Here is a 114,417-nt window from a genome sequence, read left to right as displayed (position 1 = left end):
GGATCGGACTCTGCGGATTGAAAATCGTCGCTAGGCGGGGAATCGAAAGGTGCGTCCAATTCTTGATTGGAGTCTAAACCGGAAAAAGGATCTCCTTCTCCCATTCCGAAGTCATCCGTAGCTGCAGGTTTTTCACCGAAGTCGGATGATTCTTCCTGTTCCGCTTCCGGAGCCGGAAAATCAAAATCTTCTCCCTCACTCGTTTCGGAGGGGGAAGAATCCATGTCCGCAAAGGGATCTTCTTCGGCAGAAGGAGCGGTTTCCGATGCCGGCTGATTCAATAATTCGTCTAAATCGATATCGTCTTCGTCCGAAAACGAAAGAGGTTTCGGCCTTCCCGTAGAGGGGCGCGGAGTTTCTTCTCCCTCTTCTTCCCCTTCTCCGAACTCTTCCGACGGTTCTTCGGAGAAACCTTCCTCGCCGTTTTCCGGTTCGTCCCCGATCGAAATGGGCATGGAAAAACCCATCTTGTCCCGGAACACGGGTTGCATCGGATTGAGGTCGTCCGAGGCGTCCGGATTTCGGTTCAGCGGATCCAGAATGGAACTGATCTGCTCCAAATCTTGGGGTGAATATTCTGGAGATGAAGGCTCAGCCATAAAGTCCTTAAGGATACTATCGGCTTCCTAAAAAAAGATCAAAGAATTTTTCCTTATGTCGGATCGATCTGGCGGGCTCCGGAAATCCGCTTAGGGTTTCCCGGAATTGTTTCGACAATCCCAACAGAATGATTCCAGCCAATAAAACCAAGGTAATTCTATTTCTCACGTTGATTCTTACATTTGCCCTGGCGGCGGACGAGGCGGAGGACTGGATCGGCTCCTTTCGCTCCGTGGATTTCGAGGAAGGGGAAGAAGCCCTTGCCGAAGAAAAAATCTATTATTTCTGGCAGATGGAAAATCTGAAAAAAGCCGTTCCTCCCCGTTTTATCAGATACGTAGATACCGCAACTTCTCTGCGGACGGGAAAATTATTGAACCGTGGAGTTTTATTTACGTATGAAGGCCTACAGAACGACGAAGTGAGCGTTTGCGGGGAATTCAATCATTGGCAGTGTGTTCCTTTAACCAAGAATGATAAGGGAGTTTTTTACGGAATTTTGGATCTAGTGGGTGATACCGCATATGATCCGAAACCCGCTTACGAGTATAAATTCCGGGTGGACGGTCTCTTTACCCACGATCCGGGAAACCCCGACACGTTCGAGGACGGAAGCGGTTCCCTAGTCTCCCGAATCGCTTACAGGCATGGCGGTCCGAACAAGCAGGTCAGCACTAGAGTTTTGGAAGATTCTCCCTTGGAAGAAAAGGAGTTCCGGACCGTGGAATTCAGGATTTACCAGCCACAAGCGGAAGCCGTGACTCTGGTGGGAGATTTTAATCACTGGGACCCCGAAGCGGATTTCATGGAACGAGAGAGGAACGGGATTTTCAGGATCGTAAAAAAACTGAAACCGGGGGAATACCTTTATAATTTCGTTGTGGATGGGAAAGTGATCCCGGATACCTACAATCCCTTGACTCTACTTCGGGAAGATACGGGCGAGATTTCCTCCGCATTGAACGTGCCGGAACGATCCGGCGTACTGGAACGAAAATAGGACGCGGAATCGGATCCACAAAAGTGGATTGACCGGTACGCTAGTTGCCCGGAATCTTTGCATCCGGTCATGGAAAAGCTCCGCGTATCCGTATATTTCATCATAGGGATCATCGTCGTGATTCTGGTGTACGCATTGTTAAAGAGCTGGTTCGTCTACGACCGCGGGATCGAGATCTCCAAATCCTCCTCTAAAAAGAGCGAAACCGTTTACGTGGAGCCGGACGACGATTTGCTGGAGCATTCTTCGGTGGCCTGGGATCGATTTTTGTACTATCCTCTGAATTTGAATCGGGACAGGGAAAATTTCGGACCTAGAAAAACTTTGAACCACGCCCAAAATCTGGTCGTAGTGGATCTGTTAAACGGAAAAATCCGCAAAGTGTTCGGGAAAAGCATCTATATCTGGGACTATTTTTACGGAACGGAGCAGGAGAGTAAGTCTGGTGGTCCGTCAGAAATTACGGAAGCGAATCCGGACGTTTTTCCCGGATTAAAGACGGGGAGAAAATTCATCGTGGTAGGAATGCCGGACGACACGAACAAGGACGGATATCTCAACCAAAAGGATCTCAAGAAAGTCTTCGTTTACGATCCGATTTCCGAGGATCTCATCCAAGTTCTTCCCAAAAAATATTATTTGGAAAAATTTCTCCAGGATTCCCCTAAGGACCGCATCGTGATGATCGTTCGAAAAGAGGAGGAAACCGGGGCGAAAGAAAAGAAAAAACCTTCTTTGCCCACGGTATTCATCTACGATACCTCTTCCCAAAAAGGGACTTTAGTCGCAAGGCCTTAAGGAATCTCGCGACTCGAAAATCATTCCTCTCTCGCCTCGAGCCAGCGTTCCGCCTCGAGAGCCGCCATACAACCGGAACCTGCGGCAGTGATCGCTTGCCTATAGGTCTTGTCTTGCACGTCTCCGGCCGCAAAAACTCCTTCCACACTGGTCCTGGTCGTTCCCGGAACGGTTTTGATATAACCTGTTTCGTCTAGGTCCAAATGGCCTTCGAAAATTTCCGTATTCGGTTTGTGTCCGATCGCATAGAAGAGTCCGCCTACGGACAAGTCTCTGGTGCTTCCCGAAACGACATCCTTGACTTTTAGGGAAGTGAGTTGGTTCCCGTTTCCGGTGGCGCCTTCCACGGTAGTATTCCATAATATTTCGATTTTAGGATGAGTAGTCGCACGCTTCTGCATGATCTTGGAAGCCCGAAGCGAATCCCTTCTATGTACTAAATACACTTTCGAGGCGAATTTCGTGAGGTGAGAGGCTTCTTCCACCGCGGAATCTCCTCCGCCGATGACTGCCAATTCCTTATTTCTATAGATGGGGAGGGCTCCATCGCAAACCGCGCAGGCGGAAATCCCTTTTTGCCAATAAGCATCTTCTCCAGGAATAAACATCCTTTTTGCGGTGGCTCCCGTTGCGATAATGATTGCGTCCGCCTGGATGAGTTCCTCGTCCGACCAAAGTTTGAACGGATGAGAAGAAAAATCCACCTTAGTGATGTTTTGCGTATGGATCGTAGTCCCGTACTTTTCCGATTGAGAACGGAACAGTTGCGTTAAATGAGTTCCGTCGATCCCTTCCGGAAACCCTGGAAAATTCTCCACTTCCGTAGTCGTAGTCAATTGTCCTCCGGCCGCGATTCCCCCCGCCATAAATCCTTCGTACAGGACCGGCTTTAAATTGGCTCGGGCAGCGTAAATTGCGGCAGTGTGGCCTGCCGGACCGGAACCGATGATGACGACTTTGTGAGACATAGGAACAAACCTCTATATATTTAGAATGATTCTAAATTAACTGTACTGTTTAGACGGGTTTCTTGTAAAGTAGATCTTTTTTTCCGGATGGATTCTTGGCGCTTCCGTTCGGACCTACCGAAATGGCTTGCCAGTCTGGCCCTGTCCTTGATGCTTTCCCGTATTCATGAATTTTGCGAAAAAGGCGGGATGGGCCCTCTTTTTAGTGGGAATTGCCTTCCTCGGGACAGAGATCGGACTTCGGTTTCTAAAAGCTCCCTCCCTTCAGTACTATAGAGACCTGAAAATACTGCACAAATACCACCCGGAATACTACGTGGACTTGGAACCGAACCAGTCCGTGTTCGTGCGTCATTTTGCCGGAAAATGGGAAGGAAGAATCTCCACCAATTCCCTCGGTCTGAGAGGAACGAAAGAACCGATCCCGAGAAAACCGAAATTGCTCTGCCTCGGAGATAGCTTGGTCATGGGATTCGGTGTCACAAACGAGGATACGTTTTGTTCCCTTTTGGACGGAATCCGATTGAAAGGGATCGAATACCAAACCTTGAATTTAGGCGTGGATGCCTACGGCTCTTCGGGCTCCTATCTTCGTTTAAAGGAAATCGTTTCCCGACTAGATTCCGTTTCGGAAGTATTGTTTTTTATTTCTCCTAACGATTTTGACATGCCGGAGGCTCTGGCCGCAAAGGGAATTCTTCCCGACGATCAAACGGACGCGATACGGGAAGCGGATCAAAATTACAGAAGAAATTTCAGAATCCAGTTCGAGTTGACCAAACATTCCTACACTTTGCAGGCGCTGAAACTCGCGTGGGAACAATTGAACGTGACCGCCGCCGTTACGAAGGCGAGCATCGCGAAGGAAATCCGATCGGCCGGATTTTCCTCTTCCTCCAGCGAGGACGAGACCATGGGATCTTATTTGAAAAATTCCTTTTATCGTCCGCCTCCTCGTCAGAATTGTTCCTCCGAATATGCAAAAGTTCCGGCTGCTATGCTTTCGCCCGTTTGTCCGGAACCGGTTCCTGCGGACATTCGTTGCGAAGATCATCCTCCTTCGGGTTCCGAACTGCAGCCTTTGCCCGAACTGACGCGGAGGAGCTACGACGGAATGATCAGGCTTGCGAAAGAAAAGGGATTCCGTCTTGTGCCTGTTATCGTTCCGATCCAGGTGGAGGAGATTTTCTGCCACACGAACGGAAAATACCATAAACTGGAAAACTACGCTCTCCGAGCTTCGGCTTACTTTGAAGGGAAAGGGGTTCCCGTACTTCGTTTAAAAAACGATACGAAACGGATGTGCAGAATCGAGCCGGGCGGGCACAGAATCGGAATCTTGGATTATTATATTCCTGAGGACGGCCACTTTACGAAGATCGGGAACAAATGGTTGGCGGACTCGCTGGCAAAACATCTAGAGGAGCCGCCCTTTGCTCTTTAATTCTGTCCAATACCTGATATTCGCCCCCCTAGTTATTTTCGTTTATTTCGTACTCCCTGCTAGATTTCAGAAGTGGTGGCTATTCGCAGTCAGCTTGTATTTTTACGCGGTCTTCAAGATACCGTTCGTAGCACTTCTCATCTATTCCATCGTGTTCACGTATTTTTGCGTGGTCTGGATGGATCGAATGAAAGGCAAATTCGGAAAATTATTTTTTTTGAATCTAGCCGTTTGGGGAAATCTAATCCTTTTGTATTTCTTTAAATACCTGGATTTCTCCTTCACGGCTTGGAATGCGATTCTGGGACTGCAACCCTGCGATTCCCTATATGCGTATCCTTCCGGAGTCCTGCTTCCGATGGGGATTTCCTTTTTTACGTTACAAGCGATCGCCTATGCCGTAGACGTTTATCGTGGGCATGTGGAAAGGGCAAAGAATCTGTTTCAGTTCGGTCTATTCTTAAGTTTCTTTCCGCAATTGGTCGCGGGGCCCATCATTCGGGCGCAAGACATGCTTCACCAATTTTTGGAAGAATACAGATTCCAGAAAGACAATCTACTTCCCGGAATCCGCCAGGTCGCTTGGGGACTCTTTAAAAAAACATTCGTAGCGGATCCTATCGCAACGATCATCGATCCGATTTACGGCAACCCTGCCGTTTACGGATGGGAGTCCTTGGCTTTGGCGGCGGTTCTATTTTCGCTGGAAGTCTATTGCGATTTTTCCGGCTATTCGGACGTTGCCATCGGAACGGGAAGAATCATGGGTTATCATATTCCGATCAATTTCCGCGAACCGTTCTTATCCCAATCCGTCTCCGAGTTATGGAGAAGATGGCATATTTCTTTCAGTTCCTGGTTGCGGGAATACGTTTATATTCCTTTGGGGGGAAATAAGGTCGCCGTTCCTCGGATGTACTTGAACTTATTCCTCACCACCTTCGTCAGCGGAATCTGGCACGGGGCGGATTGGAACTTCATCATTTGGGGCGGATTCCACGCGCTTATCATGGTGGCGGAAAGATTTTTACTTTCCTGGCCGCGGATTGCGGCCGCTTGGGACAGGGTTCCTCAAATCCTCAAGGTTTCGTACACCTTTTTTTGTTTCGCATTTTCCATGTTTTTCTTCAGAGCGAAGGCGGTCCCCGGATACGAAGGAAGTTTGGATGTGGCCTGGACCATGGTTACCCGAACTTTCACGATTTCCGGAGGGTCTGCCGCGATACAGATTCCTTACTCGGTTTTGGCCGCGGTATTCGCTTTGGTACTTGGAGATTATCTGGTCGATCGGAGGATTCCTTTCGTCGAAAAGATTTCGAATGGTCCGGTCTGGGTATATTCCGTATCCGCAGTCCTGGTTTCCATCTGCTTCATCCTTTATAGCGTTACGGTAAGCCAACCTTTCCTATACTTTCAATTTTAGCGTTTCGGTCCTTCTTTTTCTATGGCCTCCGCGATCCTTGTGTACATCGTAGGATTCGGATGTCCGTCCTTGGGTAAAAAGAGCGGGGTAGAAGTCGATTTCCAAAAGGAAGCCAGATCCTCGCGAAGGTCGAGCACGGGAATTCCGTTTTGGTCGGCGAGAGATTTCAATTCTTCCAGTAACTGGGAATGGAATACGGGAAGATATTCCCGATTCGGTTCCGGAACGAGTACGAGCACGAGAGGAAAACCGTTTTCTTTGCAAAAGGAGAAGAGGGAAAGGAGCGCGGTCGTATGCGGATGATTCGGGGTCAGAATGGGCGATGCAGATTCCGGAACCGATTCGATGCGATTTTCGGCCCATTCCGGTTTCAAGTTTTCCGACAGGATCTTGAGCGCATTGAAAAGCGCGCTGTATCTGGATAGATAATAGGAAAGTCGGATGGAAAACCGATTTTTTCCGGAATTTAACATCCTCTCTTCCCGAAAGGAATCCTCCAGATCGGAAATATGGTAGATCCAATAAGAAGCCTTCGGCAATCCGAACGAGGATATATTCGTTCGTAATATATTTAAAATCCCTAATGTTCCGCCCGAATCCACACCTAAATTTCTTATGCGGAGGTTCGGGTTCCGTTCCGCCAGTTTCCAGGAAATCGTCTCCTCGTCCTGTACGAGATAGCCCATAGCGACGGAATCCCCTAAGATCCAAAGTTCCCCTTGTGGGAGTTTGGGTTCCTTTCCAGGTTCGTAACTGATTCTTTCTCCGTATTCGTTCGTGCGTATCCTATATCCGCGTTCTTTTTGCGGAAGATACAAATTCTTGTCCGAGTTCGGACAAAGTTGGATCCACGGAATCGTTCCTTGCGAAAGACAATGAAGTCTTTTGTCTTCTAGACGGAAAGAGATCGCTGGAAAAAGAGGAAGTCTTAGGAAAACCTCGGAAACTCCGATCAGAGCGGAAAGGATGAGGAAAAATCGAAGAGAAGTACGGAAGTTGCGAAGGATCATTTGGAGGAAGGGTCCGAATACATCCTCTCTTCACATTCGCGAAACATACGTTTGGAAGCGGGATTCGCATCCGGGATTCGATTCTCTTGGAACCGTTTCCTTTCCGTGGGATTTTTTTTTCCTTCCAGCAGGCATTCCTTCAGGAATTTGGCCAGGCTTTCCCTGTCCTTATCCCATCCCTTGGAAAAGGCCGATAGGACTTTGTCGGCCTCCGTCCTGGATCCTGCGCTCAGATAGATTTCCAAGAGATACAATAGAATGTCGGGATTCTGAGGATCCTTTGTGAGCGCCTTTTCCAGATAGAGCGAGGAGGATCCGGGGGCCTGCCCGCTTTCCGCTAGTAGGATTCCCATATTACGGTTCGCAGTCGCGTTGTCCGGATTCTTTCTCAAAGCTAAATCATAATAATATAATGCTTCTGCGATGTTACCTTGCGAGTGCTTCTGCCTAGCGATGTTCACCCATTCCTGAGAGGAATCACAATGGAAACCGATTAGTGACATAAGTATGGCGGGAATATATCGGAACTTCTGTCTCATTTCCGTAGTTTTTTTTCCGTTTTTGATCGCAAAATCGGCTAAAAAAGGAGGTTTTTTCCAGTCGAATTTGTACAATTTACGGGCCTTCCCATACCGCAATCTTAAAAAAGTTTCAATCTAGCGGGAGAATTTGTCCGAAGGATTTAGTACTGTAATACGTGGAAGCGGGACTAAGAAAGTGACATCTTCTCATAAGAATTTACTCCAAAATTTCCAGGAATACCTCTCGGTAGAGAAGGGTCTAAGCGACAATTCGATCTATTCGTACGGATATGACCTGAACAAATTCAAGAACTTCTTGGAAAAGGAACATATCGATTTCCTGGAAGTCCAGGCCAACGATATCGTGAGGTTCCTGAACGAAGAGAGAAATCGGAAGATTTCCGCGAAAACCATCGCCCGAGAAGTGGTCGCCATACGGCAATTTTATAAATTCCTGAAAGACGAAAAGAAGCTGGATTCCAATCCGACGGAGAAAATCGAGACTCCCGAAGTGATGAGATCCATACCGGATTATCTTACTCAGGAGGAGATAGAGGAACTTTTCAGCGCTATCAGGGAAGACCATTTATACGAGCTGAGAGACAAGTGCATATTCGAATTGCTCTATTCCTCGGGTCTTCGGATTTCGGAAGCCTGCAATCTTCGCTTAACCGACATCGATATGGCCGGAATGACCCTGACTGTGGAAGGGAAGGGAGGACGCCAGCGATTGGTGCCGTTCGGCGAGAAATCCTTGGACATCTTGAACCGCTATCTCAAACAAAGTAGACCTTATATCCTTAAGAACCGAAACTGCGATTACCTTTTCGTTTCCAAAAAAGGATCCTTCATCAACCGTAAATCCGTATGGAGACTTTTGAACCATTATATCAAAAGGACCGGAATCAAGAAGAAGGTCACTCCTCACACATTACGTCACTCGTTCGCTACCCATCTTTTGGAGAACCACGCGGATCTTAAATCCGTTCAGGAACTTTTGGGCCATATCGATATCTCTACCACCCAGATATACACGCATATGGCCAATAAGACCCTGAAGGAAGTCCATAAGAAGTTCCATCCTAGAGGATAATCCTCTTCAGAATGGTCGTAAACCATCGAGAGATTCGATGACGGATCCGAAAAAGGCGAATTATTCCAACCAGTTTCGGATCCAAATTCCGTCCCATCCGAGGTACGTATCCGCAGCTAGGAATTTCGTATACAATCTGGCCTATGAGTCGGGATTCACACTTTACGATTCCGCGGATTTGAAGTTGGCCGTGGGAGAATGTCTCTTAAACGTCATCAAGCACGCGTATCTAGGAAAGAACGAATATCCGATTTTTTTGGAGATTTCCCTTTTCGAGAATAGGATGGAGATCCGGATACGGGATTTCGGAGTTCAGACAAAACTCTCGGAAATGAGAGGATACGATTTGGGCGATTACCGCGAGGAAGGTTTGGGGTTATTTCTTGTGAGAAAGCTCACGGACCATTTTTACGTCGACCAATCCGGAAAAGGGAATCGACTCATCCTCACCAAAATGAAATAGGAAAATCTCCTTTTCCCGAATCTGAGTTCTCATTCCGGCGGTTCCGACGACGTTTGGTGCGCTACCGAAGCCGGGAATCCGGGAAAAATCTTGTTTCCTAAAATCCGAGGAATCGTATACGGTACCTCCGTCGATGAAATCGAAACTTCCGGCACTGTTCCTTCTGCTCTTTTACCCCCTTTTTCAATGTAGAAAAGGTCCCTCTCTCTCTCGGGAAGAGGTGAAAAAATTAAGCTCTTCTTATATTCTAGAATTGTGCCGTAAAAATCTGGAATGTTCCGCGCTTTATCTCGAGTCTTTGCCCGTTTCGGAACAGGAAGCCGCCAAGTCCGAATTTTATTCCCTGGAACAATGCATGGAAGGGCAGAAGGATCAGAGTATCCTTCCCGACGATTATGAAAAAGTAACGGATGAGCAGATCGCAAAAGTGAGACATTGCATGGACGATCTACTCAAGACTCCTTGTTCCTCCATGGAGGAATCGGGTGGAATCCCTTCCTGTAGGGAACTGTTCCGCACAGTAGAATGACTCGTTAAGAATTGGCGGGCGAATCTCCGGGACGCGTCTCTTCCTGCAGCAATCCGAGGCGTTTGGGGCGCACTTTGGAATGAGCGACTTGTCCGTCCGAACCCAGGTATAAAAAGGAAGGCCCGGGAATTTCCTTCAATTTCACCTTAAAACTACGATTTCTACCTAGATTCGCATCCACTCCCGGAAAGATCTCACGTTCGACTTCTATGTACGAATTCCGGTCGGGTTCGAAGGAAAGGATCACGGACTGTTCCTGGGCCTGGAGGTTTTGCAGGATGGACTGGTATTTTTGTTTGATCGCCTGCAGCTTCGGAATGCTTTCCTTCTCTTCGCCAGTAAGGGACCGCCTTTGGGCTTCGTCGTTCAGCTTGACGATGCTTGTTTCCACTTTCTTTAGAACTTCCTGATTCTTACGGATCTCGGCCTTCAGGTCCTCGAGTTCCGCCAGCAATTCCGGCGGTAATCCGCAGCTAAGGACCGTTTTGGTTTCCACCACCGCTCCCAACTTGGAACAGATGATGTTCTTGCCGGCTACGCATTCTCCGCCGATAAGTTCTCCCCGGCCTCCTCGGACCTGTACGGATTCTCCCGCGATCAGTTCCGAATGCATGGAAGCTTCCTCTATGAAGATGGAATTCTTTGCGATCATCTTTCCTTGTTCTACGAATTTTGCGTAGATATCGTTCCCGGATTGGATCAGACCGCCGTTACGCCCCATAAATCCTCCGGAAAGGACGATATCTCCGGCGGCCTTTAGGAAGACCTTGCCTACGGATTTTTTGATGATGATGGAACCTTCCGTCTCTAAGACGAATCCGTCGGCAATGGATTCGTCCACGATGATCGTGCCGGGAAAGCTCACGTTTCCGGTGGAAAAATCGACATGATCCAGATGGCAGACCTCGTCTACCCGGATCAATCCGTGTCTGTCCAAGATAGGACGGCCGTCGATTAGTGCGAAGAGCTGGTTTCCGTCTTCGGAAATCTTTACGTTCGGCCCCAACTTCCATTCCGCGGTTTTTCCTTCTTCAAAAGGAAGGACTTCACCCAGTATGTTATGCCCGATTTTTCCCGGCCGGGGAGAGCCTTTTTCCGCCAGCTTTTGGTTCTTCTTCACGCTTTGGATGATATGAATGTTTTTAAAATCCACGCGTCCGAATTCGTCCTCCTCCAAAACGGGGGACTCCGGGTATTGGAACAGAATTTTCAGATCCCCGTCCGAACCGGGAATCGGGTATTCCCCCTCTGCCAAGAGAGTTTTTTTTCCGAATTCCTCCGCTTTGGCCAGACGAAAAATTTCCTCGTTTTTGATTCCGAACCGGACGCCGCCGTTCAGAAGAGTCGCCGAGAGCTCCTCTTCGTTTAATAATTTGCCTCCGTACTTGGGAGGCTGGAGGATTCCATGGACGGCCATTTTATCTTCCGAGATTTTCAGATCTAAGACGCTAGCTTCCGGTTTTCCGGGCCACTTGCCTACGTAATGAGGTCCCCCGTCCTTTTCGGAGACGATGCGTTTGATCTCCTCTTCCGAGACGCCGGAAATCCGGAACACTTCCAGCCGTTTTCGTACTTCCTTGATTTCTACGTTCTTCCCTTTTTTTCCGGAAGGAAAGACGGTCAAATACGCCAGACCGTCCGTATTCTCGATCTTAAAAAAGCCGACTTCGTTTTCCTCCAGATCACGGAGCAAAGAATCGGTGTAATTGCGGATCGAATCGGTCATTCGTCGGTTCCGATATTGGAGAGTAGCGCCCATCCTATTTTTTACAATCGAAATCTTAGGCAAAGACTTTAGGGGTACGAGAGAAAAACGTCGTGTGGACCCCGAAACTTTTTACGGGATTTGCTCTCTAAAATCGGAAGAGTCCCTTTTTTTCGATCTTATTCAAGGGAAGGCAAGTCTCTTCCCTTCGAGTGAGAGGAATGGGACTCGTGAGCATTTTGTATGTGTGCGGAATGTCCCGAATGGTCGTGCCCGATCCGGAAGAAAATCCAACCGATTCCGATCAGGATCACTACGATTCCCGCAAGTCTTGCCCGGTTTCCTCCGAGTTTTGAAGCCAAGGTGCGGAAGCCGAATCCGAAAAGGAAAAGTAGGGGGAAGGTTCCTAAAAAGAAGGAGATCATGATTCCTCCTCCGAGCCAAGGAGATCCTGTGGCAAAGGCCAGTGCGAACGCCGGATACAGAACCCCGCAAGGAAGCAATCCGGTCACGAATCCGAAAGCGAATCCTAGCAGGGGAGGGCGAAGCGGTTTTTCGGACCCGGAGCGAAGGGATTGCAGGATGGGCTTAGCGACCTTTTCTAGAATTTTTGCGGAGAAGCGAAGAGACAAGCGACTGCCTCCGAAAAAGAGGGAAAGACCGAAGAAAAGCAGAAAGAATCCCGAGATCCAAGCCGCGATTTCACGGACCCAGCCGAGTTCCACGGAAACGAAATTCGCTCCTTGACCGGCGGCGCCTAGTAAGATTCCCAAAAGGGAATACGAACCGAAACGACCTAAATTATAAGAGATCTGCAGGAATGCGTTGGAGCGTAAGCCGCTTCCTCCGGAAGAAACGGAAAGTGTTCCCGCAAAAGGTCCGCACATCCCTACACAATGAAGGGAACTCGCGAGTCCTTGCAGGAATGCGGCTCCGAAAATCGGTAGGATCATTTCTTCTTATCCTTTACGTCCGGTTTCTCTTCGTCGTCGTCGAAGAGCATCCTGTATTTGGGACCTTCTATATCCTCATACTGCCCGGAGCGATAGCTCCAGAGAAAAATGAAAAACGAGCCGAATGCGATGAATAATGCTATCGGGACGGTCATGTACAATGCATTCAAAATCGAATCCTCCTTTTTAACGAAACAGAATTCAATACGACGGTGATCGAACTTAAAGTCATAAATCCCGCGCAGATCACGGGAAGCATATAACCCAGGGCGGCGATCGGAATCATTACAGAATTGTAAATTAGAGACAGGGCGATATTTTGCAGAATGATCCTTCTTGTGGTTTTCGCTATGGAAACCGCTTTCGGAAGGGAATCCAAGCGGTTCTGCACTAGGATCAAATCGGACCGATCCAGGCTTAAATCGGAACCCATTCCCATGGAGATTCCAAGATTCGCTTGCGCGATACAGGCGGAATCGTTGATTCCGTCTCCGACCATTACGACGGTTTCCCCTTTCTTTTGGGCTTCCCTGATTCTATCCCTTTTTTGTTCAGGGGAAAGATCCCCTTCGAATTCTCGGATTCCGACTTCTCCCGCCAGACGTTCCACCTTTTCGGAGGAATCTCCGGAAAGAAGCTGCAAATGAGGGACGGAGTTTTTCAAAAGAGAAATGCTTGTTCTCGCATCCGGTCTGGGGGAATCTCCGAATTTCCAGGCAACCATAGGAAGCAAGTTCCGGGTGAAATAAATCCATCCGTCGTTTTTGCTTTCTGATTCGAAGGCGAATTTTCTGCTTCCGATCCTGTATAGGTTTCCGTTTTCTCCCGGACGTTTCGCTTCGATTCCGAAGCCCGGAATTTCCCGGATTTCTTTCCAATACGATTCCGAAGAAGAGTGATCGTTCTGCTTTTCTCCCAAAGCCCGGACTAAAGACTTCGCCAGCGGATGAGAGGAATTCGTTTCCAGCGAGTATGCTAGATTTCTGTAATAGACGGGGCGATCCTCTCCGAAGATTTTTTCCTCCTGCAATTCCAGTTTTCCCGTGGTCAAGGTTCCGGTTTTGTCGAAAAAGATCCGGTCGGCTTTTGCTAGGGTTTCCGTCGATTCCGGATTTTTCACCAGAATTCCCGCTTGGGATTGGAGTAAATGGCTGACTACCAGCGCAGCCGGCACGCTCAGTCCTAAGGCGCAAGGACAGGCGACGATGAGAACGCTGATTGTATTCAGGACAGCGGTTTCCATTCCTGAGTTTTTCCACCAATACACGAAGGTTCCGAAGGCCACCAGTAAAACGACTTTAACGAAAACGGATGCGAGCTTGTCGGTGGTTCTCTGTAGTTTCGGTTTCGTGAGTAAGGATTCCTCCAAGAGTCGGCCGATTTGAGTCAAAGTGCTTTGGGAAGAAGTTCCTAACGCGCGGAAAAAAATCGCGCCGGAAAGGTGTATGGACCCCGCGCGTAGAAAATCCCCTTGGACTTTGTGAACCGGTTCGCTTTCTCCCGTAAGAACGGATTCGTCAAAGTAGCCGTTTTCCGATTCCAGGATTCCGTCGACAGGGACCTTGCTCCCGGAAACCAATTTGATCCTATCCCCGGCGTTCAGCACGGATGTGGAAACCTTCTTCCAGATTCCGTCCCGTTCCGCTTCGTACTCCTCCGGTAGAAGGGACAAAAGCTCTCCCACCTTGGAACCCGCCTTGTACCTCATATAGGCTTCCAGGTATTTTCCCAGTAGGATGAAAAAATAGATCGTACAAACGGAGTCGAAATACACCTCTCCTTTGTCCGTGAGAGTTACATAGGCGCTATAGAAATACGCCAGACTTACTCCTAAAAATAAGAGAGTGTCCATGGAAAGGAATCTTCTCTTCCAGGATTCCAGAGCTCCTTTCCAGAAAGGGTATCCCGAAAAGACATAGACCGGTGTGGCAAGGATCCAAGAAACGATATGGAAGAGTTTTTTGATTCCGAGATCCATACCTTCGAAATATCCCGCATACAAACCCGCGGAGAAAAGCATGATGTTTCCCCAGCAAAAACCGGCTACGACCATCCGTAAGGTCAGGTCTTTGAACGGTTTTTCCACCTTTGTTTCGGATTTGTACGGGGAATATAGATTGGGAACGTATCCTAATTTTCGGATGCATTCGAAGATTCCGCTCAGGTTCGTTTTGTTTCGGTCGAATTCCACACTCAATCGGGAGGTCGCGAAATTCATTCTCGCAGTTACGACCCCTGGTACTCGGGAAAGCGCGGTTTCGTTTAACCATACACAGGCGCTACAATGGATGCCACCGATACTCATTCGTACTAAGGAATTTCCTTCGGCCGTCTTCTCCACATACTCGGAATACACCGATTCCGTTTCCAATCTGGAATCCGGAGTTTGCTTTGCGGGAATTTCCGCAGGATCCAACTTTTGTCCGCCTCGGATCTCGTAAAAATGTCCGAGTCCGCTGGTAAGTAGCAGGGAGGAAAGCTCCGCACACCCATTGCAACAATATGCCCTTTCGATTCCCGAAACTTGTCGGAAAGTCGGACGTTCCTCCAGCGCAGAATTGCAATGGAAGCAGACTTGGCTCACTGGATCGCTCTCAGTCGCCGACTTCGTTCGAATTGACCGTCCTTCGTTTCCGTGAAAATGGTGGCGGTCCAATCTCCGGAAAACGGAACTTCCAGATCCGCTTCATACACACCGGGTGAAATCGAACGGAAAGAAGCCTGGCGATTATAGGCGTCCGTGGCGCTTTTTTCGATACGAATCTTCACTTTTGCGCCTGTGACTGAGGATCCGTTTCGGTAAAAAAGTAATTTTAACGTTTGTTTTCCCGTTTTTAAGGGGACGGTTCCGGAGAACCAATCCGCTTGGAAATCGTATCCTAAGGCGATCATCCTTTTTTGTTCCGCGATCGCCGCCTCGTACCTCAATCCTTTTTCGTAGTAATCCTTTTCGACGGGAGGAGTGTGGCTGGATGTTGCGACTCGGACCGTCCAGATTGTGGCGGAAATCAATCCGATAAAACAGATCGCAACGAGAATAAATGCTCTTTTAAGGCTTGGATGCAAGTGTGTTTCCTCCGGTAGGACCGAATGCGATTCCCAAAGGCAATAGGAAAGGGATCCGGTCGGATTTTGCAAATGCGGGTTCGTGAAGGTCGGTGACTTTTAAAAAGATCTCGTGACTTCTTTTGGATGCGTCTTTCGGTGAAGCGTTTTTCAATTCCAGAATCAATCGATAATGCATGTTGGAGTTGGGTAGGAGTTCCACGGAAGCTTCTTCGGTTCCTCCGACTAAAATATGCAATTCACCTTCCAAATCGGAACGATCCACTTGAAATTTGAGTTTTCTTCCTTCGAACGTGAGATTCTGGATCTGGACTTCGTAGAAATTTCTGACGATTCCTCCCGGGAGCGCCATCGGTTGAATGTTTCTATCCGGAAGTACGGACAAATACATAGGAACGCGATTCCAGAGAAGGACACTGGAAACGGAAAGCACCAACAGGAGCAGACCTCCGTAGACTAGAGTTCTGGGACGGAGAAGGCGCACTTTGGAGTTTCGATTCTCGACCTGCTTTTCCGACCAATAGCCGATCAAGGTTTTTTTTCCTTCCTTCGCCATTTGGTGGGTGCAGGCGTCGGAACATTTTCCGCAAGCGATGCATCCCACGTTGGTTCCTTCCCGGATATCGATTCCGGTGGGGCATACGACGAGGCACATATTGCAAGCGGTACAGTCACCGATTTTTGTCGTGCCCTTTCGTCTCGGTTCCCCTCTTGTATAATCGTAGGTGATATTGATCGAATCTCCGTCCATCATGACCGTCTGGAATCTGGCGTAAGGGCAGGCGTATTTGCAGAATTGCTCCCGGATAAACGCCATGTCCACGTACATAGAACCGGTAAAGAAAGCGGTGAAATAGACCCAACCTGGAATCATAGAATTCGCAGAATAGTTCCGAACGTCGGCTACCATCAAATAGGGATCGGAAAAATAGGAAATCCAGGCCAAGGAAGCTAGGAGGCTGACTAGGATCCAAATCAGGTGGGTTCCGATCCTACCTAAAATCGAGGCGTCTTTTTTTCCGTATTTGCTTCCTAAAATGAGGCGGCCTATCTTATCGAAAATGTCCGTATAGATCGTTTGAGGACAAGCCCAGCCGCACCAAACTCTTCCGATCAGGGAAGTGAACAGAAAGAGGGAAAGCCCCATTCCCAATAAGAATAGGTGAAGGAAGTAACCTTCCTGGGGAGTGAATATATTTCCGAATAAAAAGAATTTTCTTTCCGGTATATCCAACCGGATGAGCGGAAGGTTCCCCCAGCGTAGCCAAGGGGTACCGGCGAATAAAATGACTAAGAAGACTTGTACGATCGTGCGTGCGTTTCGTATTTTGCCCGACATGGGGCGGGAAATTACCATCTAGTTTCCTCCGGATCGGACCCGCCCACATTCAGAATGGGCGGGTTAAATTTCATTTCACTTGGAGGGTTTTAAATTCGGGTTCCTCGAAGCTAACCAGGCCATCACCTGATAGACTTTTTCAGAGCCCAAAGTGTTCTCGTGGGGAGGCATCGGGCCTCTTCCCAATTTGGCCTTATCCGGACCGATTCCCTTCATGATCTCTTGGTAAATTTCCGCATCGGTATTTCCGTGCAGCCATTCCTTATCCATCAGGTTCGGTCCCACCAATCCTTCTCCCGTCGGACCATGACAAGCCACACAGTACGTCTGAAAGGTTGCTTGGCCCGCTACGATCGCTTTCTCATCTCCTCGGAAGGGATTGACTCCGTCCTTAGAGGCTACCACGTTCGTTTTTTGGGGGAAGTCTTTTTCATATTCCTGAACCTGTTCCGCGTACTGCTCTCCGGTTCCCCACGAGGAGAATCCGTGAAAGTAGATTGCGTAAACGACTGCGAATAGGATAGATCCCAGCCAAACCCAAACCCACCAAGCGGGTAGAGGATTATCGGATTGTTTTATGCCGTCGAATTCTTTGTTCGGATCGCTCATTCGATCAATCCTCCTCTAACATGCGGTATTTCGGTTTTTCCATACGATCCCTACGTTTACGACCGTAAACGTAGGCAAAGATCAGCGCTATCGCTATCACTAGGACAGGAAGCCTGAGCGCTTTATATATCTGTAATGTGTCTAAATCCATCATTCTTCCCTATTTCAGACTCTTGGCAAGTTCCGCACTATCCCTACCCAATTTCAATAGATAAGCGATCAATGCGTCTCCTTCCGTTTTTCCTGCCAGCTCAGCCGCACCCGCTTCGATTTCCGCGTCAGTGTAGGGAACTCCTACGCTTCTCAGACCCCTCATGTGGGCAGCGATTTTGCTCGGATCCAATTTGGCGCTTTCTTCGAAGAGCCAAGGATAAGCCGGCATTACGGAACCTTGAGCGGTATCTCTCGGATTGATCAAATGGGTTTTGTGCCATTCTGCGGAAGCCTGGATTTGGGATTCATGAGCCAAGTCCGGACCCGTTCTTTTGGAGCCCCAAAGGAATGGGTGGTCATAAACGAATTCTCCCGCCTTGGAATAACCGTCCCGGCCGAAGGACTTTTGAGGATCGAAACGATCCACTTCCCACTTGAACGGACGGATGACTTGGGTGTGGCAGTTATTGCAACCTTCCCTTTGGTAGACGTCGCGGCCCGCGATTTCGAGAGCGGTGTAAGGTTTTACGTTCGCGATCGGTTCTGCGGTTTTGGAAAGAAAGAAAGGAGGAATCAATTCGAAGATTCCGCCGCAGAGGACGGCGATCGTCGTATAGATCGTGAATTTGACTCCGTTCGTTTCCCACTTGTCGGTGTAACCGGAAAACCAATCCAATAATTTATCGAACCAATTCATGCTTTTCCCTCCTTGAGGCCGACACGAAGGTCGATTTCTTTCCAACCGCTTCCTGCAGTGGCAATCGTCTTGATTACGTTATAAATCATGACGAAGAGACCGGTTACGTAGAGGATTCCTGCGATTCCTCTAAAGAGACGGAACGGTTTGAGCACTTCCGTAATCTGAACCCAATTGGGATATTTCAGAGCTCCCGTTTCGTCGACCGCTCTCCACATGGAACCTTCCGTAACTCCCGAAACCCACATCGAAACGATGTAAAGCAGGATGCCTAAGGTCGCCACCCAGAAGTGGAAATTGGCCAGTCTTTCCGAATAGAGGTTCGTATTCCAAACCCTCGGAACGAGATAGTAGATGACCGCGAAAGACATCATTCCTACCCAACCCAGCGTTCCTCCGTGAACGTGCCCGATGATCCAATCCGTATTGTGACCTAAGGCGCTCACCGATCGGATGGACAATAACGGACCTTCGAAAGTGGACATACCGTAAAAGGTGATCCCGACCAGGAGCATCTTTAAGGTGGCGTCCGTTTTGATTTTCTCCTTTGCCTGAGTTAGGGTTAGGAAGCCGTTTAACATCCCTCCCCAGGAAGGCATCCAGAGCATGATGCTGAACACCATACCCGTGGTTTGTAACCAGTCAGGGAGAGGAGAATACAGCAAGTGGTGAGGACCGGCCCAAATGTAGATGAAAATCAGCGACCAGAAATGGATGATCGATAGTCTATGGCTGTAGATCGGTTGCTTGATATGTTTCGGGAGATAATAGTACATCAGGCCCAAAAACGGAGTCGTTAGAACGAAGGCCACCGCGTTGTGTCCGTACCACCATTGGATGTTGGCGTCGTACACTCCCGCGAATAGGGAATACGATTTCGTCAAACCTACGGGAACAGCAAGATTGTTCACGATAAATAGGATCGGAATCGTTACGAAGGAGGCTATATAGAACCAGATCGCGGCATAGAGCTGCTTCTCTTCTCTGGTAAAAATAGTTCCGAAGTAATTTACAAGGAAGATCACGAACCAAACCACGATTAGGAGATCCAGTGGCCATTCCAGCTCGGCGTATTCCTTGGATTGGTTCATTCCTAGGGGAAGGGTGATCGCTGCAAGAACGATAGTCAGATTGTACAATACAAAATGAATGTTCGCCAGTCGATCGCTCCAGATTCTCACTCTGCAGAGTCTTTGGACGGTATGATAAGCGGTCGCAAATATGATGCTTAGCGCGAAGCCGAATATTGCCGCGTTTGTGTGGAGCGGGCGGAGTCTTCCGAAGGTAAAATACGGGCCGAAATTCAGCTCCGGAAATACCATCTGGAAGGCGATCCAAGTTCCGATTAACATCGAAGCCACGCCCCATACCAACGCGGAGATTAGAAATCCTTTTACGATTCTATCGTTGTATTTTTGGGAATTCATCATTTCTCCGTTCCCGTGGACAGGGATTAATACCAAGGATTCGAAACTCGAATAAAAAGCCAAGCAAGGAAGACGTTCGTCCGTTTCTCGGCCCGCTGATAATTGTCAACCGTACTGGAACATTCAATTTAATGAATATTTGTATTTATTCTTAAAATCATTTCGCAAAAACGAAGGGATGTTTTTGGTTTTGAGAATCTTTCTTAGTATGGATTTTGAACGATTCTCCACATCTTGATTTGGGGTCTACTGTGACCCTTTTCTCCCAGGACACCGGATGTGCGGATTTTGCTTTCGCAAACATTGTGATGAAAGGCCGTTGTGCCGAAGACGAAACAAGAAGTGTAAAGAGACCTGAAACTCGCCACCATTTCGGCGGAAAATCCGCAAGAAAATCGAGCTTGAGACCGAAATTATCCCCTTGAAAAAAAAGAAAAAATCACCGATCCTAATAGATAGGAATCGAGATGGCTTTTAATCCTTTCGCAGTGTTAACCGGGATCCGTCAGTCCGTTGACGGAATTTTAGGAGGACTTCCCCCGCAAACCGTTAAGCTGATCGGCAAGGCAGCTCTTGCTCTCGCTGCCCTAATTGCCTTGGCTCTAGGTTGGTTCAGTTTTCAAAAAGGGCTGGAGATGGCGGGAGAAGAGGATCGAGCGAAGGTTTTGGATCGCAAAGCCCTTTTTTTGGAAGATATAGAAAGGGAATACAACCGGAAAAGAAAGGATGTCCGTTGGAGCGATCCTTCCTTACGGGATTCTTCGACTTCTTCCTTTGATATAGAAAGATATTCCCAGGAGAAACCCAAAGACGGTCCTAGTGCCCCCAACGGTTCCTTGGAAGAAGGAAACACTCTTTCGAATTCGCGCAGGAAGGAAGGGGATTCCAGAGTATTTTTTCCGAACGAATCCGAACGTCCTCCGAGAGAGGATTTAGCTCCCCCCGGGAATTCCTCCAACGATTCCCCTCGTTTGGAACCGAAAGGAGAATCGCTTCCTTCCTCGGCTCCGAAGAACGAATCCAGATTGGAAAAACCTCCCGGAAAATCCGGTCAGTTGAGAGAATGAATCCGAAAGTTTCGAAATTTTTTCCATTCCCGATCATCCTTTGTCTTTTCCTTACGGAGGGACTTTTCGCGCAAATGCCCTTGCCCTTTCCGGAGGATCTCCGGGAAATGTCCATTGCAAACGAGGTCCTTTCCTCTTCGGATTCGGAAATCGAGTCGGATATTCCTCCGAGGGAAATCAAAGAAGATGATTCCAAAATCATGGAGAAGGCTCCCGAGGTCCAGGAGGACCGAGCGCTAAAAGAAAAGAACCGCGAACCGGAAAAGCCCAAGCGTACGCTTCCTCCGAATCTCACGGAGAAAAAAGGAAAAAAAGTCGGGAAGAAGCACGGAGGGGACACCGGCAAGGCCGCCTATGAAAGAGGTCTATTCAGACTTCGGAATGGACAAAAAGAGGCTGCACAAGAGGAATTCTCCAAAGCCGCCGCCGGGGGCGGAGAAATGTCGGGTAAAGCCAAACTGGAATTGTCTAAACTTTCCGGATCGGGAGAACAACAACAGACATCGGAGGGGCAGGACGAGGAAATCAAGTGGAAGTCCTTACTGGAATCCGCAAGAGCACTCCGCTCTCAATCCAAATATCCGGAAGCCGAATCGACTCTTTTGCAGGTGGCAACCGAGGCTCCCGAGGAATTTCGAGCTCAGGCATATTTACAATTGGGGGACTCTCTTTTTCGCCAGGGAAAATACAAGGAGGCCCGTTCTTATCTGATCGATTTTTGGAACCGATTCGGTAGAAAATATCCGACCGGAGAGGATGCCCGTTCCGCCGAATTTAAAAGACAGAGAGAAGAAAGGGATCTAGGCGCCTATTTATTGTTCAAAGCCAGTTACAAATCCGGAGAAACGGAGTGGGCGAAAAAATTTCTGTCAAAATACCTGGAAAAATCCTCCAAAGACACGGAGCGCGCGTTTTCTCCCATGCGCACCGAATTGGAAAATTTCGCCCAACGAGAATGAACGGCTTCTCTCTTAAGAAAGGGAGACGTTCACTTCCAATTTGCCGAACTTCGAAAATAGGTTGATCGCCAAAGCCTGTTTCTTGGGAATTTTGATGGTTTCATTTTTTGCGTCCACGATATTGGGGGCGGTGATTTCGATGGATTGTCCCGCGGTCGCAAAAATATTCATCGCGTTTCCCGTAGTCATATTCGCGATTTCTCCCAATATATCCTTGTATTCGTTCTTGATGTCTTCCTGACTCATTCCGGGCATTAATTTTTGGGCGATCTTATAAGCCGCGTCGTAATTCAGTCCGTAAACGACTTCTCCATTAAAGGTTCCTAATACTCCGATGATGATCGCGAGTTCCAAGGAGGTTTCGGGAGTATCCTTGATTCCGATCTTTCCCCGGATCAGATCCGTTTGAAGTACGTCGCGGAAAACGATCGTTGCTGCTTCTAAAAACGGGTTTACAAGTTCGGCACGGATTTGCATCATTCCTCCGCTGATCGGGCCAATCTTTCCACGGTAATTTCTTCCGCAATGCTCTGGGGGATTTCGGCCAGAAAACCGTTCAAGATTGTCGACGCGTCTCTAATTCTAAGTACGGTAGAAGTTCCGGGATTTCCGAAGCGTAAAGCTACAAACTCTACGAGTGCGTATTTATCCCCGTCCTTGTACGGACCGGCGCTTTTCTTTTGACCGAACGTCGAGGAAGTAAGGTCCTGAAAAAATCTCTTATCTGCAATCAGGGAAAAATTGCCTTTCTGAGAAGCTAAGGATTTCAGATCGGAAAAACCTTTGTCTCGGACGGAGGCAGTTCCCGTTCCGAAAAGTGCCGCGACCTTGGAAAGCCCGTCCGGTTCATTTTGGAGGGATTTGATTTTTCCCTTCAAGTTTTCGATCGAATTTTTCCGAGCTTCTATCAGAAATTTCCCTCGAAGAATGGATTTTCTTTCCTCGAAAGTGGCGATCTTTCCGTCCTTTCCCTTGGGAAAATTCGGATCCGTGATTTCCTTCTGGTACAGTTCCCGCAATTGTAGGTCTGTCGGTTCTACATTCTGGTTCGCGATTCTTGTCAGGTCCGCGTCCGTGTAAACGACCGCATTTAGATCCACTTTTGCGGTAGACGCTTCGGACTGGACGGACAATTCGTCGTCGGATTTTCTTAAGTCGGAATGGAGTAGATTTGCCTGAACGGAACCTTGCACTGCTGCCTCGACTCGAAAGCGCATCGGCGCTTCCTTAAGAAATTGACGATAAACCTGGTCAGGTTTCTCCATCTCGTCGTCGGAATATCCCGCTCCGCGGTAAGAAAGTTTTACCTTTTTTTGGGCTTCTTCCCAGAGATTTTGGCGGATCATGTCTTCGGATACCGTGTATCCCAAGGCGTTCGCGATCGTATTCGCCACGAACATCCCCTTTAGAATCATAAAAGAACATTCCCCTAATTGGTTGTCCGGAATTTGCCCTTGGTAAATTTGATAACAATATCTGCGGCCCGCATTGAAGGAATCCATGGGCACGTCTTTTCCACCGATCTTTCCGGCTTTGATATTGGCCTTTCCGGTCAACATATCCATTCCGGCTTGCTCCACGTCGGAGCGTAGTAGGGTAAAGATCAACATCAGTACCAGGACGCCTAAAAATAGGGCGGATCCGACCTTAAAAAAAATGTTCTTCAGGGAAGTTCCTTCGGTATTCGTCATAAAAATCCGTATGTAAAGGAAGGGTGACGGGCCCGGGGAATCTGTAAAGGAGAAAAACCGACGAAAAACGCTTCAGAAAGGCGCCAGTATGATAGATACATATAATAATGCTTTATATAGCTCTCGCACTCATTCTGGTCGGCCTTTTGTGCTTCATTTACGTATCCTTTCTGCCGAGCGGCAGACAGGGAAGCCCGAAGCCGTACCCTGTACGCGCAAGCCATTCTCCTCCGAACGACCGTAAGATTCTAAAGGAAACCTTGGCCGGGACAAAGAAGAATTCCCAGGCGGATTCGGCATCCGAATACGATAGAATGTTCGCGGAAAATCGTAAAATTCCGCCTTCCTCTCATTTTCAGGAAGTCAAGGAAGAGGAAAGAATCGAAGAGGAGGATCGAATCTGGATGGAAGAAGTCAGATCGGAACCCGTCCGGCAAGTAGAGCCGACGATTCGAACGGAAACGGTGCGATCGGAGACTCCCGTGCATTCGGACCCTGAGCCTTCGACGCAAGAATGGTGGTCTATGGAAGGAGTATTGTTCCTGGATCTCTCGGGAAAATTGCCGTACGAAAATCTAAAAGAAAGGATCCGCCCCGAACAATTGAAAGGTTTCCGCCGGATCGGCGAGGGAAGAGTGCAGGAAATCCAGGGAGGCTTCTGCTTTCACGCCTTGAACTCCGAATTCAAATACAAATTCGACGAAGTGGAAAAGGTCGTTTTTTACGACGAAGGTTTCGCTCTCCTTCCCTCCAAACGGGAATATCCGGTCCCCATCTTTCTGACTTCGGATACGGAAAAATTCAAATCCTATTTGGAAAACGTTTCCCGTTAAGCGAAGTCTTTTGTCTGTCCCGGCTCTCGGATTATCTTCCTTCTACGTGCAATAAGCGGGTGGTCTTTACGATGATCCTGACCAAAATGTAAAATACAGCTCCGATCCCGAAGATCCAAATTTGTGGTTCGGTGATCGCTTCCCAAGGCGCGGTCCAGGAGGCGAAACCGTTCAGGAAGCTGGCAAGGAAATCGAAAAGTACGAAAATCACGGTCACTCCGAATAAACTCGGGTATTCTCGTTTCAGTATGTTTCGGAACGAAAAGGAAAGTTTCGGTTTCACGTATCCTTTCCACTTCGGGAAAAAAGCGGGAATCCGGTCCGCCCAATCCAAGTATTCCTTTCCGAATTTTTCCCGGAGGAATTTTTCCTCGGTAAACATGATTCTTTCATAATAGAACCCGAAAAAGAGCACGAACACTAGGGTAAGAGGAAGATTTCTGAAATATAGTACGGGTCCGAGGTACAAGAGAAAGTTTCCCAGATACAAAGGATGTCGTACCAAAGAGTAGATTCCTTCCATGTTCACCAGATCGGCTACCTGCTCTTTCGTATTTCTTCCGGAGGTCCTTGCGGGTGCATAACCGATCACGAAGCACCGTACCGCGAGACCGATGAGGCTGACCAGAAAGCAGGCAGCCGCGTAATACAGATTATCCTCGTAGGAACCGTTGAGAAATTGGTAATCTTTTAGAGCATACAGACAAAGGAGAAGGATGAATCCAGGCACATAGGATCTCCAGCGAAAAAGAAAATTCCCCTGTTTGTCTAGTTCTTCGATCAGAGCCATGCAAGTTCCTTATTTCCGGACGTTTTTTGGAAGGAAACTTCGATCCTGGTCTATTGTCAATCAATGATTCCGGACGTTACGGCACCGGATTTTTTACCGATGGAGACGACGTAAAGTCAGCCAAATCCTTGTCCAAGATCGTTTCCATCGTCCAAGGGTCCACGATAAGTTCGTATTTCATTCCGGAAAGTCTGAAGATCCAGCTTCCTTGTCGGTCCTTTCCGAACGGAGAAAGGATTTTGGTTCCGGAATCCGTATCCAGTCGGATTTGAAACTTCTCCTGTGGTGCGAGAGGAAGGCTTTCTCTTGCGACTAAGGAAATTTCGTCCGCCTTAAATCCTAGCAATTTTTCCAGAAAATCGTTCACCGTATTCTGTTCCACCGATTTGGAGAAAAGATTCGTACTTAGAATCCAGCCGTTGTCTGCACTCGTCAGAGAGAATCCTTTCTTCGGGTCCGACGGGAATTCGATTTTGAGGGACCGGATTTTGCCGTAGGAGAATCGATCCGGAAAAAGACTGTGAGAGAGAAAGTAATCCTTTCTTCCGTTTCCGATCAGAGTCTTTAAATTCTCCTTTACTAACCAGATATTTCTTCCTTCGGGTTCCGACACGTATACTCCGGAATTTCTAGGAGCAGAAGAGCCGATAAACAATATGCCCGTGGATTTTCCAGAAGTATCAAAAATTTCTAAACTAGGTTCGTCTTCGGACAAGCCGAATTCCGGAGAAGGAAAAGTGGAGTTCCGAACGAGTAGCGTGAATTTTCTGAGGGAGACAGCCGCCTTCAGCAGCTCTACAATCCTTTCCGAATCTCCGGGACCCGTCGTCCCGTCCGGCAGAGCGACCTCCCAAGAATCCAAGGTCCTCGATAAGGAGACGATTTCTCCCTTTCTTCCTACCTTGATCCGAGCGATATCGGATTCCTTCAAAGGGAAGAACGGATCCGAATTAGAGTACGTATCCTGAAAACAACCCCAGGGATCCTTTACCAGGAGGAGCAGGAAAGCTAAAAGAAGATTGAAGGCGAAGAAAGTAGCGCCTCGATTCGCTTTCAATCCCGGGAGAATCGTTTTTGCGGATCGGAAAACGTTCATTTCGGTTGCATCCGCCTTCTGCGAACAATTCTAAGCACAGCATACAGGGACAAAATCGCAGGGAAGCCGAAAACGTTCAGGATACTGATTAGATTTTCGGTTCCGATGGAGATAGGATCCATTTTCAGGATCAGGGATTGTTTACTTCTTGCTGCGGAAAGGTCGGAATCCCCCTCCATTAAATCTATAGAATTCAATAAAAACGGAATATTCGTGTCCCTGAATATTTCGGCGTATTCGGGAAATGCGAGTATGTCGGAGGCCAAATAAGGGGTTCCGAATACCAAAATTTTCGGGATCTTATCTTTCGGAGAGCGCGTCAGGAAAGATTCCCGCCTTACGTCTTTGGGAAGAGTCTTTTTCTGGAAATAGGAAAGGAGAGGGCCCTCTACGATCGCTCCCAAAACGAAGGGACCGCCGTTCGGACGGACCGGAATCCGGGAAAGTTGCTTTTCTCCGAGCATGACCTGATCGGATCGGATCTCGGCTCCTTCCCCGCTGAACACGAGCGGGGTAAGCCTTGCGTTCGGTTGTCGGTCGGGGATCAATTCCAGACTGGAACACCAGGGCAGGAGTAAGTTTTCCTGTTCTTTCGTGTAATCGGAATCGATAGCCAGGGTCCCGTCTTTTTTTCCGGAGACGATCCAGAGAGGGTAGGAGGCTCTACCTAGAATTCCCGGTTCCACTTCTACGAGCGGTCCCATCGGAAGGGAATGGTCTGGATCCAAAACCAGATTCGAGTGGATTCGAATTCCATAATGTTCTAAAAAAGAATTCAAATCGCCGAGGTGAGGATGACGGTACGCGGCTCCCGCTTCCGTATCCCCCGTCAGGATTCCCATCCGGTTCCCGGCGCCCTCTATCCGGAATTCCATGGCCTTTCCCAGAATGATGAGATTTCCTCCTTTGACCAAAAATTGGTCCAGGCGGTATTTGGCGGTTTCGGAAAGCGATCCGCTACCGACCCAAAGGAGGGTTTCGACGCTGTCCGGGAAATCTTCGTTTTCCGGATCGATTTCCGGAACTTCTCCGACTGTCGTTTCCAAGGCTTGGTGCAAAAAGATTCCGATCGTGTCTTTTCCCGTGCCAGGTCCGGGCGCTTGGGTCCCGAGACTGGAATTCGTTTTTAAAACGCCGATCCCGCTATCCGAACCGGATCTAGACATTTTTCGGATTCCGGACAGGATTTGGTATTCGACTTGTTCCGCAAAGAAAGCAATCGGGATCACTTCCGTCTTCGAGCCGAGTCGCAAGGCAACTCCGAGGTAGGCTTGCTTGACCGAGGCGGAACCTCGTTCCGTCTTTTGCAGGATCTGGGGTTCTATTCCGGAATCAGCGGCCTTCCTTGCGTCTTCTAACGAAGTATCCGGATCATAAAATCGTAATAGGATTTTGCCGTTTCCGGCGGATTCGATCTCTTTTAAGATCTGTTGCGTCAATTCCAGCCTTGCTTTGTATTCGCCCGGAACCTTGGAAGAATAAAACGCGTCGATGTACAATATGGAATCGAGGGTCGAAGCCAATTTTCGGGTGCTGGAGGTCAGTTCGAAGCGCTTGGATCGCGAGAGGTCTTTTTTACAGCTCATTTCGGAAACGATCGCGTTCACCAAAAGGAAACAGAAAAATGCATTCAAAGCGAAGAAGACCTTCGACTTGGAGATTTCAAAAAGAGGATTCCATAATTCCTTCATTCTCTTCTCCAGCGAAGCACTAGGACGTTTGCGAAGAGAGAGAATAGGAGGAAGCTTAAGTAGTAAAAAACGTCCCTTCCGTCCAAGATCCCGAAACGAAACGATTCGAAATGCCTAGAAAAGGAAAGAAAGGAGACCAGCGAAGCCGCAGAACCGCCTAGAAATTTCAAGACCGGTTGGGTGCCCGAGAGAAAAAGGAAAATGCAAAAAAGGAGAGTTAAAAGATAAGCGCTGATTTGGTCCTTAGTAAAGGCGGAAAATACCAAACCCACCGCTATATAAGATCCTCCTAATAAAAAGCAGCCCAAGTATCCTGCAAAGGTCGCTCCTAGATCCAGATCTCCTACCGCGTAAATGGAAAAAGGAACGGGTATCGTGAGTATCAGAACCGAACCTAAAAAGGCCCAGGCGGCTAGAAACTTTCCGACAACGATTTCGGATTCTCGGAAAGGGAGAGTGAATAATAGTTCTAAGGTTCCCGCTCTTTCCTCCTCCGACCACAACCTCATGGTAATGGCGGGAACAAAAACGGAATATAGCAAAGGAATCCAGAGAAAGAACTGTTCCATGTTTGCCGCTTTTCTGTCCCAAAAGGAGTCTTCTCCCAAGCCGAAAAAGAATAGGAAGGCGGAAAGAAAAAGAAACAATACCGCAAAAATATATCCGATTGGCGTGTTCGAATAGGTTCTCCATTCCTTAGAGAAGATCGTACGGATTCCTTGCAGCGATTCTGAGATGGAGAAAGAGGAATTCATAGGGGAGCCGTCAATTCCCGGAAAACGGTTTCCAGAGATTTGCGTACGGGACGGAATTCCAAAACCGGAAAATCTGCATTTCGGATCTTGTCGAATAAAGACTCATGGTTTAAGTCGGAGGATTTCAAATGGAAGGTTCCTGCATCGGCGAACCTGGATTCTTCCCGTATATCTACGTCGGTTCCTAAAAAACAGTTTCGGACTGTCTGCAAATCTGCTTTGGCGATCACCAAAACGGAATCTTCTCGATTCATTTCGGAAACGCTCGCGTCCGCAATCCTCCTGCCTCGATTTAAGATCAGGACGTGGTCGCAGATCTCCTGTACTTCCTGAAGGATATGAGTGGAAAGAACAACCACCTTGTCTTTTCCTATAGAACGAATGATGCTTCGGATCTGTCCGATCTGGTTCGGGTCCAAGCCGGAACTAGGCTCGTCCAGAATGACGTATTCCGGATCATGCAAGAGAGTACCTGCCAGCGCCACTCTCTGCCGAAAGCCTTTGGAAAGGGATTGGACCGTCGTAAAGAAATGGTCTCCTAAATCGCACACTTCCCGCATCTCCCGGATCCGTCGCCGGAGGAATTCTCCTTTGAATCCTCTGGCTTGGCCGATAAATTCCAGAGTTTCCTCCGCAGTCAGATCTCCATACAGGGGAGCGGACTCGGGAAGATAGCCCAGATTCCGTTTTACTTCGATCGGATTTTCGGAAAGAGAGAGGGGACCGAAGGATACGGATCCGGAATCGGGTTCTAGGAATCCGGTCAGGATACGCATCGTGGTGGTTTTTCCGGCACCGTTCGGGCCTAAAAGTGCGGTGATCCTTCCTTTAGGAACGGAAAAACTGAGATCGAAAAGCGCCTGTTTGTCGGAAAAGGATTTTGTCAGACTGACTGCCCGTAAGGCGCTCATAAGAGTACGGTCCGGACGAAGCGAGGGAACCGCAATCGTTTTTCGAGGATTTTAGCTGCGAATCTTGAGCATCATGTCCACTTTGAATTTTTTCAGTATGTCCATGAGGGAAGATTGTAGGTTCACTACTTCCAACCGGATACCGAAATGGTCCAAGAGATTTTTTAACGTAAGCAATTTTGCCACACCGCTCGAGGTGATTTTTTTCGTTTGGCTTAGGTCCAAAACCAATTCTTCGAATTGGGCCCTGGATGCTCGGTCCGAAATTTCATCGAATACCTTTTCGTATCCGTCCAGCAAATGATTCTGGAATCGAACCGTTCCTTTCCTTCCTTGGAGTTCCAGCTTTGTCATATGAATGTGCGATCTTTATTACCAAGAGACAGAAAAATCGAACCGATTCCTACAAGAATTCGATCGATTATGCCTTTCTGCAAAGGAAGTTGAGATAATCCGCTCGAGAAGAAACTTTCCAGGACTTATAATCCGATCCGATCTTCAAAATCTGCATCCCGGAAGATTCCAATAAAAATTTCCAAACTTCCAAAGGGTATGCTTTGTGGTAATGAATTTCTTCGGTTTCCTCCGATCCGCTCCGGAACCGAAGGCGCGTGGTCAGAATTCCTTCTCCTTTGGAATATTCGTTCTCCCAAAGCAATCGGGTCCCCCCGTAATTTTCCTCCAAAATTTTCCCGTCGAAATGCTTTTCAAAATTTCGCTCGGTGCTGACATCAAAAAAGAAAACACCCGAAGCTTCCAAAATTGTCGCGATTTCTAGGAAGATCTTCCTTAGATGGGATTCTTCCAAAAAATAATTCAAGGTATCATGGACGGAGAGGACAAGATCAAAGGGAGAAGGCAAGGCCGGGAGAGAAAGCAGGTCCGACAAGACTCTGGTTCCCCGGATTCCGGCTTTTTCCGCCTCCGAAAGCATCTCCTCGGAACAGTCGACCCCCCAAATGCCGGACTGGGAGGGCAAGTGCCGCCAAAACTTGCAAGTTCCACATCCTAAATCCAGAATTTTATTCGGAATTCTGATTCCAGTGACTTCTTTGTATCCTTCCAAGGCCATTTTTGCCCAAAGAGAATAGGCAGCTCCTCTCATGGCCTTGTCGTATACCGCAGAAAAGGACGTATACGGCTTTTTTTGGGCAATCGGAGAAATAATTCTTGATCTTTTCCCTTGGGGACCTGTATTTCTATCCATTTGATGCGACATAATCCTAAGGACCGCCTGGTACTGGGCATTTCCTCGAATCTCTAAACTATGGGCTTAGAACTGCTATTTCCTTTTTTGGCCAGCGTTGGCATAACTATCCTTCTTCGAAGGATGGACAAGTCGAATTATAAATTAAGCCAAATCAAACGTTATACGGGAAAGCTGCAGGAAGAGTTGCAGGAGATCGCTCTGGAAAAAATCCAAGCGGTCAAAGATTCCGGAATCGAATTAGACATCTCCCTCAAACAAACCAGAAAATTGGCCGAGGAAGTCCGGACGTTAAACGAAGAGTCTCGTCAACTTCTGGAAACCATCCGTTCCAACCGGGAATTTTTAAACGCAGTCACCCTGGATCTAAAAGAAGTGGTACATTTGTCCGGAGACATCCGGAAAGAATCCGAATCCGTACAAGAAGGCCTGGGGCGGTTGGAGCTAGGCAAAAAGGATCTGAACGGAGTCGCGATCCGAATCCAGGAACTTCGTTCCGAGGCGGAGACCTTATTGGGCGCCTTCCAGGAAAAGATCAATTTTCGATCGGACGATATTTTGCAATCCTTGGCCGCCAAGATCGTGGAGCTGGAAGGACTGCTGGAAACCAAAGCGGACCAAGTAGAAGCCGGAATGGAGACTTTAGGGGAAGCCTACCGTCAAAAGCTGGAAGCTCAGACCAAAAGCCTGATGTCGGACACGGTCGGAAAAGTGGAATTGGCCCGAGAGGAAGTGGCCCAATTGTTAGACACGATGAAGGCCAAAGAGGACGATCTGGATGCACAAACGGATCGGATCCAAACGGCCTTCCTTTCCGTCTCAGAAAAGATCGATCGGATGGACGGGCGGGTCGATGAGAAAGCGGAGTTCGCGGATCGGAAATTGGACGAACTGTTTTCCCGGTCCGAATCCGTTTTGCGGCAAAAATACGATCAGATCCTGGAACAGGTGGTACATTCCAAAGAAGCGTATCTGAACGGCCTCAAAATCGAAATCGATGTGATTCGTAGAGAAATCGAAGGAATGAGTCTGGAAACCTTGACTCGCCGCGATGAAATTCTAAACGAAACTAGGCGCCAAGCGGAAGGAATCAACGATTCCATCAATATCTTCCAGGAAAAATACTTGGAAGCGGAAAACAAATTACTGAAGCAGGCGGATTCCCGCAAATCCGAATTGATGAGACAGATCGACTCCTTCGAAGAGGAGTTCAACCGGATCAGTTCCACTCTTCGCAGTGAAGCGGAAGATGTGCGTAAGGAAATTCTATTCGCCTTGAAGGATTTCCATTCTTCCTTAGAAACCGCAAAAAACGAAGAGGAAAGAAAAACTCGTTCCCGAGTAGACCAACTCAGAGAGTCCTTGGAAGAGGAATTGGGTTCCCTGAGAGAGGAATCCGAGGATCTGCGCAAGAAAATGTATTCCTCCTCCCAGGAATTCGGTTCGTCTCTGGATCTACTTCGAGAAGAGGAAGAACGGAAATCCCGGACGAAGATAGAGGAAATCCGGAAGGTTTTAGAGGAAGAGATACGCGAGTTGCACGCGTCCCATTCCGAACGATTCCGTTCCGACTGGGATCGCATCGAAGAAAACGTGAAGTCCTTCGACGTGCAGGTGACTGCAAGGATGAGGGAAATGGATTCCTATGTCCGGGACATTCGTTCCGTACTCGAAAGCAGCGCGGGAGACGTGCTGGGAGAGATGGAAGAAAAGATCGTTCCTTTGAACGGAATGATCGACGAAGAATTCCAAAAAATGGACCGGAGACTGGAGCATTTCAGCCGTTCCTGGGAAGAAGAAGTCGTTTCCATAAAAAATCATACCCGCGAAGCGATAGACGGATTGGAAGAAAGACTGGGACAAATCCATCTTCGGGGAACGGAACTTTTGGAAGAATTCGGAAAAGTCTACGCTTCTCAAAAGGATCGCATCGAAGAGTTCGTTTCCAAGTACAAAACCAATTTCCGTAGGGAAGGCGAAGAGGTTCGGGAAGAATTGGCCCAAAGGTTCCGGGAAGCCAAGACGGAAGGCCAAAATCTGGTTTCCTCGTTGAAAGAGGATTATTCCGGAATCGAAGAAAGATTCGAAAACCTGGTTAAGAAAAACGAAAAATTGATGGAAGCTCAGGCGGACAGAATCCGGACTTCTACGGAAGCGGAATTGGGACACGCATCCGAACAGGCTAGTTCCGTATTGGATAGACTCAGGGAATCCGCGGAAGAATTCTTCGAAAGGCAAGAAGAGAAAATCGGTCGCTTGAACGGAACCATCGACGCAAAAATCAATAAGCAATTGTCTTCCCTTTTGGACAAAGGGAACGTACAGCTCGGACAGTTGGAAGAACGCATCTCCAAGCACCTCCAAGAGGTGAAGAAAAACCTGGAAGAGGCTCTCAAATCCGGTAAAAAAGAAAGTGAAGACCAGATGAAATCTTTCCAGAGCCAGGTGCGAAATCTGCTTCGGGAAACGGAGGCTTCCTCGGAGGAATTCCTAAGATTCGGAAAAGAAGAATTCCGCTCCGCCCAGGAAGAATACAGGTCTCTCCAGAGCGAACTGCGGAAAGACTTGGAAGAAATCCAAAAAGCGAAAACGAATCTGTTCGAAGAACTGGAATCGGAAGCGGAGAATCTACGGAGTTCCGTGGGAGAAATCTCCGAAAAAATGCAGGAAGCCGAATCCAAGTCCCTCCTCCTTCTCGATGTGAAAGAAATCATCGATCGTTCCGAAGAGTTTGTGGAAAAAATGAAGGCGGCTGTGGAAGAGGCGAACCATTCGGAGGCGCTTTCCGTAGAATTGGATCGAAATCTGCATCTTCTGAAAGGAGCACAGGCGGAATTGGAGTCCCGTTTGGAAAACGTGGAGGAACGGGAGAAAGATATTCAGGAAATTTCCGGCAAAGCGGAAAGTCTAAAATTAGAATTCCTGAATATGTTAGAAGAATCTTCCCGCTGGGAGGAATCCGCACGTAAATTGGACGAAGCCAGCGAAAGAGCCGCCGAAATGGAGGCGCGATTCGTGGACCTGGAAAATCGACTGGGTCATTTTGGCGAGATCCGCGAGGAAATCCTAAGTCTTTCCGAAGAAGCAAAGGAACAAAAGGATTCTTCGGGAAAAATGTTCCAGAAAATCCGAGATTTGGAAAAGGAAATTTCCATCCTCGAAACGAGAGAAAAAGAAGTCGTTTCCTCCATCCGTTCCGCGGACGAAAGACTCGAACTCTTGGCAGGGCGGAAAGAGGAGATCGTTTCCGTTGAAGCTAAGTTCGACAAGATAGAGGATCTGATGTCGGAGCTTTCCGAACGGCATAAGCAGACGAGCACTCTTTTACAAAGAGTGGAGGACCTGAAAGAAGGTGCGGGTTCCGTTAAAGAGGAATTAGAAGGTCTCCTTGCGGAGGCGGACGATACCTTCGAAAAACTATCCACTTTCCTAGATGCGGTTCAGACGACAGGCCAAAAACCGACGGGTGGAAAAGGAGGAGGAAAATCCTCCGAACGAGACCCTTTGGTAAACCGTAAAAAGGCCACTGTCTTAAATTTATTTCATAACTTTCATTGGGATTCCGAAACCATCGCGGAAAAACTCGGGTTGGAAACTTCCTTAGTACAGACGATTATCCAGAGCGAGGCGGCAAAAAGGGGATGATTTTGTTCTTGACCCTAGTCCGTTTGCCTAATATGTCTCGTTCCTACTTGTATCATATTATATGTTTACGATTTAAGGGGGATCGCTTTCTTATTGAACGCGGTATTTAAATAATCGCGTATCTTTTAACGAAAATGATTCCTTTTTTCGAGGCGTTTGGAAACGTATCTCCGTATAACCGAGATACGTTCCGAAAAATTCGGAAAGAAAAGGAGAAAGCTCCCGTAGCATTTCGATATGGTACAAAAAAAGAAAACTACTGTTAAGAGGAAGAATTCCATGGCTCAAAGCGCTGAAAAGGATACCCTCATCGTCGCAAGCAAGGTAAAAGCCTATATTAAATCCAAAGGTTTTATGACCTCGGGAGACGCTGTCGACGGTTTGAATGAGAAGCTTTACGCTCTGATTGACGATGCCCTGAAACGGACCGAGGCGAATAAACGTACGACGGTTCGACCCACCGACTTCTAAGCATTCTTGATCTACATCAAGAATAAGACTGAAATCGAGAAAATGAGGGCGGCCGGAAAACTAGCCGCCGGACTTTTGGAGTACATTTCCGGGTACATTCGTCCCGGAATTAGTACTTTGGAAATTAACGATCTTTGTGAGGAATTCACGAAGAAACACGGAGCGAAATCAGCTCCTCTCGGTTATAAGGGTTTTCCGAAATCAGTCTGTACCTCCATAAACGAAGTCGTCTGTCATGGTATCCCGAAGGCAACGGATATCCTGAAGGAAGGTGATATCGTAAACGTGGACGTGACCCCTATTATGGAAGGGTATCACGGGGATTCATCGCGTACTTTTATCGTCGGCGGCAAAAGTTCTGCAGAAGTGGAACGCTTGGTCCAAGATGCGGAACGGTCCATGTGGATCGGAATCGAGCAAGTCAAGCCGGGGAATCGAGTGAGCGATATCGCAAATGCGATCGACGATTATCTGACTCCAAAAGGTTATGGAATCGTCCGAGATTTGATGGGGCATGGCATAGGACGTGGGTTTCACGAGGAACCTCAGGTTCCCCATTTTCGCTCGAATCGTAAATTGACGAAGTTGGAACCTGGAATGACTTTCACCGTCGAGCCCATGGTCAACCTAGGAACCTGGGAAGTGAATTTCTCCAAAAAAGACGGTTGGACGGTGACCACGAAGGACGGAAAATGGTCCGCCCAATTCGAGCATACGGTTTTAGTCACCGAAAAAGGCTATGAAATTTTAACCCTTCCATAGTATCTTGGAGGGCATGGATTTTATCTGGAAATATCTTTCCTTAATCGGAAAGGATCTCGTTTTTTTCGTTCTGGGATTCCTCGTATTTTACATAGGCAAAAAAGTAAAAGACTGGTTGGAACCTAGAGAATTGGACGAGGAGTTGGTCCGTTCCGATAACGGGGCATTGGCCCTAAGCCTTTCCGGATACTATTTAGGAATCATCATTTTGTTCGTCACGATCGTATCCCATCCGGGGGACGGCACGGGGCTTTTCGGAGACGTCATCCAGGTTACCGCATATTCCCTCTTGGGATTGGTCCTTTTGCTGATTTCCCAGTGGGTAAATGATACATTTATTCTGACCGGAATCGATGCCCAAGAAGAGATTTACGAAAACAAAAACTTGGCCGTCGGCACCGTATTGTTCGGCGGAACGATCGCGAGTTCCTTCTTTATTTCGGCGGCATTGAACGGGGATATAGGCAGCAAGGTATTTCCGAACGGTCTAGGATTGGCCCTTTCTCCCTTGTGGGAAAAGACTTTGATCGGAGCGATTTTGTCCCTCGCTTTCTTTCTGATCGGGCAGATCGGAATGATCCTTTTTTCGTTTTATTATAAAATTTGGATTCCCTACAGAATCAAGGAAGAGCTGGAATCGAAACAAAACGTGGCAGCGGGAATTTCCATGGCGGGGGCTCTCCTTGCCATCGGAATCCTGCTGACCCGGGCTCTATTCCGGGAATTCGAATCCTTTTTTCATACGGGGCTTCTACTTTTGTTGGATCTGGCATTCGCATTCTTCATCATTCCCGTTCTTCATTTCTTGGCAGGCAGGGTGATCCTTCCGGGTTCCACCTTGAAGCATGAAATTTCGGACGACCAAAATTTCGGAGCGGGGCTTTTGGAAGCGGTGGTTCTAGTTTCCTTTTCGGCGATCATATTCTTTGCAGTATAGGATTTAAAAAAGTTCTTGGGAGGAGTATAATTTCCATTCCAAGTGGTATACTTTCTTTGTGCCGTACTCGAAGGATTCGCGCAGCCATTCGTTAGCTTCGGATTCCTGCGTGGTGCGTTGGGAGAAAGCTTCTGTGAGTTCCTTTTTGATTTCCGGGAAAATCGTTTTGTGTTTCGGCAGGAAGGGGGACAATCCTCTTTCCGAAAATCCCTTTAGAGCGCCGACAAGTCCGGCGAGAAGGCATCGGTTCAGTAGTGCCTTTTCTCCTTTCGGAATTTCTACACCCGCTTCCTTAGCGGCAAGAAGAAGATCTTTGATCGGAATACGACCGCTGAAAACGGTGAGGGAAGAATCCGGTTCTTCTTTTTCCGAAGCCATAATTGGATGGAACCCCTGTGATTCTGGAAAGTAAAGAACTTCTATCCGAATTGGAATCCCTTTCGCGTAAAAACGGTTTCCAACTTTGCGGAGCAGCAAAGGCGAAGGTTCCGGATTCCGATCGGGAAAATATCTTGGAATGGGTGAATTCCGACCTGCACGGAGGCATGGATTGGTACCCTAGGAATATGCAACTTCGTCTGGAGTTCTCCGGACTCGGATTTCGTCCGGAATCCGTATTGGTCTTCGCTTCCTTATATTCCGATTCCGAATATGAAGCGATCTTCGGAGAGTCTCCGTTCCGATTTTCCCGCTATGCGGTCGGGGAAGACTATCATACCGTCTTGAGGCGAAAAGCAAAAGAGATCCTGGATTTTCTGAAACGAACCTTTCCGAATCATTCCTTTCGGCAAGGTGTGGATTCTCTCCCGGTTCCGGAAAAGGTCCTCGCTCGAGAGGCAGGATTAGGATGGATCGGAAAGAATACGAATCTGATCAATGAGGAGATCGGTTCTTTCTTTTTCCTAACGGTGGTATTGACGGACGTTCCTTTACGAATCGCTTCTCTTCCGGCAAAGGATCGTTGCGGCACCTGCGATGCTTGCCTCAGAGCCTGTCCTACCGGAGCCTTGGAGGCATACAAAATAGACGCCCGCAAATGCATTTCTTATAAAACCATAGAAGATAGATCTCCGTCGGTGCAGGGGTTGCACGGTTGGGTGTACGGTTGCGATATATGCCAAGAGGTTTGTCCTTGGAATCGAGTGAAGGCCAAGAAGAAAGGACTGGAGACGGAGTTGCCGGAACTGAAGGTTCGTGATTTTTTCAGAAATAAAATCGAATCTTTGGAAACGATCTCGGAACAGGAATTCGATTCCTTGTTTCGGGACAGCTCGGTGAATCGGATTTCTTATTCTCAATTTCGGAGAAACTGGAAAACCCTTCGCTCGGAATCGTTTCCTCGCGCCTCTAGCTGATTCGAATCCGGGAAATTTCTGAAAAAACTCCTTTTCCTGAGTTCCCAGAAACTTCCAATGGGAGGAAATCATGGAGACTTCCACCTTCGATCCTACCCGTGGAGAAATCGGGGACCTAGATTCGATCCAAAGGTCCGAAAAAAAACTGAGGGATTGGTTTTTTCGGGAAAAAAGAGATCTTCCCTTTCGTAGGAATCGCACTCCTTATTCTACTTGGGTCAGCGAAGTGATGCTGCAACAAACCAGAGTGGCGGCCATGATTCCGATCTATGAAGCTTTTTTAAAGCGTTTCCCGACTCCTTCCGATTTGGCTCATGCGGAGGAAGAGGAGGTCCTGCAATATTGGAAAGGGCTCGGGTATTATTCCCGCGCAAAAAATCTGCAAAAAGGAATGCGGAAGCTGGTCCAGGAATTCGACGGAGTTTTTCCGCGCACTTTGGAATCCGCCCTTTCTCTTCCGGGAATCGGGCCATACACGGGAAGAGCGGTCCTATCCATCTCCTACAATCTTCCCTTTGCCGTTTTGGACGGGAACGCCAAGAGAGTCCTTTCTAGATTCTTCTTATTTCGGGGAAATATTTCCAAGTCGGATTCGATTCTCCAGGAAATCGCGGACCGTTTTTTAGATAGGAAACACGCGGGAGACCATAATGAAGCCGTAATGGAGTTGGGGGCGAGAATCTGTCTCCCGGCCCGACCCCTATGCGCACAGTGTCCTCTATCGCAGGATTGCCGTGCTTTCCGAGAAGGAGCTCAGAACGAAATTCCCGTTCCGGAAAAGAAAGCTCGGGAAATTCCCCTAGGAATGCGTTTTTTAATCGTACGAGCTCCGGAAGGGATCTTACTTTTACGATATTCGGAGAGGCGATTTTTCAAGACGATCTTTTCCCTTCCTTTCGATTGGGAAGGAGATTCTCCGTACGATCCGGATCCGAACATCGATCTAGGAATCGAATTTTCGAATACGGGTTCCGAATTCAAACATACGATCACACACCATAAAATTCGCGGCTCGATTTGGGAATCCGTCCTAGGTTCCGACGAGGCTCGCAGGCTGGAGGAGCGATTATTGCGCGAAAAAAAAGAGTTCGGCGTAGAATGGAAATGGTGCAGCTGGGCGGATTTGGAAAACGGATTTCCCTCTTCCGTAGCGAAGAAAATCCGAAGAGCTTTGTCCGTTTCCGAAGGAGAACTGCCAGGAATCTCCCGTGGAAAAAATCTGTCGAAAAATAGGAGAGAAGAATGAGCCTGAGGTCCACCTCCGATTTTTTACGGGAATTATCCCGGCAAGGGGAATTGTTGGAAATCACGGATCCGGTCGATCCTATCCTGGAAATCGCGGAAATTCAGAGAAGGGTTGTCGCGCGTAGGGGGCCTGCATTATTATTCCGTAATGTAATCGGTTCCAAAATTCCGGTCGCCACGAATTTGTACGGATCTTCCAGGAGGATTCGTATCGCCTTTGGCGAGGATCCGGAAAAATTCGTAGCGAGGATTGCTCACACTGCCAAGCACTTAATGCCGCCCAGTTTCGGAAAGGTTTGGGAGGCAAGATCTCTGGCCTGGGCCGCCTTAAAAATCGGTCTGCGCAGGATCTCGGATCCCCCGGTACTTGAAGCGGAAGAGACTTCTTTGGAAAATCTTCCTGCAATCCAATCCTGGCCGAAAGATGCGGGACGCTTCATCACCTTACCCCTGGTTTATACGGAAAGTCCGAGCACGGGAAAGGGAAATCTGGGGATGTACCGTATCCAATTTCACGGTCCCAAGCTGACAGGCATGCATATCCAAATCCACCGGGGAGGAGGATTCCATTATTTCGAAGCGGAGCAAAGAGGCGAGGCACTGCCGGCTCATGTGTATGTAGGAGGTCCGCCCGCACTGACCATCGCGGCAGTGGCGCCCTTACCCGAGGAGATCAGCGAGTTTTTGCTAGCCTCCTTATTATTGGGAGAAAGGTTGAGAATTTCCAGAAAAAGGGAGATCAGCCCTTTGCCCATCGTTTCCGATGCGGATTTCGCTTTGATCGGAAAAATTCCTCCGAAGATCCGAAAGCCGGAAGGTCCTTTCGGGGACCATTACGGATATTACGCGTTGAAACACGACTATCCCGTTTTTGAAGTGGAGCGGATCTTCCGGAGAAAGGATGCGGTATGGCCGGCCACCGTCGTAGGCCGACCTCCTCAGGAAGACCATTGGATCGCGGAATATTTACAGGATCTACTTTCTCCGCTTTTTCCGATCGTTATGCCCCAGGTAAAGGGAGTTTGGGCATACGAAGAATCCGGAGTGCATTCTCTCGCCGCGGCAATCGTTAAGGAAAGATACGAAAAGGAAGCCTTCATGGGCGCCTTACGGATTTTAGGAGAAGGCCAGCTTTCCCTAACGAAAGTGCTTTTGGTGACGGACAAGGACGTGCCGCTGAAGGATTTTAAAAAGGTCTTTTCCGCCGTGTTGGAAGGATTCCGTCCGGAAACGGATCTGCATGTCTTCTCCAACATATCACAGGACACTTTGGACTATACCGGACCGGAAGTGAACCGCGGAAGCAAAGCGGTTCTATTGGGAGTGGGCCGAAATCAGAAGACGCTAAAGTCCAGGATCGGAGTCTCTTTGAAAAGTTCTAAATTCAAAAATCCGAAAGTGTACTGCCCGGGGGCGTTGGTGGTTTCGGGAGTTGCGTACAAGAGAGGGGACAAGTTGCCGGAGTTATTACTCAAAGAGGAAGCAATCCGCGGATTCGTTTTCGTGTTTCTTGTGGACAATTCCGAAGAGGCTGTTGCTTCGGATCACGATTTTATTTGGAACGTTTTCACCCGATTCGAGCCCGCCGGAGATATCTATGGAAAGCGGGAAGTCATCCGAAACCATCTTTCCTTTTCCGGCCCGATCGTTATCGATGCGCGAATGAAGGATTGGTATCCGGAAGTTTTAAAGTCCGATCCGGATGTCGCCAAGCGAGTGGAGAATAGATTTGGTAGACTTCTACGTTCGCTAGAATCCAATGGAACCCATGTCTAAGATTCGAGTCATTGTTACCGGCGGAGCAGGATTGATCGGGAGCAATCTAGTCCGATTATTGAACGAGAGAGGAGTGGACAATATCCTGATCGTGGACCATCTCGGAGATTCCATAAAATGGAAAAACCTTCGAGATCTTTCCTATGAGGATTATTTAGAAAAGGACGTTTTTCTGAAGAAACTGGAAGCCGGCCAATTTCCGAAAGGCTTTACCCATGTTCTCCATCTCGGCGCCTGTTCCTCCACTACGGAATCGGACGCGTCCTATCTGATTCGAAACAATTTCGAATACACCAAAATTTTAGCGGAAGCCTGCCTGGCACATAGTGTCCGGTTTTTGTATGCTTCTTCCGCCGCCACTTACGGAGACGGAAAATACGGTTACGATGACCAGGCTTCGATAGAGGAATTGAGACCCTTGAACATGTACGGTTACTCGAAACACATGTTCGATCTGTACGCCCAAAAAAAGAGGTTTTTATCTAAAATCACTGGCGTAAAATATTTCAACGTGTTCGGTTTCGGAGAGGGACATAAGGGAGATATGAGATCCGTGGTTCTGAAAGGATATGAGCAGATTCTTTCGGAGGGGAAGATCCGGCTTTTCAAGTCCTATAGGCCCGACTATGCGGATGGAGAACAGAAACGGGATTTTCTGTACGTCAAGGATGCGGCCAAAATAACGATTCATCTGATTTTTGGAGATCATTTCGGTCTGTACAATGTAGGACGAGGAATCGCGGAAACTTGGGTGGATTTGGCGAATTCCCTGTTTGCGGCTTTGGATCGGACTCCGAAAATCGAATTCATAGAAATGCCGGAAAGCTTAAGGGCAAAGTATCAGTATTTTACAAAATCAGAATCTTCTAAACTAATGGGGACGGGATATGTGGAAGGCTTTACGGACTTAAAGACGGCAATCGCCGATTATGTGCAGCTATTAAGATCGGAAGGAGAATAAGAGGGGGACCGCCGCCGAGCCCCCTCTCGGATCGAAGAGATTACTTGGAAAAAATCTGAAGTAAAGACTTCGCGAAGCTCTTGAACTTTTGATCCTTAATGGAATAGAAGACTTGGTTCGACACCTTCTTGCTTCCTAAGTATCCTGCTTCTTTCATTTTGCTTAAGTGTTGAGAAGCTGCCGACTGGCTGATTCCCAGTGCGTCCACTAGCTCTCCTACGCTATGTTCTTTTTTCGATAAATACAATAGAATTTTCAATCTATCGGGATGGGCTACGGCTTTTAATCCGCGGATGGTCGAGTCCAGGTGGGCTTTCTTGATTTCTAACTTTTGGGCTGCCATTTTTTTTCCTTCTATAATGTTTGATCCATCATAAACGATACTCGCTTTTTTTCAAGGATTTCCGGCCTTAGGGGTCGTTTTTTGTCCTTATGTCCAATTGTGAAAATTATGATATTTTTATGGAATTACGTGGTTAAAAGTTTACATTAATATTCTATTCGAATGTACTCCTCGAAAAAATTCGAATATTATGGAATTATATATACCTTATGAATGATTTTTGGAAATTCCAGGCTCGTGTTTCGGATATCGTAGCCTTTCGGTCGTATAAAATTAGTATATTCTGAAGAGATAAGGGAGTTCGGGGAAAGAGGGACGGCCGGAATCGAATATCCGGCCGTTCTCCGTTAGGCGGTTTTAGATTTTGACGCCGCCGGAAATTTCCAGGACGACTCCATCCACGAGTTCGTTCCTGGCGATAAAGGCGGCCGTTTCTGCGATTTCTTCTGGCTTGCCCAATCTTCCGATCGGAATTTGAGCTTCCCATTTTTTTAACGCTTCCGGGTTCATGTCCTTCATTACCATTTCGGTGGCGATGAAACCGGGTGCGATACCCGCCACTCTGATTCCGAAGCGGCTTAATTCGCGAGCCCATAATTTCGTCATGGCAGCCACTCCCGCTTTTGCGGCGGAATAATTCGTTTGGCCTGGATTTCCGTGCATTGCTACGGAAGAGATCGGAATAATCACTCCTTTGGATCCGGAGTCGATCATCTGAGCTGCTGCCTCTCTTCCCGTCAGAAAGACGCCCGTTAGATTCACATCGATGACGGATTGCCAGTTGGCAAGGGAAAGTTTAGACGCTACCTTGCCGGTTTGCTTGTCTACTTTCACCAAAAGACCGTCGCGAAGGATTCCTGCATTCAAGACCGCTATGTCCAGACTACCGAACGTGGAAACCGCTTTCTGCATCAAGGCTTCCGCATCCTGCTCTTTGGATACGTCTGTCTTGACGGCGATGGCCTTGACTCCGAGGGAGACGATGTCTTTTCGGGCTTCCTCCAGTTTCTCCTCCGAAATGTCGGATAGAACGATATTGGCCCCCAATTTCGCGAAATGTTCGGCCATCGCTTTGCCTAAGCCTCCGGCCGAGCCGGTGATAACGGCCGTTTTACCTGTGATTTCCAACTTGATTGATTTCCTTGCTTCGAATTGAGATATATTTGTCGTTAAACGGGATTTCCACCCTTGCTACGGTTTCGGCGGCTTGGGTCTGGATCCGAAATAGGTTCGGATCGATATTTTCGCTCTTCAATAGAATCATAATGAGAGCGATTCCGAGTCCGGCGCCTTCCGTATTGTCCATATTGTCCATGTAGAACTCGGCGATATCGTTGTATCCCATGGCCTTTTTCATCTTTTCCCGCATCCGGGCTTCTTCCGCGTCGATCACGGGAGTATTATTGATCACTTCCACTACGAGGCCGTCTTCGCCGTAAACCACGTTGATTTTTACGAACACTCCTCGGGCGAGGCAACGCTTCCCGTATTCATCCGCCATTTTTTCGGAGAAATTCTCCTTAAATTGGGACAAGGCTCGGTCGTAATGATCCGGATTCCGTATGTCCAACCCCAAATCTTCGAAAAAGATCCTTTTCTGATTGGCTTTGACTCCGTTGATGGCCATTTCTTTCGTGATTGTATAGAGCATCTCTATGTAACGAGACTGGCCGACTTTTTCCAAGACTTCCGTTAATATTCTGAGAACGTATTTTTCTAATTTTGCGTTCATCCGGGAGGATTGAACGGAAATTCGGGATCGATTTAGGATATAATCACTGAGCTGGGCGTCTAAATGTTTGAAGCTTTTGGCCATGCTCGTCCTTCAGGGCGGGAGGATCAGGGCCCAGTCTTCCGGTTTCCCGGATTCATGCAATCAAAAATCCTGGTTTCGCCATTCTAGAAAATTCTCTTAGAAAATTTCTTTTTCTAAAGTAGGGGAGAAAGGAAGTCGATCTCTCCGAAATTCGTTTTCGAGTTCTCTCCGTTTTGGCCGAAAGGGAGAGGTTTTTCCTCCGAAAGGATTTTACTCCCGATCGGGCGTAGATGGGGGGAATTTTTTATACTATACAAAAAAATAGTTGAAAAAATCGGCGAACATATACTTATGATTACTTATTAATTGAGTAGGTATTTTCTATGCTACAGATGCTTTCGATCCGTGATTTCGCCTTGATAGAATCCGCATATATCGATTTTCGGAATGGTTTTACCGCGATTACGGGAGAAACCGGTTCCGGTAAGTCTCTTTTGCTGGATGCGATTTCTTCTCTGTTAGGTGGCAAAAGTAACGCCATGGATATTCGTACCGGCGCCGAAAAATACGTGCTGGAAGCCGTTTGGGATCTCGGCGGAAATCTTTCCGCCCGGCAATGGTTGGCGGAAAAGGGGATCGTCGGATCGGGGACGGAATTGGTTTTGAGAAAGGAATTTTCTCGGGACGGAAAATCCAAGATTCTCATCAACCATTCCTTGGCGGCTGTTCAGGTATTGCGGGGATTGGGGGAATTGCTTGCAGAAGTACATAACCAAAACGACCAAATCCTTCTTTTAGATAAGAGCCAACAGCTGGATATTCTGGATTCCTTCGGGAATTTATATTCCATTCGCTCAGAGGTCCGAGAATCGTTTCTGACGTACCGGAGCCTTCGAAAGCGTTTAGAAGAATTGGAAGCGAGTCACGGGGATAGAAATCGAAAAAAAGAAATTCTACAATACCAAATCGAGGAAATCCAATCCGCGAATTTGAAGGAGGGAGAAGAGGAGGAATTGCGGAAAGAAGAAAGCCTCTTGTCCCACGGAGAGAGATTGTCGGAAAATTTGGAGATCATTACCGGATTGCTTTCCGAAACGGAAGATTCCGTTTTGAGTTCCTTTTCTAGAATTTTGATCGCCGCGGAAAAGATGAAGGGAATCCACCCGGATTATGCGGATCTAGAAGGCACGTTGAGAGAAGTATACGTTACTTTAAGGGAGATCAATACGAGTGTGCAGGATCAAAAGGATGAAATTTATTTTTCTCCGGACAGATTGGCGCATGTACAAGGTCGTTTGGATCTGATCCAAAAATTGAAGAAAAAATACGGAGGAAGCATTCAGGAGGTTTTGCTTTCCAAACGAAACGCGGAAAACGAATTGGAGGCCCTCGCGCAGAACATGGAATCCAAGGAGTCCTTAGAGAGAGAAAAGAAAAAGGCCACGGAAAAATTGGCCCAATTGTGTATGCAGCTTTCCAAAGCGAGAAGGGAATCTCTCGGAAGGTTTGAGCCTAGATTAAAATCCGAGTTGGAAGCATTGGGAATGCCCGGAGCAGGAATCCAAGTCGTACTTCGATGGGAATCGAGCGTGGAAGGAGAAGTGGAATCCCAGGGGAAATCCTATTTAGTCAATGAGAGCGGACTGGACCAGGCCGAGTTCTACTTTAGTCCGAATCCAGGAGAGAAGCCTAGGCCCTTACGCAAAATCGCCTCCGGAGGAGAAATGTCCCGGGTGATGTTGGCAATCAAAAGCGTATTAGGATCTAATTATGATGGAAAAGTTTTGGTCTTCGACGAGGTCGATTCCGGTTTGGGCGGAGAAATCGCTATGGATGTGGCGAAAAAACTGCGCACTTTGTCAAAGACTCATCAGATCCTTCTTGTTACTCATTTGCAACAAATCGCCGCTGCCGCGGACCACCACTTAAAGGTAAGTAAGCGTATCACGGATGGCAGGACTTTGTCGGAAGCGGAATTTTTGGGGATGGAGGAAAGAACCTTGGAACTTGCTCGGATGATTTCGGGTCAGAATGTTTCGCGGGGAGCCCTTGACCATGCGAAGGAGTTGCTCAAAAAGAAAGCGGTATAATTGAACCGTTTCCTAATGATTGGAACCCGGGGTGCTTCCCGGTAAAAAGGAAGCATTCCTTCTAAAAATCGTTTGGCAGCAACAGCCGAGTCAGAAACCCTACTCCCTGGAGAAGCTTGACCGACAATGATTCTTGCCAAAACCGATTCTCTGGTATCCATTATTCCGCCAGAAACGATCCCGATTTTGATTTTACTTGTGTCCATCATCGGGTTCACTATTATTATAGAAAGATTGATCTTTTTTTCGCGTTGGAAGGCCCTTTCTCCCGATGAATGGAGAAGAGTCAAAGATCTGCTGACCGAAAAGAATTACGATTCTGCATCGGATTTGCTTCGCAACCTAAGCCAAGGTCCTTCTTCTCAAGTGATCCAGGCCGCCATTGCCCAGTTTCAGAGGAAAACTTCCTCTGTAGAGGATGAAATTTTGAGCCAGGGATTGAGCCAGATCCAGCGCATGGATAAATTTCTCTCCGCCTTGGCAACCATTGCAACCATCGCCCCTTTGCTTGGAGTCCTTGGTACGGTAGTGGGAATCATCCGTTCTTTTGCGGAAGGATCGGGAACGAAAGGTGCCGAGGTAGGGATCAGCGAGGCGTTGATTACTACCGCAATGGGATTGGCAGTGGCTATCCCCGCCTATGTCTTTAATAACTTCTTTCAGAAAAGAAAAGACGATGCGATCTCCGAAATGGAAACTCTTTCCGAGCAGGCGCTTAGGTACCTGAAGTAACGATGCGATTCAAAAAGTGGAGAAGTCAAAACGGCGCTTATAGGCCGGGGCAGATCGAGCTCGCTCCGATGATCGACGTTATCTGCTTTATCGTTATTTATTTTCTTATGAACGCTACCTTGGAAAAGTCTACCGTGATCAAAATAGAATTACCTAGATCTTCCAGCACCGCTCAGGAAAAGAAAAAAGACGAGTTGGTGATTACGATCAATAAGGATGGTAAAATTTTTCTGGATAAGGACACGGAACCGGTTCCTCTGGAGAAATTGACCGACAAGATCAAAGTGTTTATGGGTCCCGAGGATAAGGACAAAAAGGAACAAAATAAAAATAGAGTGATCATCCGCGGTGACGGTGGCGCGAATTACCAGACGGTAGTCAAGGTAATCGACAAGGTGAATGAAGCTGGGGTGACCAGATTCAATCTCGCCATGGTACGTCAACCCGGAGGAAAATAAGAGAACTGGAAATCGGAGCGACTCAACTCCCGGTTAGAGGGGGTGTTTCCTTTATTTTGGAGGAATTTGGAACCTATTTGTAAAGGTTGATTAAGCGACTTGAAACGTAAACCTCCCGTAAATAAACTTTTAGCCGTCTTCTTTTTGACGGGTTCCCTTTTCTATTCAGGCAACATTTCCGAGTTGCTCTCGAAGAGGAGCGACTATTTCGGTAAGACGATCAAAGAAGTCGCGTTTAAAGGAAATCGAAACACTTCCGATTCCGATATCGATTCGATGCTCGAATTAAAGCGCGGGAAAGCCCTGACGAAAGGGATGGTGGATCGCGATTTAAAGACACTATTCGCGTCCGGTTTTTTCTATTTCATCGATATCCAAGCCGAAGACGTAGAGGGCGGCGTCCGGATTATCATCGAGTTAAAGGAAAGACCGCGAGTCAAAGAAATCGAATTCGTAGGAGCGGACGAAGTTTTTCCCGCCGACCTCCGGGATAAGATGCCTCTGAAAGACAACGAGGTGATCACGCCGCAGAAAGTCTCCAAGTCGAGAGACCTCATTCTACAAAAATATAGGGACGAAGGTTTTTTTCTGGCTTACGTAAAGGCCGAACTCGGAAAGCCCGATCCGAAAACGAACCTAGTGAAAGTACGGTTCGTCATAGACGAGGGGGAGGAGATCCCCGTCGCTAAAATCAATATCTACGGAAACGAAACGATCGAGACGTCCGAAATTTTGGGTCTGATGGACCTCAAGGAAGAGGGGGTCTTCGAGGGAGGAGCCTTTAAGGAAAGCGCATTCGAAAAGGATAAGGAAACGATCCAGGCATACATGCGAAGCAAAGGATACCTTGATTCGGAACTTTTACGCGAAGGCACGAACTGGGAAATCCATTGGGAAAACCCGGAAAAGAAGGATAGAAGGGTCATCATAGTCAACATAAAGCTGTACGAAGGGCAGGTTTACTATTTTAACGGATACACCCTTTCCCACGACATGACCTTGGACAATGAGGGAAGACCGGTATTCTTGAATAAGGAAAAGAACCCACCGGACACGCCGAAGGACAAATTGGTTCCGCTCTTTACTCTGGACGAAGTCGAAAAGGTTTTGGACTATAGCGTACGGGAAGTCGGGCAAATATTCGACGAATCCATCTTCATGCGGGACCGTTCCTCGGTGAACGAACTCTACGGTTCCAAAGGACATATTTTTGCTCAGGTGATTCCCAGAAGGAAGATCGTCTCTCTGGACGAAGAGAGTCTGCAATATTACGAGAATTGTTATTCTAGAAGATCGGAACTGGAACGTAAAATCTGCGAGGATGAATACAAACAGTTGAACGTTAGGCGGTTGAGGGAACTTTACGCCAGGAGTCCGAATCTCCGGGGTCGTAAATTCGTACACGTGGATTTTACGATTCGAGAGAATAATCTAGCTAAGATAGAAAACATCATTATCAAAGGAAATAAGAAGACCCAAGATAAGGTGATTCGCCGGGAAATGTTGGTCAAACCGGGAGACCTTTTCGATTCGGCCAAAGTGAACCGGTCCCGCGAGAGAATCCACAACCTTGGATATTTCAAGGAAGTGAACCTGAACATGAGACCGGGTTCGGACGACACCAAGATGAATCTAGTGGTGGAGGTTGTGGAGCAACCTACGGGAACCGTTTCCATGGGGGGCGGTTACGGAACGATTACCGGGTTTACCATTTTTACCGAAGTAGGAGAGAATAACCTGAACGGAACCGGACAAAAAATTTCCGGCCGTATCGAGTTTGGTCCTTATCGAAGGTCTTTCCAGATTTCCTGGACGGAACCGTGGTTGAACGATACTCCTTGGTCCTTGTCTCTCTCCTTATTTTACTTTTCCCGTACTATTTTCTTGGGTTCCACTTCGACCATCAACGTATCGAATAGCACGACTGCGCCGACCACAGAAAACGCGACGTATGACAACAACGGTTTGGGAGTCACAGTCGGTTTGGCTCACCGGGTCTTTACGAACTGGACCCACTTTCACAGGTACACCCCCGCCTTTTACTCGTATTCGAATCCCACCGCACTCGTTTCGGATGCGGTTCTTGCTAACGTAAGACAAGGGTGGCAATTCCGTTCTCAAATTTCGAACGGTATTTCTTTCGATATTCGGGATAACGTATTCGCTCCCACCAGGGGATACGATATCCTTCTCCAAGTGGATAACGTAGGTCAGTATTTGGGCGGTTCTTCCCACTTCGACCAATACAGGATTACTGCGGAATACTACCATACTTGGTTCGATTTCACATTCGGAGGTCTGATCCGTAACAACTCCCTGCGCCGCTGGAGAGTGGTGCAGGAATTTCGTACTTCGAATATGTTCACGTTCCAAAGATCTCCGAAATATGGTCACCAAGATCCGGTTCAGAATCCGTACATCCGTCCCCAGGATTTGTTGATCATAGGCGGGTACGAATCATTGAGAGGATGGTACTATAACGATGCCAAATATCCTGTGGAATGGCGGAGCGGTGCGCAGCACCGCGTACTGTTCGATTCGGAAATCCGTATTCCGATCGAGCCCAGTTTATTGTGGTTGGTCATATTCCTGGATGGAGGAGCCATGTATGAGCAGGTCAACCGTTACACCGGAGTCAAGAAAGATTATGCACAGAATTACGATAAGAACGTTCTTCAACAGGAGATTTCCAATCCGATCGGTTGGTATTTGTTGAATAACTTTAATTTGTCCAATGGGCAAAAAGCGGACGTATCCTACGATGCTTTGAATAATCCCGCATATCAGGTGCTTTCCGCTGACAATCTAGCGATAGAACGGATGAGATTTTCCTGGGGTGTCGGTCTTAGGATCCAAATTCCCGTCCTCCCTCTACGATTGTATTTCGCGCAAAAGATTCGGCCTACCGGGAATTTCTGGGCACCGTTCGAGAGGTACGAATCGGACCGAGCGTTTCAATTCGTATTCGGGATTGGAGACTACCGTTTTTAAGGATCGGCTTTCTGAATGGATCTGGATGGGTTAAACGAACCGCAGAGGTCGGCGGTGGAAAAGTTGGACGGTCCGGTCCTGATTCTCGCGGGAGCCGGCTCCGGCAAGACGAGAGTCATCACGCACCGGATCGCGAATCTAATTCTGAATCGCCGGACGGATTCCATTTGCGCCCTCACGTTTACGAATAAGGCCGCCGCCGAAATGTTGGAAAGGGTCCGTGCTCTGGTGCCGAACCTTTCTCCGAACGTGCAGGTCAAGACGTTCCATTCTCTTTGTTTGTTCATACTTCGTAGAGAGGCGGCGACCCTAGGAATCGACTCCGGATTTACCGTTTACGATACTACGTTACAGGAATCCTTATTGAAGCAGGTAGTCAAAGACCTACACGAGGATCCGAAACAATACAAACCTTCCACTCTTGTCGGAATTTTTTCCTCGATGAAGGATTCCATGACGGATGCAGACGAATACGTACGCAAAGAGGATTTTTCACATCGCTCTCAAGTGATTGTGAAAATCTATTCTGAGTACGAATCTAGGAAAAGAAAAAACCAAGCCTTCGATTTCGGAGATCTGATCCTACGAGTGGTCCGACTTTTCGAGGAGAATCCGACGGTTCTAACCAAATACCAGGAGCGTTGGAGATTCGTAATGGTGGACGAATACCAGGATACGAATAAGGTTCAGTATCGTCTGGTTCGTCTTCTCGCCGGAGAAAGAGGAAATCTTTGTGTGGTCGGGGACGACGATCAGTCCATTTATTCCTGGAGAGGGGCCGACATTACGAATATCTTGAACTTCGAAAAGGATTTTCCCGACGCATTCGTGGTAAAGTTGGAGGAAAATTACAGGTCGACGAGTAGAATCATCCGCGCTGCTTCGAAGGTGATCGCACATAATCCGGATAGAAAGGAAAAGGAATTATTCACGAATAATTCCGAAGGAGAACCGATCCGTCTTTCCGAATTCGAAAACGAAACCGAGGAGGCCTACGACGCGGTAAGGAAAATTCGGGCGGAGTCCGCAAGAGGAGCGGAATATAAGGAATTTGCGATATTTTATAGGACGAACGCTCAATCCAGGTATTTCGAGGAAGGCTTAAGGTCTGCGGGAATTCCGTACAAAATATTCGGAGGTTTCCGGTTTTTCGATAGGGCGGAAATCAAGGATATGGTGGCTTACTTAAGCGTGATCGCCAATCCTATGGACTCGATTTCCCTTTTACGGATCGTTAACAACCCTCCCCGAGGGATAGGTGAGGCGAGTCTGGAAAAGATGCGCGAGTTTTCCCTGGATCGCGGAATTTCTTTTTTGGAAGCCCTGGGGCACCACGACTTGCCGTTGAAAAAAGCGGCTTTTACCAAGGCAAAAGAGTTATATCACCTTTTTTCGGACCTGATCGAAATGAAGGAAAAGGGAGAGCCGCCTTCCAAAATCGCCTTGGAGGTGCTCGCACGATCCGGCTGGGCGGAACACATGGAAAGGAATTCTCAGGACGAGGAGTCCGTTTCCAGATTGGAAAACGTAAGAGAATTCGTGAATTCCATCGTGGAATACGAGGAGAGGGAGGATTCTCCCAGCTTGGAAGAATATTTGAATCAAATCAGCCTGCTTACTTCCGAGGAGGATTCGGCGCAGCTTACGGATTATGTGCATCTGATGACCGTTCATAACGCCAAAGGTTTGGAGTTTCCGGTCGTTTTTTTAACGGGTCTGGAAGAAGGGATTTTTCCGCACACCATGAGCTTGGAGGAACCCAAAGGAGAGCAGGAGGAAAGACGGCTTTTCTATGTGGCTTTGACTCGGGCCGGAAAAAAGCTGAACCTAAGTTATTGTAGATATTCCCGTAAATTCGGCCGCGTGGAACCCATGATTCCTTCTCGGTTCCTGTCCGAAATTCCGTCGGAATGTTTCGGGGTCGGATCGACGGTTTCCCAAAAAGGGGTTCGAAAGCCGGAAGGACCTCCTAGGGCCTCCGCGGGAACGGTTTCGGACTTCTCTTTTTCCGAGTTCGAACCTGCTGCGGAACCTCTCGGGGAGGAAGCGGAAATCCGGGAAGGAGATAGGATCCGCCATTCTCAGTTCGGCCCGGGGACGGTCTTGGGGGTTTCCGGGCATGGCAAGAATCGGAAAGTCAAAATCCGTTTCGGTTCTTTGGAAAAGAACTTTTTCCTTGCCTATACCCCCTTAGAGAAAATATAACGGAAGGAGAAGTTCCTACTGCGAAAAACCGATAATAATTCCGAGGAACACAGGAAAACCAATGAAACGGATTTTAGTAGCAACTCTGGCCTTGAGTCTGGCGACTCCGCTCCTTGCGGGAAAAGTCACCGGTCTTGTAGAAGAATTCAATAAGGTAGAAGAATTCAACAAAAACAGGAAGGTATCCGAAGCCACGAAAAAGGCAACCCTGGAAAAGAACCTCCTCTCCGCATTAAAATACAGTCTCCATAGAAAATATCTGGATTATAAGGAATATACGAAGGGGCTTACCGCCGATTCCATCCAATACGAACAGCAAAAAGGGACCTATTCGGTATACGTCAAATACAAGACGTACATCATATTTTATAGTTATTTAATGGATCCGGAATTGTATCTTCAAACCCCCTCGAACGAAGTCTTCTATATCAAACCGGACAATCTGGACGAAGAATCCCATAAGGAAGATAAACAACAACCCCAGACCCAAGGAAAATAATTCTAGACGAATGCTTTTTCCCGAAGAAGCCCGCACAGTTTCTAAATTCGTTTTGGAGGCTGCGGATGAAATCCTGAGGATTTATCGAAGCGAATTCGCGGTTCGCGAAAAAAAGAAAGGCGATCCCGTTACGGAAGCCGATCTCGCCGCGAATCGTATTTTGGTCCGAGGGATCCGGGAAAGTTTCGGAGACCCTGTGTTTTCCGAAGAAGACATCCTACCTTTCGATCAGAAATCCCACCGAAACGGAAGGGTCTGGATTCTGGATCCTATAGACGGGACGAGGGAATTCGTTGCAAAAAATCCGGAATTCGCGTTAAGTCTCGGTCTAGTGGAGAACGGGACTCCGATTTTCGGCATCATTATGAATCCTGCAACCGGAGAATTTTTCTGGGGAAGGGACGGGGTCGGTTCGAATCTCCAGATTCTACAACCTCCGTATTCGAAACTAGAGATCGATTGGAATTCCCCGCATTATTTTTTGGCGGAGAACGAAGGTTTGCGAGATTCCGACACTGCCCGTGAAGTATTAGTTTCCGTATCCGAAACTCGGGACGGATTGTTCCAAGATTTGGATTTCGGTCCTCAATACAAACGGAAAGCGACGGGCTCCATCGCGTACAAGCTCGCTCTCGTTGCCGTAGGAAAGGCGGCGATGACTCTTTCTCTTCGGCCCAAGAACGATTGGGATATCGCAGGGGGAATCGCGATCTTAAGAGCCTCGAAGGGTTTCGATTTGGAGATCAAAACGGGTGACCCCTTTCGTTTTCTGGATTCCGAGCTTAGCGTAGGTCTTCTCGCAGGGCGGGAGAATCGCGTGCTGGAATTTTGGGGAAAGAATAGCGAAAGACTTAGAAATTCCGTCCGAGAAAATTGGTAATCGTATTACGGAGATTCCATCTTTTTGGTTCCTAGAAAAAAAGTTACCACCTCTTTCCCGAACCAACACTTCGTCATAGGAGTGGACGCCCGTCCCCTTTCCACGCCGGTCTCCGGTGTCGGAAGATTGATCGCCTCCACTTTGAAAGGATTCGGAGGGGATCCGCGCTTTCGATTTCTTCTATTTTCGCATCGCCCCTTGCATCCGAGTCACGCACATCTCAAGGAATTGCCGAACGTACAGGAAGAGATCGGAAAAGGGTTCCTCGCCTCCAAGGGAGGACTTTATTTCAGTCTGGCTCTTCCTTTAGAATTACGGAAAAAGAATATTCATTTGTTCTGGGGAACCCAACAACTTCTTCCTCCGTTTTTTCCGAAAGAAATTCCGGCGGTCATCACTTGCGTGGACTTTGTGCTTCGGAAATTTCCCGAGACCATGCGTCCGATCGCAAGATTCCAACAATCCGTTTATATGCGTTGGAGCGCCGAGAGAGCGGATAAGATTCTGCCGATTTCCCGCGCGGTAGCGGAAGAAGCGAAATCGTATTATCATATTCCCGAAGAGAAGATTTCGGTCGTATATCCCGGATACGACCCGAAAGAAATCCGAATTTCGGTTGGGAAACCGCCGACGGAGAGAGTCGCCGGAATTCCCGCCGGATTTTTTCTTTCCGTCTCTACGGTGGAACCTAGAAAGAATTACGGATTCTTGCGAGAAGCCTATTTGAAATACAGACAAAAGGCGGGGAAAAAGGCTCTCCTCTGGATTCACGCGGGGAAGGCGGGTTGGGGAACGGAATCCCTGGTGGAAAACATGAGATCGGAAACCGCTATCGGTTCCATGCTCTGGATAGAATCTCCCACGGATGCGGAACTGCATTATCTCTATTCCAAAGCGGGTTTGTTTCTGTTCCCATCTCTATATGAAGGATTCGGAATTCCGCTAGTGGAAGCGCTGGCTCACGGAAGACAGTGCCTCGTTTCCGACTTGAACGTTTTTCGCGAGATCGGCGGGCGCTCCGTTCTGTACAAGAGTCTGGCGAATTCGGAAGATTGGGCAAAAGAAATGTCTCAGTATTCCTCCAAACCTTGGAAACTTCCCAAAGCGGATCTAAGAAAGTTCGAAATGAATACTTCCGCTGAATTGACTCGAAACGTCTTCTTGGATTTTTTGGAAAAAAGGGAAGAAACGAAACCTAACGCTTCCGGCTGAAAAAGGCTGAAATTTTATGTAAAAGGGATGTTTTCTTTCGGGACAAGGTTCCGGAAAAAACGATTCCTCGTTCCGATTTCCAGAGAACATGAAATCTACTTTTGTCCAAAGCTTGGAAGAAAATTTCCTCAAAAGGCTCCGGAAAGAACCGGAATAAGTCCTCCTTTCGTTCCCATTCGGTATCATTCCAGTCTTTTCTAATATAGGCTTTTTCGGGATGTTTCAGTTCTAGATGGAATCCTCGTTTGGCTGACCATTCCACCCTGGCCTCCGTGGAATTCGAGGTTTTCGAATCGAAAGCGGGGATGGCCGAAATGCCGGATCCGAAAAAGGATGGGCCTTTTAGATAATTCTCGAATTCGGAAAAGTCTAGAAAATAATTATAAATAGAAGAGGACACTTCGTTTCCGGATCTCGTCGTCCCATTCTAGAAGTGGGCTCCGGACTGGCAAGGAGGATCACTTCTAGAATCTCGAAGGTCCAGATTTGGCTTGCTCGGGACTTTTCGCCCGGTATTTTGGAAAGGAAATGGTATTTCGCCGCAAACTCGCGATCGGTTTTCTTCTGTTTTCTTTCCTCCAAATCGGTTCCTGTTCCCGGCCGAATGAGGCGCCTTTGTATCAGATTCGCTTAAACGACTGGGAAGGAAATCCTCATAGTTTTTCGGAATACCGCGGGCAAGTTTTGGTATTGGATTTCTGGGCGAGCTGGTGTGAACCTTGCAAAAAGGCCGTTCCGGTGGTGGAAGCCTTGAGAAAAGACCTTGCCGGAAAGAATGCGCAAGTGTTCGGGATCAATACGGAAAACGATCTTACCGTGCCTGAGATCAAAAAGGCTGCAAAGGATTTCGGAATGGATTATCCTAGCTTTTTGGATCCGGAATGGAAGTTGGTCCAGCTTCTAAAAATCGAAGGACAACCTGCTCTATTCGTTTTTAGCGCCTCGGGAAAACGTCTGCATTCCCAATACGGAATTTCCGAGAAGGACTTACCCGTTCTACAAGGGAGGATCAGAAATTGGCTGGAAGCGCCGTAAAACGGTTGATTGTGGCTAACGGGCTTATGAAATAACTTCCGTTTCAGGTTCCGGAACCCCAAAAAAAGGATTTATCTCTCAGGTTCTACTTTTAACCTGGGGGGGCATGCCGGGTTCCCCGGGACGCATAGAATAACCCCTTAGTAAATCAGGAGATTTATGATTCATGGCTGAGAATCTCGCCCAATTGTTCCGTGAGGCTGCGGAAAAATACAAAGACCAACCCGCTTTTTACTCCAAGGACGCCCAGAAAAACTATCATCCGGTCACCTACGGTCAGTTGTACGATTATGGTTTGAATTTGGCGGAAGCACTTATCGATTTAGGAATCAAATCAAGGGAGCATGTGGGTCTTTTGGCCGATAATCGCTTGGAGTGGATTATCGCCGACTACGGGATCATTATGTCGGGTGCCGCGGACGTCCCTCGCGGAACGGATATTACGGATTCGGAAATCGTTTATATCATCAGCCATTCCGAGTCGGAAGTAGTCTTTATCGAAAACGACAAGATGCTGGAAAAGTTCAATCGGAACAAATCCCAGCTTTCGAAAGTAAAGACAATCATTATGATGGATCGGGAATCTACCGCTCCCGGAATCCTGAAGCTGTATGATCTGATTGAAAAAGGAAAACAGCTTCGCGCAGGCGGTTCTCGGAAGGCGGAAGAGCGGGTTGCAGGAATTCAACCGAACGACCTATTCACCCTGATTTATACGTCCGGAACCACCGGGCTACCGAAAGGGGTTCAGTTGATGCATTCCAATATGATGCACCAGGTGCTGAACGTGACTCCGATGCTGAAGATCAATGCGGAAGCCAGACTTCTATCGATACTACCGGTATGGCACGTATTCGAAAGAGTGGTCGAATATGTTTGCATCAGCATAGGGGCGGCCACCTATTACACGAACGTAAGGGACTTGAGACAGGATTTGGCTACGGTAAAACCTACGTTCATGGGATCGGCTCCCCGCCTCTGGGAGAACATTTACAACGGAATTTATACGAGGATCAACGATCCCGGACAGACCCCTGCATTGCGGAGAGGGTTGTTCAAAATCGCATATTTCTTTTCCGACAAAAAGAATGCGGCAGCACGTTTTCTTTCCGGCAACGAAGTGGATTATCATGGGCGGAGCTCGATCATATCCGTATTTTACGGAATACTAATGGTTATACAGTTCCTTTTGACCGGGCCGTATACTCTGACCGTGTTGACCGCGATCGCGGCATACGCGTTGGCGCCCACAGAATTGTCTTTCTTAAGTTTGCCACTCTATGCGGTTTCGGCATTGGCACTGTTCCTGAACAGCGCCACCTTGGACAAGGTGGTTCTGTCCAAGATTCGAACCGCTACCGGCGGAAAACTCAAAGCGTCCATTTCCGGCGGAGGCGCTCTTCCTAGACACGTGGACGAGTTCTTCAATAATATCGGGATCAAGGTGCTGGAAGGATACGGTATGACGGAAACCTCGCCGGTATTGTCGGTTCGGACCTTCCAAAAATTGATTATCGGTTCCGTCGGATCTATCGTGCCGAAGACGAATCTGCAAATCCGGAACGACAACAACGAAGTACTGACCGAAGTGGACGAGAACGGACACATCACGAAAGGGATGTTGGGCCGGAAAGGGGTCGTTTTCGTAAAAGGACCCCAGGTCATGAAAGGGTATTTCAAAAACGAAGAAGCGACTGCCAAGGCGTTGGTCGACGGTTGGATGAATACCGGCGATATGGGCATGATCAATTTCAAGAAGACCCTGACCTTGACCGGCCGCGCGAAGGACACCGTCGTTCTTATGGGTGGAGAAAATGTGGAGCCCGTTCCGATCGAAAATAAGCTCCAGGAATCTCCCTATATCAGCCAGTGTATGGTGATCGGTCAGGACCAGAAAAATTTGGGAGCCATCATCGTCCCGGACTTCGAAAAATTAGGAGAGTGGGCCAAAGAGAACGGCGTAGAGTTTTCGGATAAGGAGAAATTCATCGAAAATCCGAAAGTAACGGATTTCTTCCGTAAGGAGATCAAAAACCTGAACAACGCAAAGAACGGTTTTAAATCCTTCGAGCAGGTTACCCCTTTCTTTCTGATCACAAAACCGTTCGAAGTCGGCGACGAGTTGAACAATATGTTGAAGATGAAGCGACATGTGATCGCGGAAAAATACGCCGATAAGATCAAAAAGGTATATACGGACAAATAGTCCTCTCTCCTTTACGTTTCAGAAAAGATCGAAAGCCCGCGTAGACTCGCGGGCTTTTTTTTACCGTCAACTCGGCAAAACGTACCGATAGGTTTGGTATGAGTCACGCACTTACGCGTTCTGCGGTATTCGAGCCCTATGGGCATTCCGATGTCTATGCTCTAGACAACCTGTATTTCTCGGCTTTCAAGCATCCGGAAGTCTGGGATTTCTCCCGCATACGGGAACTCTCCGTTTTGAATTTGGCATTTTTGGCGGCTCGGGGGGAACTCGCAGCCTCATTAGGCAAAGAGATCCGAGTGCAAGGACTTACCTCCGGATTTAAAAAGGGGTTTTGCAGAATCGAAGGGAAGGAGGAACTCTCTGGAATCGATTTCGACATTTTTCTTCCGACGATTTTGGGAGGAACTCCGTCTCTCGTCTTTTCGAGGATCGAGGGGCCTGCGGATTCCGTTTCGATCTTTCCGGGCATGGCGGGAAAAGGCTTTCAGTTGATCGGGAATTGGAAGGAACGGAATTATAGAATTCTGTTTCTCACCGGAGAGGAGATGGAAAGGGATTTGCCGGGATTACTCGAGTGGGTCAATGAAATCTCTTCCGCTTCCGACCTACGAGGCAGCTTTTATTGCCGTACGGAAAAACAATCCTATCTCCAGTTTTTAAAGGGAAAGGAAGAGGTTTGCGCCATTTTTTTGCAGGAAAAGGAAAGAAGCCATTTTCCTTTTCTGTTCCTTGCTATGGAATACATTCAAGAAACGGAAAAAAAGACGAACTAGAGCGAAAAGAACTGGTTTCGATCTATTCTAGATGCTTGCTAAATAAGAAGGCTTCGATCGCTTCGTAGTCCTCCAATTCGGATAATTCCAAAACCTTCCTGAGTAAAAAGTCCGCCTGTTTGAGACTAACGGAGGCCAGAATATTCCGGATAGCTCCGACGAAGGGAAGAGAGACGGACATCTCCCGAAATCCCAATCCGATCAATAAAATCGTAAAATTGGTATCCGAAGCGATTTCGCCGCAGATGCTCAAGGGTTTTTCGTATTTCCAGGCCGTGCTTATGATTTGATGCAAAGCGCGTAAGAAGGAGATATGAAACGGATTGTAAAGGCCGGACACGTTCACGTTATTTCGGTCGACGGCCATCAGATACTGGAGCAAATCGTTCGTTCCGACGGAAAAAAAATCCACCTCCTTGGCGAGAACATCCATAGAGGCCACGGCGGAAGGAGTTTCCACCATGATTCCGATTTTGATTTTCCGATTGAACTTCTCCTTTTTAGCGTTTAATTCCCTTTTGCATTCCTCCAGCAATTCCTTCGTTTTTTTGATTTCCGACAGGTTGGTAACCATCGGAAGTAGAATGCTCAGGTTCCCGAAAGAAGACGCCCTTAAAATCGCGGTGAGTTGTTCCTTAAACCAATCCGGGTTCTGCAGACTGTACCGGATTCCGCGGTTTCCTAAAAACGGGTTTTCCTCGATTTCTCCCGTAGAGAATTTATCCGCGCCTATGTCGAAAGTACGGATGTATACGGGGTTCGGATCCAAGCCTTCGGTAATCCGTTTGTAGGCTTGGAACTGTTCCTCTCCGGATACGTTGCTGTCCTGGTATTTTAGGAACAAGGACTCGGATCGGAACAGTCCGACTCCATCCACTTCCATTTTTCTCGCCTGTTCCCAGTCTGCATCCGATTCCAGATTGCATTTTAGGCGGATCCTGACTCCGTCCTTGGTGATCGATTTTCTTTTCTTTTGGGATTTGTCCTCCGATTGGATGGGGGACGAGGCTCCGTAATACTTCACTTCTTCTATCGTAGGAGAACGGACCATAAGACCGTTTTCTCCGTCCAGAAAGACGTACTCGTTATCCTTTACGCTTCCATAAAATTGTTTTAGCCCGACGATGGTGGGAATCCCGTAATTGCGGGCCAGGATAGCCATGTGTCCCGTTTTTCCGCCGAGATCCGTGGCGATCCCTCGTATCCTGGCCTTATTCATAAGAATCATTTGGGAAGGAGTGAGTTCTCTCGCCACCAGGATCACGTCTTCCGAAAGGTCCGCGAGGAAGGAAACCTCCTCTTTTTTATCCAATAGGTTTTCCAGAATGCGGTTCGAAATATCCTTTAAATGGTCGACTCTTTCCCGAAAAAAAGGATTCTCCATTCTACTGAATTTTTCGGACCATTCTCGCAGGGAATTTTCCACTGCAAGGAAGGCGTTTTCGCTGTGGTTTTGAATTCGGTCCCGAAAGGAATTCGACAGGGTCGGATCGTCCATCAGGACCACCTGAGTTTCCAGGATCTCCTTGAATTCCTTGTCTTCCGATTTTTCCCGAAGTTTATTTACGATTTCTTTAAGTTCTTTTCGGGAAGTAGAAACTGCTCTTTCTAGACGGGACAGTTCCTTTTCCACTTCGGATTCGTGAACGTAAGCGCCGTGCGCGAGATGTCTTTTTTTTGTTCCGATCTTGACGCATCGACCGTAAAAGCGCCCCGGAAAGGCGATGATACCTGGATAAGTCGTTCGTCTACTGCCGTTCATAGGGGAAAATTTCCGCGAAGGTTAGGAATACCCACGCTTTCCGGATCCGACAAGCTTTTTTAACGGGAACAAACCGACCGCAGACGGATCCCTTCAAACTCGGAGAAAGGGTTCCTGCGATCGGTGCCCGATCGGGAAAATGAGATTAAACCGCTGCGGCTTTTCTCTTGAAGAGGGGAATGCGACGGCTTTTGTATTTACCCAGTTCGTTTCCTGTTTCGGAACTCATGACCAGCTTGGCCATGGAAACATCCAGGGCATGGCCTGCCTTGGACGCCAAATAGTGCCCGATAATCGGTCTCCCAGCGATGGACAAATCTCCGACCAAATCTAGAATCTTATGCCGAACGCATTCGTTTTCGTATCTGAGAGATTCGTTGAGATACCCGTCTTGGGTCAGGACGATCGCGTTGTCCAGAGAACCACCCATCGCCAATCCTTTTGCTTGCAAGGCCTCTACGTCCTTCAAAAAACCGAAGGTCCGAGCGGGCAGGATTTCCTTCTTGAGTATCTCCCGGTCCAGCCGAATCGTTATGTTTTGTCCTTTAAGAAGCGGGTGGGGGAAATCTATCGTGTAGGTAACTTTCCATTCGTCGCTGGGAAGGATGACTAGGTACTTGTCCCCGTCCACGACCCACATGGGGTTTTTCACATAGATCGGTTCCTGGGTTTCTTCGAATTCCGTATATCCGGCTGCTTCGAAAGCCTCCAAAAACGGAAGGGAAGAACCGTCCATGATCGGTACTTCCACGGAGTCGATTTCCAGAATCATATCTGTGATTCCTAAGGAAAAGACTGCCGCCATCAGATGTTCCACCGTCTGGACCCGGTACTGTCCGTCCCCTAGGGTGGTGGCATTACTCGTGTCGACTACGTTACTGAGCTCTACGGGAATCGATGCCTTATCTTCCCCTTTTCTGTATTCGAAAATAATTCCCGTTCCAACCGGGGCAGGGTGGGCGATGAGATTCACTTCTTTTCCGGAGTGTAGCCCGATCCCTTTCATTCTAACTGTTTCTTTAAGAGTTTTTCTATGTTCCGTGAAATTCATCGGTTCCTATCCAAGAGAGTCACTTCGCTTCCTTGCACTCAGATTGTTTTCCGGGCTTTTCTCCGAGTTGGAAAAATAGCCCTTTCGTATTATAAAAGCAACTTCCATGCCAATGCGATTTAAAAACGGCTTCCTGAAAGAGACTATAACCAAGGTTTAAGTATAAAGGAGACATAATTCGCAAGAAATTTCCGCTGCTCTGTCTCTTTTCTGCAACAGTGTTGTTTTAGAGAGACAGAATTCAGGATTCGGAATTTTCCCTGCGTTTTAGGGTTTCTAATCCCACTTTTCGAAGCCAAGGCATTCTGGAATCTTATTTTTGATACTTGGTCGGGCGAAAAAGCATAAGAAATTCGTTCTTTTCCGGGCTTTACCAGGGGATTTCTTCTCCCGTTTGGTGTAAGAATTTGCCGCTGCTAAAAAGGGTGCAGTTCTCGATCTGTCGGAATAAACCTTCTGCGGCTTCTCTGGGAGGGATTCCCCGATTTCCGGTCATTCCGGTTGCCACCATCCCGGGATGGAGAATGGCTACGGAGATGTTTCTGGCCTTCAGGTCTCTCGCCAAGGAGACAGCTCCGGCGTTTAGTGCGGCTTTGGACATTCTATAGCCGTAATATCCGCCGGAAGAATTGTCGCCTATCGAACCCATTCTGCTCGTAATAAAAGCGATCTTTCCTCCGTCCTGGATCTTGCTTAAAAGGGTATGGGTGAGTCGGATCGGGGCCAGGGCATTGATTAAGAATTGGGTTTCCAATTCCTGAAAATCGACGCTTTCCAGATTGTCCGGAATTAAAATGCCCGCGTTATTGATCAGAAGGTCCAGAGAAGAACCGGAGATTTCGTTCGCTAAGGAATCGAAGCTCCTTGCATCCCCTAGATCCAACCCTTCGAAAATTCGAACCTTCAATCGACGTAAGGGTTCCGACGCTTTTCTACAGGCTGCGAGAACTTCGGTACCGTTCTCGGAGTAAACTCTAGCGAGCTCAAATCCGATTCCTCGGTTGGCTCCGGTGATTAAGGCACGTTTCATACAAAGAAAATCCGGTTTTTTTAGGCTGAATTGTATTGGTCAATAATAGGCTGGAAGGTCGGAATCCGGTTGACGAGTCAGGAAATTAATTTCTAATTACCGCGATATGCAGTACCAGATTAGCCACAAACCGTCCTTCTCCCTATTGAAATTGAGACTTGGGCCGGGTCAATCCATTAAATCGGAAGCGGGCGCCATGGTTTATATGAGCTCCGGCATGGGAATCGAAACCAAGATGGGGAGCGGTTTCTTATCCGCTTTGTCCAGAAAATTCCTAGGTGGAGAATCCTTCTTTTTTAATACGTATACGGCTCCTTCAAAAGGCGGAGAAATCGGACTGGCTCCGGAATTACCGGGAGACATCATAGAGATAGACCTAAGCGGAAAAAGCATTTTCGTAGAAGCGGGAGCTTATCTCGCTTCCGATGAAGGAATTCAGGTAGTATCCAAATTCGGAGGCCTTCGTTCCCTTTTCGGCGGTGAAGGGCTTTTCTTACTGGAATTGTCCGGGAGCGGTAAGGCGTTTTTAAGCGCTTACGGTTCCATTTTTCCGATCTCTGTGGACGGGGCTTATACGGTGGATACGGGGCATATCGTGGCCTTTGATCGCTCTCTTCAATTTACCGTAGGAAAGGCAGGTGGAAGTTGGAAGTCCACATTCTTTAGCGGAGAAGGTTTGGTCGCAAATTTTTCGGGAACGGGAACGATTTGGATCCAGAGTCGAGTGCCTTCCGGCTTCATCGGCTGGTTGACCCGTCTTCTTCCCGTATGACCCAATCCATTGACAAGGTAGCATTATGAATATCGATATCTTATACAAACCATCCTACAGCGTGGCAAAAATCAATTTGGATTCCGGCGAATCCATTAAGGCGGAAGCCGGTGCGATGATGAGCATGAGTTCCCACTTGGGAATAGAGACCCACAAGGCCCAGAAAGGAGGATTTATGAAATCCTTAAAGGCGGCTTTTTTAGGGGGGGAATCCTTTTGGATGAATACGTTTTCGGCGGCTCAACCGGGGGAATTGCTGTTGGCGCCCACTCTTCCGGGGGATATCGAAAAATTGGATTTGAACGGGACCATATACGTGCAGTCCAGTTCCTTTTTGGCTTCTTCGCCTTCCATCGAAATGGATACGAAGTTCCAAGGAATGAAAGGGTTTTTTAGCGGAGAATCCCTGTTTTTCCTGAAACTTTCCGGAGCCGGAGCCTTGTTGATCGCCAGTTACGGAGGAATCGAGGCCCTATATGTGGACGGAGAGTTTATCGTAGATACGGGGCACATCGTCGCCTTCCAGGAAGGTTTAGATTACAAAATTACGAAATTCGGCGGCTGGAAATCCTTCTTTTTCGGTGGGGAAGGACTTGTGGCGAAATTCAGCGGAAAAGGAAGACTCTGGATCCAAACCAGAAATGTACCTACCCTCGGGGCTTGGTTCCGGTCGGAACTTCCCCCTAAGAAAAGATAAGGACGGACTCTCAGATGAAATTCGAAATATTAGCAAAACCAGATTTTCCCGTGTTGAAGGTTTCCTTGGAAAACGGAGAATCCATACGCGCGGAATCGGGTGCCATGGTTGCAATGGCGCCTAACGTTAAAATGGAAACGAAGGCGGAGGGCGGAATATTCGCTTCGGCAAAAAGGGCATTACTCAGCGGGGAATCCTTTTTCCAAAATACCTTTTCCGCGGAAGGAAAGGGCGGAGATCTGTACCTTACCTCCGAAACTCAAGGGGATTTGGAACATCGTTCCCTAAACAACGAAGACTTGATATTAAGCAGAGGGGCGTACGTCGCGGGTTCGACCGGGTTGGTGATAGACAGCAAATGGGGAGGATTCAAAGGATTCTTTTCCGGAGAAGGTCTGTTCTTCTTAAAAGTAAGCGGAACCGGAGATCTATTTTTTTCCAGCTTCGGAGCCATTCATACAGTCGATGTGGACGGGACTTATATCGTGGATACCGGCCACATCGTGGGCTTCGAGACCACTTTGGATTACCATATAGACAGGATCGGAGGATTGAAATCGTTGTTTCTGTCCGGCGAAGGGTTAGTCGCTAAATTTTCCGGCAAAGGGAAACTCTATGTGCAATCTCGAAACCAAAATTCCTTCGCCGCTTGGGCGGACGGATGGCGACGAGTGGAGAAATCCTCTTCGTCCGGAGGGGATTGAAATCAACTTCTCCCTGGATATCCGATCACGTCCATGAAGGCGGACACGGAAAAAACCGCCTTGCCTGGACCCGGGTCTCCGTAGCCTGGAGGTACAGGTAAGTTATATTTTTCGAATGTAGATTTCCAAACGGTCAATAATTCGCAGAAATATTCCAACGGAGGTCCGGGTTGCGTACCCAATGTGGTGTATGGTTCGGGGCACCAGGCCGTAAAACGGGGCATGATTCCCTTGGACATGAAAAAGTCCAAGCCCTCACCGGTGGATTGGACTGCTTCTTTGACAGTGGAGAATCCCCAGGGTTGTGAGAGTTCCACCCCGCCTACGAAATTCGGAATCACATAGGAAGGACCGAAGATTTCCGCGGAGTCCACGATTCTGCGGATCCATGTATCTCGTCCGATGTACGACTCCTTGCCGGGACAGATCTTTTTGAAGAGTTCTTTGTCCCAGACCTCGTAGTTCGGATGATAAACTCGGATCCCCGCGTCCTTGAATTTTTTACAGTCTTCCTTTTCCCAAGCTTGGGATACGATTTTTCCCATCCATCTACCGGGGAACTTGTCCTCTATGGCCTTGGCGTATTCCAGATAGAAATCGATTTCGTTCTTTTTCTTTAAAGATGTGATGACGGAACCGCCGGTAATCGTATAAACCTTGGCAATCCGATCTTCCGCGTCGATCCAGGACAATACTTCCAAAAGATCTTCCACATCCTTAACTCCGGTGTACGGACGGCCTGCATTTTTCTGCTGTCTGTAATTGTGATTGATATCGCAATACGCGCACTCTTCGTCTTTTCCGAAGTACTGGCAATTTCGGAATACCGTCAAATAGATCAGATACCCCCATTCTATCACCGGAGCGATTTCGCCCGGAAACTTTCCCGATTTCGTTTTGTGTCTGTACCAAGCCGGCTTGGGAGGATATTCCAACTGTCCTAAAAAAGTATCGTTTAAATAGAGTCCCGGTCCCCCTTCTCCCGTTTGTCCCGGAGGAATGCGTCGGACCTTGTAAGGAGACTCGGGGTTGTTTCGAGTGGAAACGACCGTGGGCAGAAGATGAAAATAACCCCCGGTAATCTTGATCTCTTCGGGAGCTTTGGAATCGGCGCCTTCCTTGAGGTCGGCTAGAGGAATATGATCGAAAGAAAAGATGAAATAATCCTTGGTCTTGTAGTCTCCCTCCACCAAAAAGGATTCCGGTAAAAAATGGATCCCTTGTCTGAGGATGTCCTGTTTTACGATCGCTTCCAAGGGGATCGTACGGTATTTCCTCTCCATTTCCTCTAAAAGAGCTACGGAAGATTCGGGACGCAAGGTACTACTGGCATTCATCTTAACGACAGACTGTTTTTCCGTTAGGTTTTGGCATCTCGTTTTTCCGTTTTTTTCGCGTTGACCCACACCCTTTTCGGGCCAATCTTTCCGAATGATTTTGCGGAATACCGGTATTTTGGTTCTCCGTTTGCTTCTTCTCGGAATGATCTGCATGTACGTTTCAGACATCGGCGCGGAAAAACGAAAGATCCGTACTGCGGGCGCCAAGCCGAACTGGTCGGATATTTCTTGGATCCAAGTCGCCTCCGGATTCAAGGAACCCACGGATTTACAATTTCTTCCCGGCTCAGACTCCAAGTTGGTTGTACTGGAAAAAAAGGGGAGGATCTGGCTCTTCGATCTAAAAACGAAAGAAAAGACTTTGGTTGCGGACTTCGTGGGGAATGTGGAAACGAGATCCGAAGAGGGTTTGCTCGGACTGGCCTTTTCTCCCGATTTCGCCCGAAATCGGTCCTTCTATGCCAACGTAGTCTCCAAGGAAGCGGGGAAGGACCAAACCTTGATTCTAGAATTCGAATGGAAGAACGAACGAATCCTGACTTGGAAGGATCGAAAACGGGTTTTACTCAGAGTCGATCAACCTTATTCCAACCACAATGCGGGACAGTTAGCGTTCGGGCCTGACGGAAAATTGTACATAGGTTTCGGAGACGGCGGAGCGGCAAACGATCCATTATTGCAGGGACAAAATCCGTCTACGTTTTTGGGAAGTCTCATCCGGATCGAACCGAATTCGGAAAGCTCAGGGCCGCCTTACAGAATTCCGAAAGACAATCCTTATCTGAATAAGCCCGGCTTTCTTCCCGAGGTTTGGGCGTACGGACTTCGAAACCCTTGGAGGTTCTCTTTCGATCGTAAAACGGGAGAATTGTATCTCGCAGATGTGGGACAAAATGAATTCGAAGAAATCGACCTGATCGTAAAAGGAGGCAACTACGGATGGAACATCAAAGAAGGTTTCCATTGTTTTCGGAACAACCAGGATTGCCAAAAGCCCGGAATCTTGGATCCGATCTATGAATACGATCACAAGACCGGTCAGTCTATCACAGGCGGCTATGTGTACAGAGGGGAGCAACTTCCGATTTTAGAAGGGAAATATATTTTCGCAGATTTCGTTTCCGGCAAAATTTGGGCTCTGCAAAAGAATCCGGAAGGAAAAACGAACGTTCGAGAAATCGCAAGTCTCGGAATGTCGATCAGCACATTCGGCCAAGACGCATCGGGCGAGATGTATTTTGCCGATTTTAGCGTAGGAAATATTTATCAATTGGTAAAAAAAAATTGAAATAAATTGAAAAACAGAATTTTTTGAATGTTAAACCATATAGGTCGGGCCGCTCCACCGCAGGTCCGGTAAATCTCGATCAAGAAGGATAGGATAGGGGTATGAAAAATTATATTTCCGTTGCATCGGCCGTCCTAGCGATCGGTCTGTTAGCATCCGGAGCTTGCAAAAAGCCTGCAGAAAAAGCAGAAACCGCGAGCGCAAAACAGAGCGAGCCCACGGCAGTCATCGTTTTCAGTATTGGAGAATCCAAAATCCAACATGCTGACCTGACGGAAGAGAAGGCAGGATTAGGAGCCTCTTTGAAATCAGGAGACAAGCTTGTTACCAAAGCAAAAGCGAAAGTGGATATCCAGTTCGCAGACGGATCCGCGATTCGGATTTCCGAAAACTCGCAACTCGAGTTCGCGACTCTCGCTTTAAATGCGAAAGGCAATACGGATACCCGCTTGGCCCTCGTTTCGGGAAAAGTGTTTGCAAAAGTCAACAAGGCTAGCAAGGACGATCAGTTCTCCGTAATCACTCCGACCGCGATCGCAGGCGTGCGTGGAACTTCTTTCTTGGTGGATCGCACCAAACCGGATAAATCCGTAATTAAAGTATTGGAAGGATCCGTAGCGGTTTCTCCTCGCGTAAAAGCCTTGGAAGGTCTGAGCGACGAAGAAATCGACGCGAATGCCGGCTTAAAGAAAGTGAAGGAATCTTTGGAAAAGGCTGAAATCGTTCTCGAAAAGAATGAATCCTCCCTTGTAAAAGCATCCGATAAGGCGTTCGGTACCAACGATACCGCTAAAGTGGCGGCTCTGGACAAAGACATTCCGAAAGCGGTCACCAAATTGAATGGAGCAGGGATTTCCAAATCCGAAGAGCAAGAGATCAATACGATCGTAACCGTGGACAAAGGAACTGCGGATAAGATCGTAAAATTGAACGAGGAAAACGCTTCCGGAAAACTGGACGAGAAGAGCGCAGCGGTCAATGAAGCCGAGCGTAAGAAAGTAGAGGAAGAGCTGGCAAAACGCCAAGAAGAAGAACTCAAACGCTTCAAAAACGTATTGGTTTCCGCTCCGAAAGACCTCAAAACCAAACAAGACCTCGTCAACTACTATGAGAAGTTGGAAAAAATCGTAATGGCAGACGGTACTTCCTTTATCGGAGCAATCGTCGATCAGCAAGGAAGCACGATGATCGTTCATACCGAGCAAGGTATCAAACGGATCAATCAGGCTGATGTGCAAGAGGTCATTTACGACTTCCAAACTAAGACCAATCTCTAATCCGCAAGCCTAAAGAATTGGTGGAAAAATCCCGGTTGTCCGAAAGGGCATCCGGGTTTTTTCTTTTTTGCCCTTCTTAGCCGTTCGTCGGGGAAGGGTTTTCTATAGTAGGGTCGTAAAACGCCTTGTTTTTCGGAAATTTGTCGGAAATTCCCCAACTTTCTCGTCAAAAATGAAAAACGAAACCGCGCCTGCGAAAGCAGGAGGTGCGGGCGCGCATTCGCGTGTTCCGTTTTTTAAATCGATATTCAACGATCTTTTAAGGAGATTCGAATGAAGGGACTTTCCCAGATCCGACTCGTAATGGCTTGTTTCATCCTATGTTCTTCGACGCTTTTTGCTCAGGACTCGGACTCGGAGACGAAGCCTACGCCGAAATCCCAGACGCAACCTACGAGACAGAGCACAGGCTCCGGAAAAAATACCTCCGCCAATCCCGCGGGCAAAAAAACGGATTCCGAAGAAAAAACGGGAACTACGGCGGATCTATACGTAAATTCTAAAGTGGCCTTTGAGCTTACTTCCTCGGATGACGCTTCCAAAGTGGATTTTATGGAGTATAAAATCGGGGAAGAGGAATTCGTAACGTATACTTCCCCCATTTTCATCGCGAACGAAGGGATCGTAAAAGTCAGTTACCGGGCAGTGGATAAGGTAGGCAATAAGGAGAACCCGAAAACCCTAACCGTTTTGGTGGACAATACTCCTCCGAATCTCAAGATCAACCCGAGTCATCCCGTTTTTTCCTCACGGGACCAAAGTTACTCCTCGAAAGACGTTACCTATACGATCCTAGCCACGGACAATCTTGCCGGTATTAAGGAAGTGAAGTTTTCCGTAAACGGCGGAGAGTTCAAGACTTACGATAACCAACCGATCCGATTGGACAAATTGGGTGTGAATACCCTAAAGTATTTTGCGACGGATAAATCCAATAATACGTCCCAAGAAGGGATATTCGTCGTAACGACTGACTTTGAAAAACCCGTCGTATCTATCCAGCAAAACATTCCTTTGGTTTCCGTGGATTCCAAATTGTACACGAAAAAAGGAAATTCCTTTTTTCTAAAAGGAAACGACCAGTTTTCCGGGATCAAACAACTGATGGTGAAGGTGGACGGAGCCTCGGAATGGTCCGTTTATAAGGATCCGATTTCGGTGACTGCTCCCGGGCAACATACGATAGAAGCCAAATCAGTGGATAACGTAGGAAACGAAAGTGATCCGCAAAAATTGACCTTCACACTGGATCTCACTCCTCCCGAAACGAAAATCCGGCAGGTAGAGGTGAAATCGGACGCAACTTCTCCTTCTAGCGCTAAGCCGGCGGGAAAATAATTCATGATAGGATCGGATCTTGACGGAATCGAGGTCCGGCCCTTTACTTTCTAGATTCTAAGGTATCGTCCCAGAGACGCAGGATCGTATTTACCGTTTCTTCCGCATCTAGAACCAGGACTTTGTTGCGGTAAGCGACTAAAAGTTTCCCTTTTCCGAACTTTCGGATTTCGGCCCATTCCGCCCGGAATCCGCTGACCAAATTCAAAGATTCTACAAGTAAGGATTTGATCTCCGTCTTAGAGACCGGACCTTCTTTTTTAGAGAGAAAGGAAAGGAGAGAGTGAAATAAAATTTTAGAGATTTCCCCCGGATCGCAGGAGTCCTCTCGGCTAGACGGATGTTTCGATCCTCTTAGTTCCCGTTCCATGAGATCTGTTCGTCGGCGTGGTAGGAGCTTCTAACCAAAGGGCCAGAAAAGACGTTCCGAAATCCAAGGCCGAGCCCGTATTCTTTTAGTTCCCGAAAAACTTCCGGAGAAACATATTCTTTTACCGGATGGTGAGAAGGAGTCGGTTGAAGGTATTGTCCCAAGGTCACCATCTGGACGCCGGAATTCCGCAAATCCGTAAGAGCTTCCCGAATTTCTTCCTTCGATTCCCCCAACCCCAAGATCAGACCGCTCTTCGTCAAAAAGCCTCTATCGGAGGCATGTTTCAATACTTCCAGGGAGCGATCGTACCGTTTTGCGGGTGCGATCTCTGGAAATAATTTTTTTACAGTTTCTATATTATGGTTCAAAATGTCCGGTTTACAAGAATAGATGATTTCTAGATTTTCCGCCTTTGCTTTGAAATCCGGAACCAATAGCTCGATCTTACATTCCGGAAGCATTGCTCGGATCAGCTCCACCGTTCTCTTATAATGGTTCGCTCCTCCGTCGGGCAAATCGTCCCGGTTTACCGAAGTGATCACCACATGTCGTAAACCTAGAGCCGCCGCGGATTCCGCAACATGCAAAGGTTCCTCCGGATCCAAGGCGAAGGGCTTTCCGAAAGCGACGTCGCAATAGGCACACCTTCTCGTGCAAATATCTCCCCCGAGCATATATGTAGCGGTCTTTCTAGACCAACAATGGTTTAGGTTCGGGCAAGAGGCGCTTTCGCAGACAGTATGCAACCCTTTGGCATCCAAGGATTCCCGAACGAAACCTACGGGATTGTTTTTTTCCCGGAAAGGGAGCCTCACCTTCAACCAATCCGGTTTTTCTGGCGCCTGGAGATTGGACGCGGTTCTGGGTTTTTTCTTGAGAGGGTTCACTGCTTCTAGACTGACCCTGTCCTTTTCGCGGTCAAGTGTTTTGGGTAGCCGTAAAATCCATGTTTCCTATTCTGGAAGGAATTCGGATATTTTTTCTCCGGGAAAACAGGAAGGGACATTTTGACGGGAAAGCAGGGAAGAGGGGAGAAGGGTTTTTCCCCGCCTTCGGACGGGATTCGGATCAACCGTTTCCTGGCGGATTGCGGTTTCGGATCGCGGCGCAAGGTGGAAGAGCTAGTCCAATCCGGCAAAGTTTCCTTGAACGGTAAGACGGTACTGGATTTGAGTACTCGGATCCGTCCAGAAACCGACGAAGTGTTCGTGGGAGGAAAAAAGGCGATCCATAGAACCGGATCTGTTTTTCTTGCATTGAACAAGCCGCCCGGTTACCTTTGCTCTCACGGGGATCGATTCCACAATCATACGGTTTTCGAACTATTGCCCGCTAAATTCGGACATTTAGCGATTGCCGGCAGATTGGATTTGGATTCGAGGGGGCTATTGCTTCTTTCCGACGACGGGGAATTCGTTCAACGGATCAGTCATCCTTCCCGTTCCATGGAAAAGGAATACGAAGTAATCGTCAGCGAACCTGTTTCCGTATCCGAAACAATCCGAACGTTTCAAGAAGGAATCCATGACGAAGGAGAAATCCTAAAAGCGGAGTCGGTCGTACCCGCGGCCAAGGGATCGGAAGTCTTTCAATTCAGGATCGTATTGAAACAGGGTAGGAAAAGACAGATTCGCCGGATGTTTGCGGCTCTCGGTACGAGAGTGCAGGACCTCAAGAGAGTTCGCATCGGAAATCTAAGACTAAAAGACCTCGGGCTCCAAGAAGGGCAGTATGCAGAATTGGATCCCGATCATTGGAGACCATGAATTTTACTAGTTTAGAATTTTTATTCTTTTTCGGGGCGGTTTTTTTCATTTATTGGAATCTTCCCGATACTTGGAAACGTCATTTTCTGATTTTGGCTTCCTCCGTTTTTTACGGGTTTTCCTCTTGCCCTTTTTTAATCCACTTATGGATCGTCATCTCGATCAATTGGCTTCTACTTCGCTTCTTTCTACAAAAAAAATGGTACTTACCGGTTTCCATCGGGTTCAACGTACTCAACCTGGCCTTTTTTAAATATTTCTATTTTTTAACGGACCTGATCGGCATCGCATTCGGAATCCCCGAACTTCAGAATAAAACCGGTTTGGACGCTCTTTTTTCCAAGGCGCTCGGATGGGCAGGATTCGAAGTGGTTCTTCCCCTTACGATCAGTTATTATACCTTCCAATTGATCTCTTTGGCGGTGGATCGAAAGAAAGGAACCATAGAATCGGATGTTACGTTTTCCTCTTTGTTATCCTTCGTCCTACTCTTTCCAGTAATGATCGCGGGCCCCATACTCAGGTTCAACGACGTATCCTCGCAATTCTCCTCTCCTAAAATGTCTCGGGAAGACATGACCGACGGTCTTTGGTTGCTCCTATTCGGGGTTTTGAAAAAATCGGTGCTCTCCGTACTCATGACCGGGTCGATTTTCCCGGTATTCGGCGAGCCGGCGGTCTTTTCCGGCTGGGCTTTGCTACGTACGATCTACTTTTTCGCGATCTATCTATATCTGGACTTTTCCGGTCTTACGGACATCGCCAGGGGTTTAGGAAAGTTATTGGGATTACAGCTCCCCCAGAATTTCAAGGCGCCGTTTTTCATGAACGGGTTCGGAGATTTCTGGAGACGTTGGCACCTCACTTTTTCCTTTTGGATCCGCGATTATCTCTATATTCCGTTAGGAGGATCTAGGCAGGGGACGATCCGGACCTGTCTCAATTATTTGGTAGCGTTCGGAATTGGAGGGCTGTGGCACGGAGCCAATACGAATTATCTTCTTTGGGGTTTGTTTACCGGCGCCTATCTTTCCGCGGAGAGAGTGTTTAAGGATTTCGGAATCAAGCTGTTTCCCGAGATCCCGTATCTCAAGAGAGCCGTTACATATTTGTTCGTTCTCCACGTTTATTGTATTTCTTGGATTCTTTTTTTCACTCCGGACGTAAAGACTGCCTTTCATGCGGTTGCACGCATTTTTACTTGGGCATCCGGGCAGGATTTTCCGAATGCGGAGCCTTGCGTCTTCGCGCTATTCATAGCGATGCTGTTCCATTGTTCCGAAGAGTGGCCGGAAAAATTCCGCTTTTCGGAAAGGACTAAGTCGATTCTGCTTCCGATCGCTTGGATTCTCGTCTTGGCCGCACTACCGAACGGGAATGCGGACTTCTTTTACGGACAATTTTAAGGTACAAGGATGAAACGTTTTTATATCTATTTCCCGCTCCTGTTTTTGATCGTTCTGTTTTTCGCGGATAAGATATTCACTTTAGATTATTTTCAGGACTCCTTTTACCAGGAAGGCAACCCGGTATATTATGCGCAGCGCCGGTCCCTATTTCAGAGAATGCTCTCCGATCCGAAAATCAAGGAAAGAAAGCTCGCCATGGCCTTCGGCGATTCCCGAGCTTACGCTTATTCCGAGAAAGCATTCGACGAAAAAATCCGGAAGGAATGGGTTCTCTATAATTTTGCCGGTCCGCAAGCCGTTCCTGCATACGGTTTTTATTGGCTTCGAAAAACCCTGGAATCCGGAGTTCGACCGAAAGCGGTTTTTTATGTGGTGAGTCCCGAGGCTTTCGACGATTCGAAAGGTCTGATGTACGAACCGTTTCTGAGATTGGGTGCGGACGAGGATTTCATTCGGAGGTACTGGAGTCGTTTTTCGGCCGGTGATAAAATGGATCTGATCAAGGAAAAACTTTTCGTATACCGGAAAGTAAAACCTAGCTTCAAACTTTTCTGGAATCGTCTATTGGCGGGAGAATTAGACAAATACAATCCCGCCTTTAACGACGAGAAAGTTCTCTTGGATATGACGAATGGGGAACAGATGGCCTATGCGACTGCGACGAATCGACCGGACAAACTCGCAAAAGACGCGATCCGATTGAAGAGCATTTATTTGTCCGGATTTAAGGTTACCGATTCCCAGTTCTATTTCGTGGAAGAGTTTCTCAAACTTTGCGATGAGAACGGAATTGCCGCCTATGTGATTTGGCCGAGAGTCTTTGACGGATATCGTAAAGGATATTATGAACTCGGCTTAGACCGGGTTTGGTGGCCTAGGATCCGGGAACTTGGAAGGAAATATAAGGCTCGTACTGTGGATATGAACGTTTCCAATTCCTGCGACAAGTATTACGATGCTTCCCACCAGGATATATTCTGTATCGTGGACCAGATCCGTATCCTGATGGACGACTATTACGGAACCAAGCCTCTTCCCTGAAGAAGAAATTCCGTCTTTAGGGTTTTTGAAATTTTCCGTGTAGAAACAGAAAAGCCCGCGATCTTGCGGGCCTTTTTCATATCTTTTCCTCGGATAGGAAAAGAAATTTTACCATTTTAGTTTTTTAGCATCTTCCAGAAATTTCTCCAATCCGATATCGGTTAACGGATGCTTGAATAGCTGCTGGTAAGCGGAGATCGGCATGGTAGCACAATCGGCTCCTCTCAGCGCCGATTCCTTTAAGTGCATGGGGCCGCGGATGGAAGCCGCCAGAATTTTCGTCTCGAAGCCGTAGTTGTCGTAGATTTCCCGGATTTCGGAAATCAGCTCCATCCCGTCCCAAGAAGTATCGTCTACTCGTCCGATAAAAGGGGAAATATATGTGGCTCCCGCTTTGGCTGCGAGAAGCGCTTGGGGAGCGGAAAAGCAAAGGGTTACGTTCGTAGAGATTCCTTTTTCGGTAAGTTTTACGACCGCTTTGAGACCTTCTGGAATCAAAGGGACCTTAATGACTACGTTTTTCGCGATCGCGATGAGTTCATCCGCTTCCTTCAGCATATCTTCGTGTTTCGTTGCAAGGACTTCCGCACTAACGGGGCCGGAAACGATGGAACAAATCTCTTTGATGACGTCCTTAAAGTTACGTCCGGATTTCGCGATGAGGGAAGGGTTCGTGGTAACTCCGTCCAAGAGTCCGTAAGAGGCGATCTCTTTGATTTCGTCCACGTTTGCCGTGTCTAAATATAATTCCACAGTAGGCTCCGATTTTCCAGGAATGATCTAACTGGATAATCGCTTTCGCATGGGATGCGGGTCAATCCGATTTTCGGAAGCGGCCTCTCCGATCCACCGGAGAAAACGGGGGGAAAAGAGGCTTAGGGAATCAGGTCTCTTAACGTTTTGATCTCTTCTGCGGAGAAGAATTCCTTGTATTCCTTTTCGATTTGGAATTTTAATTTCGAACTGAAATAATCCACACGACGGGTGAAAGGTTGCTTTTTAAAGGCTTCCTTCCATTGCACCACGAAACCTCCTTTGGGAGGCACTTCCTTTTCGTTGGTCAATTCCCAGAGGACGGCTCCTCCGATTTTCTTTTCGTCCAAGGTTTCTTTTTTGGGCTTTCCGTACTTATTCTCGAGTTTGCCTTGGACGTCTTTTCCGGGAAGGTAGCGGAAGGAAATTCCGACGGAGAAGAGTTTTCCCGGGTCCGAATGATCCTCTTCTTCGTTCGCAGGCGGAGGATTGGTCTGGGGTTGTTTTTGTTTGGGACGAGAATCCAGCACCAATTTGGGGGTAGAATAAAAGCGATACACGTAAAAGATTCCGTTCCTACGGATCAGAAGAGATCTTTCCTTATCCTCGTTGACGATCTCCACTTTTTCTCCGCTGTCCGGATTCGTAGCCAAAGAAAGGAATTTTTCCCGGACCTGTGCGTAGGTGGCTTCCCAGGGAACTTCCGCAAAACCTTCCAGAGTAGGTCGATTCGCATTCTCTTGCCTACTTTTCGTTCCGTCTCCGGGAAACTGGGCTTGGACGCCCATCGCCGGAAGGAAAATGGAGACGAAAATCGCGGGTAAAGTGATCCCTTTCATAGTAACCCTATCGGCAGAAAAACCGTCTCCGATTAGATTTCTTCCCCGAAATCCTCTTCCTCCCTGGACTTCCTCTCCAGGTGAATTCCTCCGAAACGAACTTTTCCGTTCCATCGTAACACAAGTAGAACCCCTAAAATCGAAATATTCGGGAGAACGAACAAAAACGCGATCTCGTGGTACAATCCGTAAACAGCCAAATTCGAAGCGATGACGGAGAGAAAGATTCCGGAAACGAAAGGCATTTCCTGTTCCAATACCCTCGCCAAAAAGGAACCTTGGCGGAACTGGGCCCCGGAAGCCAAAAGCTCGGAAGATACTCTGGGATAAAACACCAACACGAGCACTGGCATCAGGAAGGACAGGAAGAAATAATTTCCGAACGAGTCCGCATAATGAGGAGATCCGATCAAGCCGCCGGTGAGAGTCCATAGATAGGCAAAAAAGGAAGAGACTCCGAACGCGATCATTCCGTGTTGGAGGCTTCCGTTGGATTCGAAGATCGCAAGCAGTTTGGTAGGAAGGATTCTGAACCAATCGGTCAATTCGCTTTTGTGAAAGGTGTCTTTGCCGCTTAAGAAAAGCAGGGCAAAGTAATAATCGACCAGGACCAGAAAGGCCGAAGAAAAAGCGAAAAAGATCAGGTAGAGAAAGAATTCCATCCTAGTGCCGGAAATGCCTCATGCCGGTAAATACCATAATCAATCCGTGCTCGTCCGCCGCACGGATCACCTCTTCGTCCCGGATGGATCCTCCGGGCTGGATGATCGCTTTGGCGCCTACTTTCGCGATCGCATCGATCCCGTCTCGAAATGGGAAAAACGCATCGCTGGCCACGTAAGAACCTACGACCGATAAACCTACATTCAACGCTTTGGTCGCGCCGAGTTGGACCGAATCCACCCGAGACATTTGCCCGGCTCCGATTCCCAGAGTCGCGTTTTCTTCGGTATAAACGATGGCATTGGATTTGATGAATTTCGCGGCGGACCAAGCGAACATCAGTCCTCGGATGTCCTCTTCCGTCGGTTGCTTTTTGGAAACCACTTTCAGATCTTTTTCCGAAATGGTGGCATAATCCCGGTCCTGCAACAGCATTCCGTGATGGATCGGCCTCAAGTCCATTTCGTCCAGAGCTTCCTGGAAATTTTCGATCTCGATCAATCGGACATTCGGCTTTTTGGAGAAATAATCCAAAGCTTCCTTTTCGAACTTTTGCGCGATGACTCCTTCCACAAAAGTCTCTCCGATCAATTGTGCCAATTCTCCGGACACACGGCCCTTGATTCCGATGATTCCTCCGAATGCGGAAATCGGATCCGTCCTACGAGCAAGACGGAAAGCCTCCAAGGGATCGTCGGCGTAGGCAATTCCGCAAGGATTCAAATGCTTGATGATGCAAACGGTGTTGTCCGGAAGAAGTGCGGAGATGTGAAAGGCGGCATCGAAGTCCAACATATTGTTGAAGGATAATTCCTTCCCTTGTAGCGGAGAAAATTCGCTCTTTGTAAAGAGCGGCTCGTAAAAGGCGGCTCCCTGGTGGGGATTTTCCCCGTACCGTAGCTTCTGTTTCTTGGTGAAGGAAAGATTGAGGATTTCCGGAAATTTTTCTCCCGCCAACTGATTGAACCAGGAGGAAATCGCGGTGTCGTACATGCTGGTATGGGAAAACGCCTTTCTCATCAGTAAAAAGGAAGTATCCGCATCCACGGCTCCTCCGTTGGATTGCATTGCGTCTTCTACGGTTCTGTAATCGTTCGGATCGGTCACCACGACGGTGAACCGGTAATTCTTGGCGGCGGAGCGTATCATGGACGGACCGCCTATGTCTATGTTTTCGATCGCCTCGTCCAATTGTACTCCCGGTTTGGAAACGGTTTTCAGGAACGGGTAGAGGTTCACTACTACGAGATCGATTTTCGGGATTCCGAGCTCTTCCATTTTTTTCTTGTGCTCGGGATTGGACAGAACTCCCAACAATCCTCCGTGGACTTTCGGGTGCAGGGTTTTGACCCTTCCGTCCAGAATTTCCGGAAAGCCGGTATAATCGTCGATGGCCACGGCTTGGATTCCGCTGTCACGGAGAGTCTTTAATGTGCCGCCTGTGGAGATGATCTCCACGCCTTTGGAGTCCAGGTATTTCGCAAAACCGATAAGTCCGGTTTTGTCGCTGACCGAAATGAGAGCACGTTTGATTTGGATCATGCTAGAGGATGGAGACCTTCCTATTTTTAATCGAAAGCCTGTTTTCGCAGAATAACTTCACCGCGAGAGGCAGGATTTTATGTTCCTCTTTCAGAATTGCCAGAGTCAATTCTCTTTCCGTCATCTCGGGGGTGATTTTCACGGTTCCCTGGAGAATGACGGGGCCGGAATCCACTCCTTCGTCTATAAAATGGGCGGTACAGCCGGAGATTTTCACCCCGTATTCAAAAGCCTGTTTTTGCGCATTCAATCCGGGAAAAGCCGGAAGAAGGGAAGGATGTATGTTGATGATCCGATTCGGAAAGAGGCGGATGACCTCTTTTTTCAGGATTCGCATATAACCGCAGGTTACGATCAAATCGGGTGATTGGGCATCTAAGATTTCCAGTAGATCGGAATGGTATTTTTCCTTTTGGGGATAAGAGGAAAAATCCAAAATCTTGGAGGGCACTCCGTATTTGGATCCTACACCAATTGCGGATGCTTCCGGATTGTCGCTGACCAAAAGCTCAGGAATTCCTCGAATTCTGCCTTTTTGAACGGCTTGGAGAACGGCCTCCAAGTTGGAACCGCGACCCGACGCTAAAAAGACAAGCTTTTTTCTAGGTTTTGGAAACAGGCTTGCCAAGAATTTTCGCCCAGATACGCTTAAGAATTATCCACCCACGTTAAGGCGGTCCCGGATTTTGTCGAAGAGTATTTCAGGAGAGACACATGTCACTTGCTAGAAAATCGACGGCCTCTGTCGAGCAGTACAAATCCAACGAAATTTCTACTGTGAGTCAGGGACGGCTTATCGTAATGCTTTATGAGGGGGCGATCCGCTTCCTACACGTAGCGATCGAGAACAATACGCCCCGCAAGTACGACGTGGTAAACAATCATATTCTCAAGGCACAAGACATCGTCACCGAATTGATGCTCGCGCTCAATATGGAAGACGGTGGGGAAGTCGCCAATAATCTTCTCGGCATTTATGTTTACGTCAAGAAACGTCTTCTGGAAGCGAATATGCGGAAAGATTCCGAGATCATGCAGGAAATCATCAAATATCTAGAGGATCTGAAAAACGCCTGGGAAGAGGTGGAAAAGAAAGAAAAAGGCTCCGTGGTTCCTTTGCCTTCTCCCGGAGTTCGGAGTTCCGGACTTTCACTCCAAGGGTAATTTAAGAGTTCTCCCGCCGATCGAAAGAGGAAAACATCGCAGTGCCGAAAGACAAAGAGCCGAAACGATTCGTTCCCGAGCAGGACAAAAGCGATTTGGAAGGTTTGTATTCCCAGAAAATCTCCCTTCTGGAAGAGATGATTTCCTTGCAAAAGCGCCAAATGGAAATCCTATCTCACAGGGACGGAGAAACAGCGGCAAAAATCGAAGCGGAGAACGTTTCTCTCGTGGAGAAAATGTTTTCCTTGGATCGTAAAATCGAGCGTCTAGAAGAATCCGCACCCCAATCTTTGCCATTGATTCGATTGACGGACGAACTTTTCAATAAGCTAGAAGAGTCCCGAGAATTGAACCGGAAAGTAGGTTCTTTGATGGAAGAGATTCTTTCGGAATACCAAAAAGAACTGAATCTCGTCCAAGCCGATCTCCAGCTGAGAAAATACTTAGCGCAAAGGAAAAGCGGTTGGAAGACGGGGACCTGCTAAGTCGGGCTCTCGATTTCTACGGGCTCCCTAAGAAATACGACGAAAATTTAGTGAGATCCCGATTCCGGGAGCTTTCTCGAAAATACCATCCGGATTCCGGCGAATACGAAAGCGATATTCTGTTCAAGGAACTTGTGCGACTTCGGGACGTTCTTTTGCAATCCTTGGAAGAAGCCGCGAAAAAATCGCCGTCCGGGGATTCGAAGGAAGAGGATAGAAACGGTTTTGCGGATTACAAATCCGCAAAACAATCCGCGGCGGACGCGTTGGAAATCTACTTCAAGAAGACGGAAGGCAATCCTGTCTTTTTACAAGCGGAAGAAAATCCGGAACTTCGCATTCTACGCACCAAACTCTCCGAAGCAAAATCCGCTCTAGAGCGATTTATCCTAAGTTACCCGGAGAGTCTCTGGAGATCCGACGCGGAAGATACCCTGAAAAAAATCGGAGTCTGGTTCCGAGGTTAGGTTTTTTTCTAAGGAACCTGTATCGTGTTCGAAGGCAGAGAAAGAACGTAAATGTCCTTAGTCGTGCCTCCTACGTAGTTCAAGGCCAGGACGGCAGATCTCAGAGTGACGTATTGTCCGCTCGTCAGAGTGGCTACGATCTTACAGACCCGGTTCGGATTTTGGGAGGAATTTGCGGGAACCACTGCAAGAGGACCCGCCGTAGGGCTGACTTCGATGGAATATTCTATCGGCTGGTTCGGAATCAGGTTCAAAGGCAGTTGGCAAGCAGCTCCTGTGGAAAAATCGGAAGGATTCCGGGAGGCGAAAGAGGTGGAACCGGTATATAAGGTATACCCGTTAAACAGAAATTCCGCATTCCCGGCACGCAGCCGAATTTCATACCCTGTGGCAATAGCCGTAATCCCTATGATGGTTGGGGTAGCGGTTACGATAGGGGTGGTGGAATAGGTTTTTGCGCAGCCGGAAAGTGAGAGGGTGGCTGCGAGAAATAAGAACGGGAAGACCCGAACGGGGGTATTTTTGTTCATTATGCGCGGATATATTCCGCCCAACCGAATTTTTCGGCCAATTGGTCGGATACGGAAAACAGTGGAATACGCCTTCTGTTTGTCGACCGATTTTCCGGGAGCTCCCACTTCAGTTCTTGGAGGAGTTTGTTCCCTTTCTTCGTATTGCAATCCCGGCAGGCAGTGACTAGGTTTTCCCAAGTATGGTATTCCGCCGGTTTTTTTTCCTTCGCCACCTCTCCCCATCTGCTCTTAGGAATCACGTGGTCTAAAGTCAGGCGAGAGGTCGGGAGTTTTCTTTTGCAATACACGCATTCATAATTGTCTCTGAGGAAAATATTCTCCCGCGAGAGTTTATGCCTTTTTTTGGGAACCTTATAATAATCCGTTAAGAGAATAATTCGAGGAGCGGTGAATTTCAGTTTTTCGGAGCGGATCCAAAGGCTCTTTTCGTCTTTGACGAGTTCCGCCTTGTTCAGAAGAAGAAGAACGATCGCGTCCCTTACCGTTCGAATGGCAACGGGAACGTAGGTTGCGTTCAGCACCAATACAGGCTGAGCGAGAACGTCCATATCTTACCAGACATTAAAAAAACCGGAAAGAATGTCGAGTAAAACTATGTTTGGGAAAATAGTTTCTTCTTAACGTAAAAAATTAGGATGACCGCCCCTAAAAATGCTCCCACGATGGAGAAGAGAGTCAGTTGTCCTTGGTGAACTAGTTCCCTCAAGTGATCCAGGTTTTGCGCGCCGTAATGTCCCAAATAGACCCAGATCGGAACCGAGATCGCGGCGGCCAGAAAATCCAGAGATAAAAATCTTACAAAAGAGATTCGATCGGAAGTACCCGCAGTCAAATAGATAGGCATACGCAGACCCGGCATGAATCTTCCCACAAACACGACCCAGTTTCCATATTTGGAAAATTTTTCCTGAACCGTTAGGAAGCGTTCGGGAGTGATGAACTTCGCGATGAACGGAATTTGTAATACTCGAACTCCGTAAATCCTTCCGAGTAGGAACACGGTTCCGTCACCTACGAGTACGCCTGCCATCCCAACGGCGAACATCACGTGTTCGTTCGCATAACCCAATCCGGCTATGACCCCTCCCGAAACCAAGGACACATCTTCCGGAACCGGGAGCCCGAATCCGCAAAGAAGCAAGGTGAGAAAAACGGCGAGGTAAGCAAAGTTTTGCCCGAAGCCGGAAAAGAAATCCACTAATACGGTAAGAAAATCCATGAAGAAAAATACGCCTTCCATTCGAAGGGAATTCCTACCATTGTATTTCCCTAGCGGAAAAAGAGGACAGAAAAAAACGAAAGGCTCCGCTGTCGAATTCCCGCAAAAGATGGGCTCTAGTTTCGCTTGCCCGGGCACTTTTCTTTTCGGACCGTGGTTTTCGTGCTGCGGGATAGGGATTCTCTTTCTAGATTAGAAAATTCCATGCTGGCCGCTTTTGCGGTTCCGCATGATCGTACAGGGGGAAGGGAATACCCGGAACCGGAACACGAGTATCGACTCCCTTTTCAAAGGGACAGAGACCGGGTCATTCATTCCAGCGCATTCAAGAGATTGCAGTACAAGACCCAGGTATTCGTCTATTCGGTGGGAGAAAACTATCGAAATCGATTGACCCATACCTTAGAAGTCTCGGGAATCTCGAGGACCATAGCGACGGCTTCAGGTTTGAATTCGCTATTGGCGGAGACGGTCGCACTTGCGCACGATTTAGGGCATACTCCTTTCGGGCACGCAGGGCAGGATATGCTATCCGAACTCATGTCCGAGTTCGGAGGTTTCGAGCACAACAAACAATCCTTGCGAATCGTTCGTCTTTTGGAGAGCAGGTATCCCCAGTTTCCGGGTTTGAACCTTACATTAGAGACTTTGAAAGGGTTGATGAAGCACGGGGCGGAATATTCGACTTCTACTTTAGGTTTGGAAAGAAAACAAGAGGGCCCGAGCTTGGAGGCTCAATGCGCGGATCTCGCCGACGAGATCGCTTACACCAACCATGATATAGAGGACGGGTTGGAGATGGGGTATTTGAATCTGCCGGAACTGGAGGAAATCCGTCTCTGGCACGAATTCAGTCTTCGAGTAAAAGAAAGATATCCGAACGCGAACGAAAAGGTTCGGATCCGAACCACCATACGGGAGTTAACCAATGGAATGGTCTCCCATATCGTCGAGAGGATGCGGCTCCGAATCGAAGAATACGGGATCTTGCAGCGTTCCGATCTGAACCGGGTCCATTCGGAAGGACGTAAAATCCTAGGTTTCGAGGAAGATTTCGGAGAAACGGTGAGAGAGCTAAAATCCTTTTTGCATAGGGCCCTATATCGGCATCCGTCCGTAGTGCGTATGAGCGACCAAGGACGGGATATGATCGCGGTGTTATTCCGTTATTTCCGGAAGCATCCCGACGAAATTCCGGAGTCCTACAAAGAAAGAATCGAAACGGAAGGGTTGGAAAGAATCGTCTGTGATTTCGTGGCAGGAATGACGGATCGTTATGCGGAAGCGGTCTTCAATAAACTGAACGGATGAGAATCTCTAGAATAGAATTTTAGAATATTAGATTTTAGGAATTTCTGATCGAATCTAGGACGGTTCGAATCGCCTCGAGAAGAGCCTCCACTTCCTCCTCCGTGGTGAAGGTTCCGGTGGAAATCCGGACGGCACGTAGAGCTTCCTCTTTGGAAAATCCCATGAAAAGAAGGGAGGGTGCGGGTTCTCTAGACCTCGATTTGCAGGAAGAACCGGTAGAGAGGGCGAATCCTCTTTCCTCCATCCCCATCATAAAAAAATCCAGGTCTTCCGTAGGCAGCAGGCAAAATGTGGTGGAAGGCAGTCTAGGGGAGGACTTGGCTACGATTTGGATTCCGATCGATTCCAGAAAGGTTTCGATCCTATTTCGAAAACGAAGGAGTTTTTCGTTTTTGGATTCCATTTCCGAAAATTGGATTTCCGCGGCCTTTGCCAGGGCCAGGATCGAGGGGGAATTTTCCGTTCCCGCCCGAAAACCGTTTTCTTGGTTTCCTCCCCGAAAGATCCCGGCTGTTCTCGTTCCTTCCGATTCGAACCAAGTTACTGCGGTTCCCAAGCCGGCACCTATTTTATGACCGGAAAACGTGAATCCAGTAAGATGCGAAAATGGAATGTCCAGTTTTCCGAAAGACTGCATAACGTCGGAAAAAAGTTTTTGGTCTGCTTTGCGGCAGATTTCCCCGATTTCCCGTAAGGGTTGCACGACTCCGCTTTCGTTTGCTGCGTGAACGATAAAGACGGGCCCGGGGTTTTCCTTGAGATTCTTTTCGATTTCGCTCAAAGAAATGAGTCCGGAGCGATTTCCTTCCAAGGTTTTGTACGGAATACCTGCATTTTCTAGCGCTTGGTAAAAGGAAGAATGCTCGTACGGCGAAACGTATGCCACCGTTTTTACGAATCTCTTTGCCCAAGTCACCATGAGATAATTCGCTTCCGTTCCCGTGGAGCAAAATACGAAGCCCTTCGGATCCTTTCCCGTGAGTCTGCCTAGAACCTTGCGGGCTTCTTCTATCTTTCCTTGCCGTTTCAGCGAGAAACGAGTCGGACCGGAAGGATTATAGAAGTCGTTTTCATATTCCTCTACGACGGAGGAAAGCAGTCCTGGCAAGGGAGGGTGAGTGGCGTTGTAGTCGAAATATCTAATTTTTTTCATCGAAAAGGTCGTCCGCTTCTTCGTATCTTCCTTTTCTGCGGAGAACGTACTGCAGAAGTTTTTTCCTGTCCTCGATCAGGTCCTCGAATCCTGACCGATCCGATCGATATTCCGGATCCACGGAATGCAGGTCGCTTTGGAGACCGTCCAATTCTTTCAGTGCCTGGTCCCAAGCTTGCTGGTACAATAGGCAGCGAACTCTCATGAGTTTAGACTGAAATTTGGTTTCCAGATTCGTCTTTCCGGATCGATATACCGCTTCGAAATACTCCGAAGCTTTTTTTCTGTAGGAAGTTTCCCGATCTCCTAATCTATAATAGAACTCGGCTGCACGGAACATATTGGAATAGAACTGCTTCAATCCTTCTTCGTCGGAATTTCTGCAAGGTAAAGCTGCGATTGCGGACGCTCCCCAATATTTTGCTTCCGGAGGTATGTCCCTTTGGGAGCAGGAGAAATATAGCATTCTCATATGTAGGGAAACGGATTCCTGGGGAGAAAAAGAGGAACCTGCAGTTCCGGCTTCGCCTCGTAATAGTTCCAGAGTCCTTAGCAGGAGTTTTTTGTACTGATTCGCTTTTAACGTGGTCCTTTCCGGATTTTTTTCGGAAAATACGATCGGGGAGGAATCCGCTTCTTGGATCGCTTGCCAAATTCGGATCTCTCTCGGAAGTTCCGGTTCCGTTACGGTAGATTCGTCGGCGGAGCAGCTAAATCGGAAGAAGTTTAAGATCCTTTGCCACCAGGAGACCGGATCCTTTTTCCGCACTTTAATCTTTTCGAAAACGAGATCCTCTATGCTGAGCAGAGATTGGAAATGAGAGACGATCGCTTCCTCAGGCCTACAGGTGGCAAAGGCGGTAAGTCGGATCTTTTCCAGTAGACTCTTGCCGAAAATCTGCGGCCGGATCGTTCCGAAACCTGGTTGGTTCGGAATCACATTGTATCCGTCAAAGGGATTATAACTCAGGGACCGTTTGTAAAAATCCAAGGATTTTAGGACGAGAGGAGAGAATTCTTTCCAGTAGTCGCTCGGATCGATTCTTCCTTTTTTGGGGCTCGGAGAATCCTTGCCTTCGAGTTTTTCCAGAGTCCAACCTTTCCGTTCGGCTTCCATCCATGATGGGATCCGAAAGATGTCTTCCATTCCGGATTTTCCGAGATCTCTGGATCTCGAGCACGCTTCCGACATCTTATTCAATTGAAGATAATGCTCGACCTGACGGAATTCCACCTTTTCGTTCAGAAATTTATCCCCTTTCTCCTGCAATTCCAAAGAAAGAGAGGGATTGAGAACTGGGGGATCGAGCCAAAGGGCGACATCCCGAAGAATTTCGAATCTCCGCGGAAAAATCCAAAATGCGGCGACCGTCCAAATGAAGAGAAGGGTTAGGAAAAGTTTTTTCTTTTCTCGTAGGATGTTGAACAATTTCTTTCCTTCAAGGTAGGGAAAATTCGTTCGACGGATCCGGTCCTCCGCGTAGACTGAGCGGGGAGGATTCCTCCGATCTTTCTTCCCAAGCTAATACACGTCCGGGGATTATGAAACTAGCAAGCACTATTCCTATTCTAGTTCTATCGACTAGCCTCTTGGCCGGTCTTGGCGCTTCCCCTTCGGATTCCGAAAAAAAAGTACTCTGCTCGGATTCGGATCAGGAGGGAAGACGCCGTAGCATTTGGCCTTCTTTTTTTCTTTCCCTCGCTTACGAAACGATGAACGAGGCCAGGAGACTGGACGGTCGTGAGAGAGGGGAAAAAACCCTAAAGGCCATACACGAATTCGAAAAGTATTTCCGGTGTTCCGAAGCGGTCGGTGCGGGTGTTTCCGCGATTTCCCGCTGGAACAAGGGAATGGCCCATTATTCGATCGGGCAATTCAAGGAAGCCTTAAAGGAGGCTGAGGAAGCGGAGAAAGCGGATCCGAATTATCGGGAATCGTACCTTCTTAAGGCCAGTATCTTTTACGAACAGGCGGAATACCAGAAGACCGTGGATTTTCTGGAAGAGAATCTGAGTCGTTTTCAAGCGGATTCGTACGTGTATTATTTGCTGAGTTCCTCGAGCATCGCTATCCAAAACAACGCCAAATCCATTCTGTATCTGACTTCCTTGAATGATTCGATCGAAAGAAAAGAGGGAAATCCCAAATATAAGGAATTCGTAAATCTTTCTCTAGGAAAGATCTATCTTTCCCAAGGACAGAATGCCAAAGCCTTTTTCTATCTCTCGAACTATCTACAGCAAAGACCGGACGCTTGGGAGACCCGTTTCCTTCTAGCGGGGGTCTTAAACCAACTAGGTAAATTCGCTCAGGCAAAGAGGGAATTGGAACGGATCCTCGGACAAATTAAAGGGAATTCGTCGGTGGAGATGATGCTTGGAGAGATGTATTTCGTCGAAAGTCGGTCCATGGCCGCGAACTATTTCGAGGATTTGAAAAACCGAGGAAAGCTGAATAAGGGCTCTCTACTATACGGTCTTTACTGCGTTTTGAATTCCAAATATTCCGAAGCGAAGAAAATCATTCTTCCCGTTCGGGAGAAATATCCGAACCGTCTTTGGGTCCGATTGGCAATGATGGAGATTCTAAAGCACGAACCGGATTTTAAGAGCGAAGTCTTTTCCCGCGAACTTATGGAGACGGCCGGAATCGCCGTGCAATCGCAGCTTTGGAATCTCGCGGAGACCCTGGTCAACGAATCCATCGAATTGGCCGTAAAGAGCAACGCATCCAAATCGGATCTTGCGGAAAGATATAATTTCCTGGCTACGGCTTACGAACAATCCGGTTCCGTCTTTCGCGCGATCGTAGCGATTCGAAAGGCGATAGAATTGTCCGAAAATTCCGAAGCCGCACGAAAATACGATCTACATTTGGCTTTTCTGCTTAGAAGCCAGCCCCCCGGTAAGTTTGCGGAAGCGGAGCAGATTACCAGAAAGGTGATCGCGGAGGACTCTAAGAATTCCTACGCCCATTATCTTTTAGGAGTGCTGCTTTCCCAAGCGGAGAATTTCGAAGGAAGCAGACACGCTTTCGAAGAAGCGATTTCTCTGGAACCCAAGACTGCAATCTACTATTTTTATAGAGCCATCACCTTGGAAAAATTGGGAAAGATCGTCGATATGGAAACGGACCTGCGCAAATCCATAGAGTTGGATCCGGAGAATCCAATCGCCTACAATTATTTGGGATATTATCTTTCAGAAAACGGAAATCGATTGGAAGAAGCTTACTCGCTAGTTCGGAAAGCGGTGGAGCTTGCGCCGGATAACGAAGCCTACCAGGACAGTCTGGGCTGGATTTATTATAAGCGGGGTCGCTTGGAAGACGCTTTGCTGCATTTGAATTTGGCAAACCAAATCATGCAGGAGAAGAACGAAAAAGATCCTACGATTTACGAACATTTGGGAGACCTCCATTTCGATCGTGGAGAGTTGGGCGACTCCAGGTCTTATTGGGAAAAATCGGAAAAGCTATTTCAAAAGAAGGAAGACAAAGTCCGAATCCGACAAAAACTGGAGAAGCTGAAATTGAAACCGGTTTTTTCCAAACCTTGAATGAAACCGGGAGGAAGAAAATTTGGAACCGAATCGAACGTATTTCCGGTCCTTGGGTTCGGGAATCCTGCTGTTATTATTTGCGGGTTGTGCGACCGCCGAAATTGAAGAGATCAGCTTTCCTTCCAGAGGAAAGTTGGTTTTTACCAGTGCCAAATCCAAGGAAGGTTCCAGGTTTTTAGAGGAAGTTCGAAGGATCGAAGACAAGGGGACGTCTTATTCGGGCGAATTCGAAATTCGCATCCAGAACTTCGTTCCGAAAAAGGACGTTTTTTCCCTGAACGGCAAGATCTATTACGATAAGCCCACCGGTAAGATGCAGATCGAACTGACGGACCGACTTTTCGGGATCAGCGTTTCAAAGGTTTACACGGACGGGGAACAGATTCGAATCAAAACTGCCGCACAGGAAAAGATACACGAACAGCCTATGGACGATATTCTGCTTTCCGATCCCAACGGAGGGAAGCGCACCATCGTACCTTTTCCCGTTATTTATTATTTACTTTCCAGCCAGAACGCCCGGCTATTTCAGCCGAATTCCACTCTTGTCCAACCTAAGGAAGGGATCATTCTGGTTCGGAAAGCCGGGGAAGAATGGACTTATTACGTCACGGAAAGAGGCGTGGCTACCGTCGAGTGGAACTCCAGCCGCAAAAACGTGAAAGCGGTGACAAGCGTCCAAGGCGAAGTGGAATTTCCTCCCAAGGTGACCCTGACCCGGATCGTATCCAGAGAGGATTCCTCCGACCAAAATCGTATCGAAATCAAAATGAAGAAGACGAATCGTATCGAGAGCATTTCTCCCTCCGTCTTCGGGTTTTAAAAAGGAAAATCATCCAGATGATCGAAGTAGTAAAAAACGGACATATATTAGAATTATATATTAGAACGAACGAATTCAATTCTTTGAATGTGGAATTCTTTCGTACGTTGCGTAAAGTAATGGACGATGCCGAAAAGGATGCCGGAGTCAAAGCGATCTTACTTTCGGGAAGGAACGACAAGTTTTTTTCCAACGGATTCGATCCTGAAATTTTTGTCGGGAAAGATCTGGCGGAAATCAAGAGAGTGCTGGGAGAGGCGTTAGGTGCCTGCGGGAAAGTGCTTTTTGCGAATCGTCCCGTGGTTTGCGCCATGAACGGACATTCTATGGGCGTAGGGGCCGTCCTGGCGATTTTTTCCGACTATCGGATCTTAGTGGAAAAAAAGGGAAGGATCGGATTTCCGGAATCTTTGATCGGGTTGAATTTCCCATCCACCGCAGGTTTCGTATTAAAAGAATTGGTCGGAGTCAAAACGGCAAGAGAACTGCTTTATTCCGGAAAGGGATTGAAATCGGAAGAAGCGGTTTCCTTGGGTTTGGTCGACGATTCCGCAACTCCTGAGGATTTGATCGCAAAGGCCAGAAAATGGTGCGACGGATTCGCGACTATGGCTTTGGAGTCCGTCATAGGAATCAAAGTATCATTGCGGGATTCCCAAAGATTGGTCGCGAGCCAATTGGAGACACGGGATATAGATCTATTGGCTGCCGCCATTCATTCCGCCAACGGACAGGAAGGAATGAGATCGATTCTGGAAAAGAGAAGACCCGTTTTCCGATAAAACGGAAAGAACGAGTCCGGTTCCTTTTTCTAGAACCTCCTTTGGGCGGATCAGGAATGAAAGACTTTGCCAGGATTCAGGATTTCTTTTTGGTCCAAGGATTTTTTCAGCGCATTCAAACCGGAAACTCCCGCAGTTCCTAGTGTTTTTTCATACCAGGGTTTGTGATCCAATCCCACACCGTGATGGTGGCTGATCGGAGCTTTATGAGCGGAGAATGCATCCGAAACTTTTCGCTTCATTCTCTTCCATTGCTCTTCGGGTTTTTTCTCTTCGATCGGAAATAGGATGGTGTAATAGAGACAAGCGCCTTCCGGATAGCTATGAGAAAGATGACACATCGCTATGGATCCGGGAATGGAGCTTTGCAGAGCTTCCAAGCCCGCCGCATGGAGAGCTTCCAACCTTTCATATGTGGTGGAAGTTTCCATCGTGTCCACTCCCAATCCGAATTCCATAATATGATTTCTTAAATAGGGCATATTGTATCTACCGTGAATCCAATTTTGTCCCAGTTTTTCTCCGGCGTACAGTGCGCCGCTCTTTCTCCAGATCCGCTTCAGATTTTCAAAGGAATGAGCTACTTCTTTTTCGGAACCGTCCAGTCCGACTAAAACGACGCATTTTTCCGATCCTATCCCTTTTGCATCTAGGACACGAGTCTGGATCCATTTCTTTAAGACGCGGACGGGATTTTTCTTTTTTCCTAATTCACCCAAGATTTCGTACAATCTCGTCTCGTTTGCGTCGGAAAGGCGCAGCATGGAGGTTTTTATTTCTTCGTGGTCGGCCGTTCGAATGAAACCGAGGGAGGCGTTCAAGTTCGGAAATACCAGTCCGAAATACTTCCTCTTCTCCGGAATTTTATGGATTTTGACGGTGGCTTCCACAATCACTCCCAGCAAACCTTCGCTTCCGGCAATGATATGGTTCCAATCCGGCCCGGTAGAGGAGGCAGGTGTGCGAAGCGTTTCCACCGTTCCGGAAGGGGAGATCAATTTGGCGCTCGTCAATATCTCTTCGATCTTACCGTAACGATTCGATTGCTGTCCCGCGCTTCTTGCCGCGATCCAACCTCCGAGAGTGGAGTACTCGAAGGACTGGGGAAAATGTCCCAGTGTATATCCTTTTTCGTTTAGGATGGATTCCAGTTTCGGACCGTAAATTCCGGCTTGGAAGGTGGCGGTATGACTTTCCTCATCCAAGGAAAGGAATTCGTTCATCCTGGTCGTATCCAGGGAAATCACCGCCCTGTGCCCTTTGCCCTTGATCACTTCCAGGCCCCCTACCACGGAAGACCCGCCTCCGAAAGGAATGAGAGTGATTTTATTTTTGCCGCAGTATTCCAGGATTTTAACGATTTCGCTTTCCTTGCTCGGATAAACAACCCCGTCCACAAAGGAGGATAACGTATTCCGGTGCAATCGAAGTACGTCGTAATAACTTTTTCCGGCGGAGTGAAAAATTCTTTCGTAGCGATCGGTTTTGAGGTGGTTTTTTCCCACGATTGAGGAAAGCTGTTTTAGATCCGAGGCTCCGAGTTTGGTCGGAGGAAGTTTGATTTCTTCCAGCGCTACCGAAGGAGTGTTCTTGATTTTCTCCAACTTGAATTCCCGTTTGAGCAGTTCTAAAATCTCGGGCATTTGGGCTTTGCGAAAAAAATCCCGATCGATCGCTCCCCACGCATTCCATCTTAGATTCTTTCTAGAATAATCAATGTCCGCATCGAGTTCGTGGTAAAACATAAGCTGCTGTGCTCCTGATAGGAAGGAATTCCGATCCAGAAAATCCTGCAAATGCAGAAGCGCAAAGGAAAAATCGAAATCACTGATCGAAAACAGATTCCCTCTTTCGGAAATCGGATCTGCTTTGCGACTTATCTCCGGTTCAGGATTTGTTTTAGATTTTGGAGTTTCGGATCCTCAGGCGAGATCGTTTCTGCTTCGGTCAAAAGTTTTACCGAGCGGGATTTGTTTCCTAAGAGTCTGTAGATATCCGCTAAATTGATCAGATTCTTGGCGTGTTTCGGGTTTCGGATGCGGAATCTCTCCCCGTTTTCGGAGGCCTTCTCCAGGGATTTTTCATTCTTGGTGGTCGCATATACTTTCTTCCAAAGTACGGAAGTCCGAAAAAAGAATTCGGAATCTCCAGGATCCCAATCCAGAGCCTTTTCCGCCCAATTCGCAGCTTCTTCCACCTTACCGATCCGATCGTACATGAAAGAAAGAGCCTTGGCGATCTTAGGGGAAAATCCGTTCTTTGCCCGAGCATGCGGGAGAAGCGCCTCCTCTAAAATACGGATCGCATTGCCGGAGTTTCCGTTTCTAAATTCGTTTTCCGCCTCCGAAATCGCGGTCGAGTTCTCCGAATACGGATTTTCGGAAGGATGGTAGGTCAAAGACAAAAGACTTAAATCGTCGGAGAGCTTTCCCAGTCCCAGTAGGGACTTTTTGATTTTGCTCAATTCTCCGTCGCTTTCTTCCACACTTCGGAGGAATTGAGTTTCATCCTCGTTGATATTGCGTTTTCCGGAAAAATCCTCCTCTAAGACGAGATCGTCTTTTCCGTCCGACCCGCAGAACACTAGGTCGAAAGGTTGAAGCCGGAAGGTTTTTACTTCGATCTTGGAGTTTAAAATTTCGGAAACTCCTAACTTCCGGATATTGAGATCCGTTCCTAAAAACGACGCTTTCCCGTCTCTTAACAAAACAGGCCAAGGATGTTCAGCGTTCACGAAATATAGAGTTCCTGTGGATTGGTCCACTAAACCTAAAATCGCAGAAACCAACATAAAGCCGTCGAAAGTTTCGAAGACGTTCTGTAGGTCTAAGAAGCTTTCTTTCAGCCATCTTTCGGGAGATCTTGCCTGTATTTCCGGAGAAACCCGAGACCTGCTGATGATCGAGTTGAATACGGAACCTAAAACCAGCGCACCACCCGCTCCTTGAACCGATTTTCCCATCGCATCACCGTTGATGAAAGCGGTGTATTTTTTTCCTCGGAGAAGGATTTCGTAGGCTCCGATATAGTCCCCTCCTAGTTCGTATTCTTTTCCGCGAAACGTGAATTTCTTATACTGGTCTAGTAGGAACTCCACTTTGACGCTTGAGTCGGGGGAGATCTCTTTTTTAAGCAATGGGCTCAGGAGTAAGGAGGTGAGAAAATAATCTCCGTCCTGTCTTTCCTTCAGCTCTTGGATCTGAGCCATCTTGTCGGAGATTTCCCGGTTCTTTTCCACAATCTTGAAATTGCTTGCAAAGGTCACGAACCGGTAGCGTTCCACGATCACCGAAAACACGATCGCGACCAAGTATGCGATGCTCAGGTTCTGCAAAGAATAAGAGGCCTGGGGAGTGCTTAGCGGAGGAGAATATGCCAAGACAGCCGCGACGAAAAGCGACGCCGACAATCCGTAGAGCAAAAAGGAAACCGATCTAGGAATCGGTAGGAATACTATGATCAATACGGCGATCTGCAGACCCGAAACGTAATTCGGATCGTCCGCGATCCGACCGGTAAAGAATGAGCAGGAAAGCAGAAAGTAAGCTGAGAAGATATATGCAAATTCCAATCCCCTTTTTCGGATGGGAAGATTGAAGATGGATCCTATAACGAACAGGAGCAGAGAAACAAAACTGATTCCGGAAAGTCCGATCCGGAAATACACCAGTTCGGAAAATTCCGGATGTAGTTTTTGGTCCGTACCGAAAGCGAACCCCAACCAAACGAAAATACCGAGGATGGCGCCCGGATACTGGAGGGTCATGACTTGCCGGTTCAGATCGGCCTTGTATTCCTTCTCTAACTTTTTTCGATCGGGGTCCGCCTCCAAGAGAGCGGAGATCCTTTTCCAAAAATTCCCCGCTTTCTCAGAATGGGCTTTCAAAGAAGGCTCCATTTCCGGTAAACTCTGTTCGTTACTTTCCCGGTCCACTTCTACCTAATTGCAAATTTGAGAAGACGATTCAACATTTTAATTGGGAAAGGGAGAACCTCGGCGACTCGCGTAAATCGTTGACCGTAACGGAGCAAAAAGACAGTTTGGGATGCTTATGCCTTCCTCACGAAAGTCGAAAATTTCCACACCTAAAACGACAATCTCCTCCCAGATCTATGACACTTTGATTATCGGAGGAGGAATCACCGGGGCAACCTTGCTTTGGGACGCTACCTTAAGAGGGGCCAAGGCTCTTCTCGTGGAAAAGAACGATTTTGCTTCCGGGACCAGCCAAGCGACCTCCAAGTTGATTCATGGAGGACTTCGTTATCTGAAAAATGCGGAGTTCGGATTGGTACGGGAGTCCCTTCGGGAAAGACGTCTTCTCGCAAAGATCACACCTCATGCTGTCAAAACCCTCGGCTTCTTGATGCCCGTTTATTCCTTCGGGGAAAAGGCAGTGCTGGAAGCGGGACTTCGCATGTACGATCTACTTTCCTACGACCGGAATCGGGAGATTTCCTCCGACCGATGGATTCCCCGATTCCGTTTTCTGAACAAAGAGGAAGCGGTTTTAGAAGCGCCCTCTCTTTCTAGAGAAGGATTGAAAGGCGCATTTCTTTACTACGACTATCAAAATTTAAATCCGGAACGTCATACATGCGAATTTATCTTTTCCGCACAGAGAAACGGAGGAGAAGCCCGCAATTACACGGAACTCGTCGCGCTTACGAGACAGAAAGAAGAGATCTACCAAGCCATCCTCTTGGATAAGAGAACGGGAAAGAAAATACCGGTCTTTGCCAAGACTGTGGTAAACGCAGCGGGACCTTGGGCGGATTTTGTGGAGTCTTTGGCGGGTGTCGGGATGGATAAGATACTGGTACGCTCCAAAGGAATCCATATCGTTACGAGGGCCATTCAAGGTTCCAAGGCCTTGGTTTTAAAGAAGAGGGACAAGACTCATATGTTCGTCCTTCCCTGGAGAGGAAAAACCATCATCGGGACCACAGACACCTTCTATCAGGAATCTCCGGATCAATTCCGGGTGACTCGAAGGGATATCCGGGAGTTGTTGGATGAGATCAACCACGCGTACGGAAATACGGAACTGAAGGAAAGCGACGTGGAGTTCTTTTATGGAGGAATGCGTCCTTTGGTGGAAGATCCGGGCGAGACCTCAGATACGTATAACGCATCTCGAAAAACCGAAATCATCGATCATAAGGAGAACGGCTTTCCGGGATTTTATACGGCTCTCGGCGGCAAATATACCACGAGTCGAGCTTTAGCGGAGAAGATCGCAGATAAACTTTGCGATTACCTGCCCGGATCCTTTTTACCTTGTGAAACGAATTTTGTTCCGCTAATTTCCGGAGAGTTCTCTGATTTTTCCTCTCTATTACGAGGTTTGGCGAACAAGTTCCCCAAATTCGGAGGGGAAATCCTAGAAACTTTAGCGGAAAGATACGGAAGCCAATCTTACGAGATTCTGCCGCACGCGAAACCGGATGAGCCGTTTGCCGTTTTGAATAACGGGGAAAAATTATATTCCGCGGAAATACGGACGATTGCCGCCGGAGAAGAGATTTACTCCGCCACGGATTTCTTTTTTAGAAGGTCCGGTGCGGGAGTTCCCGGACTTCCTTCGCCGGAAAACGTATCCTTCATTCTGGACCATTTAGGCAAATCCTTGGGTTGGAATCAGGCGAGAAAGAACTCCGAAAAAACGAAAGTGATCGCAAGATACAAGTTCGATTAAGTCCTTTTCAAGAGGCGATCGAGAATGTCGCTTATTCCCGATCGTCAGAAAGTGAAGGTGTTCGCGAGAACGACTCCCATGAAGTCTTTCACCACTTCCGTCACTTCTTCTAATTTGATCGCTTCCTTGTCCACGATTCTTTGACCTACTGTACCTAGGATGATGCTGATCAGTAGTCGGTTGAGATTCGGGTTGGTAATTCCAAGGTGTTTCGTAATGATCGTAACGTATTCTTTCATCGCTTCCGCGATCAGTTGTTTTTCTTCCTCGTGGTTTTTCAATCGGGAAACGTCACAAATAATATATAAGAGATTTTGAAAGTAGCTCTCTCTGGCGTTAACCATGTTGAACAATGCGTCCACCCGTTTTTCGATCGACTGGTTTTCTTCTCCTTTCGAATATACCTGGAGTTCCTCGATATCCTTACTGAGTACGAACTTGACTAATTCCTTAAAGATATCCTCTTTCGTGGAGAAATAATGGTACAAAGTGCCGGTAGACACTTCCAGCTCCGTTGCGATTTCCCGCATGGAAACCGCCGAATAACCTCGCCGCGCAAGTATGTCTACACACTTGGATAATATTTCCGCTTTGTATTTTTCGTGATTTACGATTTTCGGCATTCCGACTTTCCTGAATCTGATAATCTAAGATCTTTCAAAGAGTACATTGGTCAATCCCGCAAATCCTCAAGCTCCCGTCTGACCGGGTGTGGATGAATGACCGAGTTATAGATGGAATTTCAATCGATTGAGATCCATTTTTGCGATTGAAACCCAGCGCTGAGGCGATCGTGAGCCGGATTTGCGCAGAACTGAACCCTGATCCGACAAGATTTCAGCTTCCCTCCAACCAAAGTAATTATTTTATTTGTTCGAAAAAAGAAAGCAAGTTTTTTTTCCAATCTGGATTAAGATGTCCTAGGATTCGTCCTTTATTTCTTTCCGCATCCTCTTGTCCTTTCTCGAATGCGTATCGGATCAAATTCGGTTTCGTGTAATCGAAACCCTGCTCGATAAAGGGAGAATCGGGAGAAATCAATAAGGTATTTTCCATTACCTCCGGGGATTTTCCGACGAGAGTAGTGGGTTCGTAAAAGACTCCGATTTTAGGTAGGTCGGAACTGAAATCTTCCAGGAGCAGATTGTTAGTCAATCCACCGTCCAGATAATAATTCCCTCCTAAACTTTGTAAGGGCAGTACCGGAAACGCGGAACACGAATTCATGACGATTTGAGTAACGGTCTCGTGATCGGAAAATTCCTTTTCCGAGAATGTACGTTCTCTCCATCCCCATTCCTGCATTTTCTCCATGACATAGAACGGAGCCTTTCCTTTTCTTCTAAGTTCCTCGTCCTGAAAATAAGCTCGGATAATTCTCGCCGCTTTGGCTAGCAACAGTCTCTGGTTCGGCTCTCCGTTTTTATTTTTCTCCACCTTTTCGCCCGGAATTTCCACCGCGTGGATCCGAATTTTTGCGGCCTTAGACAAGAGTTTCGGAAGTTTTAAACAATAACTGACGGTTCTACGAGCCATTCCGTCGTGGGGAAAAGGAGGCAAAATTCGTAAAAGGCGATTCCAATAGAAATTCTTAGGATTTCTGCGGGTCAACTCTTCGAAATAGACCGAACTTTCCAATTCGGTTTCCGACAAGGTGCTGACGGCCATGGCGGCTCCTGCGCTGACTCCGGAGACTTCCCGAATTTTGATTCCCCAAGTGCGCAATGCGAAGGCGAATCCTAATCCGTAAAATGCCTTGATTCCTCCGCCTGCAATGGCGAGGGCAATTTCTTTTTTCGTTCCGAATTCCCTCCAAATCGATTCCAAAAAGGAATGCTGTTGGACCTTGGGTGGGGGAGGGCTCGTTTCAGAAGGCATGGCTTTTTCTTCTTTAGACAACGAACGCTGTTCGTGTGCAAGAAGAATTTGGGCTTATACCGGTTCCTAATATCCCGGGAAGTGATTTACCTTAGGAAAGCGTAACAAAAAATCAGAGGAATCCGTTTCTACAGACTGTGGTCGAGGAGAATTCCGTGTCCGAAGAAGAGAAATATTTGAATGAGATGCAGAGAGAATTGGAAAAATTTTCCAAATTTGCCCCTTCTTTTAAATTACCGCCTCCTGCGTTTGTGGAACTCTCGGGAGAATTTATTTCCTACCGGAGAAAAAAGGAACTTACCTGTAGCTTTTATGTAGAACCTAGATTTTCCAATCCGATGGGAGTTTTTCAAGGTGGCTTTCTCGCAGCCGCTTTTGACAACACGTTCGGACCTCTGTGTTATTTGGCGGCCGGCAAACCTACCACTACGTTGGAGTTGAGCGTAAGTTATATCCGTATGATTCAGGAAAACCAAAGAATCCGTGTGACTGCGCGGGTGGTAGCAAGAGGGAACCAGCACATTTACCTGGAAGCTGAAGCGTTCGACGAAGAGGAAAAGTTGGTTGCTAAATCGACCACACAAGTTCTCATACTGAAATTTGCCGGAGAGTAAAGTTAAGAAAAACGGAAATCGCCCTTCAAGCCTCAGAATCTAAAGAAGCGGTCCGGGTCATTCTTTCCAACGGAAGTTTGCGTACGTGATCCGTCATTTCGTGTAGAATATTCGCGGTGATATCCTTCATGATATCGCCCATCACTTCCGTTTCCAGGATTTCGGCTACCATCTGACCGATGTTTTCTCCGAGCCTCCGCGAAATTTCCGACATAAAGGGAAGTTTGGAAACTTCTTCCAAAAGGAACTTGGACTGCAAGGACTCGTTCACTTTTTCATGGAACCTTAGGTTGTGTTTTGCGAAGGCCTCTTTTGCCAATTGGCTATAGTCCAATCGGAGCATCACTTCTTCCACTCTTTCCAAGGAATGGAGAAATACCGCGTCCGCGATCGTGTCTACGATCACGTCCCGGAAACGAAAAGTGATTTCACGAGTCAGCGCTTCACTGACGTTTTGACCGGAAGTACCGAAACGGTAAAATGCGATCGCAAGTTTCACTCCCCGCAATAGTAGGAAGGGGCGTAAGAAGAAAAACGGAACGATTCCGACTACTTCGTACCAATTCGTCTTCAGGTACTTTTTCGGATCCCCTTTTTGTCGTAATTTGACGAATAGCTCGAAACCCCAAAGGACCAAAACCAAAAGATCGAAAATGAGGACATAGGTGGAAATATCCCTATGTAGGAATTCTTTGTAAGTATTGATGAAGAGTAAAAGGAATACGTCTATTGCGGCTAGAGTGAGTAGAAAATAATCTCTTGTGGTTCCGGGGAGTACGCTTTTCCAATAGCGAATCGTGTGGATGAAAGTACCGATGCGAGAAATCCGTTGGGGCTTGGCTGTGTTCTCCGTCATTGCTTTCGGCCCGTCTTTCGGTAAGGTGTTTACAAGTTTTTCCGAAACGCTCAATCTGGTCACTAGATTTCGCGGAATGCATCTGGTAGTCGACGGTTTCAATTTAATCTACAAATTTCCGGAGTTGGAAGCGTTTATGTATTCCGATAGGCTTCGGGAGGCGAGGGTAGGTCTGCTCCGGATCCTAGAAGCGTATTCGGATAAAATTAAAAATCCAAATATTCACGTTTTTTTCGACGGACGTAAGGAAAAAGGAAGTGAAGTTCGGAAAGAAGCTTACGGAAAGATCAACGTATCTTTCAGCCAGGAATTGAAGGCTGACGACCTGATCAAGGATTATATCAAATATTCTCCACGTCCGGCGGACCTATTCGTGGTCAGCTCGGACCAAGAAATTGTACTTTTTGCAAAACGATTAGGTTCAAAAACTATCTCATCCGAGGATTTCGCGGCAAAGGTTGTGGAATCATTTCTTGAAAAGCCCTCCAGAGAAGAAAAATCTCCGGATCGAAAGCTTTCTCCGACGGAAATCCTCTATTGGAAAGAATTCTTTAAGAAGGGTAAATAAGACGTGCTCTTTAATTCCGTCCTGTTCCTAATTTTCTTTTCCGCGGTTTATCTTATCTATTGGCTTTCTCCCGACCGGAGGAGACAGGATGTACTTCTCGTTTCCAGCGCGGTTTTTTACGTTCTTGGTGCGGGGACACTTTTCGGAGGATTGGGTTTTTTCGCGCATTTCCTTGCGATCGTAAGCGCGAATTATTACGCTTATTATAAAATTAGGACTTCCGAATCGAGTAAGAAGACTTGGATGTTTGTTGCCGTTCTGTTGAACGTGATCAATCTAGGGTTCTTTAAATATTTCTATTTTATAAACCGGATCTTGGCCGACGTTACGGGATATCCTTTTTTCGAGGATGTCCCTCGGATTTTAAAAATATCCCTTCCTCTTGCAGTGAGCTTTTACAGCTTTCAGATGATCGCTTCCGCAGTGGACGCTTATCGAAAACCGGAAGGCGATATCCTTACCTTTAAGCAGTTTCTTTCCTTCGTTCTATTTTTCCCTATTTTAATCGTAGGGCCCATTCTGAGAACCAAGGACTTTTTCTCGAATCTGAACAATCTTACCCTGAGTCAGGAACGGTTGGTACGGGCCGGATTCCTGATGATTTCCGGTTTGATCAAAAAGATTTTGATCGCAGATCCAGTCGCAAACGTGATCGCTCCCGTTTTTGGGAATCCGGGGCAGTATGACAATCTTTCTCTGGCTTTAGCCGGTTTCGGTTATACCGTTCAGGTATATTGCGATTTTTCCGGATTAACGGATATGGCTCGCTCCGTGGGATTGATGTTCGGGTTCGAATTGCCGGAGAACTTTCGTGCGCCATTATTTTCACCTTCCGGTAGGGAGCTCTGGCAGAGATGGCACATGACTCTTTCCTTTTGGCTTAGAGATTACGTCTATTTCTCATTAGGTGGAAGTAAAAATGGAGAATGGAGAACGTATCTGAATCTGATCGTCACTATGACGGTCGGGGGAATTTGGCACGGCGCCGATTATACCTTCGTAGCATGGGGATTTTATTGGGGAGTGATTCTTGCTACGGAGCGTTTCTTTGTGAAACGTTTCGGGTGGGACGACGGGGAATCCTCGAATCGATTCCTCACACTCGTCCGGGTTCAGATCGTTTTCGTACTTTTCTCATTCAGCGCAATCCTGTTCCGTTCGAACTCCGCGGGGAAAATGCTGCAACACGTCGTTGGCTTAGTTACGAACATTCCGAACAGATTGTCTTCGCTTTTGTTCAACAACGGTTCGGGTTGGTTGGAGCAAGCGGCCGCATTGGTCTCCGGACCGGAGCCGTTCCGTCTGGAGAAGATGGAGAATATAGAAAAACTTGCATACTCCTATTTCGGTTTTCTTTTCTTCCATTTCGTTCAGTACAAACCGGAGTGGAAGGAGAAAATCCGAGGCAATCGGATCCTACTTCTTTTTCTTTCGGCGGTGATGACTGCCTTTGCGATCGCCTTATATTCCGAGGATGCCGGCGCATGTATCTATTGCCAGTTTTAGTGAAGAACCGGAAATTCCCATGAAAGAAAAAAAAGTCCTTTTGATTCCATTCCTGATTCTTGCCGCTATTTTATTGTCGGATCGCTTCCTGACCAATTCGTATTTCATGCGGTATTATTCGAATACATTGGCTTATTTGAATTTTTCGAGTAAGCACGATCTTTACGAGGATTTGCGCGAATATCTGAAGCAGCCTCTACCTGAAAGAAAGAAGGTGCTCGTCTTTTTCGGGAACTCCAGATCTCTTCTGTTTCCTTACCATGAACTCCGGAAGAAATATCCGGATTGGATCGTTTACAACTTTTCCGTTCCCGGAGGATCTCCGGATTATTTTCTGTATTGGGTGGAAAGATTGACCGGAGACGGTTTGCAACCTGATTTCGTGATTCTCGACCAATCCATGGAAATCTATAATAAAACCCCCGTATTGGCCTTGGACGAGGTTTTGGTTTACGGACTTTCCCCGGGTTTTTTATTCCGACATTGGAACCGTTACTCCAAAGAGGAATGGTCGGTCTTTCTGTCCAAACGATTGTTCCGTACATATAGGGAAAGGCCGAAACTTTGGAGAATCAGGGAGCGTCTTAAGAACGATTCCTACTGGGCGAACAATTACGCGGAAGCGGTTGTGCAGACCTTAAAAACTCTCCAAGACCAGAAAGGGAGTACGGCCAGGGATGCGAGCGTAGTGAAGTTGCCGGAAGACCAATTGATTAAGAGGTCCGAATCCGATTTTCAATCCTATCTGAATCCGTATACATTTCATACTGACATGCTGGAGATGCAAAGGGATTCCGTTAGACTTTTGAAAAACGCGAAAATTCCCTACGCCACGATATGGGTTCGCGTGGCAAGACCGTATTATAAATTGTACGGAACGAGAAAAACGGAAACGCCGGAAGGCCAAAGAATTCCATTAGAAATTTGGAATCAAGAAATCCGGAAATTCAATGAAGAAACCGAGACATCTCTCTGGAATATGAACGACGATCCGGAATATTCCTGCGACGATTTTTCCGATCCCGGTCACATGTCTCCGAGCTGCTATCCTGCCTACGGAGACTTTATCTTTAAAAAGCTCTCCGAAATTCGGGAATAAGGTTCGCTTTCAGTATTTAACGTAGTTGCAATCCGGATTCGACTTCTTGTTTCTTTTCGCGACCGGAAAGAAGTTCGACGATTCTCAAAGCGAATTCGAAAGCGGAGCCAGGACCTATGCTGGTCAATACGTTGCCGGACTCTTCCAAACGGGATCCGGTGTATTCCGGTGATTCCGAAACGGAACCCGGAAAAGCGGTAAATTTCTGTCCCGGCTCCAGGATTCCGTGGTTCTTCAATACGCGGGGAGCGGCGCAGATCGCGGAGATCTTGCGTTTTTCCGCTTTGAACCTCTTCAATAAGGAAAGAAGATTGGGATCTCGGTCCAGGTTTTGCGTGCCCTTGTTTCCTCCCGGAAGTACGATCATGTCGAAATCTTCTTCCAATATTTCTGACAACGTCGTGTCTGGAAGGTGCTTCGTGCCGCGAGACGCTTCGATCGGGCCGGGAACGAGTCCCGCTGTGGTGACTTGTATGCCTGCTCTTCGGAGGACATCCACAATGATGACGGCTTCCATCTCTTCCATTCCCGTAGCGAACGGGACAAGCACCTTCGGCATAATTCCCCCTTTGAAAAGCGGACTTTTACGATGGGTTCACTATGCCATTTTCCATTCCGGAATCAAATCATTTCCGAACGGCTTTCGTCCAAGTGAGGTTCGAATTTAGGAAATAATTCGAAATCAGGCCGGCGCCGATGGATAGAAAATCGCAAAGCAATTTCACCGAGATCGACAGGGAATGGCTGTCGTTCGAAAAGGCGACTTTCGTGAGAAGCTGGTAGCATCCCAACTGTAGAACGAGGCTAAAAAGGCTTACACTGTGAAAAATTAGGAATCCTTTGGCTGCATTCCAACTTTGAAATCTCCTTTCATAAAACGTAAAGTAATTGTTGAAAAGAAAGTTGGAAAGTACCGATAACTCGATTCCTAAAAGTACGGAACTGGAAATCGTTCCCACATAAGAAATTCCCGTATTCAGATCCGGGAATCCGAGAAATTCTCCCAACAGGAATCCACCCAAGTTTACGATGATCCCCGTAGCGCCTACGAGAGCATAGAGTAAGAAAGTAGGGGAGATCCATTTTCCGTAACGGATGTCCAGAAGGGCCACTAGGAAATTCCGAAGAACGGAATTGTCCAATTTCGTTTCCCCGTGGATTCTCGTTCTAAAAGTGTACGGAATTTCTTCCACCTTCAAGTCCTTGCTTCCTCTGGCCAGGAATTCCAACAGGATTTTAAAACCTCTGGGATTGATATTGTTTTTCACCTCGGAATAGAGGTCTTTTTTAATCCCGAAATATCCGCTCATCGGATCCGAGACGTCCTGTCTCAGGATCCATCTTGCAAGAGTGTTCCCGAATCTACTCACCAGTACCCTTAAGAGGGACCATTTACCTGTAGAGCCCCCCTTCGTGTATCTGGTACCCAAGCACAAATCGTTTCCTCTATCATTGAGTGAGCGGATCATTTCCGGTAGGATTTGCTCGTCATGCTGGAGGTCCGAATCCATTACCACGAACAGATCTCCTTCAGCGATACCCATCCCGGTCAGGACGGCCGAAGACAGTCCTTTTCCGGAAAGTCTCCGAATGACTTTTAATTGGGGGATTCTTCGTTTTAGGTTCTCCGCCACTTGCCATGTATGATCCGGACTGTCGTCGTCGACGACGATGATTTCGTGTTTAAATCCGGAAAGGGATTGCGAAATCCTTTCCGCAGCGATGGGTAGATTTTCGCTTTCGTTATACGTCGGCAGAATGATGGAAACGATCGGTTTCATACTTCAATAACCAGGATTTATTCCCTTAGACTCCGCAGCAAATACTATTAAGTAATTAATTAATTACATACTAAAAATAAATTCAAAAATCCTCCTGGATTCTGAACTTCGGTCGAGGGGGAAAAAGAAAAACCGCAGGAGTAGTCGAAAAATTCGCTACTTCTGCGGCGAAAGGAAAAGCGGATATTTGTACGGACGCGTTATCTGCAACAAAGAAGGGCGCTTGCCGAACCGTTTCTTTGAGCCATTCCCGCCACATATTCGTTGTCGTCGCACTGGCCTTTGTAGGAACCGGAAGCCCAATCGCCTCCGCGAGTTGAGGTGCGATTGTCTCCTTGGTTGTACCAAAGAGTCCGGCAACTGTTTCCTAAACTGCGGTTACTCTGGGCGCATAGAATTCCGCTCGTTCCCCACCAACGTTTCGAAAAGCCGGACACATAGTAATTTTGCGGACATTCGTATTTTGTAAATCCGCCAGCCCAATCTCCGGTGCCATGGTATCTCGTAGAGGTTTCATTTACGGACTGCACGTTATACGAGCGACTTTGGGCCCAGAGATTCCCATAATTCACGTCGGTGCATAATGCCCTTTGGTCCTGGCTGAGTCCGTTCAATCTATATCCGTCCGAGCAGGTACCCTTGTTGGCGCCGTTGTCCCAATCGTCGTACAATGTGGAAGAATTGTCGTTTCCGTTCCCGATCGAAAGATTGGAAAAATGATACGCAAAGACCGATTGCCCCTGGTTCCCCGAATACGTTAGGAGCTGATTCAAGGGGGCGAATCTCCAATCGTCTTTTAGAGTTCTGGACCAATCGCTGGATACTAAACCCCATTCATCGTTTCCGTTCAACGGCCAAAAAGCGAAATCCAGGTCCCGAGCGATCAGATAATTTACGAGATTTTGGAGCCATTGCTTGTCTTGAGGGTTCGTGGTGGAAGGCGACGCTCCGAATTCGCTGACCCATACCGGAGTCGTATAATACATCTCCGGATCCACTACGTAGCCCCATTCCGAATATACCGTATTGTTAAACGTATTCACGTCCATTTCCCGGTACATGATATTTCCGCCGGACGTATTCGGATCTCCGTTGTTCTTCGGCCCTATGTATCCGTAATTGTGCGCGGAATAAACCAATTTATTCGCTACAGGAAGGTGAACCGGCAGGTCTTTTACGGGTTTCAAGTGGGGTCTTTCTCCGGAACCGAGTACCGGGATGAGGCCCCACCAGTTGATTCCTTCCACGATGACGAGCAAATCCGGATTGTTCTGCGTGACCAAAACTCCTAGGTCCTGGGCCGCCTTATGCCAATCATTAACGTCCCCCGATCCCCAATTCGGGCTATCCGGAATGTAAGTGTCTCCCTTTCGCTGGGTTCTGACTTCGTTTCTGAGATCCGCAGCGATAACCATCTTGTTATTTTTGTAGCGGTTTACCATCATCAGCCAATCGCCTTGCCACATGTCCGTGGAAGAATTGTAGGCCAAATTAGAGCCGGTATGATACCAAAGTCCGTTATAATCGAAGCCGCAACACCACTCAGCTAACGTCGTATGATTGTTTAAAACGACCGCGATTCCTGCATCGGTCAGCGCCTGTACCGTCTGGTCATACACCTGCAGAGGAGTCATTCCGCTGAACTGCGGATTGGCGCTGACGTCCGCGTCCGCAACCGGAGAATTATTGTGCAACATGACGTTCGAAAACGGAAGTCTGACGGCGTTAAAACCCCAGTTCTGAATCAGAGCGACGATGTTCGCAATCGGTTGTTTGTCCAAACCGGCCACGACTTGATGGGTGTCGCTTGCTCCATACCAGTTGACCGCCTTCAATTTAAAACGGTTATTGTTCGAATCTACGATGTATCTGCCGTTCGTACTGAAAGGCACGGCAGGTAGGGGAACTCCGGTGGAAGAATAAAGTTGTTCGCTGCGCTGCGAAGTTTGTTGGGTCCAGCTTTGTAGGTTTGCGACCAAGGAAGAAAGCGTTCCCGCACCGCTGAATTGCGAATTTTCTTTTTGGCAAGCAAGAGCAGGTAGCAGAATGAGGATCGTCGCAAGGATCCCCGGAATTTTGGTTTTCTGTATCGACATTTCAATTCTCTCCAAAGGCGACCGGCCCGGCATTGCCTTTTCGTTGTTCTTATCTTTATAGTAAACGACAGCCTACTTATATATCATCTCTATAGCGAACGCTAAACGACTTATAAAGGAATTATTTTATAATTATAACATTTGTTATATATAATACCTCGGAAGGAAATTCGGCTGTTTGTGGAGGAAAGAGTATCGTTCGTTTCGAATCCATTGGAGTAACTGCTTTTTGAGGAACGAGGCGGGTCCAAATGAGATGGACGATTTTCGCAGAGTTGATTCGTGGGAATTGCATGAGAAAGAGACTCTTTCCGGAACGGATCCATAATCAATAAAACGATACAGGATAAAAATGATCAGACATTTCTTTCAAATCGAAGATACAAAAAATTCGTATTCGGTGATCCTCCGAGTTTTGGTCGGAAGCGTGTTCCTCTGGGAGGGAATCATTAAATTTCTCTACGTGAACCAGGGCGTGGGGCGCTTCACTAAGCTGGGGTTTCCCGAACCGTCGTTCGTAAGCGGCACAATCGGATGCCTGGAAATTTTAGGAGGATTGTCCTTGGCAATGGGCTTGTTCACGAAAGAATTCAGCCTCGTTTTTCTCGTAGAAATGATGGTAGCAATGACGATGACCAAAATTCCGTTATTGTTCGGAAGTTCGCCCTTGGCTTTGCCTCACAGTCCACCTGTGACCGGAATTTGGGCCTTTTTACATGAAATTCGATCCGAATACTCGCAGGCTCTGGGATCCTTGTTTTTATTCTTCAACGGGCCTGGAAGCTATTCTCTAGATGCAATTCGGAAAAGAGTCAGTTCCAAGCAGTAAACATTTCGTAGTTCCTTCGCATAGGGGAAGGTTCTCCTATGCGATTGTGTTTCTCTGCGGTTTCCTGGCGGGAACGGAGATCGAGACAGAATCTAGTACTTCCGATAATAGATATTATGTCTCATTATTGAAGCGGCTGTTTTGATAGTACTCAAACATACTTTACACTTTATATTTAATACATCCTTTACAGAAAGACCTAAAATAAACCACGAACCTTACGTTTCTGAAGCGTAAAGCCTCAATGAATTAGCAAATCATGTACTCTAATATTAGTCTATAGCCATTCCGGTAATCTTCCGGATAACCAACCCCGTTATGAAATTCCAGAACTCTAAGACGATAAATTCCTGCTCTTTTATTATAGGTCCAAAATTCAGAAGTGATCGGAGAGCAAATCGGATTTGGATCGTTTATGGATTTTCCAGTATAAGATTCTAAGTCTGTGCTCGTTACCCGTAATCTTATTTCCATCTGTAACTATGAAGTCTCCAGATTCACAATTATAGGATATGATTAATGGTTTCCCGAGGATTGAAGAAACTTTCGTTCTCGAGAATCCTATTTTAATTAAACGAAATTTTTTATCTGAGTAAGACGAAGTATATACAGTATCATCCCCTAATACAAATAAAACTGCATTATCCCAGAGTCCATCTAATGAGCATATAGAAACCGATATGCAAAGAATTAAAATAGTAAGGATGGATGAAATAATGTAGATCTTATTTCTTGTTTTGATTTGCTTCATACTTTCTTAGTTCTTCTTTAACATTTATTCCAGACTTTTGAAAGGCATGATTCCAAGATGTATCTCCTCGACTCCGAAGCTTATGAAGCAAGTTTATATCCTGCCAGCCGTTTTGACCACTGTAAACTTTCACTGAAGCCGCTACGAACGTTTGCCAACCGGATATTCTTGGTGACCAGCGAGCTCTTCTCGTAGAACTTTATAAGGAATTGCGAGATGTGAGAGGTTTTTTCTTTTAAAATAAAAATTCTACTGAGAATTCAAACGTATTTTTAAGCGTTTTTCGGCGCCTTTTCTAAATAGTTTTATGGTAACTTCTTTTCCGGAATTTTTCCCGAGCTCTGCAAGATACTCCGGAATAGTATAGATTTTTTGAGAATTAAATTCTGTAAGGATATCATACTGATGGTTGGTATCCCTGATAAGATATCGTCCTCCCGGCAGGCGTCAGAGCAGTTCCATAAACGAAATTGCTTGAAGAGTATGAATAAGAATGATCGAATCGAGATCCAAATAAAACAATTTCGGCGTCAAATTCAAATGCTGCATCCCGAAGATCGCCCGACCAGATTTTATTTGGAGTGGCTTTAAATGAAGATTCACCCACTACCATATATCCATTTTCTACCATTCTTAGGTCATCATTTACGGGATCTGTCGAATAACTGCGAAGCTCAGGTTCTTTATTTGAAGAAGCAAGAATTTGATTCGGTTTATGGCGTCCAGCGGAATGATCTGAATAAAATTCCACATAAGGGTTAGAAACGCATCCAATGAAAAGAATACTGAAAATCGACAATATAAACTTCATGATTTTAGAATAACGTTTATATCATCGTTTGCAAATGTTTTTCGATAAAGTTGAAGGACCTGACTTAGCTTGCAAGATTTTTAGGTTGAAAACTGGCTGATACCATTACCGAGATCAGATACTCTTAACGAGTATAACGGACCGAAACTATGCCGGGGCCCCGCTAGTTTCTTATTTACAGGCCCCGTTGAATTCGAATGCCCCGATGGAATACCCGTAGGCCCCTGCAGGAATAAACGAAGGAGCCGCAACCGCAGTGTTTTGAGTCCTTGGCCTGGTTTCTATATCACTCGCCGTATATGGAGCGAGTATATTGTCGTTAATTCCTCCGTAGACTGCATAACAGGAGGAACTAGAGGAAAGATCGAAGGCATGGTCGATATCAGTAGCGTTTACGAACTTGGGATTTTGAGCATAGTTTTGGGAAGCTGCGCCGGCTCCGGTTAAATACGTCGGTACGGCGCAGCTCGTGGAGCTCAATCCCCCGATGGCCGCTCCCGGACAGATGGAAGTATAAGAAGTGGTCGTTCCTGCTTCATAAGCCATCGTCGAGCAACTATAAAAATTATTCCCTTGGATCGAAGAACCTACACCGGAAGTCAAAGCGTTGAACAGACATACGTAGGAACTGCTCGGAGTGATCATCTGGTTGTTCATCAATTTCATATCCAGTGCCAGGACCGCACCGTAACGGACTGCGTTCGTCGTGGCCGTCAGGGATCCGTTTCCTGAGTAGATGCTATTTCCAAGCACGGCGACATTGCTGGTGGAAAGATTGGTGGATTGGAAAAGGATTCCGAAGAAATTCGAAGCGCTGACGGTAGCATCAATATACGCTTGCGGATTAATAGAATTGGAATTGATCGCCAAAGAGTTCGTAGCGATCATATTGCGCACTTCGACTCCTGCGGAATAGTTCGTCGGAAATGCCGATCCTACCGATCCAAGGCCACTGATCCGATTCCAAGTGAGCACTGCGGAGGAAGCGTCGACCACCACTCCGGAGGAAGCAGCTCCGCCGGAGCCGCCGTAAATCGTATTGTATTCTAAAACCGTGTTATTGCTGCCTACGATTTGTATCCCGGACAAGAGTCCTCCCGCCGAGCTAGGTTGTCCCCCTACGATCGTATTCTCGAAAATGAACAATCCGCCGGGACTCGGGATCGAGGCGTTTAGAAAAATACCGGTGGTATAAGCCTTCGTGGGATCCGATGATGCAAAAATTCCGAAACCGGAAATTTTGACGACTTCGTTGGCGGTTAACGCCGCGAGAGTTACGATGATCGGAGCGCAAGGAAGCGCATAGGAAACCCCGCAACCCGCCGTCGAATCATTAATCAATGTTTGGTACGTACTGGGAGATCTTGTGCCGAATCCTGGAGCAAACCCTCCGACGATCGAAGTCTTTTTGGTTAAAGAAATGGCCGTCGTGACTGTATACGTTCCTTGCGAAACGAATACATGACAGGAGTTGGTCCCGCAGTTCGTGACTCCTTGCTGGATGGTCGCACAAGGCGCTGCCGGGGTTGCGCAGGCTGGAGCGGCCGCGTCGGTTCCAGTGGGAGAAACGTAGTATTTATTTGCTACGAGAGAAAAATTCACCACAAGTGGAGAACCTTCCAAAAGTACGTTGCCTCCGCTATCCGTGCATCCGGTGATTTTTGCGTATACGTTCAGCGGAGCCGCTAAAGTCGGACTATAACTCCCGGAATTCGGGATGATCGAAAGAACGTTTCCTGCAAGGGAAAGGGTCGCGTAAGGGCCCAAGTTCGTCGGGCTTGCCGCAACGGTGGCATCCAAGATGCAGCTCCCCGCAGTTGGAGTTTCCGATAAAGTAATATTGATCGTATCCGTTACCAAAATAGAGGTATTGTCCGCAGGCAAAACGGAGATGTCGCTAAAGCAATTCAATATGGGCGCGGCGGGAGAACCTCCGTTGACGATCCCCGTATTCGCAGGCACGGCCTTAAAAATACAGGTATGGTTCGGCAATCCTTGGAAGACACCGACTGCGAAAGACTGTTGGTCTGCAATCGTAGTCGGAAAGGAATAAGTTCCGTTAGTGGTCACCGTAAGGAAGTCTATGGCATTATTCGAAAGTACTAATGAATTCGTATTTGTGCTGGAGATACCGACCACTGTCACATTGATAGGATAAAACGCGGTCCCACATTGCACCTGGACGACGGTGGACGGGAACCCTGTCTGACCCGTCGGATTCGTGATTTGACAGATGATTTTAGGTGTAACCGTCGGTTGGGCCGTAACCGTTAAGGAATAGTTCGTTCCCGCTACTTGTTTTGTAGGAAAGGATTGGGTGCTGTTGCTGGAGAAGGTTAAAATTTCTCCCAGAGAATCCGAGATGGAAACGGTCGCCGCTGCGGGAAGTCCGGATACCTGAACCTGCAGAGGTACAGGCGTACTAACACTCGTAGTCAATTGGGAAAAAGCGAGAAAGTCATCAATACCGGATTTCGGTCCTTGGTAACAATCTAGGAATAGAAAAGAGACTCCCAGCCGTAAAATAATATGAAAAATCCGCCGTAGGCACATCGAAAGAAATCTATTCTTTAATTATAACCTCTGACTCGGGAAAAACATTCAAAGAATCGAGGAAAAAACGTAGGAAACATACCGAATTAGGCGCTTTTCTTTGCCCCCTCCCCTGTCGTTTCGGCTCTGCCTAGCCACGATCGAATTTGTCAATACCCTTGCCAAAGAGAGATTGTAACAATCGTTTTATTATTATCCGACTTATTCAGGCACTCGCACTTCACTTGGGCGGATTGGCTGTAATAACCCTGGGATGCGGAGAAACCCGGAGCCGGTTTGCAACTTTTATACAAACCTCCTTCTACCAGACGATTGCAAGCCTGCTGGATCGCCGCTTCTATATCCCCATTTTGCGCTTTCACTTGTTCGGGAAGCAATAACAACGCGATACTTGCAAAAAAAGCGAGCAATATGATTCGTATTTTTTTCATGAAAACGTCTCGGAGGTCGGGGAATTAAATGTGAAGAATCTTTTGGAAAGAAAAAATTTCAAACGAAATTTCGGATAGGACGAATTTTTCCCCGTGAATTGTGCTTTTTGTATGGAATTATCCGTCTCATTACGCTGTAAATTCTTTGGCGAATCCGTGGATTCGATCCGATCGAAATTGAAGAAAATTTCCTCGGATGGAAGAGACTGTTGGATTCGTAGCTTCAATAGAAAATCCAAATACCTTGCTGCATTTGCTTTGAGAGGAATGAATGCAATTTGAATCGCTCCGGTCCGTTCCGGCAAAAGTAATTCCCGTTTTTCTGGGGATTCTATTCATCCATCTGATTCCGGAAATCCATCCGGGTTTCGAGTTTTCCGGTTCCGTTTCTAAACTTTCGGCCCAAACCCAAGACAATAAGGGCGCTCACGACGATGTTTTCGAATACAAAGTGAAAAAGAACGATACATTATCCAAGATTTCCAAGCAATTTCTGGAAGATCCGGGGAAGTGGAAGGAATTGTTGAAGTACAACGAAATTCCGAACCCTTCTTTGATTCGGGAAGGGATTACTCTGAAGATTCCGGGGTATCTTAGAAAGGATTCCATTCCGGCAGTCCCTACTACTACGGTTGCGGCGAGCCCCGAGGGGATCGTGGAATTGGCCGTAGGAGTCGTCGAAAGTTCGAAGGACTTCAATCCGGTTACGAATGCGGGAAGCTGGGCCAAGATCGGTAAAAATGCCACTCTCTATACCAACGAATGGATTCGTACGAAGGAAAAATCTGCGCTTAGATTCGCGTTTCTAAAAACTCGGATTTCGTTCGATGTCCGACAAAATTCCCTATTGAGAATCATTTCGAGCGGCGCTCAATCTCTTGCGGAATACAAACAGGATACCGCCGAAAATGCGAAGGCAGTCCAAGTGAATTCCGGATCTGTGCAGTCCGCAGTCTCGGAAAAAGACAAAGGAAAAAAATACAAACTCTTCGTGGTCACTCCTGTAGCCATGGTCGGAGTTCGCGGAACCGAATTTTACGTGGATTCCAGTATTCCTGAAAAGAGTTTGATTGGATGTTACGAGGGGGAATTGGAAGTAGGTGCCCAAGGATCCATCGTAAAAGTGCCTGCCGGATTCGGTACGACTGTGGAAAAGGGGAAAAAGCCCACAACCCCTACCCCTCTCCCGGATCGGGTCGAGATCCAGTAAATTCCGACGAAATGAGTTTTTTCTCTTTCAGATAGAAGCGATGAAAATTTTCGAAATCTTCCGGACCGTTTGTATTTGCATCTGTATTTTCGGTCCTTGGCAAATCCAAGTTTTGCGTTCCCAATCTCAACCGAAAAAGTCGACGGTGGAAGCGCCTCCTCTCCAAACGATAATTTTGAAATGGGGATCTGTCCGGGGCGCTTCGGCTTATCTCGTGGAGCTTTCCGAACATTCCGATTTTATAAACGTACGTTCCACACAGACCGTGTATGAATCATCCTTTACTTACGGGCAGGAACTCCTTCCTTTCTACGTTAGAATCACCGCGATCGGAAGTTCAGGAATCAGAGGCCTTTCCTCTATGTCCGTTTCTCTCAGGGAATACGCGGATCGATACAAAGAGGTTCGGTATGAGACCGACGATTTCGTCAACCCTTCGGAAAAATTGGAGATATTTCTAGAGGAGCCTCGGGACGAAAATTCTCCCAAAACGGACTCTAAAGGAAAAGCTCGTTTACCTACGAAAACCTATTTCAGGATCGATAAGGGCGATTGGCAGGAATATAAGGGAACCATTCCTCTTCTAAAAGAAGGATGGGCAGACGTCGAATTCTATTCCGAAGACATCGTCGGCAATAGGGAAGAAGTAAAGAATATCCGGATATTGAAGGATACGACCGCGCCTACGGTTGCCTGGGAAAGAAGAAAACCCGGGCGCTCTAATTTACCCGAATACCGCCCCGGAGATATTTTGCCGTACGGAATTTTCGAAGAAGGATCCGGAATCCGGTTTTTGGAAGTGGAACTGAAATCGGAAACGCCTGGCGCTCGAAAAACGGGAAGACAGAGAAAGCGGGAATTTTCGGGAAATAAACCGTCCTTCCGATCGGAATACAAACTACCCGAATCGTTACAGGAAGGGATTTGGATTTTGCAATGGAAGTCCGAAGATAAGGCGGGAAACCGCAATACGGGCGAATTTCCGATCGCGATCGATCCCAAAGGACCTTCCTGCGAAATCGTTTTGCCGGGAACTCGTAAAGAAGGTGACGTTTATTTGTTAAACGACAAATCAAAGGTCCATGTGTTTTGCAACGATGAAACGAGTGGAATGAAGGAGGTGCTGATTACGATCTCCTCCGAAGAAGGCGTAACGGAATTTCAGAATCAGGAACCCTTCCCTCTTCCGATCGGCAAGTCCACCGTCACGATACGAGCGTCTGATACTCTAGGAAATTCGAGCGAATTCCATTATAAAGTAGAAGTCCTGGATCCAAACTGGCCGAAAGGCGGTACTCGATTCGAGGTTAAGAAATAGAAACTTCTGCAGAGAGATCCCGTGGAAGTCGCGGGTTTCTCAAGGTAGAACTCCTGCCCTACTTGCCTGTCCGAAAAAACTGCAATCTCTGGAATCAACTGCGCTGAATTCTTAAGGAGCTAAGGTACCATTCGAATGCTC

107 protein-coding genes and 1 pseudogene (1 of these 108 only partly in view) are annotated in these 114,417 nt (G+C 47.5%); 54 read left to right on the top strand and 54 right to left on the bottom strand.

All coding sequences use genetic code 11. The features are described 5' to 3' along the window. Positions 1-599 carry the start of a tetratricopeptide repeat protein gene (locus tag EHO60_RS16655; RefSeq protein WP_135769348.1) on the bottom strand. 3,112 nt of this gene lie to the left of the window's left edge, so the window shows 599 of its 3,711 coding nt (coding positions 1-599); the start codon lies at positions 597-599; its stop codon lies off the left edge, out of view. Positions 600-727: 128 nt separating this feature from the next. Here EHO60_RS16655 and EHO60_RS16650 point away from each other — a divergent pair, with 128 nt between their 5' ends. Together EHO60_RS16650 and EHO60_RS16645 are read left to right on the top strand one after the other, a co-directional pair. Then, a complete protein-coding gene (locus tag EHO60_RS16650) occupies positions 728-1,600 on the top strand; it encodes an early set domain-containing protein (RefSeq protein ID WP_135769347.1) in 873 nt (290 codons plus the stop codon). 69 nt (positions 1,601-1,669) lie between these two features. Continuing rightward, positions 1,670-2,398: a hypothetical protein gene (locus EHO60_RS16645; RefSeq protein WP_135769346.1), complete on the top strand. Its 729-nt coding sequence runs from the start codon at positions 1,670-1,672 to the stop codon at positions 2,396-2,398. Positions 2,399-2,418: 20 nt separating this feature from the next. On the opposite strand, the gene trxB is transcribed toward EHO60_RS16645, so the two are convergent. After that, the gene (gene trxB / locus EHO60_RS16640) at positions 2,419-3,366 is read right to left on the bottom strand and encodes a thioredoxin-disulfide reductase (RefSeq protein ID WP_135769345.1); all 948 of its coding nucleotides are present in this window, start codon (positions 3,364-3,366) and stop codon (positions 2,419-2,421) included. A gap of 166 nt (positions 3,367-3,532) precedes the next feature. On the opposite strand from trxB, the gene EHO60_RS16635 reads away from it, so the two are divergent. Together EHO60_RS16635 and EHO60_RS16630 are read left to right on the top strand one after the other, a co-directional pair. Further along, positions 3,533-4,810, top strand: a complete 1,278-nt coding sequence (locus EHO60_RS16635) for an LA_2490 family SGNH/GDSL-type esterase (RefSeq protein ID WP_135769344.1) — start codon at positions 3,533-3,535, stop codon at positions 4,808-4,810. Continuing rightward, positions 4,800-6,233: an MBOAT family O-acyltransferase gene (locus EHO60_RS16630; protein ID WP_135769343.1), complete on the top strand. Its 1,434-nt coding sequence runs from the start codon at positions 4,800-4,802 to the stop codon at positions 6,231-6,233. Before EHO60_RS16635 ends, EHO60_RS16630 begins: the two co-directional genes overlap by 11 nt. Here EHO60_RS16630 and EHO60_RS16625 read toward each other — a convergent pair. Beyond that, complete coding sequence (locus EHO60_RS16625) at positions 6,230-7,243, bottom strand: LA_2486 family SGNH/GDSL-type esterase (protein WP_135769342.1); 1,014 nt, start codon at positions 7,241-7,243, stop codon at positions 6,230-6,232. The genes EHO60_RS16630 and EHO60_RS16625 overlap by 4 nt on opposite strands. Continuing rightward, positions 7,240-7,782 carry a tetratricopeptide repeat protein gene (locus EHO60_RS16620; protein WP_135769341.1) on the bottom strand — a complete coding sequence of 181 codons (543 nt, stop codon included), beginning with the start codon at positions 7,780-7,782 and terminating at the stop codon, positions 7,240-7,242. The genes EHO60_RS16625 and EHO60_RS16620 overlap by 4 nt, the downstream gene beginning before the upstream one ends. 178 nt (positions 7,783-7,960) lie before the next feature. Between EHO60_RS16620 and xerD the strand changes: the two genes are divergently transcribed. From xerD to EHO60_RS16605, 3 genes are all read left to right on the top strand, one after another. Beyond that, the gene (xerD, locus tag EHO60_RS16615) at positions 7,961-8,857 is read left to right on the top strand and encodes a site-specific tyrosine recombinase XerD (RefSeq protein ID WP_135769340.1); all 897 of its coding nucleotides are present in this window, start codon (positions 7,961-7,963) and stop codon (positions 8,855-8,857) included. A 37-nt stretch (positions 8,858-8,894) separates the two neighbouring features. After that, positions 8,895-9,320 carry an ATP-binding protein gene (locus EHO60_RS16610; RefSeq protein WP_135769339.1) on the top strand — a complete coding sequence of 142 codons (426 nt, stop codon included), beginning with the start codon at positions 8,895-8,897 and terminating at the stop codon, positions 9,318-9,320. 133 nt (positions 9,321-9,453) lie between these two features. Next, positions 9,454-9,849 (top strand): LA_2478/LA_2722/LA_4182 family protein, encoded by a 396-nt coding sequence (locus EHO60_RS16605; protein ID WP_135769338.1) that lies wholly within the window; start codon positions 9,454-9,456, stop codon positions 9,847-9,849. A gap of 4 nt (positions 9,850-9,853) precedes the next feature. On the opposite strand, the gene EHO60_RS16600 is transcribed toward EHO60_RS16605, so the two are convergent. The 10 genes from EHO60_RS16600 to ccoN all read right to left on the bottom strand — a co-directional run bounded on the left by EHO60_RS16600 (position 9,854) and on the right by ccoN (position 19,801). Further along, positions 9,854-11,575, bottom strand: coding sequence for a DUF342 domain-containing protein (locus EHO60_RS16600; RefSeq protein WP_135769337.1), 1,722 nt, complete (start codon positions 11,573-11,575; stop codon positions 9,854-9,856). A 158-nt stretch (positions 11,576-11,733) separates the two neighbouring features. Beyond that, the gene (locus EHO60_RS16595) at positions 11,734-12,507 is read right to left on the bottom strand and encodes a sulfite exporter TauE/SafE family protein (protein WP_135769336.1); all 774 of its coding nucleotides are present in this window, start codon (positions 12,505-12,507) and stop codon (positions 11,734-11,736) included. Continuing rightward, positions 12,504-12,677: a cbb3-type cytochrome oxidase assembly protein CcoS gene (gene ccoS / locus EHO60_RS16590; RefSeq protein ID WP_135769335.1), complete on the bottom strand. Its 174-nt coding sequence runs from the start codon at positions 12,675-12,677 to the stop codon at positions 12,504-12,506. The genes EHO60_RS16595 and ccoS overlap by 4 nt, the downstream gene beginning before the upstream one ends. Then, entirely contained in the window at positions 12,674-15,091 is a 2,418-nt protein-coding gene (locus tag EHO60_RS16585; RefSeq protein WP_135769334.1) for a heavy metal translocating P-type ATPase, read from the bottom strand. Before EHO60_RS16585 ends, ccoS begins: the two co-directional genes overlap by 4 nt. Next, positions 15,088-15,573 carry a FixH family protein gene (locus EHO60_RS16580; protein WP_135769333.1) on the bottom strand — a complete coding sequence of 162 codons (486 nt, stop codon included), beginning with the start codon at positions 15,571-15,573 and terminating at the stop codon, positions 15,088-15,090. Before EHO60_RS16580 ends, EHO60_RS16585 begins: the two co-directional genes overlap by 4 nt. Next, positions 15,557-16,930, bottom strand: a complete 1,374-nt coding sequence (ccoG, locus tag EHO60_RS16575; RefSeq protein ID WP_135769332.1) for a cytochrome c oxidase accessory protein CcoG — start codon at positions 16,928-16,930, stop codon at positions 15,557-15,559. The genes EHO60_RS16580 and ccoG overlap by 17 nt, the downstream gene beginning before the upstream one ends. Before the next feature lie 57 nt (positions 16,931-16,987). After that, complete coding sequence (locus EHO60_RS16570; RefSeq protein WP_135769331.1) at positions 16,988-17,521, bottom strand: cbb3-type cytochrome c oxidase N-terminal domain-containing protein; 534 nt, start codon at positions 17,519-17,521, stop codon at positions 16,988-16,990. Positions 17,522-17,525: 4 nt separating this feature from the next. After that, positions 17,526-17,672, bottom strand: coding sequence for a cbb3-type cytochrome c oxidase subunit 3 (locus EHO60_RS16565; protein WP_135769419.1), 147 nt, complete (start codon positions 17,670-17,672; stop codon positions 17,526-17,528). A gap of 9 nt (positions 17,673-17,681) precedes the next feature. Continuing rightward, positions 17,682-18,371 carry a cbb3-type cytochrome c oxidase subunit II gene (locus tag EHO60_RS16560; protein ID WP_135769330.1) on the bottom strand — a complete coding sequence of 230 codons (690 nt, stop codon included), beginning with the start codon at positions 18,369-18,371 and terminating at the stop codon, positions 17,682-17,684. Continuing rightward, positions 18,368-19,801 (bottom strand): cytochrome-c oxidase, cbb3-type subunit I, encoded by a 1,434-nt coding sequence (ccoN, locus tag EHO60_RS16555; protein ID WP_135769329.1) that lies wholly within the window; start codon positions 19,799-19,801, stop codon positions 18,368-18,370. Before ccoN ends, EHO60_RS16560 begins: the two co-directional genes overlap by 4 nt. A 464-nt stretch (positions 19,802-20,265) precedes the next feature. On the opposite strand from ccoN, the gene EHO60_RS16550 reads away from it, so the two are divergent. Both EHO60_RS16550 and EHO60_RS16545 read left to right on the top strand, forming a co-directional pair. Beyond that, the gene (locus EHO60_RS16550; protein ID WP_135769328.1) at positions 20,266-20,865 is read left to right on the top strand and encodes an LIC_11485 family protein; all 600 of its coding nucleotides are present in this window, start codon (positions 20,266-20,268) and stop codon (positions 20,863-20,865) included. Between the two features lie 74 nt (positions 20,866-20,939). Beyond that, positions 20,940-21,824: a tetratricopeptide repeat protein gene (locus tag EHO60_RS16545; RefSeq protein ID WP_246028363.1), complete on the top strand. Its 885-nt coding sequence runs from the start codon at positions 20,940-20,942 to the stop codon at positions 21,822-21,824. 12 nt (positions 21,825-21,836) lie between these two features. On the opposite strand, the gene EHO60_RS16540 is transcribed toward EHO60_RS16545, so the two are convergent. Beyond that, positions 21,837-22,301 (bottom strand): chemotaxis protein CheX, encoded by a 465-nt coding sequence (locus EHO60_RS16540; protein WP_135769418.1) that lies wholly within the window; start codon positions 22,299-22,301, stop codon positions 21,837-21,839. Next, a complete protein-coding gene (locus tag EHO60_RS16535; RefSeq protein WP_135769326.1) occupies positions 22,301-23,515 on the bottom strand; it encodes a hypothetical protein in 1,215 nt (404 codons plus the stop codon). The genes EHO60_RS16540 and EHO60_RS16535 overlap by 1 nt, the downstream gene beginning before the upstream one ends. Before the next feature lie 107 nt (positions 23,516-23,622). On the opposite strand from EHO60_RS16535, the gene EHO60_RS16530 reads away from it, so the two are divergent. Beyond that, the gene (locus EHO60_RS16530) at positions 23,623-24,348 is read left to right on the top strand and encodes an LIC_11490 family protein (RefSeq protein ID WP_210409385.1); all 726 of its coding nucleotides are present in this window, start codon (positions 23,623-23,625) and stop codon (positions 24,346-24,348) included. Positions 24,349-24,379: 31 nt separating this feature from the next. On the opposite strand, the gene lmtA is transcribed toward EHO60_RS16530, so the two are convergent. The 7 genes from lmtA to EHO60_RS16495 form a co-directional block, all read right to left on the bottom strand. Continuing rightward, complete coding sequence (lmtA, locus tag EHO60_RS16525; RefSeq protein ID WP_135769324.1) at positions 24,380-25,138, bottom strand: lipid A Kdo2 1-phosphate O-methyltransferase; 759 nt, start codon at positions 25,136-25,138, stop codon at positions 24,380-24,382. 76 nt (positions 25,139-25,214) lie between these two features. Continuing rightward, positions 25,215-26,234 carry a DUF4340 domain-containing protein gene (locus tag EHO60_RS16520; RefSeq protein WP_135769323.1) on the bottom strand — a complete coding sequence of 340 codons (1,020 nt, stop codon included), beginning with the start codon at positions 26,232-26,234 and terminating at the stop codon, positions 25,215-25,217. Further along, on the bottom strand, positions 26,231-27,925 hold the full coding sequence (locus EHO60_RS16515) for a GldG family protein (RefSeq protein WP_135769322.1): 1,695 nt from the start codon (positions 27,923-27,925) through the stop codon (positions 26,231-26,233). The genes EHO60_RS16520 and EHO60_RS16515 overlap by 4 nt, the downstream gene beginning before the upstream one ends. Continuing rightward, positions 27,922-28,680 carry an ABC transporter permease subunit gene (locus EHO60_RS16510; RefSeq protein WP_135769321.1) on the bottom strand — a complete coding sequence of 253 codons (759 nt, stop codon included), beginning with the start codon at positions 28,678-28,680 and terminating at the stop codon, positions 27,922-27,924. The genes EHO60_RS16515 and EHO60_RS16510 overlap by 4 nt, the downstream gene beginning before the upstream one ends. Further along, on the bottom strand, positions 28,677-29,591 hold the full coding sequence (locus EHO60_RS16505; protein WP_135769320.1) for an ATP-binding cassette domain-containing protein: 915 nt from the start codon (positions 29,589-29,591) through the stop codon (positions 28,677-28,679). The genes EHO60_RS16510 and EHO60_RS16505 overlap by 4 nt, the downstream gene beginning before the upstream one ends. Positions 29,592-29,642: 51 nt before the next feature. After that, on the bottom strand, positions 29,643-29,945 hold the full coding sequence (locus EHO60_RS16500) for an STAS domain-containing protein (protein WP_135769319.1): 303 nt from the start codon (positions 29,943-29,945) through the stop codon (positions 29,643-29,645). Positions 29,946-30,012: 67 nt separating this feature from the next. Beyond that, positions 30,013-30,798, bottom strand: coding sequence for a class I SAM-dependent DNA methyltransferase (locus EHO60_RS16495; protein ID WP_135769318.1), 786 nt, complete (start codon positions 30,796-30,798; stop codon positions 30,013-30,015). 60 nt (positions 30,799-30,858) lie between these two features. On the opposite strand from EHO60_RS16495, the pseudogene EHO60_RS17390 reads away from it, so the two are divergent. From EHO60_RS17390 to EHO60_RS16475, 5 genes and pseudogenes are all read left to right on the top strand, one after another. Continuing rightward, positions 30,859-32,178: pseudogene (locus tag EHO60_RS17390) on the top strand (SpiroCoCo family coiled-coil protein); the annotation flags it as partial. A 36-nt stretch (positions 32,179-32,214) separates the two neighbouring features. Then, positions 32,215-34,443 (top strand): SpiroCoCo family coiled-coil protein, encoded by a 2,229-nt coding sequence (locus tag EHO60_RS17385; RefSeq protein ID WP_425460312.1) that lies wholly within the window; start codon positions 32,215-32,217, stop codon positions 34,441-34,443. Between the two features lie 237 nt (positions 34,444-34,680). After that, on the top strand, positions 34,681-34,914 hold the full coding sequence (locus tag EHO60_RS16485; protein ID WP_010419029.1) for a hypothetical protein: 234 nt from the start codon (positions 34,681-34,683) through the stop codon (positions 34,912-34,914). A 6-nt stretch (positions 34,915-34,920) separates the two neighbouring features. Beyond that, complete coding sequence (map, locus tag EHO60_RS16480; protein ID WP_135769316.1) at positions 34,921-35,676, top strand: type I methionyl aminopeptidase; 756 nt, start codon at positions 34,921-34,923, stop codon at positions 35,674-35,676. A gap of 13 nt (positions 35,677-35,689) precedes the next feature. Beyond that, a complete protein-coding gene (locus EHO60_RS16475) occupies positions 35,690-36,613 on the top strand; it encodes a DUF350 domain-containing protein (protein WP_135769315.1) in 924 nt (307 codons plus the stop codon). Between the two features lie 3 nt (positions 36,614-36,616). Here EHO60_RS16475 and EHO60_RS16470 read toward each other — a convergent pair whose 3' ends face one another. Then, a complete protein-coding gene (locus tag EHO60_RS16470) occupies positions 36,617-36,991 on the bottom strand; it encodes an LIC_11502 family protein (RefSeq protein ID WP_135769314.1) in 375 nt (124 codons plus the stop codon). A 20-nt stretch (positions 36,992-37,011) separates the two neighbouring features. Between EHO60_RS16470 and queG the strand changes: the two genes are divergently transcribed. From queG to rfaD, 4 genes are all read left to right on the top strand, one after another. Continuing rightward, a complete protein-coding gene (queG, locus tag EHO60_RS16465) occupies positions 37,012-37,968 on the top strand; it encodes a tRNA epoxyqueuosine(34) reductase QueG (RefSeq protein WP_167880253.1) in 957 nt (318 codons plus the stop codon). A gap of 70 nt (positions 37,969-38,038) precedes the next feature. Further along, a complete protein-coding gene (locus EHO60_RS16460) occupies positions 38,039-39,214 on the top strand; it encodes an A/G-specific adenine glycosylase (protein ID WP_135769312.1) in 1,176 nt (391 codons plus the stop codon). Then, positions 39,211-40,989: a UbiD family decarboxylase gene (locus tag EHO60_RS16455; protein ID WP_135769311.1), complete on the top strand. Its 1,779-nt coding sequence runs from the start codon at positions 39,211-39,213 to the stop codon at positions 40,987-40,989. Before EHO60_RS16460 ends, EHO60_RS16455 begins: the two co-directional genes overlap by 4 nt. Beyond that, positions 40,982-41,950, top strand: a complete 969-nt coding sequence (rfaD, locus tag EHO60_RS16450) for an ADP-glyceromanno-heptose 6-epimerase (protein WP_135769310.1) — start codon at positions 40,982-40,984, stop codon at positions 41,948-41,950. The genes EHO60_RS16455 and rfaD overlap by 8 nt, the downstream gene beginning before the upstream one ends. A 40-nt stretch (positions 41,951-41,990) precedes the next feature. On the opposite strand, the gene EHO60_RS16445 is transcribed toward rfaD, so the two are convergent. From EHO60_RS16445 to EHO60_RS16435, 3 genes are all read right to left on the bottom strand, one after another. Next, entirely contained in the window at positions 41,991-42,293 is a 303-nt protein-coding gene (locus EHO60_RS16445) for an ArsR/SmtB family transcription factor (protein WP_010419051.1), read from the bottom strand. A gap of 357 nt (positions 42,294-42,650) precedes the next feature. Next, positions 42,651-43,421: an SDR family NAD(P)-dependent oxidoreductase gene (locus EHO60_RS16440; protein ID WP_135769309.1), complete on the bottom strand. Its 771-nt coding sequence runs from the start codon at positions 43,419-43,421 to the stop codon at positions 42,651-42,653. Further along, on the bottom strand, positions 43,405-44,109 hold the full coding sequence (locus EHO60_RS16435) for a histidine kinase (RefSeq protein WP_135769308.1): 705 nt from the start codon (positions 44,107-44,109) through the stop codon (positions 43,405-43,407). Before EHO60_RS16435 ends, EHO60_RS16440 begins: the two co-directional genes overlap by 17 nt. A 323-nt stretch (positions 44,110-44,432) precedes the next feature. Between EHO60_RS16435 and recN the strand changes: the two genes are divergently transcribed. From recN to EHO60_RS16375, 11 genes are all read left to right on the top strand, one after another. Further along, positions 44,433-46,139, top strand: a complete 1,707-nt coding sequence (recN, locus tag EHO60_RS16430) for a DNA repair protein RecN (RefSeq protein WP_135769307.1) — start codon at positions 44,433-44,435, stop codon at positions 46,137-46,139. A gap of 126 nt (positions 46,140-46,265) precedes the next feature. Further along, complete coding sequence (locus tag EHO60_RS16425) at positions 46,266-46,871, top strand: MotA/TolQ/ExbB proton channel family protein (protein ID WP_135769306.1); 606 nt, start codon at positions 46,266-46,268, stop codon at positions 46,869-46,871. Positions 46,872-46,873: 2 nt separating this feature from the next. Further along, positions 46,874-47,329: an ExbD/TolR family protein gene (locus tag EHO60_RS16420; RefSeq protein ID WP_135769305.1), complete on the top strand. Its 456-nt coding sequence runs from the start codon at positions 46,874-46,876 to the stop codon at positions 47,327-47,329. A gap of 99 nt (positions 47,330-47,428) precedes the next feature. Beyond that, positions 47,429-50,320 carry a BamA/OMP85 family outer membrane protein gene (locus EHO60_RS16415; RefSeq protein WP_135769304.1) on the top strand — a complete coding sequence of 964 codons (2,892 nt, stop codon included), beginning with the start codon at positions 47,429-47,431 and terminating at the stop codon, positions 50,318-50,320. Between the two features lie 15 nt (positions 50,321-50,335). Next, entirely contained in the window at positions 50,336-52,525 is a 2,190-nt protein-coding gene (locus EHO60_RS16410) for an ATP-dependent helicase (protein WP_135769303.1), read from the top strand. Between the two features lie 61 nt (positions 52,526-52,586). Then, positions 52,587-53,024: an LIC11625 family surface-exposed protein gene (locus EHO60_RS16405; RefSeq protein WP_135769302.1), complete on the top strand. Its 438-nt coding sequence runs from the start codon at positions 52,587-52,589 to the stop codon at positions 53,022-53,024. 10 nt (positions 53,025-53,034) lie between these two features. After that, positions 53,035-53,904, top strand: coding sequence for a 3'(2'),5'-bisphosphate nucleotidase CysQ family protein (locus EHO60_RS16400; protein ID WP_135769301.1), 870 nt, complete (start codon positions 53,035-53,037; stop codon positions 53,902-53,904). Positions 53,905-53,928: 24 nt separating this feature from the next. After that, positions 53,929-55,116 (top strand): glycosyltransferase family 4 protein, encoded by a 1,188-nt coding sequence (locus EHO60_RS16395; RefSeq protein ID WP_135769300.1) that lies wholly within the window; start codon positions 53,929-53,931, stop codon positions 55,114-55,116. Positions 55,117-55,644: 528 nt separating this feature from the next. Next, a complete protein-coding gene (locus tag EHO60_RS16385; RefSeq protein ID WP_135769298.1) occupies positions 55,645-56,151 on the top strand; it encodes a TlpA family protein disulfide reductase in 507 nt (168 codons plus the stop codon). 166 nt (positions 56,152-56,317) lie between these two features. Continuing rightward, the gene (locus EHO60_RS16380; protein WP_135769297.1) at positions 56,318-58,357 is read left to right on the top strand and encodes an AMP-dependent synthetase/ligase; all 2,040 of its coding nucleotides are present in this window, start codon (positions 56,318-56,320) and stop codon (positions 58,355-58,357) included. 98 nt (positions 58,358-58,455) lie between these two features. After that, the gene (locus EHO60_RS16375; protein ID WP_135769296.1) at positions 58,456-59,133 is read left to right on the top strand and encodes an LIC11631 family protein; all 678 of its coding nucleotides are present in this window, start codon (positions 58,456-58,458) and stop codon (positions 59,131-59,133) included. A gap of 22 nt (positions 59,134-59,155) precedes the next feature. Here EHO60_RS16375 and ptsP read toward each other — a convergent pair whose 3' ends face one another. The 3 genes from ptsP to EHO60_RS16360 form a co-directional block, all read right to left on the bottom strand. Further along, positions 59,156-60,895 (bottom strand): phosphoenolpyruvate--protein phosphotransferase, encoded by a 1,740-nt coding sequence (gene ptsP / locus EHO60_RS16370; protein ID WP_135769295.1) that lies wholly within the window; start codon positions 60,893-60,895, stop codon positions 59,156-59,158. Between the two features lie 145 nt (positions 60,896-61,040). Beyond that, positions 61,041-61,946 carry a UDP-3-O-acyl-N-acetylglucosamine deacetylase gene (gene lpxC, locus EHO60_RS16365; RefSeq protein WP_135769294.1) on the bottom strand — a complete coding sequence of 302 codons (906 nt, stop codon included), beginning with the start codon at positions 61,944-61,946 and terminating at the stop codon, positions 61,041-61,043. Positions 61,947-62,316: 370 nt separating this feature from the next. Beyond that, complete coding sequence (locus EHO60_RS16360) at positions 62,317-62,976, bottom strand: SDR family oxidoreductase (protein WP_135769293.1); 660 nt, start codon at positions 62,974-62,976, stop codon at positions 62,317-62,319. Positions 62,977-63,082: 106 nt separating this feature from the next. Here EHO60_RS16360 and EHO60_RS16355 point away from each other — a divergent pair, with 106 nt between their 5' ends. The 3 genes from EHO60_RS16355 to EHO60_RS16345 are packed head-to-tail and all read left to right on the top strand — an operon-like array spanning position 63,083 to position 65,149. Beyond that, entirely contained in the window at positions 63,083-63,748 is a 666-nt protein-coding gene (locus EHO60_RS16355) for a TIGR00266 family protein (protein WP_135769292.1), read from the top strand. 25 nt (positions 63,749-63,773) lie between these two features. Next, positions 63,774-64,445, top strand: a complete 672-nt coding sequence (locus tag EHO60_RS16350) for a TIGR00266 family protein (RefSeq protein WP_135769291.1) — start codon at positions 63,774-63,776, stop codon at positions 64,443-64,445. A gap of 14 nt (positions 64,446-64,459) precedes the next feature. Then, positions 64,460-65,149: a TIGR00266 family protein gene (locus EHO60_RS16345; protein ID WP_135769290.1), complete on the top strand. Its 690-nt coding sequence runs from the start codon at positions 64,460-64,462 to the stop codon at positions 65,147-65,149. Between the two features lie 2 nt (positions 65,150-65,151). On the opposite strand, the gene EHO60_RS16340 is transcribed toward EHO60_RS16345, so the two are convergent. Continuing rightward, positions 65,152-66,486: a radical SAM protein gene (locus EHO60_RS16340; protein ID WP_135769417.1), complete on the bottom strand. Its 1,335-nt coding sequence runs from the start codon at positions 66,484-66,486 to the stop codon at positions 65,152-65,154. A gap of 94 nt (positions 66,487-66,580) precedes the next feature. On the opposite strand from EHO60_RS16340, the gene EHO60_RS16335 reads away from it, so the two are divergent. From EHO60_RS16335 to ompL47, 3 genes are all read left to right on the top strand, one after another. Then, positions 66,581-67,777, top strand: coding sequence for a PQQ-dependent sugar dehydrogenase (locus EHO60_RS16335; RefSeq protein WP_135769289.1), 1,197 nt, complete (start codon positions 66,581-66,583; stop codon positions 67,775-67,777). A gap of 101 nt (positions 67,778-67,878) precedes the next feature. After that, complete coding sequence (locus EHO60_RS16330) at positions 67,879-69,054, top strand: lipoprotein LipL45 (RefSeq protein ID WP_135769288.1); 1,176 nt, start codon at positions 67,879-67,881, stop codon at positions 69,052-69,054. A gap of 273 nt (positions 69,055-69,327) precedes the next feature. Continuing rightward, on the top strand, positions 69,328-70,392 hold the full coding sequence (gene ompL47, locus EHO60_RS16325; RefSeq protein ID WP_135769287.1) for a multi-beta-barrel domain surface protein OmpL47: 1,065 nt from the start codon (positions 69,328-69,330) through the stop codon (positions 70,390-70,392). A 43-nt stretch (positions 70,393-70,435) separates the two neighbouring features. On the opposite strand, the gene EHO60_RS16320 is transcribed toward ompL47, so the two are convergent. Then, a complete protein-coding gene (locus tag EHO60_RS16320; protein ID WP_135769286.1) occupies positions 70,436-70,762 on the bottom strand; it encodes a hypothetical protein in 327 nt (108 codons plus the stop codon). Further along, complete coding sequence (gene lipA, locus EHO60_RS16315; protein ID WP_135769285.1) at positions 70,747-71,652, bottom strand: lipoyl synthase; 906 nt, start codon at positions 71,650-71,652, stop codon at positions 70,747-70,749. The genes EHO60_RS16320 and lipA overlap by 16 nt, the downstream gene beginning before the upstream one ends. 120 nt (positions 71,653-71,772) lie before the next feature. On the opposite strand from lipA, the gene EHO60_RS16310 reads away from it, so the two are divergent. Genes EHO60_RS16310 through EHO60_RS16300 form a run of 3 tightly spaced genes read left to right on the top strand, consistent with a single transcriptional unit; the run spans position 71,773 to position 74,981 of the window. Next, a complete protein-coding gene (locus EHO60_RS16310; protein WP_135769284.1) occupies positions 71,773-72,531 on the top strand; it encodes a pseudouridine synthase in 759 nt (252 codons plus the stop codon). Beyond that, a complete protein-coding gene (locus EHO60_RS16305) occupies positions 72,528-73,937 on the top strand; it encodes an MBOAT family O-acyltransferase (protein WP_135769283.1) in 1,410 nt (469 codons plus the stop codon). Before EHO60_RS16310 ends, EHO60_RS16305 begins: the two co-directional genes overlap by 4 nt. 9 nt (positions 73,938-73,946) lie before the next feature. Further along, positions 73,947-74,981, top strand: coding sequence for a DUF1574 domain-containing protein (locus tag EHO60_RS16300; RefSeq protein WP_135769282.1), 1,035 nt, complete (start codon positions 73,947-73,949; stop codon positions 74,979-74,981). Between the two features lie 108 nt (positions 74,982-75,089). Here the strand turns inward: EHO60_RS16300 and fsa are convergent, their stop codons facing one another. The 5 genes from fsa to purN all read right to left on the bottom strand — a co-directional run bounded on the left by fsa (position 75,090) and on the right by purN (position 79,406). Next, entirely contained in the window at positions 75,090-75,734 is a 645-nt protein-coding gene (gene fsa / locus EHO60_RS16295; RefSeq protein ID WP_135769281.1) for a fructose-6-phosphate aldolase, read from the bottom strand. Positions 75,735-75,856: 122 nt separating this feature from the next. Continuing rightward, entirely contained in the window at positions 75,857-76,573 is a 717-nt protein-coding gene (locus EHO60_RS16290) for a hypothetical protein (RefSeq protein ID WP_135769280.1), read from the bottom strand. 32 nt (positions 76,574-76,605) lie between these two features. Continuing rightward, positions 76,606-77,235 carry a hypothetical protein gene (locus EHO60_RS16285; protein ID WP_135769279.1) on the bottom strand — a complete coding sequence of 210 codons (630 nt, stop codon included), beginning with the start codon at positions 77,233-77,235 and terminating at the stop codon, positions 76,606-76,608. 1 nt (position 77,236) lies between these two features. Then, positions 77,237-78,778: a bifunctional phosphoribosylaminoimidazolecarboxamide formyltransferase/IMP cyclohydrolase gene (purH, locus tag EHO60_RS16280; protein ID WP_135769278.1), complete on the bottom strand. Its 1,542-nt coding sequence runs from the start codon at positions 78,776-78,778 to the stop codon at positions 77,237-77,239. 1 nt (position 78,779) lies between these two features. Next, the gene (gene purN / locus EHO60_RS16275; protein ID WP_135769277.1) at positions 78,780-79,406 is read right to left on the bottom strand and encodes a phosphoribosylglycinamide formyltransferase; all 627 of its coding nucleotides are present in this window, start codon (positions 79,404-79,406) and stop codon (positions 78,780-78,782) included. A gap of 86 nt (positions 79,407-79,492) precedes the next feature. Between purN and fliS the strand changes: the two genes are divergently transcribed. The 3 genes from fliS to EHO60_RS16260 all read left to right on the top strand — a co-directional run bounded on the left by fliS (position 79,493) and on the right by EHO60_RS16260 (position 80,894). Continuing rightward, positions 79,493-79,942: a flagellar export chaperone FliS gene (fliS, locus tag EHO60_RS16270; RefSeq protein WP_135769276.1), complete on the top strand. Its 450-nt coding sequence runs from the start codon at positions 79,493-79,495 to the stop codon at positions 79,940-79,942. Between the two features lie 95 nt (positions 79,943-80,037). Further along, entirely contained in the window at positions 80,038-80,427 is a 390-nt protein-coding gene (locus EHO60_RS16265) for a hypothetical protein (protein ID WP_167880251.1), read from the top strand. 50 nt (positions 80,428-80,477) lie between these two features. Further along, positions 80,478-80,894: a molecular chaperone DnaJ gene (locus EHO60_RS16260; RefSeq protein WP_246028362.1), complete on the top strand. Its 417-nt coding sequence runs from the start codon at positions 80,478-80,480 to the stop codon at positions 80,892-80,894. A gap of 8 nt (positions 80,895-80,902) precedes the next feature. Here the strand turns inward: EHO60_RS16260 and EHO60_RS16255 are convergent, their stop codons facing one another. From EHO60_RS16255 to EHO60_RS16245, 3 genes are read right to left on the bottom strand one after another with little or no spacing between them, the layout of a single operon-like run. Then, positions 80,903-81,424: an LIC11661 family lipoprotein gene (locus EHO60_RS16255; protein ID WP_135769273.1), complete on the bottom strand. Its 522-nt coding sequence runs from the start codon at positions 81,422-81,424 to the stop codon at positions 80,903-80,905. Next, the gene (locus EHO60_RS16250) at positions 81,424-81,975 is read right to left on the bottom strand and encodes an HNH endonuclease (protein ID WP_135769272.1); all 552 of its coding nucleotides are present in this window, start codon (positions 81,973-81,975) and stop codon (positions 81,424-81,426) included. Before EHO60_RS16250 ends, EHO60_RS16255 begins: the two co-directional genes overlap by 1 nt. A gap of 44 nt (positions 81,976-82,019) precedes the next feature. Next, positions 82,020-82,646, bottom strand: a complete 627-nt coding sequence (locus tag EHO60_RS16245) for a DedA family protein (RefSeq protein WP_135769416.1) — start codon at positions 82,644-82,646, stop codon at positions 82,020-82,022. 204 nt (positions 82,647-82,850) lie between these two features. Here EHO60_RS16245 and EHO60_RS16240 point away from each other — a divergent pair, with 204 nt between their 5' ends. Next, positions 82,851-83,957: a deoxyguanosinetriphosphate triphosphohydrolase gene (locus EHO60_RS16240; protein WP_210409387.1), complete on the top strand. Its 1,107-nt coding sequence runs from the start codon at positions 82,851-82,853 to the stop codon at positions 83,955-83,957. Between the two features lie 34 nt (positions 83,958-83,991). Here EHO60_RS16240 and EHO60_RS16235 read toward each other — a convergent pair whose 3' ends face one another. Then, positions 83,992-85,110 carry a cysteine desulfurase family protein gene (locus tag EHO60_RS16235; RefSeq protein WP_135769271.1) on the bottom strand — a complete coding sequence of 373 codons (1,119 nt, stop codon included), beginning with the start codon at positions 85,108-85,110 and terminating at the stop codon, positions 83,992-83,994. Then, positions 85,097-86,539, bottom strand: a complete 1,443-nt coding sequence (locus tag EHO60_RS16230; protein ID WP_135769270.1) for a hypothetical protein — start codon at positions 86,537-86,539, stop codon at positions 85,097-85,099. Before EHO60_RS16230 ends, EHO60_RS16235 begins: the two co-directional genes overlap by 14 nt. Before the next feature lie 113 nt (positions 86,540-86,652). Here EHO60_RS16230 and EHO60_RS16225 point away from each other — a divergent pair, with 113 nt between their 5' ends. The 3 genes from EHO60_RS16225 to EHO60_RS16215 are packed head-to-tail and all read left to right on the top strand — an operon-like array spanning position 86,653 to position 90,276. After that, positions 86,653-88,668 (top strand): tetratricopeptide repeat protein, encoded by a 2,016-nt coding sequence (locus tag EHO60_RS16225; protein WP_135769269.1) that lies wholly within the window; start codon positions 86,653-86,655, stop codon positions 88,666-88,668. Positions 88,669-88,690: 22 nt separating this feature from the next. Beyond that, positions 88,691-89,494 carry a hypothetical protein gene (locus tag EHO60_RS16220; protein ID WP_135769268.1) on the top strand — a complete coding sequence of 268 codons (804 nt, stop codon included), beginning with the start codon at positions 88,691-88,693 and terminating at the stop codon, positions 89,492-89,494. Between the two features lie 17 nt (positions 89,495-89,511). Continuing rightward, positions 89,512-90,276 carry an enoyl-CoA hydratase/isomerase family protein gene (locus tag EHO60_RS16215; protein ID WP_135769267.1) on the top strand — a complete coding sequence of 255 codons (765 nt, stop codon included), beginning with the start codon at positions 89,512-89,514 and terminating at the stop codon, positions 90,274-90,276. Positions 90,277-90,326: 50 nt separating this feature from the next. Here the strand turns inward: EHO60_RS16215 and EHO60_RS16210 are convergent, their stop codons facing one another. Beyond that, the gene (locus EHO60_RS16210) at positions 90,327-92,021 is read right to left on the bottom strand and encodes an FAD-binding oxidoreductase (protein WP_135769266.1); all 1,695 of its coding nucleotides are present in this window, start codon (positions 92,019-92,021) and stop codon (positions 90,327-90,329) included. Positions 92,022-92,152: 131 nt separating this feature from the next. Beyond that, the gene (locus tag EHO60_RS16205; RefSeq protein WP_246028361.1) at positions 92,153-94,162 is read right to left on the bottom strand and encodes a SpoIIE family protein phosphatase; all 2,010 of its coding nucleotides are present in this window, start codon (positions 94,160-94,162) and stop codon (positions 92,153-92,155) included. A 166-nt stretch (positions 94,163-94,328) separates the two neighbouring features. Between EHO60_RS16205 and EHO60_RS16200 the strand changes: the two genes are divergently transcribed. Beyond that, entirely contained in the window at positions 94,329-95,975 is a 1,647-nt protein-coding gene (locus EHO60_RS16200) for a glycerol-3-phosphate dehydrogenase/oxidase (protein WP_135769265.1), read from the top strand. Positions 95,976-96,019: 44 nt separating this feature from the next. On the opposite strand, the gene EHO60_RS16195 is transcribed toward EHO60_RS16200, so the two are convergent. Continuing rightward, positions 96,020-96,598: a TetR/AcrR family transcriptional regulator gene (locus EHO60_RS16195; protein WP_135769264.1), complete on the bottom strand. Its 579-nt coding sequence runs from the start codon at positions 96,596-96,598 to the stop codon at positions 96,020-96,022. 238 nt (positions 96,599-96,836) lie between these two features. Then, a complete protein-coding gene (locus EHO60_RS16190) occupies positions 96,837-97,853 on the bottom strand; it encodes a patatin-like phospholipase family protein (RefSeq protein ID WP_135769263.1) in 1,017 nt (338 codons plus the stop codon). Between the two features lie 185 nt (positions 97,854-98,038). Between EHO60_RS16190 and EHO60_RS16185 the strand changes: the two genes are divergently transcribed. After that, positions 98,039-98,467: a PaaI family thioesterase gene (locus tag EHO60_RS16185; protein ID WP_135769413.1), complete on the top strand. Its 429-nt coding sequence runs from the start codon at positions 98,039-98,041 to the stop codon at positions 98,465-98,467. A 25-nt stretch (positions 98,468-98,492) separates the two neighbouring features. On the opposite strand, the gene EHO60_RS16180 is transcribed toward EHO60_RS16185, so the two are convergent. Next, positions 98,493-99,323: a hypothetical protein gene (locus EHO60_RS16180; protein WP_135769262.1), complete on the bottom strand. Its 831-nt coding sequence runs from the start codon at positions 99,321-99,323 to the stop codon at positions 98,493-98,495. A gap of 76 nt (positions 99,324-99,399) precedes the next feature. On the opposite strand from EHO60_RS16180, the gene EHO60_RS16175 reads away from it, so the two are divergent. The 3 genes from EHO60_RS16175 to EHO60_RS16165 are packed head-to-tail and all read left to right on the top strand — an operon-like array spanning position 99,400 to position 102,496. After that, positions 99,400-99,891 (top strand): NYN domain-containing protein, encoded by a 492-nt coding sequence (locus tag EHO60_RS16175; protein ID WP_210409383.1) that lies wholly within the window; start codon positions 99,400-99,402, stop codon positions 99,889-99,891. Between the two features lie 3 nt (positions 99,892-99,894). Then, on the top strand, positions 99,895-101,397 hold the full coding sequence (locus EHO60_RS16170; RefSeq protein WP_135769261.1) for an MBOAT family O-acyltransferase: 1,503 nt from the start codon (positions 99,895-99,897) through the stop codon (positions 101,395-101,397). Between the two features lie 19 nt (positions 101,398-101,416). Beyond that, entirely contained in the window at positions 101,417-102,496 is a 1,080-nt protein-coding gene (locus tag EHO60_RS16165) for a DUF1574 domain-containing protein (protein WP_135769260.1), read from the top strand. Between the two features lie 16 nt (positions 102,497-102,512). Here the strand turns inward: EHO60_RS16165 and EHO60_RS16160 are convergent, their stop codons facing one another. From EHO60_RS16160 to EHO60_RS16150, 3 genes are all read right to left on the bottom strand, one after another. After that, complete coding sequence (locus EHO60_RS16160) at positions 102,513-103,055, bottom strand: DJ-1 family glyoxalase III (RefSeq protein WP_135769259.1); 543 nt, start codon at positions 103,053-103,055, stop codon at positions 102,513-102,515. A 67-nt stretch (positions 103,056-103,122) separates the two neighbouring features. Further along, the gene (locus EHO60_RS16155; protein WP_135769258.1) at positions 103,123-104,277 is read right to left on the bottom strand and encodes a glycosyltransferase; all 1,155 of its coding nucleotides are present in this window, start codon (positions 104,275-104,277) and stop codon (positions 103,123-103,125) included. A gap of 200 nt (positions 104,278-104,477) precedes the next feature. After that, positions 104,478-106,373: a glycoside hydrolase family 5 protein gene (locus EHO60_RS16150; protein ID WP_135769257.1), complete on the bottom strand. Its 1,896-nt coding sequence runs from the start codon at positions 106,371-106,373 to the stop codon at positions 104,478-104,480. A gap of 352 nt (positions 106,374-106,725) precedes the next feature. On the opposite strand from EHO60_RS16150, the gene EHO60_RS16145 reads away from it, so the two are divergent. Continuing rightward, positions 106,726-107,202, top strand: coding sequence for a DoxX family protein (locus EHO60_RS16145; protein ID WP_135769256.1), 477 nt, complete (start codon positions 106,726-106,728; stop codon positions 107,200-107,202). 1,148 nt (positions 107,203-108,350) lie between these two features. On the opposite strand, the gene EHO60_RS16140 is transcribed toward EHO60_RS16145, so the two are convergent. From EHO60_RS16140 to EHO60_RS16130, 3 genes are all read right to left on the bottom strand, one after another. Next, entirely contained in the window at positions 108,351-108,764 is a 414-nt protein-coding gene (locus tag EHO60_RS16140) for a hypothetical protein (RefSeq protein WP_135769255.1), read from the bottom strand. A 171-nt stretch (positions 108,765-108,935) separates the two neighbouring features. After that, a complete protein-coding gene (locus EHO60_RS16135) occupies positions 108,936-111,317 on the bottom strand; it encodes a hypothetical protein (RefSeq protein ID WP_135769254.1) in 2,382 nt (793 codons plus the stop codon). A gap of 149 nt (positions 111,318-111,466) precedes the next feature. Beyond that, positions 111,467-111,748, bottom strand: coding sequence for a hypothetical protein (locus EHO60_RS16130; protein ID WP_135769253.1), 282 nt, complete (start codon positions 111,746-111,748; stop codon positions 111,467-111,469). 271 nt (positions 111,749-112,019) lie between these two features. Between EHO60_RS16130 and EHO60_RS16125 the strand changes: the two genes are divergently transcribed. Together EHO60_RS16125 and EHO60_RS16120 are read left to right on the top strand one after the other, a co-directional pair. Next, entirely contained in the window at positions 112,020-112,958 is a 939-nt protein-coding gene (locus EHO60_RS16125) for a FecR family protein (RefSeq protein ID WP_135769252.1), read from the top strand. Between the two features lie 40 nt (positions 112,959-112,998). Further along, entirely contained in the window at positions 112,999-114,276 is a 1,278-nt protein-coding gene (locus EHO60_RS16120) for an S-layer protein (protein WP_246028360.1), read from the top strand. Positions 114,277-114,417 lie beyond the last annotated feature (141 nt).

This window comes from Leptospira fletcheri, assembly GCF_004769195.1.
Classification (GTDB): domain Bacteria; phylum Spirochaetota; class Leptospiria; order Leptospirales; family Leptospiraceae; genus Leptospira_B; species Leptospira_B fletcheri.
Note: the sequence above shows the minus strand (reverse complement) of the source record. Positions and strands in the feature narration are given on the sequence as shown.

What these genes read in the sequence shown, in the direction of transcription:
- EHO60_RS16605 (WP_135769338.1), top strand. Translation starts at nt 9,454, where the DNA reads ATGAAATCGAAACTTCCGGCACTGTTCCTTCTGCTCTTTTACCCCCTT.
- EHO60_RS16600 (WP_135769337.1), bottom strand. Translation starts at nt 11,575, where the DNA reads ATGACCGATTCGATCCGCAATTACACCGATTCTTTGCTCCGTGATCTG.
- EHO60_RS16475 (WP_135769315.1), top strand. Translation starts at nt 35,690, where the DNA reads ATGGATTTTATCTGGAAATATCTTTCCTTAATCGGAAAGGATCTCGTT.
- EHO60_RS16180 (WP_135769262.1), bottom strand. Translation starts at nt 99,323, where the DNA reads ATGACGGAGAACACAGCCAAGCCCCAACGGATTTCTCGCATCGGTACT.
- EHO60_RS16540 (WP_135769418.1), bottom strand. Translation starts at nt 22,301, where the DNA reads ATGCAAATCCGTGCCGAACTTGTAAACCCGTTTTTAGAAGCAGCAACG.
- EHO60_RS16200 (WP_135769265.1), top strand. Translation starts at nt 94,329, where the DNA reads ATGCCTTCCTCACGAAAGTCGAAAATTTCCACACCTAAAACGACAATC.
- EHO60_RS16130 (WP_135769253.1), bottom strand. Translation starts at nt 111,748, where the DNA reads ATGAAAAAAATACGAATCATATTGCTCGCTTTTTTTGCAAGTATCGCG.
- EHO60_RS16300 (WP_135769282.1), top strand. Translation starts at nt 73,947, where the DNA reads ATGAAACGTTTTTATATCTATTTCCCGCTCCTGTTTTTGATCGTTCTG.
- EHO60_RS16510 (WP_135769321.1), bottom strand. Translation starts at nt 28,680, where the DNA reads ATGAATTCCTCTTTCTCCATCTCAGAATCGCTGCAAGGAATCCGTACG.
- EHO60_RS16155 (WP_135769258.1), bottom strand. Translation starts at nt 104,277, where the DNA reads ATGAAACCGATCGTTTCCATCATTCTGCCGACGTATAACGAAAGCGAA.
- ompL47 (WP_135769287.1), top strand. Translation starts at nt 69,328, where the DNA reads ATGAAGGGACTTTCCCAGATCCGACTCGTAATGGCTTGTTTCATCCTA.
- EHO60_RS16175 (WP_210409383.1), top strand. Translation starts at nt 99,400, where the DNA reads ATGCATCTGGTAGTCGACGGTTTCAATTTAATCTACAAATTTCCGGAG.
- EHO60_RS16520 (WP_135769323.1), bottom strand. Translation starts at nt 26,234, where the DNA reads ATGAACGTTTTCCGATCCGCAAAAACGATTCTCCCGGGATTGAAAGCG.
- lpxC (WP_135769294.1), bottom strand. Translation starts at nt 61,946, where the DNA reads ATGAATTTCACGGAACATAGAAAAACTCTTAAAGAAACAGTTAGAATG.
- lmtA (WP_135769324.1), bottom strand. Translation starts at nt 25,138, where the DNA reads ATGGCTCTGATCGAAGAACTAGACAAACAGGGGAATTTTCTTTTTCGC.
- EHO60_RS16560 (WP_135769330.1), bottom strand. Translation starts at nt 18,371, where the DNA reads ATGAATTGGTTCGATAAATTATTGGATTGGTTTTCCGGTTACACCGAC.
- EHO60_RS16250 (WP_135769272.1), bottom strand. Translation starts at nt 81,975, where the DNA reads ATGGACGTTCTCGCTCAGCCTGTATTGGTGCTGAACGCAACCTACGTT.
- EHO60_RS16345 (WP_135769290.1), top strand. Translation starts at nt 64,460, where the DNA reads ATGAAATTCGAAATATTAGCAAAACCAGATTTTCCCGTGTTGAAGGTT.
- EHO60_RS16505 (WP_135769320.1), bottom strand. Translation starts at nt 29,591, where the DNA reads ATGAGCGCCTTACGGGCAGTCAGTCTGACAAAATCCTTTTCCGACAAA.
- EHO60_RS16570 (WP_135769331.1), bottom strand. Translation starts at nt 17,521, where the DNA reads ATGAGCGATCCGAACAAAGAATTCGACGGCATAAAACAATCCGATAAT.
- EHO60_RS16245 (WP_135769416.1), bottom strand. Translation starts at nt 82,646, where the DNA reads ATGGATTTTCTTACCGTATTAGTGGATTTCTTTTCCGGCTTCGGGCAA.
- EHO60_RS16290 (WP_135769280.1), bottom strand. Translation starts at nt 76,573, where the DNA reads ATGAAAGGGATCACTTTACCCGCGATTTTCGTCTCCATTTTCCTTCCG.
- EHO60_RS16240 (WP_210409387.1), top strand. Translation starts at nt 82,851, where the DNA reads ATGCTGGCCGCTTTTGCGGTTCCGCATGATCGTACAGGGGGAAGGGAA.
- ccoN (WP_135769329.1), bottom strand. Translation starts at nt 19,801, where the DNA reads ATGATGAATTCCCAAAAATACAACGATAGAATCGTAAAAGGATTTCTA.
- EHO60_RS16410 (WP_135769303.1), top strand. Translation starts at nt 50,336, where the DNA reads ATGGATCTGGATGGGTTAAACGAACCGCAGAGGTCGGCGGTGGAAAAG.
- EHO60_RS16335 (WP_135769289.1), top strand. Translation starts at nt 66,581, where the DNA reads ATGATTTTGCGGAATACCGGTATTTTGGTTCTCCGTTTGCTTCTTCTC.
- EHO60_RS16235 (WP_135769271.1), bottom strand. Translation starts at nt 85,110, where the DNA reads ATGAAAAAAATTAGATATTTCGACTACAACGCCACTCACCCTCCCTTG.
- EHO60_RS16400 (WP_135769301.1), top strand. Translation starts at nt 53,035, where the DNA reads ATGCTTTTTCCCGAAGAAGCCCGCACAGTTTCTAAATTCGTTTTGGAG.
- EHO60_RS16380 (WP_135769297.1), top strand. Translation starts at nt 56,318, where the DNA reads ATGGCTGAGAATCTCGCCCAATTGTTCCGTGAGGCTGCGGAAAAATAC.
- EHO60_RS16445 (WP_010419051.1), bottom strand. Translation starts at nt 42,293, where the DNA reads ATGGCAGCCCAAAAGTTAGAAATCAAGAAAGCCCACCTGGACTCGACC.
- EHO60_RS16425 (WP_135769306.1), top strand. Translation starts at nt 46,266, where the DNA reads ATGATTCTTGCCAAAACCGATTCTCTGGTATCCATTATTCCGCCAGAA.
- EHO60_RS16225 (WP_135769269.1), top strand. Translation starts at nt 86,653, where the DNA reads ATGAAACTAGCAAGCACTATTCCTATTCTAGTTCTATCGACTAGCCTC.
- EHO60_RS16650 (WP_135769347.1), top strand. Translation starts at nt 728, where the DNA reads ATGATTCCAGCCAATAAAACCAAGGTAATTCTATTTCTCACGTTGATT.
- EHO60_RS16125 (WP_135769252.1), top strand. Translation starts at nt 112,020, where the DNA reads ATGCAATTTGAATCGCTCCGGTCCGTTCCGGCAAAAGTAATTCCCGTT.
- EHO60_RS16485 (WP_010419029.1), top strand. Translation starts at nt 34,681, where the DNA reads ATGGTACAAAAAAAGAAAACTACTGTTAAGAGGAAGAATTCCATGGCT.
- EHO60_RS16160 (WP_135769259.1), bottom strand. Translation starts at nt 103,055, where the DNA reads ATGCCGAAGGTGCTTGTCCCGTTCGCTACGGGAATGGAAGAGATGGAA.
- EHO60_RS16255 (WP_135769273.1), bottom strand. Translation starts at nt 81,424, where the DNA reads ATGAACAAAAATACCCCCGTTCGGGTCTTCCCGTTCTTATTTCTCGCA.
- EHO60_RS16495 (WP_135769318.1), bottom strand. Translation starts at nt 30,798, where the DNA reads ATGGATAGAAATACAGGTCCCCAAGGGAAAAGATCAAGAATTATTTCT.
- recN (WP_135769307.1), top strand. Translation starts at nt 44,433, where the DNA reads ATGCTACAGATGCTTTCGATCCGTGATTTCGCCTTGATAGAATCCGCA.
- EHO60_RS16460 (WP_135769312.1), top strand. Translation starts at nt 38,039, where the DNA reads ATGGAGACTTCCACCTTCGATCCTACCCGTGGAGAAATCGGGGACCTA.
- EHO60_RS16195 (WP_135769264.1), bottom strand. Translation starts at nt 96,598, where the DNA reads ATGCCGAAAATCGTAAATCACGAAAAATACAAAGCGGAAATATTATCC.
- EHO60_RS16190 (WP_135769263.1), bottom strand. Translation starts at nt 97,853, where the DNA reads ATGCCTTCTGAAACGAGCCCTCCCCCACCCAAGGTCCAACAGCATTCC.
- EHO60_RS16185 (WP_135769413.1), top strand. Translation starts at nt 98,039, where the DNA reads ATGCAGAGAGAATTGGAAAAATTTTCCAAATTTGCCCCTTCTTTTAAA.
- EHO60_RS16140 (WP_135769255.1), bottom strand. Translation starts at nt 108,764, where the DNA reads ATGAAGTTTATATTGTCGATTTTCAGTATTCTTTTCATTGGATGCGTT.
- ptsP (WP_135769295.1), bottom strand. Translation starts at nt 60,895, where the DNA reads ATGAACGGCAGTAGACGAACGACTTATCCAGGTATCATCGCCTTTCCG.
- EHO60_RS16515 (WP_135769322.1), bottom strand. Translation starts at nt 27,925, where the DNA reads ATGAAGGAATTATGGAATCCTCTTTTTGAAATCTCCAAGTCGAAGGTC.
- EHO60_RS16135 (WP_135769254.1), bottom strand. Translation starts at nt 111,317, where the DNA reads ATGTGCCTACGGCGGATTTTTCATATTATTTTACGGCTGGGAGTCTCT.
- EHO60_RS16595 (WP_135769336.1), bottom strand. Translation starts at nt 12,507, where the DNA reads ATGATCCTACCGATTTTCGGAGCCGCATTCCTGCAAGGACTCGCGAGT.
- EHO60_RS16500 (WP_135769319.1), bottom strand. Translation starts at nt 29,945, where the DNA reads ATGACAAAGCTGGAACTCCAAGGAAGGAAAGGAACGGTTCGATTCCAG.
- EHO60_RS16535 (WP_135769326.1), bottom strand. Translation starts at nt 23,515, where the DNA reads ATGACGAATACCGAAGGAACTTCCCTGAAGAACATTTTTTTTAAGGTC.
- EHO60_RS16455 (WP_135769311.1), top strand. Translation starts at nt 39,211, where the DNA reads ATGAGCCTGAGGTCCACCTCCGATTTTTTACGGGAATTATCCCGGCAA.
- EHO60_RS16360 (WP_135769293.1), bottom strand. Translation starts at nt 62,976, where the DNA reads ATGAAACGTGCCTTAATCACCGGAGCCAACCGAGGAATCGGATTTGAG.
- EHO60_RS16210 (WP_135769266.1), bottom strand. Translation starts at nt 92,021, where the DNA reads ATGTTTTACCACGAACTCGATGCGGACATTGATTATTCTAGAAAGAAT.
- EHO60_RS16565 (WP_135769419.1), bottom strand. Translation starts at nt 17,672, where the DNA reads ATGGATTTAGACACATTACAGATATATAAAGCGCTCAGGCTTCCTGTC.
- EHO60_RS16550 (WP_135769328.1), top strand. Translation starts at nt 20,266, where the DNA reads ATGGCTTTTAATCCTTTCGCAGTGTTAACCGGGATCCGTCAGTCCGTT.
- EHO60_RS16375 (WP_135769296.1), top strand. Translation starts at nt 58,456, where the DNA reads ATGAGTCACGCACTTACGCGTTCTGCGGTATTCGAGCCCTATGGGCAT.
- EHO60_RS16215 (WP_135769267.1), top strand. Translation starts at nt 89,512, where the DNA reads ATGATCGAAGTAGTAAAAAACGGACATATATTAGAATTATATATTAGA.
- EHO60_RS16435 (WP_135769308.1), bottom strand. Translation starts at nt 44,109, where the DNA reads ATGGCCAAAAGCTTCAAACATTTAGACGCCCAGCTCAGTGATTATATC.
- EHO60_RS16530 (WP_210409385.1), top strand. Translation starts at nt 23,623, where the DNA reads ATGCTTTATATAGCTCTCGCACTCATTCTGGTCGGCCTTTTGTGCTTC.
- EHO60_RS16150 (WP_135769257.1), bottom strand. Translation starts at nt 106,373, where the DNA reads ATGTCGATACAGAAAACCAAAATTCCGGGGATCCTTGCGACGATCCTC.
- EHO60_RS16165 (WP_135769260.1), top strand. Translation starts at nt 101,417, where the DNA reads ATGAAAGAAAAAAAAGTCCTTTTGATTCCATTCCTGATTCTTGCCGCT.
- EHO60_RS16305 (WP_135769283.1), top strand. Translation starts at nt 72,528, where the DNA reads ATGAATTTTACTAGTTTAGAATTTTTATTCTTTTTCGGGGCGGTTTTT.
- EHO60_RS16120 (WP_246028360.1), top strand. Translation starts at nt 112,999, where the DNA reads ATGAAAATTTTCGAAATCTTCCGGACCGTTTGTATTTGCATCTGTATT.
- EHO60_RS16645 (WP_135769346.1), top strand. Translation starts at nt 1,670, where the DNA reads ATGGAAAAGCTCCGCGTATCCGTATATTTCATCATAGGGATCATCGTC.
- EHO60_RS16405 (WP_135769302.1), top strand. Translation starts at nt 52,587, where the DNA reads ATGAAACGGATTTTAGTAGCAACTCTGGCCTTGAGTCTGGCGACTCCG.
- ccoG (WP_135769332.1), bottom strand. Translation starts at nt 16,930, where the DNA reads ATGGTAATTTCCCGCCCCATGTCGGGCAAAATACGAAACGCACGCACG.
- EHO60_RS16420 (WP_135769305.1), top strand. Translation starts at nt 46,874, where the DNA reads ATGCGATTCAAAAAGTGGAGAAGTCAAAACGGCGCTTATAGGCCGGGG.
- fliS (WP_135769276.1), top strand. Translation starts at nt 79,493, where the DNA reads ATGTCACTTGCTAGAAAATCGACGGCCTCTGTCGAGCAGTACAAATCC.
- EHO60_RS16470 (WP_135769314.1), bottom strand. Translation starts at nt 36,991, where the DNA reads ATGGCTTCGGAAAAAGAAGAACCGGATTCTTCCCTCACCGTTTTCAGC.
- EHO60_RS16285 (WP_135769279.1), bottom strand. Translation starts at nt 77,235, where the DNA reads ATGGAATTCTTTCTCTACCTGATCTTTTTCGCTTTTTCTTCGGCCTTT.
- EHO60_RS16610 (WP_135769339.1), top strand. Translation starts at nt 8,895, where the DNA reads ATGACGGATCCGAAAAAGGCGAATTATTCCAACCAGTTTCGGATCCAA.
- EHO60_RS16545 (WP_246028363.1), top strand. Translation starts at nt 20,940, where the DNA reads ATGCCCTTGCCCTTTCCGGAGGATCTCCGGGAAATGTCCATTGCAAAC.
- EHO60_RS16145 (WP_135769256.1), top strand. Translation starts at nt 106,726, where the DNA reads ATGATCAGACATTTCTTTCAAATCGAAGATACAAAAAATTCGTATTCG.
- EHO60_RS16320 (WP_135769286.1), bottom strand. Translation starts at nt 70,762, where the DNA reads ATGGAACGGGAACTAAGAGGATCGAAACATCCGTCTAGCCGAGAGGAC.
- trxB (WP_135769345.1), bottom strand. Translation starts at nt 3,366, where the DNA reads ATGTCTCACAAAGTCGTCATCATCGGTTCCGGTCCGGCAGGCCACACT.
- EHO60_RS16385 (WP_135769298.1), top strand. Translation starts at nt 55,645, where the DNA reads ATGGTATTTCGCCGCAAACTCGCGATCGGTTTTCTTCTGTTTTCTTTC.
- EHO60_RS16625 (WP_135769342.1), bottom strand. Translation starts at nt 7,243, where the DNA reads ATGATCCTTCGCAACTTCCGTACTTCTCTTCGATTTTTCCTCATCCTT.
- EHO60_RS16635 (WP_135769344.1), top strand. Translation starts at nt 3,533, where the DNA reads ATGAATTTTGCGAAAAAGGCGGGATGGGCCCTCTTTTTAGTGGGAATT.
- rfaD (WP_135769310.1), top strand. Translation starts at nt 40,982, where the DNA reads ATGTCTAAGATTCGAGTCATTGTTACCGGCGGAGCAGGATTGATCGGG.
- EHO60_RS16330 (WP_135769288.1), top strand. Translation starts at nt 67,879, where the DNA reads ATGAAAAATTATATTTCCGTTGCATCGGCCGTCCTAGCGATCGGTCTG.
- EHO60_RS17385 (WP_425460312.1), top strand. Translation starts at nt 32,215, where the DNA reads ATGTATTCCTCCTCCCAGGAATTCGGTTCGTCTCTGGATCTACTTCGA.
- EHO60_RS16620 (WP_135769341.1), bottom strand. Translation starts at nt 7,782, where the DNA reads ATGAGACAGAAGTTCCGATATATTCCCGCCATACTTATGTCACTAATC.
- purH (WP_135769278.1), bottom strand. Translation starts at nt 78,778, where the DNA reads ATGATCCAAATCAAACGTGCTCTCATTTCGGTCAGCGACAAAACCGGA.
- EHO60_RS16340 (WP_135769417.1), bottom strand. Translation starts at nt 66,486, where the DNA reads ATGAATGCCAGTAGTACCTTGCGTCCCGAATCTTCCGTAGCTCTTTTA.
- EHO60_RS16355 (WP_135769292.1), top strand. Translation starts at nt 63,083, where the DNA reads ATGCAGTACCAGATTAGCCACAAACCGTCCTTCTCCCTATTGAAATTG.
- EHO60_RS16350 (WP_135769291.1), top strand. Translation starts at nt 63,774, where the DNA reads ATGAATATCGATATCTTATACAAACCATCCTACAGCGTGGCAAAAATC.